110 protein-coding genes, 1 riboswitch and 1 other annotated feature (2 of these 112 cut by a window edge) are annotated in these 115,343 nt (G+C 39.5%); of the genes, 51 read left to right on the plus strand and 59 right to left on the minus strand.

Annotation, left to right across the window (positions count from 1 at the left end; genetic code table 11):
- The 6 genes from P3L44_RS14620 to P3L44_RS14645 all read left to right on the plus strand — a co-directional run.
- Positions 1 to 445, plus strand: partial view of a DUF2867 domain-containing protein gene (locus P3L44_RS14620; RefSeq protein WP_140170818.1) — the 3' end only. The gene continues 1,037 nt to the left of window position 1, outside the view; the window shows 445 of its 1,482 coding nt (coding positions 1,038-1,482); the start codon falls outside the window, past its left edge; it ends in the stop codon at positions 443 to 445.
- Between the two features lie 98 nt (positions 446 to 543).
- Entirely contained in the window at positions 544 to 1,272 is a 729-nt protein-coding gene (gene artP, locus P3L44_RS14625; RefSeq protein ID WP_004256404.1) for an arginine ABC transporter ATP-binding protein ArtP, read from the plus strand.
- A gap of 18 nt (positions 1,273 to 1,290) precedes the next feature.
- Entirely contained in the window at positions 1,291 to 2,034 is a 744-nt protein-coding gene (gene artJ, locus P3L44_RS14630) for an arginine ABC transporter substrate-binding protein (protein ID WP_004256405.1), read from the plus strand.
- A gap of 12 nt (positions 2,035 to 2,046) precedes the next feature.
- The gene (gene artQ, locus P3L44_RS14635) at positions 2,047 to 2,787 is read left to right on the plus strand and encodes an arginine ABC transporter permease ArtQ (protein ID WP_004256406.1); all 741 of its coding nucleotides are present in this window, start codon (positions 2,047 to 2,049) and stop codon (positions 2,785 to 2,787) included.
- Positions 2,784 to 3,452 carry an arginine ABC transporter permease ArtM gene (gene artM / locus P3L44_RS14640; RefSeq protein ID WP_096864159.1) on the plus strand — a complete coding sequence of 223 codons (669 nt, stop codon included), beginning with the start codon at positions 2,784 to 2,786 and terminating at the stop codon, positions 3,450 to 3,452. Before artQ ends, artM begins: the two co-directional genes overlap by 4 nt.
- A gap of 141 nt (positions 3,453 to 3,593) precedes the next feature.
- A complete protein-coding gene (locus tag P3L44_RS14645) occupies positions 3,594 to 4,751 on the plus strand; it encodes a hypothetical protein (RefSeq protein WP_140170819.1) in 1,158 nt (385 codons plus the stop codon).
- 69 nt (positions 4,752 to 4,820) lie between these two features.
- Here the strand turns inward: P3L44_RS14645 and rlmC are convergent, their stop codons facing one another.
- The 3 genes from rlmC to P3L44_RS14660 form a co-directional block, all read right to left on the minus strand.
- The gene (gene rlmC / locus P3L44_RS14650) at positions 4,821 to 5,954 is read right to left on the minus strand and encodes a 23S rRNA (uracil(747)-C(5))-methyltransferase RlmC (RefSeq protein ID WP_272661737.1); all 1,134 of its coding nucleotides are present in this window, start codon (positions 5,952 to 5,954) and stop codon (positions 4,821 to 4,823) included.
- Positions 5,955 to 5,963: 9 nt separating this feature from the next.
- Positions 5,964 to 6,479, minus strand: coding sequence for a YbjN domain-containing protein (locus P3L44_RS14655; RefSeq protein WP_096864157.1), 516 nt, complete (start codon positions 6,477 to 6,479; stop codon positions 5,964 to 5,966).
- A 139-nt stretch (positions 6,480 to 6,618) separates the two neighbouring features.
- Positions 6,619 to 6,945 (minus strand): YbjC family protein, encoded by a 327-nt coding sequence (locus P3L44_RS14660; protein WP_004256421.1) that lies wholly within the window; start codon positions 6,943 to 6,945, stop codon positions 6,619 to 6,621.
- A 160-nt stretch (positions 6,946 to 7,105) separates the two neighbouring features.
- Here P3L44_RS14660 and P3L44_RS14665 point away from each other — a divergent pair, with 160 nt between their 5' ends.
- Positions 7,106 to 7,369, plus strand: a complete 264-nt coding sequence (locus P3L44_RS14665) for a GrxA family glutaredoxin (protein WP_004256424.1) — start codon at positions 7,106 to 7,108, stop codon at positions 7,367 to 7,369.
- Between the two features lie 247 nt (positions 7,370 to 7,616).
- Here the strand turns inward: P3L44_RS14665 and P3L44_RS14670 are convergent, their stop codons facing one another.
- Complete coding sequence (locus P3L44_RS14670) at positions 7,617 to 8,045, minus strand: secondary thiamine-phosphate synthase enzyme YjbQ (protein ID WP_140170915.1); 429 nt, start codon at positions 8,043 to 8,045, stop codon at positions 7,617 to 7,619.
- Between the two features lie 197 nt (positions 8,046 to 8,242).
- On the opposite strand from P3L44_RS14670, the gene ybjG reads away from it, so the two are divergent.
- The 3 genes from ybjG to P3L44_RS14685 all read left to right on the plus strand — a co-directional run bounded on the left by ybjG (position 8,243) and on the right by P3L44_RS14685 (position 12,462).
- Positions 8,243 to 8,851 (plus strand): undecaprenyl-diphosphate phosphatase, encoded by a 609-nt coding sequence (ybjG, locus tag P3L44_RS14675; protein WP_004256430.1) that lies wholly within the window; start codon positions 8,243 to 8,245, stop codon positions 8,849 to 8,851.
- Positions 8,852 to 9,702: 851 nt separating this feature from the next.
- Positions 9,703 to 11,019 (plus strand): serine/threonine transporter, encoded by a 1,317-nt coding sequence (locus P3L44_RS14680; RefSeq protein WP_004256437.1) that lies wholly within the window; start codon positions 9,703 to 9,705, stop codon positions 11,017 to 11,019.
- Positions 11,020 to 11,094: 75 nt separating this feature from the next.
- Positions 11,095 to 12,462 carry an L-serine ammonia-lyase gene (locus P3L44_RS14685; protein ID WP_036957923.1) on the plus strand — a complete coding sequence of 456 codons (1,368 nt, stop codon included), beginning with the start codon at positions 11,095 to 11,097 and terminating at the stop codon, positions 12,460 to 12,462.
- A gap of 80 nt (positions 12,463 to 12,542) precedes the next feature.
- Here P3L44_RS14685 and P3L44_RS14690 read toward each other — a convergent pair whose 3' ends face one another.
- Positions 12,543 to 13,748, minus strand: a complete 1,206-nt coding sequence (locus P3L44_RS14690) for a serine hydrolase (RefSeq protein WP_004256445.1) — start codon at positions 13,746 to 13,748, stop codon at positions 12,543 to 12,545.
- 219 nt (positions 13,749 to 13,967) lie between these two features.
- Between P3L44_RS14690 and P3L44_RS14695 the strand changes: the two genes are divergently transcribed.
- Positions 13,968 to 14,591, plus strand: coding sequence for a glutathione S-transferase family protein (locus P3L44_RS14695; RefSeq protein WP_140170821.1), 624 nt, complete (start codon positions 13,968 to 13,970; stop codon positions 14,589 to 14,591).
- On the opposite strand, the gene P3L44_RS14700 is transcribed toward P3L44_RS14695, so the two are convergent.
- A complete protein-coding gene (locus P3L44_RS14700; RefSeq protein ID WP_112307694.1) occupies positions 14,592 to 15,419 on the minus strand; it encodes an SDR family oxidoreductase in 828 nt (275 codons plus the stop codon).
- 268 nt (positions 15,420 to 15,687) lie between these two features.
- Positions 15,688 to 15,815: a sequence feature (His leader region), on the plus strand.
- Positions 15,816 to 15,869: 54 nt separating this feature from the next.
- Between P3L44_RS14700 and hisG the strand changes: the two genes are divergently transcribed.
- From hisG to hisIE, 8 genes are read left to right on the plus strand one after another with little or no spacing between them, the layout of a single operon-like run.
- The gene (gene hisG, locus P3L44_RS14705; RefSeq protein WP_004256451.1) at positions 15,870 to 16,769 is read left to right on the plus strand and encodes an ATP phosphoribosyltransferase; all 900 of its coding nucleotides are present in this window, start codon (positions 15,870 to 15,872) and stop codon (positions 16,767 to 16,769) included.
- A 6-nt stretch (positions 16,770 to 16,775) separates the two neighbouring features.
- Positions 16,776 to 18,092, plus strand: coding sequence for a histidinol dehydrogenase (hisD, locus tag P3L44_RS14710; protein ID WP_140170822.1), 1,317 nt, complete (start codon positions 16,776 to 16,778; stop codon positions 18,090 to 18,092).
- Positions 18,093 to 18,095: 3 nt separating this feature from the next.
- Positions 18,096 to 19,166, plus strand: coding sequence for a histidinol-phosphate transaminase (hisC, locus tag P3L44_RS14715; RefSeq protein ID WP_094960650.1), 1,071 nt, complete (start codon positions 18,096 to 18,098; stop codon positions 19,164 to 19,166).
- Positions 19,167 to 19,179: 13 nt separating this feature from the next.
- Entirely contained in the window at positions 19,180 to 20,247 is a 1,068-nt protein-coding gene (gene hisB / locus P3L44_RS14720; RefSeq protein WP_153673640.1) for a bifunctional histidinol-phosphatase/imidazoleglycerol-phosphate dehydratase HisB, read from the plus strand.
- Positions 20,247 to 20,840, plus strand: coding sequence for an imidazole glycerol phosphate synthase subunit HisH (gene hisH / locus P3L44_RS14725; RefSeq protein WP_004256463.1), 594 nt, complete (start codon positions 20,247 to 20,249; stop codon positions 20,838 to 20,840). The genes hisB and hisH overlap by 1 nt, the downstream gene beginning before the upstream one ends.
- A 5-nt stretch (positions 20,841 to 20,845) precedes the next feature.
- Positions 20,846 to 21,583, plus strand: a complete 738-nt coding sequence (gene hisA, locus P3L44_RS14730; protein WP_272661736.1) for a 1-(5-phosphoribosyl)-5-[(5-phosphoribosylamino)methylideneamino]imidazole-4-carboxamide isomerase — start codon at positions 20,846 to 20,848, stop codon at positions 21,581 to 21,583.
- Positions 21,565 to 22,341 (plus strand): imidazole glycerol phosphate synthase subunit HisF, encoded by a 777-nt coding sequence (gene hisF / locus P3L44_RS14735; RefSeq protein ID WP_140170826.1) that lies wholly within the window; start codon positions 21,565 to 21,567, stop codon positions 22,339 to 22,341. Before hisA ends, hisF begins: the two co-directional genes overlap by 19 nt.
- Entirely contained in the window at positions 22,335 to 22,946 is a 612-nt protein-coding gene (gene hisIE, locus P3L44_RS14740; protein WP_140170827.1) for a bifunctional phosphoribosyl-AMP cyclohydrolase/phosphoribosyl-ATP diphosphatase HisIE, read from the plus strand. Before hisF ends, hisIE begins: the two co-directional genes overlap by 7 nt.
- Before the next feature lie 34 nt (positions 22,947 to 22,980).
- Here hisIE and P3L44_RS14745 read toward each other — a convergent pair whose 3' ends face one another.
- Both P3L44_RS14745 and P3L44_RS14750 read right to left on the minus strand, forming a co-directional pair.
- A complete protein-coding gene (locus P3L44_RS14745) occupies positions 22,981 to 23,955 on the minus strand; it encodes an ABC transporter substrate-binding protein (RefSeq protein WP_410480062.1) in 975 nt (324 codons plus the stop codon).
- A gap of 66 nt (positions 23,956 to 24,021) precedes the next feature.
- Positions 24,022 to 26,199: a TonB-dependent receptor gene (locus P3L44_RS14750; RefSeq protein ID WP_410480036.1), complete on the minus strand. Its 2,178-nt coding sequence runs from the start codon at positions 26,197 to 26,199 to the stop codon at positions 24,022 to 24,024.
- Between the two features lie 348 nt (positions 26,200 to 26,547).
- Between P3L44_RS14750 and P3L44_RS14755 the strand changes: the two genes are divergently transcribed.
- A complete protein-coding gene (locus P3L44_RS14755) occupies positions 26,548 to 27,024 on the plus strand; it encodes a YbaK/prolyl-tRNA synthetase associated domain-containing protein (RefSeq protein WP_140170916.1) in 477 nt (158 codons plus the stop codon).
- Positions 27,025 to 27,073: 49 nt separating this feature from the next.
- Here P3L44_RS14755 and P3L44_RS14760 read toward each other — a convergent pair whose 3' ends face one another.
- Positions 27,074 to 27,715, minus strand: coding sequence for a CatB-related O-acetyltransferase (locus P3L44_RS14760; RefSeq protein WP_272661735.1), 642 nt, complete (start codon positions 27,713 to 27,715; stop codon positions 27,074 to 27,076).
- Between the two features lie 301 nt (positions 27,716 to 28,016).
- Between P3L44_RS14760 and P3L44_RS14765 the strand changes: the two genes are divergently transcribed.
- The 3 genes from P3L44_RS14765 to P3L44_RS14775 all read left to right on the plus strand — a co-directional run bounded on the left by P3L44_RS14765 (position 28,017) and on the right by P3L44_RS14775 (position 31,167).
- Positions 28,017 to 28,544, plus strand: coding sequence for a hypothetical protein (locus P3L44_RS14765; protein WP_140170830.1), 528 nt, complete (start codon positions 28,017 to 28,019; stop codon positions 28,542 to 28,544).
- A 14-nt stretch (positions 28,545 to 28,558) separates the two neighbouring features.
- Positions 28,559 to 29,251: a hypothetical protein gene (locus P3L44_RS14770; RefSeq protein ID WP_140170831.1), complete on the plus strand. Its 693-nt coding sequence runs from the start codon at positions 28,559 to 28,561 to the stop codon at positions 29,249 to 29,251.
- 89 nt (positions 29,252 to 29,340) lie between these two features.
- Positions 29,341 to 31,167, plus strand: a complete 1,827-nt coding sequence (locus P3L44_RS14775) for a M66 family metalloprotease (protein ID WP_272661734.1) — start codon at positions 29,341 to 29,343, stop codon at positions 31,165 to 31,167.
- A gap of 87 nt (positions 31,168 to 31,254) precedes the next feature.
- Here P3L44_RS14775 and P3L44_RS14780 read toward each other — a convergent pair whose 3' ends face one another.
- Together P3L44_RS14780 and gndA are read right to left on the minus strand one after the other, a co-directional pair.
- Positions 31,255 to 32,436: a multidrug effflux MFS transporter gene (locus P3L44_RS14780; protein ID WP_272661733.1), complete on the minus strand. Its 1,182-nt coding sequence runs from the start codon at positions 32,434 to 32,436 to the stop codon at positions 31,255 to 31,257.
- A gap of 190 nt (positions 32,437 to 32,626) precedes the next feature.
- Positions 32,627 to 34,033 carry an NADP-dependent phosphogluconate dehydrogenase gene (gene gndA, locus P3L44_RS14785; RefSeq protein WP_004256481.1) on the minus strand — a complete coding sequence of 469 codons (1,407 nt, stop codon included), beginning with the start codon at positions 34,031 to 34,033 and terminating at the stop codon, positions 32,627 to 32,629.
- Between the two features lie 242 nt (positions 34,034 to 34,275).
- Between gndA and P3L44_RS14790 the strand changes: the two genes are divergently transcribed.
- Together P3L44_RS14790 and P3L44_RS14795 are read left to right on the plus strand one after the other, a co-directional pair.
- Complete coding sequence (locus P3L44_RS14790; RefSeq protein WP_140170834.1) at positions 34,276 to 35,859, plus strand: TerC family protein; 1,584 nt, start codon at positions 34,276 to 34,278, stop codon at positions 35,857 to 35,859.
- Between the two features lie 182 nt (positions 35,860 to 36,041).
- A complete protein-coding gene (locus tag P3L44_RS14795) occupies positions 36,042 to 36,575 on the plus strand; it encodes a hypothetical protein (RefSeq protein WP_140170835.1) in 534 nt (177 codons plus the stop codon).
- 50 nt (positions 36,576 to 36,625) lie between these two features.
- Here the strand turns inward: P3L44_RS14795 and asmA are convergent, their stop codons facing one another.
- The 6 genes from asmA to apbC all read right to left on the minus strand — a co-directional run bounded on the left by asmA (position 36,626) and on the right by apbC (position 42,959).
- Positions 36,626 to 38,464: an outer membrane assembly protein AsmA gene (asmA, locus tag P3L44_RS14800; RefSeq protein ID WP_140170836.1), complete on the minus strand. Its 1,839-nt coding sequence runs from the start codon at positions 38,462 to 38,464 to the stop codon at positions 36,626 to 36,628.
- Between the two features lie 127 nt (positions 38,465 to 38,591).
- Positions 38,592 to 39,173 (minus strand): dCTP deaminase, encoded by a 582-nt coding sequence (gene dcd / locus P3L44_RS14805; RefSeq protein WP_004909269.1) that lies wholly within the window; start codon positions 39,171 to 39,173, stop codon positions 38,592 to 38,594.
- Positions 39,174 to 39,211: 38 nt separating this feature from the next.
- Entirely contained in the window at positions 39,212 to 39,856 is a 645-nt protein-coding gene (gene udk / locus P3L44_RS14810; protein ID WP_004256495.1) for a uridine kinase, read from the minus strand.
- 180 nt (positions 39,857 to 40,036) lie between these two features.
- Entirely contained in the window at positions 40,037 to 40,993 is a 957-nt protein-coding gene (htpX, locus tag P3L44_RS14815; protein WP_272661732.1) for a zinc metalloprotease HtpX, read from the minus strand.
- A gap of 86 nt (positions 40,994 to 41,079) precedes the next feature.
- Complete coding sequence (locus tag P3L44_RS14820; RefSeq protein ID WP_004256501.1) at positions 41,080 to 41,640, minus strand: LemA family protein; 561 nt, start codon at positions 41,638 to 41,640, stop codon at positions 41,080 to 41,082.
- A 206-nt stretch (positions 41,641 to 41,846) separates the two neighbouring features.
- Positions 41,847 to 42,959, minus strand: coding sequence for an iron-sulfur cluster carrier protein ApbC (apbC, locus tag P3L44_RS14825; protein WP_004256506.1), 1,113 nt, complete (start codon positions 42,957 to 42,959; stop codon positions 41,847 to 41,849).
- A gap of 259 nt (positions 42,960 to 43,218) precedes the next feature.
- On the opposite strand from apbC, the gene metG reads away from it, so the two are divergent.
- The 4 genes from metG (at position 43,219) to cdd (ending at position 47,646) form a co-directional block, all read left to right on the plus strand.
- On the plus strand, positions 43,219 to 45,246 hold the full coding sequence (metG, locus tag P3L44_RS14830) for a methionine--tRNA ligase (protein WP_272661731.1): 2,028 nt from the start codon (positions 43,219 to 43,221) through the stop codon (positions 45,244 to 45,246).
- Between the two features lie 143 nt (positions 45,247 to 45,389).
- Positions 45,390 to 45,857: a CidA/LrgA family protein gene (locus P3L44_RS14835; protein WP_125893324.1), complete on the plus strand. Its 468-nt coding sequence runs from the start codon at positions 45,390 to 45,392 to the stop codon at positions 45,855 to 45,857.
- The gene (locus P3L44_RS14840) at positions 45,857 to 46,552 is read left to right on the plus strand and encodes a CidB/LrgB family autolysis modulator (RefSeq protein WP_004256514.1); all 696 of its coding nucleotides are present in this window, start codon (positions 45,857 to 45,859) and stop codon (positions 46,550 to 46,552) included. The genes P3L44_RS14835 and P3L44_RS14840 overlap by 1 nt, the downstream gene beginning before the upstream one ends.
- Positions 46,553 to 46,758: 206 nt before the next feature.
- Entirely contained in the window at positions 46,759 to 47,646 is an 888-nt protein-coding gene (cdd, locus tag P3L44_RS14845; RefSeq protein ID WP_140170840.1) for a cytidine deaminase, read from the plus strand.
- Positions 47,647 to 47,803: 157 nt separating this feature from the next.
- Here cdd and P3L44_RS14850 read toward each other — a convergent pair whose 3' ends face one another.
- From P3L44_RS14850 to P3L44_RS14890, 9 genes are all read right to left on the minus strand, one after another.
- Complete coding sequence (locus P3L44_RS14850) at positions 47,804 to 48,451, minus strand: hypothetical protein (RefSeq protein ID WP_272661730.1); 648 nt, start codon at positions 48,449 to 48,451, stop codon at positions 47,804 to 47,806.
- Entirely contained in the window at positions 48,438 to 49,106 is a 669-nt protein-coding gene (locus tag P3L44_RS14855; RefSeq protein WP_272661729.1) for a hypothetical protein, read from the minus strand. The genes P3L44_RS14850 and P3L44_RS14855 overlap by 14 nt, the downstream gene beginning before the upstream one ends.
- 153 nt (positions 49,107 to 49,259) lie before the next feature.
- Positions 49,260 to 50,645: a serine protease gene (locus P3L44_RS14860; RefSeq protein WP_272661728.1), complete on the minus strand. Its 1,386-nt coding sequence runs from the start codon at positions 50,643 to 50,645 to the stop codon at positions 49,260 to 49,262.
- Between the two features lie 8 nt (positions 50,646 to 50,653).
- Positions 50,654 to 51,376, minus strand: a complete 723-nt coding sequence (locus P3L44_RS14865) for a hypothetical protein (protein ID WP_272661727.1) — start codon at positions 51,374 to 51,376, stop codon at positions 50,654 to 50,656.
- A 31-nt stretch (positions 51,377 to 51,407) separates the two neighbouring features.
- Entirely contained in the window at positions 51,408 to 51,551 is a 144-nt protein-coding gene (locus tag P3L44_RS14870; RefSeq protein WP_272661726.1) for a hypothetical protein, read from the minus strand.
- Positions 51,544 to 52,269: a hypothetical protein gene (locus tag P3L44_RS14875; protein WP_272661725.1), complete on the minus strand. Its 726-nt coding sequence runs from the start codon at positions 52,267 to 52,269 to the stop codon at positions 51,544 to 51,546. The genes P3L44_RS14870 and P3L44_RS14875 overlap by 8 nt, the downstream gene beginning before the upstream one ends.
- Positions 52,270 to 52,394: 125 nt before the next feature.
- Positions 52,395 to 53,111, minus strand: a complete 717-nt coding sequence (locus P3L44_RS14880) for a hypothetical protein (RefSeq protein WP_272661724.1) — start codon at positions 53,109 to 53,111, stop codon at positions 52,395 to 52,397.
- Between the two features lie 486 nt (positions 53,112 to 53,597).
- Positions 53,598 to 53,975 (minus strand): hypothetical protein, encoded by a 378-nt coding sequence (locus P3L44_RS14885; protein WP_272661723.1) that lies wholly within the window; start codon positions 53,973 to 53,975, stop codon positions 53,598 to 53,600.
- Positions 53,976 to 54,046: 71 nt separating this feature from the next.
- Positions 54,047 to 54,652: a hypothetical protein gene (locus tag P3L44_RS14890; RefSeq protein WP_248467852.1), complete on the minus strand. Its 606-nt coding sequence runs from the start codon at positions 54,650 to 54,652 to the stop codon at positions 54,047 to 54,049.
- A 430-nt stretch (positions 54,653 to 55,082) separates the two neighbouring features.
- On the opposite strand from P3L44_RS14890, the gene P3L44_RS14895 reads away from it, so the two are divergent.
- Positions 55,083 to 56,780: an NAD-dependent malic enzyme gene (locus P3L44_RS14895; protein ID WP_272661722.1), complete on the plus strand. Its 1,698-nt coding sequence runs from the start codon at positions 55,083 to 55,085 to the stop codon at positions 56,778 to 56,780.
- A 161-nt stretch (positions 56,781 to 56,941) separates the two neighbouring features.
- Complete coding sequence (locus tag P3L44_RS14900; RefSeq protein ID WP_153673647.1) at positions 56,942 to 57,823, plus strand: rhomboid family intramembrane serine protease; 882 nt, start codon at positions 56,942 to 56,944, stop codon at positions 57,821 to 57,823.
- A gap of 65 nt (positions 57,824 to 57,888) precedes the next feature.
- Here the strand turns inward: P3L44_RS14900 and P3L44_RS14905 are convergent, their stop codons facing one another.
- From P3L44_RS14905 to P3L44_RS14925, 5 genes are all read right to left on the minus strand, one after another.
- On the minus strand, positions 57,889 to 58,671 hold the full coding sequence (locus P3L44_RS14905) for a sulfite exporter TauE/SafE family protein (RefSeq protein ID WP_272661721.1): 783 nt from the start codon (positions 58,669 to 58,671) through the stop codon (positions 57,889 to 57,891).
- Complete coding sequence (locus P3L44_RS14910) at positions 58,671 to 59,516, minus strand: MurR/RpiR family transcriptional regulator (protein WP_004256548.1); 846 nt, start codon at positions 59,514 to 59,516, stop codon at positions 58,671 to 58,673. Before P3L44_RS14910 ends, P3L44_RS14905 begins: the two co-directional genes overlap by 1 nt.
- Before the next feature lie 15 nt (positions 59,517 to 59,531).
- Positions 59,532 to 60,893, minus strand: coding sequence for a PTS transporter subunit EIIC (locus P3L44_RS14915; RefSeq protein WP_004256550.1), 1,362 nt, complete (start codon positions 60,891 to 60,893; stop codon positions 59,532 to 59,534).
- A 56-nt stretch (positions 60,894 to 60,949) separates the two neighbouring features.
- Positions 60,950 to 61,870, minus strand: a complete 921-nt coding sequence (gene murQ, locus P3L44_RS14920) for an N-acetylmuramic acid 6-phosphate etherase (RefSeq protein ID WP_004256554.1) — start codon at positions 61,868 to 61,870, stop codon at positions 60,950 to 60,952.
- 167 nt (positions 61,871 to 62,037) lie between these two features.
- Complete coding sequence (locus tag P3L44_RS14925) at positions 62,038 to 62,733, minus strand: sugar-binding protein (protein WP_094962439.1); 696 nt, start codon at positions 62,731 to 62,733, stop codon at positions 62,038 to 62,040.
- A 367-nt stretch (positions 62,734 to 63,100) separates the two neighbouring features.
- Here P3L44_RS14925 and sanA point away from each other — a divergent pair, with 367 nt between their 5' ends.
- The gene (sanA, locus tag P3L44_RS14930; protein ID WP_140170850.1) at positions 63,101 to 63,805 is read left to right on the plus strand and encodes an outer membrane permeability protein SanA; all 705 of its coding nucleotides are present in this window, start codon (positions 63,101 to 63,103) and stop codon (positions 63,803 to 63,805) included.
- Between the two features lie 20 nt (positions 63,806 to 63,825).
- Here sanA and yeiB read toward each other — a convergent pair whose 3' ends face one another.
- Together yeiB and folE are read right to left on the minus strand one after the other, a co-directional pair.
- Positions 63,826 to 64,971: a DUF418 domain-containing protein YeiB gene (yeiB, locus tag P3L44_RS14935; RefSeq protein WP_272661720.1), complete on the minus strand. Its 1,146-nt coding sequence runs from the start codon at positions 64,969 to 64,971 to the stop codon at positions 63,826 to 63,828.
- 3 nt (positions 64,972 to 64,974) lie between these two features.
- Positions 64,975 to 65,634, minus strand: coding sequence for a GTP cyclohydrolase I FolE (gene folE / locus P3L44_RS14940; protein ID WP_004256561.1), 660 nt, complete (start codon positions 65,632 to 65,634; stop codon positions 64,975 to 64,977).
- Between the two features lie 449 nt (positions 65,635 to 66,083).
- On the opposite strand from folE, the gene moeA reads away from it, so the two are divergent.
- The 3 genes from moeA to P3L44_RS14955 all read left to right on the plus strand — a co-directional run bounded on the left by moeA (position 66,084) and on the right by P3L44_RS14955 (position 68,628).
- Positions 66,084 to 67,325 carry a molybdopterin molybdotransferase MoeA gene (gene moeA, locus P3L44_RS14945; RefSeq protein WP_140170852.1) on the plus strand — a complete coding sequence of 414 codons (1,242 nt, stop codon included), beginning with the start codon at positions 66,084 to 66,086 and terminating at the stop codon, positions 67,323 to 67,325.
- Between the two features lie 5 nt (positions 67,326 to 67,330).
- Entirely contained in the window at positions 67,331 to 68,083 is a 753-nt protein-coding gene (gene moeB / locus P3L44_RS14950) for a molybdopterin-synthase adenylyltransferase MoeB (RefSeq protein ID WP_172412275.1), read from the plus strand.
- Positions 68,084 to 68,292: 209 nt separating this feature from the next.
- On the plus strand, positions 68,293 to 68,628 hold the full coding sequence (locus tag P3L44_RS14955) for a zinc ribbon domain-containing protein YjdM (protein ID WP_004909208.1): 336 nt from the start codon (positions 68,293 to 68,295) through the stop codon (positions 68,626 to 68,628).
- Positions 68,629 to 68,697: 69 nt separating this feature from the next.
- Here the strand turns inward: P3L44_RS14955 and P3L44_RS14960 are convergent, their stop codons facing one another.
- The 3 genes from P3L44_RS14960 to P3L44_RS14970 all read right to left on the minus strand — a co-directional run bounded on the left by P3L44_RS14960 (position 68,698) and on the right by P3L44_RS14970 (position 71,596).
- The gene (locus P3L44_RS14960; RefSeq protein ID WP_140170853.1) at positions 68,698 to 70,296 is read right to left on the minus strand and encodes an ABC-F family ATPase; all 1,599 of its coding nucleotides are present in this window, start codon (positions 70,294 to 70,296) and stop codon (positions 68,698 to 68,700) included.
- A 235-nt stretch (positions 70,297 to 70,531) separates the two neighbouring features.
- The gene (locus P3L44_RS14965) at positions 70,532 to 70,990 is read right to left on the minus strand and encodes a GNAT family N-acetyltransferase (RefSeq protein ID WP_140170854.1); all 459 of its coding nucleotides are present in this window, start codon (positions 70,988 to 70,990) and stop codon (positions 70,532 to 70,534) included.
- A gap of 30 nt (positions 70,991 to 71,020) precedes the next feature.
- Positions 71,021 to 71,596, minus strand: coding sequence for a TIGR00730 family Rossman fold protein (locus P3L44_RS14970; RefSeq protein WP_140170855.1), 576 nt, complete (start codon positions 71,594 to 71,596; stop codon positions 71,021 to 71,023).
- A 323-nt stretch (positions 71,597 to 71,919) separates the two neighbouring features.
- On the opposite strand from P3L44_RS14970, the gene rhtA reads away from it, so the two are divergent.
- Together rhtA and dps are read left to right on the plus strand one after the other, a co-directional pair.
- Positions 71,920 to 72,807, plus strand: coding sequence for a threonine/homoserine exporter RhtA (rhtA, locus tag P3L44_RS14975; protein WP_004256572.1), 888 nt, complete (start codon positions 71,920 to 71,922; stop codon positions 72,805 to 72,807).
- A gap of 338 nt (positions 72,808 to 73,145) precedes the next feature.
- Positions 73,146 to 73,649, plus strand: coding sequence for a DNA starvation/stationary phase protection protein Dps (dps, locus tag P3L44_RS14980; RefSeq protein ID WP_004256573.1), 504 nt, complete (start codon positions 73,146 to 73,148; stop codon positions 73,647 to 73,649).
- Between the two features lie 123 nt (positions 73,650 to 73,772).
- Here the strand turns inward: dps and dinG are convergent, their stop codons facing one another.
- Complete coding sequence (gene dinG, locus P3L44_RS14985; protein WP_272661719.1) at positions 73,773 to 75,884, minus strand: ATP-dependent DNA helicase DinG; 2,112 nt, start codon at positions 75,882 to 75,884, stop codon at positions 73,773 to 73,775.
- Positions 75,885 to 76,141: 257 nt separating this feature from the next.
- Here dinG and P3L44_RS14990 point away from each other — a divergent pair, with 257 nt between their 5' ends.
- On the plus strand, positions 76,142 to 76,303 hold the full coding sequence (locus tag P3L44_RS14990) for a hypothetical protein (RefSeq protein ID WP_004256593.1): 162 nt from the start codon (positions 76,142 to 76,144) through the stop codon (positions 76,301 to 76,303).
- A 38-nt stretch (positions 76,304 to 76,341) separates the two neighbouring features.
- Positions 76,342 to 77,181, plus strand: a complete 840-nt coding sequence (gene sseA, locus P3L44_RS14995) for a 3-mercaptopyruvate sulfurtransferase (RefSeq protein WP_272661718.1) — start codon at positions 76,342 to 76,344, stop codon at positions 77,179 to 77,181.
- Positions 77,182 to 77,261: 80 nt separating this feature from the next.
- On the opposite strand, the gene P3L44_RS15000 is transcribed toward sseA, so the two are convergent.
- The 3 genes from P3L44_RS15000 to rhlE form a co-directional block, all read right to left on the minus strand.
- On the minus strand, positions 77,262 to 77,510 hold the full coding sequence (locus tag P3L44_RS15000) for a GlsB/YeaQ/YmgE family stress response membrane protein (protein WP_004256598.1): 249 nt from the start codon (positions 77,508 to 77,510) through the stop codon (positions 77,262 to 77,264).
- 159 nt (positions 77,511 to 77,669) lie between these two features.
- Positions 77,670 to 78,611: a tRNA dihydrouridine(16) synthase DusC gene (gene dusC, locus P3L44_RS15005; RefSeq protein ID WP_096864122.1), complete on the minus strand. Its 942-nt coding sequence runs from the start codon at positions 78,609 to 78,611 to the stop codon at positions 77,670 to 77,672.
- 168 nt (positions 78,612 to 78,779) lie between these two features.
- Entirely contained in the window at positions 78,780 to 80,108 is a 1,329-nt protein-coding gene (gene rhlE, locus P3L44_RS15010; RefSeq protein ID WP_110591365.1) for an ATP-dependent RNA helicase RhlE, read from the minus strand.
- A gap of 285 nt (positions 80,109 to 80,393) precedes the next feature.
- On the opposite strand from rhlE, the gene cecR reads away from it, so the two are divergent.
- From cecR to P3L44_RS15035, 5 genes are all read left to right on the plus strand, one after another.
- Positions 80,394 to 81,092, plus strand: coding sequence for a transcriptional regulator CecR (gene cecR, locus P3L44_RS15015; RefSeq protein ID WP_004256610.1), 699 nt, complete (start codon positions 80,394 to 80,396; stop codon positions 81,090 to 81,092).
- Between the two features lie 153 nt (positions 81,093 to 81,245).
- On the plus strand, positions 81,246 to 82,241 hold the full coding sequence (gene hlyD / locus P3L44_RS15020; protein WP_136135082.1) for a secretion protein HlyD: 996 nt from the start codon (positions 81,246 to 81,248) through the stop codon (positions 82,239 to 82,241).
- A 9-nt stretch (positions 82,242 to 82,250) separates the two neighbouring features.
- Positions 82,251 to 83,990: an ATP-binding cassette domain-containing protein gene (locus P3L44_RS15025; RefSeq protein ID WP_272661717.1), complete on the plus strand. Its 1,740-nt coding sequence runs from the start codon at positions 82,251 to 82,253 to the stop codon at positions 83,988 to 83,990.
- On the plus strand, positions 83,987 to 85,126 hold the full coding sequence (locus P3L44_RS15030) for an ABC transporter permease (RefSeq protein ID WP_272661716.1): 1,140 nt from the start codon (positions 83,987 to 83,989) through the stop codon (positions 85,124 to 85,126). Before P3L44_RS15025 ends, P3L44_RS15030 begins: the two co-directional genes overlap by 4 nt.
- 9 nt (positions 85,127 to 85,135) lie before the next feature.
- Positions 85,136 to 86,242, plus strand: a complete 1,107-nt coding sequence (locus P3L44_RS15035) for an ABC transporter permease (RefSeq protein ID WP_094962425.1) — start codon at positions 85,136 to 85,138, stop codon at positions 86,240 to 86,242.
- Positions 86,243 to 86,453: 211 nt separating this feature from the next.
- Here P3L44_RS15035 and P3L44_RS15040 read toward each other — a convergent pair whose 3' ends face one another.
- From P3L44_RS15040 to moaA, 5 genes are all read right to left on the minus strand, one after another.
- Complete coding sequence (locus P3L44_RS15040) at positions 86,454 to 87,161, minus strand: Bax inhibitor-1/YccA family protein (RefSeq protein ID WP_004256664.1); 708 nt, start codon at positions 87,159 to 87,161, stop codon at positions 86,454 to 86,456.
- Positions 87,162 to 87,294: 133 nt separating this feature from the next.
- Positions 87,295 to 87,747 (minus strand): molybdopterin synthase catalytic subunit MoaE, encoded by a 453-nt coding sequence (moaE, locus tag P3L44_RS15045; RefSeq protein ID WP_004256668.1) that lies wholly within the window; start codon positions 87,745 to 87,747, stop codon positions 87,295 to 87,297.
- A gap of 1 nt (position 87,748) precedes the next feature.
- Positions 87,749 to 87,994, minus strand: coding sequence for a molybdopterin synthase sulfur carrier subunit (gene moaD, locus P3L44_RS15050; RefSeq protein WP_004256672.1), 246 nt, complete (start codon positions 87,992 to 87,994; stop codon positions 87,749 to 87,751).
- Positions 87,994 to 88,470, minus strand: a complete 477-nt coding sequence (gene moaC, locus P3L44_RS15055; RefSeq protein ID WP_140170859.1) for a cyclic pyranopterin monophosphate synthase MoaC — start codon at positions 88,468 to 88,470, stop codon at positions 87,994 to 87,996. Before moaC ends, moaD begins: the two co-directional genes overlap by 1 nt.
- A 24-nt stretch (positions 88,471 to 88,494) precedes the next feature.
- Positions 88,495 to 89,475 (minus strand): GTP 3',8-cyclase MoaA, encoded by a 981-nt coding sequence (moaA, locus tag P3L44_RS15060; protein ID WP_094962423.1) that lies wholly within the window; start codon positions 89,473 to 89,475, stop codon positions 88,495 to 88,497.
- A riboswitch (molybdenum cofactor riboswitch) is annotated at positions 89,465 to 89,604 on the minus strand. It overlaps the preceding gene by 11 nt.
- A gap of 656 nt (positions 89,605 to 90,260) precedes the next feature.
- Here moaA and P3L44_RS15065 point away from each other — a divergent pair.
- Complete coding sequence (locus P3L44_RS15065) at positions 90,261 to 91,169, plus strand: uridine diphosphate-N-acetylglucosamine-binding protein YvcK (RefSeq protein ID WP_272661715.1); 909 nt, start codon at positions 90,261 to 90,263, stop codon at positions 91,167 to 91,169.
- Positions 91,170 to 91,377: 208 nt separating this feature from the next.
- Here the strand turns inward: P3L44_RS15065 and uvrB are convergent, their stop codons facing one another.
- From uvrB to bioB, 5 genes are all read right to left on the minus strand, one after another.
- The gene (uvrB, locus tag P3L44_RS15070) at positions 91,378 to 93,396 is read right to left on the minus strand and encodes an excinuclease ABC subunit UvrB (RefSeq protein ID WP_004256681.1); all 2,019 of its coding nucleotides are present in this window, start codon (positions 93,394 to 93,396) and stop codon (positions 91,378 to 91,380) included.
- A gap of 627 nt (positions 93,397 to 94,023) precedes the next feature.
- Positions 94,024 to 94,701, minus strand: coding sequence for a dethiobiotin synthase (gene bioD / locus P3L44_RS15075; protein ID WP_272661714.1), 678 nt, complete (start codon positions 94,699 to 94,701; stop codon positions 94,024 to 94,026).
- A complete protein-coding gene (bioC, locus tag P3L44_RS15080) occupies positions 94,694 to 95,479 on the minus strand; it encodes a malonyl-ACP O-methyltransferase BioC (protein ID WP_004256683.1) in 786 nt (261 codons plus the stop codon). The genes bioD and bioC overlap by 8 nt, the downstream gene beginning before the upstream one ends.
- On the minus strand, positions 95,457 to 96,614 hold the full coding sequence (gene bioF / locus P3L44_RS15085) for an 8-amino-7-oxononanoate synthase (RefSeq protein ID WP_272661713.1): 1,158 nt from the start codon (positions 96,612 to 96,614) through the stop codon (positions 95,457 to 95,459). Before bioF ends, bioC begins: the two co-directional genes overlap by 23 nt.
- On the minus strand, positions 96,614 to 97,651 hold the full coding sequence (gene bioB / locus P3L44_RS15090) for a biotin synthase BioB (protein WP_140170864.1): 1,038 nt from the start codon (positions 97,649 to 97,651) through the stop codon (positions 96,614 to 96,616). Before bioB ends, bioF begins: the two co-directional genes overlap by 1 nt.
- A 93-nt stretch (positions 97,652 to 97,744) precedes the next feature.
- Between bioB and bioA the strand changes: the two genes are divergently transcribed.
- Complete coding sequence (bioA, locus tag P3L44_RS15095) at positions 97,745 to 99,013, plus strand: adenosylmethionine--8-amino-7-oxononanoate transaminase (RefSeq protein ID WP_110591357.1); 1,269 nt, start codon at positions 97,745 to 97,747, stop codon at positions 99,011 to 99,013.
- A gap of 178 nt (positions 99,014 to 99,191) precedes the next feature.
- Here bioA and pgl read toward each other — a convergent pair whose 3' ends face one another.
- Entirely contained in the window at positions 99,192 to 100,178 is a 987-nt protein-coding gene (gene pgl / locus P3L44_RS15100) for a 6-phosphogluconolactonase (RefSeq protein WP_140170866.1), read from the minus strand.
- 299 nt (positions 100,179 to 100,477) lie between these two features.
- Between pgl and P3L44_RS15105 the strand changes: the two genes are divergently transcribed.
- On the plus strand, positions 100,478 to 101,296 hold the full coding sequence (locus P3L44_RS15105) for a pyridoxal phosphatase (RefSeq protein ID WP_112307670.1): 819 nt from the start codon (positions 100,478 to 100,480) through the stop codon (positions 101,294 to 101,296).
- Between the two features lie 84 nt (positions 101,297 to 101,380).
- On the opposite strand, the gene modC is transcribed toward P3L44_RS15105, so the two are convergent.
- The 3 genes from modC to modA are packed head-to-tail and all read right to left on the minus strand — an operon-like array spanning position 101,381 to position 103,941.
- On the minus strand, positions 101,381 to 102,448 hold the full coding sequence (modC, locus tag P3L44_RS15110; RefSeq protein ID WP_272661712.1) for a molybdenum ABC transporter ATP-binding protein ModC: 1,068 nt from the start codon (positions 102,446 to 102,448) through the stop codon (positions 101,381 to 101,383).
- A gap of 1 nt (position 102,449) precedes the next feature.
- Positions 102,450 to 103,139 carry a molybdate ABC transporter permease subunit gene (gene modB, locus P3L44_RS15115; RefSeq protein WP_272661797.1) on the minus strand — a complete coding sequence of 230 codons (690 nt, stop codon included), beginning with the start codon at positions 103,137 to 103,139 and terminating at the stop codon, positions 102,450 to 102,452.
- A gap of 25 nt (positions 103,140 to 103,164) precedes the next feature.
- The gene (gene modA, locus P3L44_RS15120) at positions 103,165 to 103,941 is read right to left on the minus strand and encodes a molybdate ABC transporter substrate-binding protein (protein WP_096864111.1); all 777 of its coding nucleotides are present in this window, start codon (positions 103,939 to 103,941) and stop codon (positions 103,165 to 103,167) included.
- 276 nt (positions 103,942 to 104,217) lie between these two features.
- Between modA and P3L44_RS15125 the strand changes: the two genes are divergently transcribed.
- Positions 104,218 to 105,282, plus strand: a complete 1,065-nt coding sequence (locus tag P3L44_RS15125; protein WP_140170869.1) for an ElaD/SseL family deubiquitinase — start codon at positions 104,218 to 104,220, stop codon at positions 105,280 to 105,282.
- Between the two features lie 84 nt (positions 105,283 to 105,366).
- Here P3L44_RS15125 and P3L44_RS15130 read toward each other — a convergent pair whose 3' ends face one another.
- Positions 105,367 to 105,519: an AcrZ family multidrug efflux pump-associated protein gene (locus tag P3L44_RS15130; protein WP_004256731.1), complete on the minus strand. Its 153-nt coding sequence runs from the start codon at positions 105,517 to 105,519 to the stop codon at positions 105,367 to 105,369.
- Between the two features lie 218 nt (positions 105,520 to 105,737).
- Here P3L44_RS15130 and modE point away from each other — a divergent pair, with 218 nt between their 5' ends.
- The 3 genes from modE (at position 105,738) to P3L44_RS15145 (ending at position 109,173) form a co-directional block, all read left to right on the plus strand.
- Complete coding sequence (gene modE, locus P3L44_RS15135) at positions 105,738 to 106,526, plus strand: molybdenum-dependent transcriptional regulator (protein WP_094962410.1); 789 nt, start codon at positions 105,738 to 105,740, stop codon at positions 106,524 to 106,526.
- Between the two features lie 146 nt (positions 106,527 to 106,672).
- Positions 106,673 to 108,142 (plus strand): molybdate ABC transporter ATP-binding protein ModF, encoded by a 1,470-nt coding sequence (modF, locus tag P3L44_RS15140; protein ID WP_004256733.1) that lies wholly within the window; start codon positions 106,673 to 106,675, stop codon positions 108,140 to 108,142.
- Between the two features lie 203 nt (positions 108,143 to 108,345).
- Entirely contained in the window at positions 108,346 to 109,173 is an 828-nt protein-coding gene (locus tag P3L44_RS15145) for a CPBP family intramembrane glutamic endopeptidase (protein ID WP_140170870.1), read from the plus strand.
- Positions 109,174 to 109,293: 120 nt separating this feature from the next.
- Here P3L44_RS15145 and P3L44_RS15150 read toward each other — a convergent pair whose 3' ends face one another.
- The 4 genes from P3L44_RS15150 to P3L44_RS15165 form a co-directional block, all read right to left on the minus strand.
- Positions 109,294 to 111,411, minus strand: coding sequence for a metallophosphoesterase family protein (locus P3L44_RS15150; RefSeq protein ID WP_272661711.1), 2,118 nt, complete (start codon positions 111,409 to 111,411; stop codon positions 109,294 to 109,296).
- Between the two features lie 32 nt (positions 111,412 to 111,443).
- On the minus strand, positions 111,444 to 112,151 hold the full coding sequence (locus P3L44_RS15155) for an oligogalacturonate-specific porin KdgM family protein (protein WP_094962407.1): 708 nt from the start codon (positions 112,149 to 112,151) through the stop codon (positions 111,444 to 111,446).
- Positions 112,152 to 112,327: 176 nt separating this feature from the next.
- Entirely contained in the window at positions 112,328 to 113,878 is a 1,551-nt protein-coding gene (locus P3L44_RS15160; protein WP_272661710.1) for a fructose PTS transporter subunit IIA, read from the minus strand.
- 17 nt (positions 113,879 to 113,895) lie between these two features.
- On the minus strand, positions 113,896 to 115,343 hold the 3' portion of the coding sequence (locus tag P3L44_RS15165; protein ID WP_272661709.1) for a glycoside hydrolase family 38 C-terminal domain-containing protein. It continues 1,138 nt past the right edge of the window; the window shows 1,448 of its 2,586 coding nt (coding positions 1,139-2,586); the start codon falls outside the window, past its right edge; it ends in the stop codon at positions 113,896 to 113,898.

Below are 115,343 nucleotides of genomic sequence, written 5' to 3' on the forward strand. Positions count from 1 at the left end.
GCAACAAATCGGCGGAAAAAACGGCTATTTCTATGCCAATGGCCTGTGGAAAACTCGCGCCATCATGGACGATATGATGTTAAATAAAGTGAAGTACGGCCGCCCCGATCGTGAACAGCTCCAACTCGGTGATGAGATTGACGGCTGGCGCGTAATTAATCTTGAACCTAATAAACAACTTAGCTTGTTATTTGGTATGAAAGCCCCAGGACTTGGCCGCTTAACTTTTACTATTCATGATAGCGGGAACCGCCGTTCAATTGATGTTAGAGCATGGTGGCACCCAGCTGGCTTTTGCGGCCTACTCTATTGGTTTGCCATGATGCCCGCACATTTATTTATTTTTAAGGGGATGGCAAAACGCATCAGCGAACTGGCTTATGAGCGAGATAAACAACTCGCTAAAGAACAGCAAGCAGAGCAACTGACCGTTAAATCGGAATAATTTTAGCGTAAAAACCAAATTTTTATGCAGAAATTATTGAATAAATATGCTTATAGGATTAATATCGCGGGTAGTGAAATAAGATATTATTGGTACACATGAGCATTCAATTAAAAAACATCAACTGTTTCTATGGTTCCCATCAGGCACTCTTTGATATCAATCTAGAGTGTTCTGCTGGTGAGACTATGGTATTACTTGGGCCAAGCGGGGCTGGTAAAAGCTCATTGTTACGTGTCCTCAATTTATTAGAAATGCCACGTTCAGGCCACTTGAATATTGTGGGTCAGCAATTTGACTTTTCTTCAGCTCCAGATGCGAAAGCGATTCGTGAGCTGCGTCAAAATGTAGGGATGGTATTTCAACAATATAATCTGTGGCCTCATCTGAGCGTTATGGACAACTTAATTGAAGCACCTTGCCGCGTGTTAAAATTATCAAAGCAAGAAGCGCAAGCAAAAGCGTCCAAGTTATTAGAACGCTTACGGTTGTCGCAATTTGCTGATCGCTACCCCTTACATTTATCGGGTGGTCAGCAACAGCGTGTTGCGATTGCAAGAGCGCTAATGATGGAACCAAAAGTTTTATTATTTGATGAACCAACCGCTGCACTTGACCCAGAAATCACTGCTCAAGTTGTTGATATTATTCGTGAACTATCTGCAACTGGGATTACACAAGTCATCGTCACTCACGAAGTGGAAATTGCTCGCAAAACCGCTAGTCGTGTCGTGTATATGGAAAACGGCCATATAGTAGAACAAGGGGATGCAAGCCATTTCACTGCACCTCAAACAGAAGCATTTGCAAATTATCTGTCACATTAATAGATATAGGATTAAGCAATGAAAAAAATTATATTAGCTGCACTGCTGGGCGCTGTAACCCTATCTGCAACTGCTGCGGAAAAAGAAACCATCCGTTTTGCAACAGAAGCGACTTACGCACCTTTTGAAATGTTCGATAAGAATAACCAAATCGTTGGCTTTGACGTTGATTTAGCCAATGCAATGTGTGAAAAAATGAATGCAACTTGTACATTTACTCACCAATCTTTCGACAGCTTAATTCCTAGCTTAAAATTCCGTCGCTTTGAAGCATTAATGGCAGGTATCGATATTACCCCTGAGCGCCAACAGCAAGTAGATTTCACTGAGACTTACTACCCTAACTCAGCAGAATTTATTGCTGTAAAAGAAAAAATCAGCTCAGTAGACCAATTAAAAGATAAAAAAATTGGTGTTCAAAACGGAACCACTCACCAAAAATACATCATGGAACAACATAAAGGGATGACAACCGTTCCTTATGATAACTACCAATCTGCTATTTTAGACCTACAAAATGGCCGTATCGATGCCGTCTTCGGTGATACCGCAGTTGCTGACGAATGGTTAAAAGCTAAAGGTAACGAAAACTTAGCTGCTGTTGGTGAAAAAGTGACTGACCCACAATATTTCGGTATTGGTTTAGGTATTGCGGTTCGTAAAGGGAATAAAGAGCTGTTGGATAAAATGAATAAAGCCTTAGCTGAAGTTAAAGCAGACGGCACTTATGATGCTATCCACAAAAAATGGTTTCAACAGTAATTGATATAATTAATGAGCAACTTTCTATTTTTAACAAGTGCCGCCGGTATCACCGTCGGCCTTGCTGTTTCTGCACTGGTTTTGGGGCTGATCCTCGCCATGTTATTTACTGCGTGGGAGTCCGTTCGTTTTAAACCTATTGCCTTTTTAGGGACCTGCTGGGTTACCTTGATCCGCGGTCTACCTGAATTATTGGTCGTATTATTTGTCTACTTCGGTACATTACAACTGATCAATTTGTTTGGTGATGGGTTCGATATAAACCTCGGTTTTTGGCAAACCACTATTCAAATCGACCCCAGCATTTTCTTTGCTAATAGTGGCGAATTTGACTATACCCCATTTGTTTGTGGTGTTATTGCCCTTGCCTTGTTGTACGCCTCTTATGCATCACAAACATTAAGAGGAGCTTTAAAAGCGGTACCTTATGGCCAGTGGGAAGCAGGTTTTGCATTAGGTTTAAACAAACGCACTATTTTCTTTCGGTTCATTATGCCGCAAATGTGGCGCCATGCGCTTCCAGGCTTAGGCAACCAATGGCTTGTATTATTAAAAGATACCGCGTTAGTTTCACTCATCAGTGTTAATGATTTGATGCTACAAACAAAAACAATCGTCAATAGAACTCACGAACCATTCACATGGTACGCCATTGTGGGTTTGATTTACCTTGCCATTACGTTAGTCAGTCAAGTTATCTTAAAACGTATTGAATTGCGTACTACTCGCTTTGAGCGAGGTGAATCAAAATGATGGATTTAATTTTAGATATTCTTCCAGGGCTACCAACCAGCTTATCACTAACGTTTAGCGCACTCATTGTGGCTTTTATCTTAGCGATATTATTTACTTTAGTTCTCTCGCTGAAAACCCCTGTGGTTTCTCAAGCCGTTAAAATCTATATCACGCTTTTCACTGGTACGCCGTTATTGGTACAATTTTTCTTAATTTATAACGGTCCAAGTCAATTTAAATCATTGCAAGATTATCCCATGTTGTGGGAGATTATTTCCACGCCTTGGGTCTGTGCAATGGTTGCATTGGCCTTAAACAGTGCGGCTTATTCCACTTTGTTATTCCACGGCGCAGTTAAAGCCATCCCATCAGGCCAATGGCAGTCTTGCCAAGCCCTCGGTATGAGCAAAATGCAAACCATGCGTATTATTTTGCCTTATGCCTTTAAGCGTTCGTTATCGTCCTATTCCAATGAAGTCGTCCTGATTTTCAAGAGTACATCACTTGCCAGTACGATTACAATGTTAGATGTCATGGGCTATAGCCAACTGATCTTTGGTCAAAGCTGGAATGTGATGGCGTTTGTTGCTGCGGGGATTATTTATTTAGTGGTCAATGCAATTTTAACAGTGCTAATGCGTTTAATTGAACGCAAAGCGTTGGAATTTGAGCACAGAGGTTAGTCTTTCTTTCTCTCCGACAAGTAAAAAAAGCTTGGTCTTATACCAAGCTTTTTTTATTCGCTCAATCGGATTTTTAAAGAACACTTTATTTGAAAATGTAATAATTAAACTAATTAAATAGATATGATTGATGAGTTTATTATGAAAAAAATTCAATTTGACATTCCTTTTGATCAAGACAAACTGCTTACATACTTTAATAAAAAAGAAAATAATGCCCTAAGAAAAAAGCTCACTCAAGTCAGAAATACCTCTAATGCTAGCAATGGAATTTGCCATGGTCTATCAAACCTATACCTTCTTAATGAAAACAAGAGTGATGGGGATAAACTAATTGAATCGATGGGGGCCGCTTTAAAATCCATAAAAGCACAAAGTTACCATTTAAAAAACAGAAAGCCGAATGATGTTGAAGTAAGTTTATTAAATAAACAGATAGTCAATGGCCTGAATATTCAGATCAGTTATGAACGCGCATATGATTTCAATAAAATTGCACACAAAATAGATTCATTACTCATTGATAATAAAAAGAAAAAAACATCATTAATCAATAAAAGCACAGATATTAAAGTAGATAAAAATTTAATATCATTAGATAATAAGGAAAATGACCTTAATATAAAAAATCTATACGATATAACCCATCTACTAATGAAAAATATATCTCGTGTAAATAAAAATGTAAGTTATTTAGATAGTAAATACGAAATTATAGAGTTGGTTACCTTTTACTATAATTTAGTTAGAAAAAACAAAGAAGACTCAATAGAAATTTATTATTGTCATAAAATATTGAATGAGAATATAAAAAACAAAATAATATCTGACTTACCATTAGATGATAAAGAAATTAAAATTTTTCTAGCTAATGCTTTCGAGTTTATATCTAAGCTAGAAATGTATAAAAATACAGCTAAGAATATAAATTCTGGGTTAATCAATGATATAAGCCTACCTATTTGTGACTATGCAAACTTACAAATAAATAAAAACCAATCAAATATTGAAAAACTAAAAGCTGATATAGAGAATAAATTAAAATATAACAATGATTACTATTCACTGATTTCTTATGATGGCCATTGTATGGCAATTTCAATTAAACACGATAAAAATAATTATATATATAAGTTTTTTGACCCTAACAGAGGTATAAAAAAATATGATAACGAAAATGATTTTTTAGAAAACCTAAAACATTTGCTCTCCTATCATAGTGATAAACCTATACCGAATCATATCGATGAATTTAAGTTCAGAGTATTATCCATGGATTCATTCCTGCTGAAACATTAAATTAATTACCCAAATGATATAACGAATATTGAATTGTCGTTTTATACAGTAAAAACCATCACATGGATTTTACTGTACAATACGCTTTAACAACGTCAGCACTTCAAAGTGTGCAGTATGAGGGAATAAGTCAAATAGCTGTACTTTACAGACTTGATAGCCAGCCAACAGTTGTAAATCTTGCGCCATGGTTTGTGCATTACAGCTAGAATACAAAATATATTCGGGCTGCACGTGGGAAAGGAAATCGCATAACTCTTTACCAATTCCTCTGCGTGGCGGATTGACTAAAATAAGCTGAGGGATATCCTGATTCGCCGTGGCAAAACGCGTTGAATCAAGTGCTTTAAACTCAACATGCTTTAATCCAAGTTCATCCGCTGATTGCTGTGCGCTGGCAATCGCTGGCGCACTGATTTCTATCCCTGTTAAGTGAGTGTCTTTTTCAGCACAGTGCAGCCCAAAGCCGCCCACGCCACAAAACAGATCCCACAAGCTATCGATATCTAACGCTTTAACCCATTCCCTCGCGGTTTGGTATAATTTTGCAGCCACTATAGGATTCGTTTGGAAAAAACCTTGTGGCCGAATAAATAAAGGGACTTGATTAAACTCTTCACGAAGTGTGCGCTGCTCCGTTAAGAAAATCTCATCCTCACCTTCAAGTATTGCCATATGCACGGGTTGAATATTGGCGGTGATCACCGCAAGCAGTGGCAACTGTTCTTGTAGCCATGGCAGTGCCTTTTTTAACTGCTCAATTTTTTTCTCTGAGCGCAACACAAACCGCAGCATGAATTTCCCAGAGTAATGACTTTGGGTTAATAATAGGTATTTTAATTCACCGCGTTTGCGCTCAATGTTATAAGGCGTCAGCCCTGCCCTTGCAATAAAAGGAATAATGGCACTAAACACATCAGAAAAGGCATCTGGATACAACGGGCAGTCCGTTAAATCTACACCTTGCCCATCTCGCCCAACAATACCTAAAATTGGCTTCTCAACACTACCACTAACGACCATTTTGGCTTTATTGCGAAAAGCCGTTTGCGGCCCTGTCACTGGAGGCTGAAATAAAGAAGTATCAATAGCAGGCAAAAGAGCCTGTAGTTGGCTCTGCTTTTCGGTAATTTGCTGTTCAGGCGTTAATGTTAGCCATTGGCATGAATGGCATTGCCCTGTGGCATATTTTTCACAATGCATAGCAAAAACTTAGTGGAGAATGACTGAAGGTTTGTCATCAAGAGAAAGCTCAGAGCCTTCTTCAGAGCTGTCATCATCTTCACTAAAGTCATCTTGATTTGCATACAACAAATTATTACTAAAGATTTCAAAGACAATAGCTGAAATTTGCTCTTCCGCTTGCTGTAAAAAATGGCAGAATTGACGATACGTCATTCCTGCTTCTAATGAAAATGATTGGCTAACAATCAATTTAGGCAAGTTTTCATTGTTTATTTCAAGGAAAACTTTTGCCGTTAATGAGCTGGCATTAATTTGGCTGATATTCGCCACTAACGTCACAATCGCTGTCGGTTTGAGTTCAGCTAATGCAGACAACACCAAAACATTATTTAAAATATCGAGCTTTGCATCAAAAATACCGTCTATATTTTGCATATGAGGTAAATGTAATGCAGAGCAGGAATCACACTCGAAATAAGAGGTTTTGAGTTGGTCTAACCATTCACGTAACTTAGTGATGTCAGGGTAACAAATAGAATCCATGGATAGTAACCTTCTTCAACTCAAAATAGTCGTGCAATATCGATTTGTTAGGGTTCTGGCACATTTTCCCCCTAACTAAAAAACGAATAATTCTCACACATTGTAGAGCGAAACACCAGTAAAACCACGCTCAATCTACTTATTCATCTGGTTTATTATCTGTAGAGTCTGGTTTTTTAGATACATTCTTTTCTGGTTGTTTATTATCAATGCCCAAAAAACTCAGGCCATGAATTGCTCGCCAGACAATATTGACCATTGCGGGCACCAAACAGCCAATGCCGACCATAATCATGCTCACGATCGCCCCTGGCTGCATTAAAGGCTCCGGCAATGTGATATAGTCATTTGTTGCTAACAAAACAATAATAAGCAGAATGATCCCCACACCTTCTAACACGATAATGGGCTTTGGCATGTCCGCCAGTGAACGCATTGTCCCTTTAGACTGAGGTTTATTGCTCATTCTTTTTCTCCTCTCATTATTGTGTCACTTTCTCAAACTGAGAATTATATGTCATACCTATAGGTATAACAGGAAAATTCGACTTTTATTTCATAACTTATGTAGGCATAGTATTGAGCATTGCAATTAGAATCTGAGCTCAAGATAAAAAGGAGATACTATGTATACTGTTATTTTTGGTCGTCCTGGCTGTCCATACTGTGTTCGTGCAAAAGAACTCGCTGAAAAACTGAAAAATGAACGTGAAGATTTTGACTACCGCTACGTTGATATTCAAGCTGAAGGTATTTCTAAAGAAGATTTATCTAAAACTGTTGGCAAACCTGTTGAAACCGTTCCACAAATTTTTATTGATGAGCAACATATTGGTGGATGTACAGATTTCGAAGCTTACGCAAAAGAAAATTTGAATTTATACAAATAATTAGCCCTTTCCGTTTTTCATCTCAACAAGCAAAGTTGTTCACTTATTTATAGGTGTTAACACTTTGCTTGTTCTTTTTGTGCTATTTAAGCCAAATTTAATAAAAATATTGCACTTTTTTTCATCTAAGTGAGAACTTTCTTTTTTAGACGGAGTCTTAATTAATGCCACTGCTTTTCTTTGATGTCCCCATATTGAGGAGCCCGATAGCCAACTTTTTGTTTTCCTGCTATCGGGTTTTTTGTTTTTAACGGCTGAGTTCGCCTTGCAATGTAATGATTAACCTACGTTTTCCACCATAATTTCGGTGCTCACATAAATAAATCCCCTGCCACGTCCCCATGTTTAAACGCCCTTTAGTAATTGGAATAGTCAAACTTGCACCCAATAAACTGCTTTTTAAGTGCGCAGGCATGTCATCACTTCCTTCATAATCATGCTTATAATAAGGTTCATTTTCAGGAACGGCCTGATTGAAAAAGCTCTCGAAATCTTCCCTGACAGTGTAATCTGCATTTTCATTGATTGTTAAAGATGCTGATGTATGTTGAATAAAAATATTCGCTAAACCAACCTTGATTAAGCTAAGTTCAGGAAGTTGCTTGAGAATTTCTTCTGTCACTAAATGAAACCCTCTCGCTTTTGCGCTAAGTTGTATCTCTTTTTGCCACCACATCACTTTTTCTCCCTTGACTTATCTAAACTCATTACTGCACTAAATAATTATTGAGTAAATGTTAAACCGCAAGTAAATTTGTCGCATATAGCTTTCAATAATAAGACAAAGGGACTTTACCTGCTCATTAAGAAACTTTAATCTCCCCCTTTTATATCTATTCTGTCTCACTAACCATCTGACCGAGGTACTGAACTGTGCTGGAACAACTTAACCTTGATCTATTCAATTTGATCAATGCGACTCCAGAAACCGCTAGTGGAACCATTGCTGTAGCGAACGTGATTGCGAAACGCTTAATTCTATTATTTCCACTATTTACTGTTGCTTGTTGGTTTTGGGGCGCCCAGCCAAATATGACTCGCCAACGTGCTTTTGCTTGTAAAGCAGCCATTGCTATCGTCATTGGCTTAACCATTTCATGGCTAGTGGGCTATTTCGCGCCGCATGACCGCCCATTTGTCATGGGAATTGGCACTAATTTCTCCGAGCATGAAGCCACGCCTTCATTCCCAAGTAACCATGGCACGATTGTCTTTACATTCGCTTTTGCATTTCTTTTCTGGCTAAGAACTTGGGTTGGCCTCGTGATGATGATCCCCGCTGTCGTTATTGCTTGGTCACGTATTTACCTCGGTGTTCATTGGCCTTTAGATATGGCAGGTGCCTTTATACTGGCGATTGTCGCATGCGGTTTGGCCCAGATCCTCTGGTCTGTTGGTGCGTATAAAATTCAATTACCTATCACTCGGCTATATAGTTTTATTTTTGCATCTCTTATTCGTAAAGGTTGGTTTCAACCATAACAACGTATATTCAAATACTGGCATTAATTAATGCCAGTATTTTTAGCATTATAAAAATTGCGCTAAATCAAAGTTTCTGTTTATTTCCATTCTCATGATTAAAACTTTTTTGAAGTTATCAATAAAATTATTAAAACAATTACTTAACAAATATCTTGTTACCTATTTTAATTATTTTTTTCGTTGCAAAAAAAGTGGCAAATATAAGCACAAAAAAAACGTAAAATAATTAATATATAGTTATCTTTCCTCCAATTTTCAAACTAATTAGTTACGCAATAAACCAATCTAAAAGATAAAAATATTTTATTTATTTTCAATTGGTTATCATTTATCTATAACAATTTACTTGTACTATTATTACAGTACAGCTCAATATTTATATTGATATGGATGATATTTTAATCAGCTCAATTTTAATCATTAATATAATAATATTTTTCTAACAGAATTTAATTCTGCTCACATTTAAGTAAAGCTTAACTTATTCACCCACTATTTAATTGCTAATAAATACAAACTTAACACAAATTTATTTAACATTTTTATAAAATATAATTATATCTCGCAATCTTGGGGGATATTTCTCTTTTGAGATAATGATCACGGCATTTTATTCTGGTAAACTATAAATTCACACACTCAAAATCCAATGTTAAAATTTAATGATAAAAATACAAAACTGATTGAAAATCAATTTACCGTCAATTTTAGTTTTATTTCCAATCAGATTGTTACGCAAAAGAAAACAATTGTTATTGAGTAATTGTTCGTACCAAAAGATTAAAAGGTCGTAACGCATTTGCAGTTACGCTAAATGATTTTTTTGACTTATATTTTCGGAGACTATTATGGATGCAACAAAAGTTGGTTCCATCGACAAAACGGCCTCGCAAACAGTAAATAGTAGTGCTTGGCGCAAAACTGACACAGTATGGATGCTGGGTTTATATGGTACAGCTATCGGTGCTGGGGTATTGTTTTTGCCAATCAATGCAGGTATGAGTGGTTTATTACCTGTTTTACTGATGCTGGTATTAGCCTTCCCAATGACATTTTTTGCTCACCGTGGGTTAACACGCTTCGTTCTTTCTGGTTCAAAACCTGATGGTGATATCACTGAAGTTGTAGAAGAACATTTTGGTCGCACAGCAGGAAACTGGATCACCCTACTCTACTTCTTTGCTATTTACCCTATTCTTCTTGTTTATGGTGTTTCCATCACCAATAACGTCAATAAATTCTTAACCGAATTATTGGGCGTTGGCGCACCACCACGCTGGTTACTTGCCTTGATCCTTGTAGGCGGAGTAATGGCGATTGTGGCATTCGGTGAAAAATACATCGTAAAAGTCATGAGTATGTTAGTGTTTCCATTTATCGCCGTGCTGGTTGCATTCTCACTGTATATGATCCCACATTGGTCTGGTGATGTACTAAATACATTAACTTGGGAAGGTATCACTGAAGCAACAAAAAATACCGGCGGACAAAGCATCTGGGTCACTATTTGGCTAACAATCCCAGTGATGGTATTCGCATTTAACCACTCGCCAATTATCTCCGCTTTCTCCGTTGCAAAACGTGAAGAATACGGTGATGCAGCTGAACAAAAATGTTCACGGATCCTTGCTTCTGCACACATTCTGATGGTGCTGACAGTTATGTTCTTCGTGATAAGCTGTGTCTTTACCTTATCTTCAGCGGATCTTGCACAAGCTAAAGCACAAAATATCAGTATTCTTGACTACCTGTCTGGCTATTTTGACCAGCCATTCATTAAATATGCAGCTGCAATCATTGCCTTTATTGCAATTATTAAATCCTTCCTTGGTCATTATTTAGGTGCTCGTGAAGGTTTCAATGGTCTAGTTGAACGTGCTTACCGTGCAAAAGGTAAAACAATTGATGTTCGCAAGTTAAACCGCGGTACTGCAATCTTCATGTTAGTCACAACTTGGTTAGTGGCAACATTGAACCCAGGTGTGCTGGATATTATTGAAAGCCTCGGTGGCCCAGTTATCGCTATCTTACTGTTCTTGATGCCAATGTATGCAATTAGCAAGGTACCAGCAATGCGTAAATACTCAGGTAAAATCAGTAATGTATTTATCGTAATTATGGGTCTGGTCGCTATCTCTGCGGCAACATATAAGTTATTCTTCTAATTGAAGCCACTAGGTAGCGACCAACAACGGAAGCTACCTAATTTCAATGACTTTCTACAAAAGGAAGCACTGAATATGATTAGTGTATTTGATATCTTCAAAATTGGCATCGGCCCTTCAAGTTCCCATACCGTCGGCCCAATGAAAGCGGGCAAACAGTTTGTTGACGACCTTATCCAGCAAAAATTACTCTCTCGCACAACACGAATTGCAGTTGATGTATATGGTTCGCTCTCTTTAACGGGTAAAGGCCATGCAACGGATATGGCGATTATTATGGGTCTTGCGGGTAACTTACCGGATACCATTGATATTGACGCTATTCCTGCTTTTATGCGTAATGTTGAGCAAACTGAAAGGCTCTCCCTTGCACAAGGGCAACATGAAGTTGATTTCCCTACTGAAGGGGGGATGAATTTTCATACAACCAATCTCCCCCTCCATGAAAATGGAATGAGTATTACGGCATTCAGTGGTGATGATGTTATTTACAGCAAAAATTACTATTCTATCGGCGGTGGTTTTATTGTCGATGAAGAACATTTTGGCCAGTCAGACGAAAATGCAGTTCAAGTCCCTTACCCATTTAAATATGCGGCCGACCTGCAAAAACATTGTAAAGACACAGGGTTATCACTTTCCGCACTCGTGATGCAGAATGAATTAGCGTTACGCAGTAAAGAAGAAATTCAGCAATATCTCTCGTCCGTATGGGATGTCATGAAATCCGGTATTGAACGGGGAGTGACAACCGAAGGTTTACTACCAGGCCCATTACGTGTGCCACGTCGAGCAGCAGCGTTACGTCGTCAACTCGTAACAACCGATAACACCAATATGGACCCAATGGCCGTCATAGATTGGATCAATATGTATGCGCTTGCCGTTAACGAAGAAAATGCAGCGGGTGGTCGTGTTGTAACGGCACCAACGAATGGTGCATGTGGCATTATTCCTGCGGTATTAGCTTATTATGATAAGTTTATTCGCCCTGTGAATGAAAATTCCTATACCCGTTATTTTCTAGTTTCCGGTGTCATTGGTGCATTATATAAAATGAATGCGTCAATTTCCGGCGCCGAAGTGGGCTGCCAAGGAGAAGTGGGTGTTGCTTGTTCGATGGCCGCTGCGGGGCTCGCCGAATTAATGGGCGGTAGCCCTGAGCAAGTGTGTATCGCAGCAGAAATTGCCATGGAGCATAACTTAGGTCTCACCTGCGACCCTGTTGGAGGGCAAGTTCAAGTACCTTGTATTGAACGTAACGCCATTGCTTCCGTTAAAGCCGTAAATGCAGCACGCATGGCATTACGCCGTGTCAGTGACCCACGTGTTTGCCTCGATAAAGTCATTGAAACCATGTATGAAACTGGTAAAGATATTAACGCTAAGTATCGTGAAACATCCCAAGGGGGATTAGCGATTAAATTGGCTCACTGCGAATAGCATTTGTTTATCTATCGTCTCTATAAAAATGCCTGCTAATGCAGGCATTTTTTGTTCACATCATTTTCATTTAATCATTATTAACCGAAAATGGCACTCCACCAGCCGCTAATCGTTTTCATGATGTAATCCCAAATACGACCGAAGAACCCCGCTTCCTCAACGGCACTTTTTGCAACTAGAGGATGCTGTTCGACGACTTCATCATTCAGAATAAAGTTAATCGTTCCTACCGCTTGGTTTTTAGCAAGAGGCGCTTCAAGTGAATCGTTAGTTAGTTGAATATCCACTTTCAAGTTTTGCAATTGCCCTTTAGGAATCGTAATTGAAACATCATCGGCAACACCTAAATCAACTTCTGAAGTATCACCAAACCAGACACGCTGCTTTTTCAGTGTGGCATCTGCCTTAATTGGCGTGACAGTTTCAAAGAAACGGAAACCCCAAGTGAGTAATTTTTCGCTTTCAGAAAAACGCACACGGTCACTTGGCGCTCCCAACACAACTGAAATCAAACGCATATCGCCTTCTGTTGCAGAGGCGACTAGGTTATGGCCTGCTCCACTCGTGTGCCCAGTTTTTACGCCATCCACTTTTAAATTTTGGTTCCATAACAGACGGTTACGGTTTGGTTGACGAATTTTATTAAAGGTAAACTCTTTTTCCTTGTGCAGTGCGTATTCATCGGGAACATCACGGATCATTGCTTGGGTTAACAATGCCATATCCCGTGCAGTACTATATTGCCCCTCTGAATCGAGGCCATGAACGGTTTTAAAATGGGTATTCTTTAAACCAATCTTTTGCACGTATTGATTCATTAAACTCACAAATGAGTCTTGGCTACCTGCAACATAATCGGCAAGAGCAATACTGGCATCATTCCCTGACTGGATCACAATCCCTTTATTTAAATCCAATACGGAAACACGATCTTTTGGCTTTAAAAACATCAAAGAAGAGCCTTTAAGAACAGGGTTTCCCGTTGCCCATGCATCTTCACCTACCGTAACCATATCCTGAGGGGTAATTTTCCCCGCATTCACCGCTTGCCCAATCACATAGCTGGTCATAATTTTTGTTAAACTTGCGGGATCTAAACGTTCATCTGGATTCCCAGACGCTAAAATTTTACCGCTATTATAATCCATCAAAACAAACGCTTTTGCATCGACTTGAGGAGCAACCGGTGTCTGCGCCGCATAAGCACTGGTACTTACGGCAACCAAAAGACTCAACCCAATACCAGCTCGGCGGGTTTTTAAAGACAACATTTTCTTACTCATCGGTTATTCCTTCACTTAATTCTACACATTTAAATTACTGTCATTGACTCAACATCACTAAACGAGAACCCATCGCTGTGACAAAATTTGATAACTAGACCTAATATAAGACTTTAATTTCACTGAGGCCACTGATAACAAATAAACATTTGCCTCTGAGTAAATTTAATCTATCTTAACCATGGTCGATGCCAAAAAATCAAAATTTAGGAGACTGCCATGTTAACTGTTTGGGGACGCGTCAACTCTTCCAATGTCAAAAAAGTACTTTGGTGCTTAGAAGAATTAAATATCGCTTACAATCAAAAAGATGTGGGTGGCCCATTTGGTGGGCTAGATACACCTGAATATATAAAAATGAATCCAAACAGCACAATTCCAACTCTACAGGATGATGACTTTGCGCTGTGGGAATCGAATGCGATTTTACGTTACCTTACGGAAAAGTTTGATCATTCTCACTTATTGCTCGCACAAGACCTACAAGAACGAGCTGCCGCAGATAAATGGATGGATTGGAGTGGTGCTAATTTATTCGACCAAATTAAACAGATGATGAACAAAATTGTTCGTGTCCCAGAAGCGGATAGAGACCCAGAACAAGCTAAAATTATTTATCGCAATATCAATCGGTTACTAACCATTGCTGATAATGCATTAGCTAACCAAGCCTATTTTAGTGGTGATAAATTTGGTATCGCTGACATTGCTATCGCACCACTATTTTACCCTTGGCATGAAATTGTCACTGAACGCCCCGAATTTAACAATTTGGAACGCTGGTACCAGCAACTGACCACACGCCCTGCGTTCCAAAAAATTGTCATGATCCCGATTAAATAATCACAGGGTCATATTCATCAAACTTGGGTTTGGGTACTGGTATTCAAACCCGAGTTCTTGGCAAATTCTATTACCGTTAATGGTTTTCCCCACTAATGCACTCTCTTCCTCAATAAACTGAGGCGGAACTAACCCGATAGATTGTGCTGCATGAGTATAAAATTCGGCTCGTGTTGGGTGGACTGGCGCACAGAGGTTATAAATATGCCCCCCTTGCGGTTGCTGGAGCAATAATAAAATGGCAGCAATCACATCATCTTGATGAACCATATTCACAGGCTGGTTTGCCCCCTTTACCCCGGTTTTCCCCGCTAAAAAACGCCCTGCATGGCGTTTTTCACCGACTAATCCCGCTAATCGCAGAATATCCACCGATATGTTCGGTAACTGATGCAACCACTGTTCTGTCGCCACCAAGGCTTTAGCCGAATCCGTCACCCCATCCAATAGGCTGTCTTCGGTCATTTCACCATTTTGTTCCCCATAAACCGCAGTAGATGACGTGAAAATAACTTTAGGCACCTGAAATGCTATTGCGCTATTCACCAGTGTTTCAATCGCCATCACATAGTATTCGGTATTAATTTTAGAGGGTGGAAGCAAGATAACGATAGCATCACTTTGTTCCATCAACTGCGCTAAATCGTCGTCATCACATTCAAGTTCTGGGGTTAATTTCAATGCATAACACTCAATTCCAACCGCTTGAGCGGCTTCAATACCATCTGGTGTCGTTTTAGTTCCAACCACATGAATGCCTTGAGACAATAAGGCTTGGGCGAGTGGTAACCCAACCCACCCTAATCCGATGACAGTGACTTTTTTCATACAATGGCTCCTTAATCGACCAACCAGCTGAAATTAATCACAGAGTAGCTGAAAACCATAAAACTTCCGAATACAATTTCTGAGAGATTTATCACTATAAAAAGTGAACAACTAATTATTATTGGTTATTTTTTAAAAAAAGGTTGCATTCATAGGGGGAAATCGGATAGGTTGAATACCAATGAGTATTTAGTTAGCACAATGAATGTTTAGTCATTCACTTAAATAACAGAACGGAAGACATTATGAATCGTATTTCACGCAACCATCATCATCACCATCATCCTGACTAGTCTTTCGGGCGATGTGTGCTGGAAGACGTTCAACGAATCTTCCGGTGGCTGAAATGCGAATTGAGAGAACCCTCGGAAGATAATCTTCCGAGGGTTTTTTTATTCTTGAACAAAGAGTTACTAAACAAAAAAATTTAAAAGGGATAAGGGTAAAGTCATGTTGGATAAATCACGTTTACGTATTGCAATACAAAAATCAGGCCGTTTGAGTGAAGAATCAAGAGAATTGCTTTCTCGCTGTGGCATCAAAATCAATTTACAACAACAACGTTTGATTGCTTATGCAGAAAATATGCCTATTGATTTACTCCGCGTTCGCGATGACGATATTCCGGGGCTGGTCATGGACGGTGTCGTTGACTTAGGGATCATCGGTGAAAACGTTCTTGAAGAAGAGTTATTAAACCGCCGTGCTCAAGGGGAAAACCCGCAGTATAAAACCCTGCGTCGTCTTGATTTCGGTGGGTGCCGCTTATCTCTCGCTGCCCCATTAGATTTCAACTATACCGGTGCTGAGTGCTTAAATGGCTCACGTGTTGCAACTTCCTACCCTCACTTGTTAAAACGCTATTTCGACCAAAAAGGCATTCAATTTAAATCATGCCTGTTAAATGGTTCAGTTGAAGTTGCCCCGCGTGCTGGCCTTTCCGACGCTATCTGTGACCTCGTCTCTACAGGTGCAACACTTGAAGCAAACGGCCTAAAAGAAGTGGAAGTTATTTATCGCTCTAAAGCCTGTTTAATTCAACGTGATGGCGAGATGTCGCCGGAAAAACAACAGCTTATTGACCGCATGATGACCCGTATCCAAGGTGTTATCCAAGCACGTGAATCCAAATACATCATGTTGCACGCGCCAAGTGAAACACTGGAAGAGATCATAGCCTTGCTGCCGGGCGCTGAACGCCCAACAATTCTACCGTTAGCTGGCGAACAAAGCCGTGTAGCGATGCACATGGTAAGCTCAGAAACGCTGTTCTGGGAAACTATGGAAAAACTCAAAGCTTTAGGGGCAAGCTCTATTCTTGTCCTGCCAATTGAAAAAATGATGGAGTAAGCCGTCATGAAAATGGGATTTAACCAACCTGTTCGCTGGTCGGCTTGTAACCAAGAGCAACAAAGCGCTTTATTAATGCGCCCCGCAATAGCGGCTTCTGGTAGCATTAGTACTGCGGTTAGCCAAATTATTGACCAAGTCCGTAACGAGGGCGATGCTGCCCTCCAAGCACTGAGCCGTCGTTTCGATAAAACTGAAATCGAAACAGTGCGTGTACCTGCAAATGCTGTTAACGCGGCAGAGGCTCGTCTTGGTGATGAAATCAAAACAGCAATGAAAACCGCCATTGGTAACATTCGTCGTTTTCACGAAGCCCAAAAACCCACTCCGATTACAGTAGAAACACAGGCAGGCGTCGTGTGCCAACAAGTCACACGCCCAATAGATGCGGTCGGTTTATATATTCCGGGGGGGTCTGCTCCCCTGTTATCAACGGTCATGATGTTGGGAACCCCTGCGAATATCGCAGGCTGTCGCAAAATTATTTTGTGTTCGCCCCCACCTATTGCCGATGAGATTTTGTATGCAGCGAAACTGTGTGGCATCAGTGATATTTTCCAAGTAGGCGGTGCGCAAGCGATTGCTGCAATGGCATTTGGTACCCAAAGTATTCCTGCGGTTGATAAAATTTTTGGCCCTGGTAATGCCTATGTCACTGAAGCAAAACGCCAAGTGAGTCAAAACCATGATGGAGCCGCTATTGACATGCCTGCGGGACCTTCCGAAGTGTTGGTCATTGCTGATAACGGTGCAAACCCAGCATTTACTGCATCTGATTTGCTATCTCAAGCAGAACATGGCCCTGATTCACAAGTTATTTTATTAACTGATGATGAAAACTTTGCCCAACGCGTGATCGAAGAAACAGAAAAACAATTAGCGCAACTTTCACGTGCAGAAATTGCTCGAGAAGCATTGAGCGCCAGCCGTGTCATCATCGCTGATTCCATCGCTCAATGCGTTGAAATTAGTAACCGTTATGGCCCTGAGCACTTAATACTGCAAACTCGCAATGCAGATGATTTAGTAGATGCAATTACTAGCGCGGGCTCGGTGTTTGTTGGCGACTGGTCACCGGAGTCGGCTGGCGACTATGCATCAGGCACAAATCACGTATTACCCACTTACGGGTATACCGCAACCTATTCAAGCCTTGGCCTCGCCGATTTTATGAAGCGAATGACAGTTCAAAAACTGTCGAAGCAAGGTTTATTAGGCTTAGCCGACACCATCGAAACCTTAGCCCAAGCAGAGCAACTCACCGCTCACAAAAATGCCGTTACCTTACGCGTTAACGAACTAAAAAAACAAAATCAGGAGTAAGTCATGAGCCAACCATTTAATGCCGCCAGTCTTGCACGTGAAAATGTTAAAACCATGACGCCTTATATGTCTGCACGACGTTTAGGGGGAAATGGCGACGTTTGGCTCAATGCCAATGAATACCCAATTGCACCTGATTACCAATTCAGTGAACGCAACCTTAACCGTTATCCTGAATGCCAACCAGTTGCGGTGATCAATAACTATGCAGCTTATGCCAAAGTCAAACCAGAACAAGTGCTCGTTTGCCGTGGGGCCGATGAGTCCATCGAGTTGTTAATCCGCGCATTTTGTGAGCCGGGGAAAGATGCGGTGATGTTTTGCCCGCCAACCTATGGCATGTATAGCGTCAGTGCAGAAACCTTTGGTGTTGAACAAAAGAAAATCATGGCGTTGCCAGACTGGGCATTAAACGTTAACGCGATCCGTGAAAATCTATCCAATACCAAACTGATTTATATTTGCAGCCCGAATAACCCAACAGGCAATATCATCGACAATAAAGATTTACGCGAAGTGCTAGATATGGCTGCGGGCCGTGCATTAGTCGTTGTCGATGAAGCCTATATTGAGTTCTGCCCACAATACAGTGTGGCAAGCTGGTTAGCACAATATCCAAACTTGGTAATTTTAAGAACCTTATCCAAAGCCTTTGCATTAGCAGGTTTACGTTGTGGTTTTACTTTAGCATCCCCTGAAGTGATTGAAGTGCTATTAAAGGTTATCGCCCCTTATCCTTTATCAACCCCTGTTGCGATGATTGCAGCTCAAGCCCTTGAGCCCCAAGGTATCGAGACGATGAAAAGCCGTGTAGAAACGGTAACAGAAAACCGTATTGCACTTCGTGAAGCGCTACGCGACTTATCAGTGGTTGAACACGTTTACCCAAGTGAAACCAACTATATTTTGGTGCGTTTCACTGATGGAAATAAAGTCTTTAAAGCCCTGTGGGACCAAGGCATTATTTTACGTGACCAAAGTAAACAACCCGGTCTCATTAATTGCCTGCGTATTACTATTGGGACAGAAATAGAAAATACCCGTGTTATTGAAGCTATTGCAGCACTTTGCTAATTAGGAATGATTCATGAGCCAGAAAATTTTATTTATCGACCGTGATGGAACATTAATTACCGAGCCGCCAACTGACTTTCAAGTTGATAGTTTAAGTAAACTCGCCTTTGAAAAAGCAGTTATTCCTAGCTTACTTGCTCTGCAAAAAGCCAATTACCGTTTAGTGATGATAACCAATCAAGACGGCTTAGGCACCGATAGCTTTCCAACAGCAGATTTCGAACCCCCTCATAATTTAATGATGCAGGTATTTGAGTCCCAAGGCGTTAAATTTGATGAAGTGTTAATTTGCCCACATAAGCCCGAAGATAACTGCTCTTGCCGTAAACCTAAATTGCAGTTAGTTGAGCGCTATTTAGACAGCAACGTATTAGACAGCGAAAACAGCTATGTGATTGGTGACCGTGAAACAGATATTCAATTAGCTAAAAATATGGGTATCAAAGGGTTACGTTATAACCCAGCTGAACTTGACTGGGAAGCTATCACCCAGCAATTAACCAAACGCAACCGCCATGCACTGGTGAAGCGTGTAACAAAAGAAACCAATATCCAAGTTGAAGTGTGGCTGGACCAAGAAGGCGGCAGCAAAATTAGCACTGGCGTAGGCTTCTTTGACCACATGTTAGACCAAATCGCGACTCACGGCGGTTTCCGGTTAAACATTGAAGTGAATGGCGATTTATTTATCGATGACCACCACACGGTTGAAGACACTGGTCTTGCACTAGGTGAAGCATTGAAAGTGGCACTGGGTGATAAACGCGGTATCGCACGTTTTGGTTTCGTTCTGCCAATGGATGAATGCCAAGCGCGCTGTGCACTGGATATTTCAGGTCGCCCGCACCTTGAATACAAGGCCGAGTTTAAATACCAACGCGTCGGTGACTTAAGCACAGAAATGATTGAGCACTTCTTTAGCTCACTTTCCTATGCCATGGGTTGCACATTACACCTGAAAACCAAAGGGAAAAACGATCACCACAAAGCCGAAAGTTTGTTTAAAGTTTTCGGCCGCACATTGCGCCAAGCAATTCGTGTTGAAGGGGATACGTTACCTAGCTCGAAAGGGGTTCTGTAATGAACGTTGTCATCCTTGATACCGGCTGTGCAAATTTAGCCTCCGTGGCTTATGCGGTGAAACGCCTAGGCTATAACCCTGTGGTGAGCCGTGATACCAATACTATTTTACAAGCTGACAAAGTCTTTTTGCCGGGGGTTGGTACTGCTAGCGCAGCCATGGAAAAGCTTACTGAACGTGAATTAGTTCCGTTAATCAAAGCACTTACCCAACCGGTGTTAGGTATCTGTTTAGGCATGCAGCTACTCGGCTCTTTTAGTGAAGAAGGCCAATCTACAGTGCCTCTACTGGGGTTAATTGATAGCCCTGTACAAAAAATGGATGCCAATGGGCTTCCAGTTCCACATAGCGGTTGGAACCAAGTCAAAGCCTTAGCAGGAAACCCCTTGTTTAGGGATATCCCTGATAATGCCTATTTCTATTTTGTACACAGTTATTCGATGCCTATTTCCAGCAATACCATCGCGCAAACTCAATATGGCAATCCGTTTAGCAGTGCCGTGAATTGCGATAACTTCTATGGTGTCCAATTTCATCCAGAACGTTCTGGCGCAGCAGGTTCACGTTTGATTCAAAACTTTTTGGAGATGTAATTACCATGATCATTCCCGCATTAGATTTAATCGATGGCACTGTGGTGCGATTGCATCAAGGGGATTACGCCAAACAAACTGATTATGGCAATGACCCACTCCCACGTTTGCAGCAATATGAAAAAGAAGGGGCAAAACTATTGCACCTCGTGGATTTAACGGGTGCGAAAGACCCGCAAAAACGCCAAATTCCACTGCTCAAAAAATTATTAGCTGGCGTGAGTATTCCCGTACAAGTTGGTGGTGGTATTCGTACCGAAGAAGATGTTAAAGCCTTACTGAAAGCCGGAGCAACCCGTGTCGTCATCGGCTCAACGGCAGTGACCAAACCGGAGCTAGTCAAAACATGGTTTGAAACCTATGGTGGGGAAGCCATTGTGCTTGCGTTAGATGTACGCATTAATGACAAAGGCGTAAAAGAAATTGCCATCAGCGGCTGGCAGGAGAATTCAAATTTAATTTTAGAGCAAGCCATTGAAATATATCGCCCTTATGGCTTAAAACACGTCCTTTGTACTGATATTTCCAAAGATGGAACATTGGCGGGTTCTAATGTGAATTTATACCAAGAAATTAGCCAAAAATTCCCTGATATTGCCTTTCAGGCATCAGGGGGAATTGGCGATTTAGATGATATTGCGGCTATTCCACCATCTGGTGCAGCTGGCGTGATTGTTGGTCGTGCACTATTAGAAGGTAAATTCACCGTTACGGAGGCAATCAAATGTTGGCAAAACGCATAATTCCTTGCTTAGACGTCCGTGATGGGCAAGTGGTTAAAGGTGTCCAATTTCGTAATCACGAAATCATCGGTGATATTGTTCCATTAGCACAACGCTACGCCCAAGAAGGCGCAGACGAGCTGGTGTTTTATGATATTACCGCCTCTTCTGATGGCCGAGTGGTAGACAAAAGCTGGGTTGCCAAAGTCGCCGAAGTGATTGATATTCCTTTTTGTGTTGCAGGTGGGATTAAAAGCGTTGACGATGCCGCGCAAATTCTGTCTTTTGGTGCAGATAAAATTTCCATCAACTCCCCGGCATTATCCGACCCTACTTTAATCAGCCGTTTAGCTGAACGCTTTGGCGTACAATGTATCGTTGTCGGTATTGACACTTGGTTCGATGATAGCTCAGGTGAATATCTCGTTTACCAATTTACTGGCGATGAAAAACGTACCACACAAACCACGTGGAAAACCCTTGATTGGGTAAAAGAAGTACAACAACGTGGCGCGGGTGAAATTGTGTTAAATATGATGAACCAAGATGGTGTACGCCAAGGGTATGATCTACAACAACTCAAAAAAGTCCGTGAAGTCTGCCAAGTGCCCTTGATTGCCTCTGGCGGCGCAGGTGAAAAAGTACATTTTCTTGATGCCTTCACTGACGCAGGTGTTGATGGTGCTTTAGCGGCTTCTGTATTTCATAAACAAATTATTAATATCGGTGATTTAAAACAATACCTAGCCGAAAACGGAGTTCAAATTAGAGTATGTTAACCACAGAACAATGCAGCCAACTTGCATGGCAAAAAGTCGATAACCTGATGCCTGTTATCGTACAACACGCCGTTTCAGGTGACGTGCTAATGCTTGGGTATATGAACCCAGAAGCATTGCAAGTCACCTTAGACAGCCGTAAAATCACTTTTTTTTCTCGCACAAAACAACGTTTGTGGACGAAAGGCGAAACCTCCAATCATTTTCTAAATTTGGTGGATATCTACCCTGATTGTGACAGTGATACGCTACTGGCTCTCGCACTGCCGGATGGCCCAACTTGCCATAACGGTACACAAAGCTGCTTCGCGCCCGCACAAAGTGACTGGGGCTTTTTATTTGAGTTAGAAACATTACTCAAAGAGCGAAAAACCGCTTCTCCTGAAAGCTCCTATACCGCGCGTTTATATGCTAGCGGTACTAAACGTATTGCTCAAAAAGTGGGTGAAGAAGGTGTTGAAACCGCTCTGGCGGCAACCGTTAATGACCGCGCTGAATTGACTAACGAAGCCGCGGATTTGATGTACCACTTATTAGTCTTACTACAAGACCAAGAGCTAGATTTAAGCACGATAATCAAACGTTTAAAAGAGCGTCATCAATAAATAACAGGCTGCCAGCCTCGCTGGCAGTTTTATTTTATGGGTGCAAAATATTATCGATTTGCGCATCGCTCAATGAAATACCAAAGAATTTCAGATAGAAATCAGCCGTTTCTTGTTTCATATCGATATCCACAAAGCGCTCTGGGTAAAGAGTTTGTGCTAACCAAAGAAATTGTAAGGCCTCTTCTGAAGTTTCACGGCACCACCAAAACATCCCTTTTGGGTTTACATACACCTGTTGGTTTTTTACTGCACTCATTGCTTTCCATTGGGAAGATGTTCGTATGATATTGGCATCTTCTTTATTCATCGCCACAATTACATCAGGGTTTGCGCTAATAATGGTTTCTAACAGGACTTCACCAGAGTAATTTTTTTTGTCAGAAAACCAGGTTTCTGCCACGTTTTTCGCCCCTGCTAAATCCATCCAATCTTGATTTAATGATGGGCGGCCAGACGTAAATAACACGTTCCCCATACTGTGGTATACCGTCCGTTTTTCTGCATCAGTGAGCCCTTTTAGTCGTTCATTAACTAATACGATATTACGGTCAAAATAGCGTTGATATTCAATAGCTTTACTTTGCGCATCAGGACCCAGCTCTTTTGCTGTGGCTTGAACCCTTTCTTGTAACGATTTTAATGAATTCGCTGGGTATTCAACCACTTTCACCCCTATATTTTCTAATAAATCACGTTGTGGGACTTCCATTCCTTTGGCAATGAACAGTAACTCCGTACGTAATGAAATGATTTGTTCTGGGTTTAATTGATTGCTAATACTGATCACTGGAACATCATCAATATTTGGCAGCATTTGGCGAAACAACGGAATTTTTTTTGCGATCATCGAGGTACCGACAATTTGCTCGCCGTAACCTAGCATCATAATAATGGTATTTTGTGCTGGCCACGGTGTTGCAATACGCAATTCGGGGTTATCTGTCTTCGCCTCTATTACGCTGCCCATTAGCAGTCCAAACAGTAAAATGGCCGATTGCAGAAAAATGGTTTTTCTCATATTTTCAAGCCGTTTCACCTTAACGTAAAACGGCATACTCCTAGACTGTTATAATTAGAAATCAAACGTAACCGTTGCGCGAACTTCACGGCCTGAACCTAGAAAAGCACTCCCCCCTTTCCCTTCTCCATTGATACCTGATGGAAAAATGGAAGCCCAATAGCGCTCATCCGTTACGTTATTGACGGATAATCTGACTGTCGTTGGCACTTGATTGATTTTTGTACTATAACGAGTCCCTAAATCCAATGTTGTGTAGCTACCTGCCCAACTAGTATTGGTGTCATTAGCAGCTCGTTTTCCTGTATAGTGCACATTAGCGCTGTACACCAGTTCTGGCATTGTCGGTAAACTGTATTCCACTAACATATTGGCTTGAACTTTCGGCACACCAACAACACGTTTATCACGCGTTGTCGTGAACTTGGTATCTTTGAGTTTTGGATCTAAGAAAGTCACGCCGCTATAGACATTTAGCCCTTGCCAAACATGGCCGGTTGCCGTGAGCTCTAGCCCTCGGTTTACTTGTTCACCTTGTTTGCGGAACACGTTGTCATCCCCCGCGTAGGCAAATGGCCGCTCCAAATGGAATACCGCAGCACTAAGGTTTAAATCTGCTACATCGGCTTTAATACCCAATTCATATTGTTTGCTACGATAAGGGTCTAAAGTCTGCCCTTCATTTTTCAGGTTTTGATTCATCGGCGCGGTATCCCCCTCTTCTAACGAATCAGCATAGCTAATATAAGTCATCACCTGAGGGGTAATTTTATACATCAATGCTGCTTGAGGGCTGAGGCCATGGTCATTGGTCTGGCTGGTTTTGTGGTTTTGTTTATCAAAGCTACGGCTTTCAATCCAACTTTGGCTGAGATAAAACATGGCTGACCATTGTGAATCAAACGTGATTGTGTCACCGACAGTGATACTTTGTTGGCTATTTTCAGCTGATTTATAACGTGAACCTCCCGTATGAATTTTGCCATCCGATGGCTCTTCCATTGGCGACGGGCGGTGCATATTGGTTTGCCCCAAATCACGTCTCACGCTCTTGTCTTTTGCACTATAAATCGACCAAACATAGCCATTCGTCGCTAATGATAAATCATGACCAATAGAGCCCGTGTCTACATGACCATTAATTACCACTGAATTACTCAACACACGAAAACGTCCCGATGCGGGGGAATCACTTAATGAGCGGCTAATGGTTCCATTGTTATCTTGAATGGCACTCGTCACCGTACGCATCGCCCTATCCGCTTGCTGATAACCAATTGCCGCTTTTAGTGTCCAATCCTCATTAAAATCATGAATTAATCGAGTACTAACGGTATCAGTGGTTAAATCATTTCCTGCGGTATGCAATGCTAAATTTTTATCTTGTGGATTAGGTGATTTTGGTAATTTGATAGCAGAGCCATAACTAAAACTACCCACATAACCTTTTTGCACAAAATTATAGTGGCTGGCATTAAACTGAAGCTGTGTACCCGGCTGAATATTCCAATCAAGCGCCACAGAGGCTAATCTGCGGCGTAATGTGCTCTCTTTAAGGCTGCCTGTTCCCTCTTCATCCAACAAATTAAGGCGATATCCAAAACGTTTATCAGCATCAAAATAACCACCTAAATCAGCATGGCCACTATAGGCATTACGGCTTTGGTAACCTAAAGAAAAACGCTGAATATCCTCAGGGCGTTTTGTGGTGAAATTAAACTGCCCTGCGGGACTTGCAGGGCCATACAATGCTCCCGTCAAGCTATTAATAATGTCCACTCTATCCAACATTTCCACGGGGAATGCCGTTGTTGACACCATATACAGATCATCAATCCGGCTATTCGTTACCACGCCACCTTGCATGCCTCGGCTTTGTGGACGCCCTACATCCATCCCTCCACGGGCTTGCATTTGTGTACTTGGCGCATATTTCAATAACTCACTCAAACTTTTAGCTTGTTGATTATTAATCATTTCGCGGCTAATCGTGGTTGTAGAATACGGAGTATCAATCCACTCACGGTTGCCTAATGGGCCAATATCAATTTGCGATGTGAAAAAGCCAGCACCAGCCTGTGCTTCCATGGTTACATCACTTGGCGCTGCGGTGACTAACATTGTATCTTGCTTAGGTTTAGCCAGTTGCTCAGAAACTTGTGCTGCAACAATAGACGGTGCGATCCCTGCAATAAGCGGCATAATGAGATATAAATCAAATTTACGAGTCATATTATCTTTTCGTTATATAAAATTTTATATTACCGATAATACAATGCAGCGTAAATGATCAAACTCAATTCTTAATAAGATGTATTCTCAACCATAATAAAAAAAAGAAAAATAACTAATTGATTTTATTTTGAATAATTAATCCACCAGAAGATATGACAATAAAACCCAAGAATAGATTAACAATATAGTTAAAAATCGCACCTGATATGCAATTTATAATATTTCCCAAATTTGTGTTTTTGGCTCGCTATATTTCACGGTTGTATCTCTTAATTAACTTGTTATCATTTCTTATTATTGATGTGGTTTTAAAGGGAAAAAACAGTGTCTGAAAATTCTATTTTTATGCAACTCACACAGTTACTTGATAAAAATAATGCAAAATATCGTGTGATGGAGCACCCCACAGCAGGGAAATCGGAAGAAGTGGCAAAAATACGTGGCACGCAGCTTGGGCAAGGGGCAAAAGGACTAGTATGCCATGTAAAAGGAAATGGGATCCGCCAATACGTACTGGCAATTTTACCTGCTGATAAACAGGCTGATTTAAGTAAGGTTGCCACAGCCATTGGTGGAACCCGCGCATCTTTAGCAAGCCCAAAGGAAGTCGATGAGCTCACTCAATGTGTGTTCGGGGCTATTCCGCCTTTTAGTTTTCACCCTAACTTAAAGTTAATTGCTGACCCACTATTATTTGAACGTTTTGAGGAACTAGCTTTTAATGCCGGTACATTAGAGCGCTCTATTATTTTAAATACAGAAGATTATCAAAGAATAGCCGCACCGACTTTAGTTGAGTTTATTCGCACAGAAGAAAAATAGTTTTGTATTAAAAAAGGGTATTCCACAGAATACCCATCAATAAGTAAAATTAACCAATCAATCGCTGGTCATATTTCTGGCTGGCATTTTTTAATGCCACAAAATCGGAACCACAAATAAACCGCTTTAATGCGGTAAATTTTTCCTCCGGCCAATCATAGATTTTCAATGCTAATAGTTCAGTAATGACATCGTGTGAGAAGCGGTAGTTAATCGGCTTCGCTGGGTTCCCCCCAACGATAGAATAAGGCTCAACATCTTTGATCACTACACTATTAGCAGCAATTACAGCTCCTTCACCTATTTTAACTCCGGGCATGATAAAGGCACGCATGCCAACCCAGGCTCCGTCGCCAATCACTGTGTCGCCTTTTCCTACATAAGCTTCTTCAATATATTCAAGAAAAGGATATAAGCAAAACCAATCCATTCGGTGAGTATGGTTCCCTCCCATTAATATCACCGCTTCGCTACCAATACAGACATAATCACCGATATAAAGTTGATCAACATCCCATGCTAGCTGCCAGTCTCGGCTTTGTTCGTCACCTTGTAAATAGCGCACAACTGACTGCTCAAACCCGTTATCCCAACAGTCGCTGTAATAACTATGCTGACCTTTAATATGGATATTGGGATTTTGTACGACCTCATGAAGTAGTTCGTATTTTGACCAATGCTTTTGATTCATGGTACTAAACCTTTTAATTCGTTTATATTTACCATAGAACGCATTCTATGGTGATGTATCCGCGTTCAAAATACATCACACTAAGTAATCATTGGCTTTTTTAGTAATGAGTTATTCATTTTAACCTCACTAATTCAAATAATATTAATTTCCTCACTCATGGTGAGCACTCCAATACTTAGAGTAGCATTTAGGAGTAACTATTAAACCATTCATCTTTTTTTAAAAGATATTTTATCTTACCATCAAATAAAAATTTGACTAGGATCTACGAAACAACAAATAGAGAAGATAATATTTTATGCCAAATAAAAACTTAAGTGCAACTTCACCATCATTATTGATTAACAGCTTAAAAAATCATATTTTATCAATAGGAAACAATGATTATTATATAGATGCTATAAATAAGTCCAACTCCATTCTAGATTATTGGCATTTAATAACAGAAATAAACAAATCCTTCGGTAATCTCTCATTTTTTGAAAATGGGAAAACTAATCATTACTTTAATAACAACCTGTACTCTAGTGATGTAGATGGTGAATTAAAAGGAAATGTACTTTTCGCCCAAGCTAATATTATCCCATCTAAACTCCATATAAATGGAGATAGTAAGCCTAAACTAGTTAAGGAACGTAAGACTTTAATTATGTTTAAACCGCATACTCATATCCCAGAAGAAAATCCAATTCAATTAAACATTTATGATAAAAATAATAATTTAATCATGCAAAAACCGCTATCTCCCCCATCTAAACTACCAAAAATTGCAAATAATAGTATAAGAGAAACTATTTATTACCTCGTGATTTCAAATCACCGGTAAATTTCGACCTTGTCATGAGATCTAATAGTGAATTAATTGAAATATCCAAAAATCAAAATTACTTACACGAAACAATTTTAGATAATAACAAAATAAATTTAAAACTTAATCATAACAATATAAAAACACCTTTCATTCTAAATAATAGCATCAAATATAAAGGTAAAACTATCACATTACACAACACTGATAATAACAACATTAAAGTTAATTATGGCAATAACACTTCTATATTACCGTCAAAATCATCTACCCTTTTTATATGTGATGAAAATGGACATTGGCTAACAAAAAATGATGCTAAACAAATAAAATATTACAGCCCCCTTAGAAAAGCAACCTCAAATACTCTTCCAATTATTGATTTTGAAATTGGCAACCTACCAGATATCGATGGGAAAAAAGTAGATGCAGATTTTTTTGAGGAAATTCTAGAACAAAACTCCACCTTAAAAATAATGAAAATGGATTATGATAGAGTCAAAAAATTCACACTAAAAAAGAATAAAAAATTCACATCTAAAAAAATAATTTTCACATCAGAAGCTAAAGAGTCAACATTCATCCACACTACAAATAAAGTTTTAGAGCTAAAAAAGACAGTGTATTATTATTCCATTGTAATTCAGATGGCAAATGGGAAAACATTCCTATTTTTGATAACAAATCAAAAATCGACTATTCATACCCTAATAAATTTGATCTAACTTTAGATAAAAATGAATTAATTATTGAGGCCTCAAGAAAAACAAATCATTTAAATAACCTAATAAAGAATAATAATTCAATAAAAGTATTGACTAGTGATGGTAATTGGAGTCGTGACTTCACATTAAATAAAAATGATGCATTCCATAATAAGAAAATACTGTTTAGCTCTAATGCATCACTTGACAGTTACATTCATTATGGAAAAAACACTATAAAGTTACAAACAGGTGAAAACGTCCTTTTTGTCTATGATTTAGATAAAAAATGGATCCCTATCAATCATCATAATAATAAAGGAAATTTCATTAACAATTTGGAATATATCGAAAAAACATGGTCTACTACAATCCTAAAAGAATATATCCATCCAGAAATAAAACTTGAATTTACTTATCAAGGTCAGAAAAGTACATTATCTAACATTGATGTAGGTGCCCCAAATGAATTACTCATTAATACTTTTGATATCGGGTTACTTACACCACCAAGAAATGAACATCTTTTCCTAAATAAATTCGAACTAAATCGCCAATATTATCAAACGGTTCCAGTCAGTAAACTAATTGTTTCTCGCTACGAACCCATCCATTTGTTAAAAGTAGTCATGCCTGATGGCCAAGTTTTTACAAAAAATGCACCGGATGAGGGAGGAGGCCATAGTGGCAGCATGAGAGAGTTGATCACTAAATCTTTTTATGCTGATGGTGTTAACACCGCAAATTATGGTGTAAATAGTTCTGCTCCGGACACTGATTCCTTTGTTCTAACTCCCCAAATAACTGCCTATAACTCTGTCGGAATGTATAAAAATGGTAGAGTCGTTCACGGCTGGTCTGGTGGTAGAGGTAAAGCTACATTATATAGTACAGATAATAATGAGATCAGCCATGAATTCGGTCACAATTTTGGTTTAGGTGATCATCACGGGGGAGCTGAAGGCGGCTCCCATGCAGCTGCAAATAAAAAAAATTCAACCTGGCTGTGGGATTCAGATAATAACTATTTTATTCCAAATATGTATAAAAATGGTACATTAAATCATGATGGAATGAATGGAGGTGAAGCTTATGATGCGCGTTACAACGTTTACACCGCTTATACACCTAATTCTTTTATTGAAATTCAAAATAGATTTGAAAATCAGCATGTATTTAGTGAAGAATCAAAAACAGGATATAAAAAATGGGATCCAGAAATAAAAGAGATGGTAGATGCATATTTAGAACTATCACAATATAACGCCATCGAGTTTACTGCAATAAATGGTTCAGATATTACAACTAACGATTTAAATTCACTATTGAAAAAAAATAAAAATGTTATTATTTATAATGGAAATGGTTATCACGCCCAAAAAATTAACATTCCATTAGCAAATGAAAATAATAAAAATGCTATTTTAAGAATAGAATCAGTCGCGGATTACAATAGTGAGCTTCATGTTAACAACAAGATTAAATTAATCAAAAAAAATGATTCAATTTGTTATATTTCAGATGGCTACACTTGGAATCGAAAAGATAACAATGAAACAATCCTCTATAAAGTTCCCTATAAACAAGGAGTGCCTGTTGTGACCTTAATGGGGTTCTATGACCCTAAAGACGTAATCGATAGCTATATCTACCCTTCTTTATATGGTTCTTATGGTATGGTTTATAGCCATGATAAAAAAATAGACACTCAAATGCCATATTTAGAGGTTATTTTTGAAGATGGGAAAATAAGCCAGTACCAACTTCATAACTTCCGTTCAAATGAAGAGATGATGAATAAATTTCATGTTAATATTGAGCGAAGTTTAAACCCCATAAAAGCTAATCTTTATATTAATAATAAAATTGTCCACTCTAGAGAAGTTGAAATAAAGAAGAATAGACTCCTAACAACGATTAATGGTGATATTGTATAATTTTATCTAAGTTATCACTAATTACTAAATTAATTAGTGATAACTATATACGACATAATGAAAAATAAAATCTTCAAACGGTCTACTCTATATTGATTTAACAAGAGATAAGCTCTTTTTTCTTGCAAGCAATCCAAACAAACAGCCAACTAGCATAACTAATGCTAATGACATTTTTGGTGCGATAGGCAAACCGATTGCACAAAGTCCGAGAGTTGCTCCCCCTGCCATTTGAACAAACCCCACTAAGGCAGATGCGGTGCCTGCTTCATTACCAAAAGGTTCTAAAGCGTAACTGGTTGCCGTTCCCATCATAAAGGCCAGCCCTGTACAAGCACAAGCGACAGGCAACATATAGACTAACCAATGGCTTTGTATTTCTATCGGTAATACGACAAAACCTAGCAATAATCCTAAACAGCCAGCTGCCATCATTGAACTACCAACCAATAAACAGGTTGGCCGCCCTATTTTATGAATAAAATAATTAGCGATATAACTGGCAAACATGATCCAAAAACCATTAACACCAAATACTATAGAAAACGCGAGCGGGCTTAATTGGGCATCCCCCATCAGCACAGTTGGTGCAAGTGACACATATGTTAATGCCATACCCATCGTGCCTGCGTTTACTAAGGCAAAAATAATAAATTGAAGATTCCCCAAAATTCGCCAATAAGTTTTCAGCGGAATAACTTTTACTTTAGGTAAATTAGCGGGGCGTGTTTCGGGTAAAAAAACCACAATTAGCACTAATATGACCAATGCATACAAAGCAAGAAACCAAAACGGTGCCCGCCAGCCCCATGCCTCAGCCAGCAAGCCTCCAAGTAATGGCGCTAACGCAGGAACAATATTCAATGTCCCATTTAAGAAGCCAAAAGCGCGGGCCGCTTCTGTACCATTCATTCGGTCACGTACACAACTAAATGCCACCACCGAAGTACAACAGACTGCAACCCCTTGCAATAAACGCGAGGCAATAAATACCACGGGTGTTGTTGCTGCAATAGCAACACCTGCCCCAATGATGTACAGCACTATGCCCAAAATCGCGATAGGTTTTCGGCCATACCTATCCACTAATGGGCCTGAAATTAACTGCCCTAAGCCTAAAACTAAAATAAACAAGGCAATTGTAGACTGAATCACTGACTCACTACTTCCCAAATCCCTCGCAATATCAGGTATTGTTGGTAAATATAAATCAATCCCTAATGGACCAAGTAATACCAATAAAAGTAATAAGATAAGAAAATTACGCATAAACCATGCCCAGACTCGATAAAGTTAATTTTTAAAATATGAGATGCCATAAATTATAGAAAAGCTAAAGCCACCGTCGAATTAATGATTTACTTATAATAATAAATTAAATATTTTACGGCTCTTCAAAGTCAAAAAAGGCGCTAAACCTAGCGCCTTTTGTGTTATCAAAAATTAATGATAACGAATTTTATTCCATCCACTCAGTGTGGAAAACACCGTCTTTATCTGTACGTTTATAAGTGTGAGCACCGAAGTAGTCACGTTGCGCTTGGATCAAGTTTGCAGGCAATACTGCTGAACGGTAGCTATCATAATAAGAGATAGCCGCTGAGAATGTCGGTGTTGGGATACCATTTTGTACGCCATAGCAGACAACATCACGCAGTGCTTGCTGGTATTCGTCAGCGATTTGCTTGAAATATGGCGCTAACAGCAAGTTGGCAATTTTCGCATCTTGGTTATACGCATCTGTGATTTTTTGCAGGAACTGAGCACGAATGATACAACCTGCACGGAAGATTTTTGCGATTTCACCGTAGTTTAAATCCCAATTATATTCTTCTGATGCTGCTTTCAGTTGTTGGAAGCCTTGCGCATAAGACACAATTTTACCTAAATACAGTGCACGGCGAACTTTTTCAATAAAGTCTTTTTTATCACCTTCAACAGCTTTTAGGGTTGGACCGGTTAATACTTTAGATGCCGCAACGCGCTGATCTTTTAAGAAAGAAATATAACGCGCAAATACAGATTCAGTAATTAAAGTCAGAGGAATACCTAAATCCAGCGCACTCTGGCTAGTCCATTTACCTGTACCTTTATTAGCCGCTTCATCAAGGATCACATCAACGAGATATTTACCATCTTCATCTTTTTTCTTGAAAATATCTGCTGTAATTTCAATTAAATAGCTGCTCAGCTCACCTTTATTCCACTCAGCAAAGATACCTGCTAACTCTTCGTTGCTCAGGTTCAAAGAACCTTTTAATAATGAATAGGCTTCTGCGATTAATTGCATATCACCGTATTCAATACCGTTGTGAACCATTTTCACATAGTGGCCCGCACCATCTGCACCAATATAGGTCACACAAGGTTCGCCTTCGGCTTGTGCTGCGATTTCTTTTAAGATTGGCGCAACTAATTCATAAGCTTCTTTTTGCCCGCCCGGCATAATTGAAGGGCCTTTCAGTGCGCCTTCTTCACCACCTGAAACACCAGTACCGATGAAATTAAAACCTTGCTCGGATAATTCACGATTACGACGGATAGTATCAGTGAATAAGGTATTACCGCCGTCAATTAAGATATCCCCTTTGTCCAGATGAGGAGTCAGCGAGGCAATGGTTTTGTCCGTCGCTTCACCCGCTTTAACCATCAACAAGATGCGGCGAGGTTTTTCCAGAGAGTCAACAAACTCTTCAATTGTATAGTTGGGAACTAATTTTTTCCCTGGATTTTCGGCAATCACTTCGTCTGTTTTATCTTTAGAACGATTAAAGATAGACACTGAGTAACCGCGGCTTTCAATATTGAGCGCAAGGTTACGCCCCATGACTGCCATTCCGACAACACCAATCTGCTGCTTTGACATGAACAACTCCTGTCTGATTAGGACCAAGTCAGCCTCGACCGTGCTGACATTCTGTTAACGGGATCACATATTAACCTAGGATTGGGCAGCATGGTAGTTATTGATGCAATCGATGACGTATACAAGGCCATTTTTGTCAAGAATTGTCCAATTAGCGTGATTTTTTATTGATATTTCATTCAACAAACCGCATTATTCATTCGTCGGTATAAGCCGTCATATCAGAAGGTAAAACAAACTGTATGGAATGGATCGCAGATCCTTCGATTTGGGCGGGCCTCGCTACCCTTATCGTTCTAGAAATCGTTCTTGGTATTGATAACCTCGTTTTCATCGCCATTCTGGCAGATAAGCTCCCGCCAAAGCTGCGTGATAGAGCCCGTGTAACTGGACTTTTATTAGCCCTGATTATGCGTGTTGTGCTTCTATTTAGCTTGTCATGGCTCATTACCCTCACGAAACCAATATTAACCCTCTTTGAGCATCCTTTTAGTGCTCGAGATTTAATCATGTTGGTGGGTGGTCTATTCCTCTTGTTTAAAGCCACAATGGAACTAAACGAGCGGTTGGAGGGGAAAGACGAACACACCAATACTCAAAGAAAGACATCGAATTTCTGGGCTGTTGTTGCACAAATTATTGTTCTTGATGCCGTATTCTCACTGGACTCCGTGATCACCGCTGTCGGCATGGTTGACCATATCGGCGTAATGATTGCCGCTGTAACCATTGCTATGGTATTAATGATTTGGGCAAGTAAACCGTTAACTAGCTTTGTTAACCAGCACCCAACCATTGTCATACTGTGTTTAAGCTTCTTACTGATGATTGGTTTCAGCTTAGTTGCCGAAGGGTTTGGCTATGCCATACCGAAAGGTTACTTATACGCTGCAATTGGCTTCTCTATCATGATTGAAGTCCTAAATCAATTTGCCCAATTTAACCGTCGTAAGTTCCTTAAAGGCTCACGTCCACTACGTGAACGTACGGCAGAAGCGGTCTTACGTATTCTTAGCGGTAATAATGAGCGTGGGGAATTAGACCCGCACACTTCTGACCTTATCGCTGATAATCAATCGGTTTTTGACCCACAAGAGCGCTTGATGATTGCTCGTGTGTTAGGTATGGCACAACGTAACGTAGAAAGCATCATGACATCACGCCATGATGTGGATTACCTTGACATTAATAAGTCTTCTGCGGATTTACTGCAATTAATGGAGAAAAACCCACACTCACGTTTAGTTGTCATTGATGAAACGATTAGTGATGAACCTGTTGGGGTGGTACATGTAATGGATTTGGTTAAACAGCAATTAAAAGGCCAGCCATTAAACTTACGAGCACTGATTACCCAGCCATTGATATTCCCTGAAGGGCTATCTCTGTTAAAAGCGTTAGAGCAGTTCCGTAAGGCGCATACTCACTTTGCCTTTGTTGTGGACGAGTTTGGTTCTATCGAAGGTATAGTGACATTAACCGACGTAATGGAAACCATCGCGGGTAATTTACCCGTTGGTGATGAAGAAAATGACTCTCGCCACGACATTCAAAAACTCGATGATGGTACTTGGATTGCCAACGGCTTTATGCCACTTGAAGACCTGATCATGTTTATCCCTATGGAATTAGATGATAAACGTGAGTATGAAACTATAGCTGGTCTCTTGATGGAGCACTTGCAAAGGGTTCCTGAAGTCGGTGAGCAAGTCACTATCAATGGTTGCATATTCCAACCTCTTGAGGTTAACAGCCACCGAGTCAATAAAGTGTTAATCACGCCACCTGCCCCTGAAGCTGATGGCTATGAATTTGAAGATGATTAATTAGTTTTATTTCTTTACGCAATACCGGCCTATAGAGTCGGTATTTTTTTGTCTAAAAACCGCAGATGTTATCTCTTTACCCGTTAACAATAAAAACAGTAGCGTTTTATTAAAGAAAATAGCATTGAAACACTGAATAATTCGACCAATAAAATACAATTAGCTTTAATAAAGGTCATATTATGTATATCAATAGCAATCAACCAAATAATACTAGTCAGAATGTAAAAATAAATAACTCATCAAAAGGTGTAAGTGGAAACACGAGTAGCGTTAGTAATCATAATCAAAAATGCCCTGTGGCAACTTCAGAAAAAATAGTCCATAAAAAAGAGATTACTAAGCTGAATAAAGATATTACTACTGGATTAAGTCACATTAAATCGAAGCTAAGTAATATTCTAAGTGACAAAGCATCAGGACCTTTCCAAAATGATTCTATCAAAGAGTTAAAGTCACAGCTAGTTAGACTAACGGCTTCTGTTAAATCGTATCAGGATAAACTAGATTCCTCATCATATAAACACAATAGTTCAAAGCAAAAAACAATCACTAAGCTAGAGACTAAATTATCAACAATCACTGAAAAGATGAGTAAGGCAGAAAGTAACAATAAGTTTAATGTTAGTAGAGGTAACCAAGCTCATTTTGATAATATGCAAAAAGCGGCTGATTTAAGGGAGGGGAACAAAGCCCCATCCAAATTTGAACCATAAATATTAAGTGGAGTCACCTGTTTTAGGTGGCTCCATGATGACATATATCGTTACAATGCATTCAATAAATCATTAAGCCCTTTATTTTCTTCTTTCTTTAAAAAATTACCAAGGGCTTCTTTGGCTTGAGTTCGTAACTCATTACGCAGTAGTTTTTCCACATCTAATTGGTATTTTAAATTATTCCAACTACCATAAATACGCAGTGGAATAGTCATTGCTTGCAATTGCTGGACTAAACGTGAATCACCGCCCCAGCCGTTAGCAATATTAACCCCTAAATTGACATCAATAGTTTCATTAGGGATATTTATACGACCTTGCCCACTAATGTTAACTAAGGATGACGTTGCATTCATAGAGGAAATATTCAAATTACCTTTATTTAATTTACCTGCCACAATGAAAGAATCAACCTCAGTGACGTTACCCGTATTCACTGGTGCATTAATTTTATTGGTTACTCTGGAAACGGATTGCTGAATTAATAAAGGAATATTCAATCCCTGCAATTTTGCATTTCTTAACTCAAAATTAACAGGCCCCTGCCATTGATTTTTTACTGCATGGTCATCATAACCTACACCCGATAATGTAGTATTTAACGAAATTACCCCACTTAATTTTTGTGGCATATTGAAGGCTTTTAATAGTGGTGTTAGGTCGATATTTTTAAAATCCGGCCTTGCGGAAACGTATGCCGGCGTTGAACTGTAATTAAATGTCACTGGTAATGAGAAGGCACCACCAAATGCCTTACCCTGTAATTTTGAAACCGTCAAACGAGGTGTTTGGTTTTGTGCCTCAAAAACTACGTCACTAACCATCATTCCACGATAGATTAACTGGTTAATGGCTAAATTGATATTGGCGGAAAATGCCTGCAAGCCAGATAAATCATATTGTTGAGGATTTGCACCAGAAATAACCGGTTTAACACCAACACGGTTATTATTCACCTCTGATTCGATATGGGTACTGCTAGGCATAGTCCCCAGTAAGTTATCTAAATCTAATTTTTCGGCCACTAAATTGACCATTATTTTGGGGGTATCGGCTAATTGTATACTGGCATCGCCTGACAGGGCACTTTCATTAGCCGTTATCACCAAATGGCTTAAACTGGCACTTTCTACTTTCCCTTTGGTGTATAGAAAATCACTTGTTATTTGCCCTTCAATTCCACTTTCAGGCAAATCAACACCACTCAATTTATAATCAAATTGCGTTAATTGCCCACTAATCTTTTGATTTACATCCGATAAATCGATATCTGCACGTAAATTAAATACAAACTCTTGTTGGTTTTTATTTAGATTTCCACTGAATTTAACGGCGACCTGTTTTTTATCACTTTTCTTCAGTGATAAATCAATGTTACGTAGGTTAAACTCATCTTTAGATGTTTGCCAAATCACTAAGCTATTGGAAATATTAATTTTTTCTATATCTAATAACCAGCTATTTTTCTCTGGTAAAGGGGAGGATGTAGGCACACCACCTGGCGCGACAGGAGCATTACGGTGAGTTTGGATTTCGCTATCCGGTGTTTTGCGGATAACAGCACCATCAATCACAATTTGCTCAACAGAAAGCTTATGGGAAATAAGTGGCCATAATTCAACATCTAAGCGCATATTATCTGCACTTAGTATGGGTTTAGCGGCATTCGGTGCAGTAAGGGAAACAGGGCCAGTAATAATGCTTAAAGTTGGCCATACATGCCAACGCATATCACCGTTGAATTCAAGTTGATAACCGCTTTTTTTCTCTACCTGTTCAACAATATAATGACGAAAATCATTCGGGTTCACCAACATTACAAGTGTGGTTAACCCTGCAACAATTACCACAAGTAAAATAATCAGTGTCGTCAAAAAACGTTTCATCCTTCCCTCTCTTAAATTCCGCTTGCGCTCGCCACAAAAATGAACTCACACCTATCCCTGAAAATGGGCGGAAATTACCTGTTTAATCTCCATTAAACGCCGCAATTTCCGCAAAGTTCACCGGTTATCAGTCTTCGCTGATACGGCTACCAACAGCACCTTGTTGGTTTTTATATTTAGCGTCTTGTCGGCTATTATAAGGGCGATCAGCACTACCAGATAACGGCTCAAAACTTAATGCGCCAATCACCATGCCAGGACGCAACGCTAACGGTAATTTACCTGAATTGTAGAATTCTAGCACGATTTGCCCATGCCAACCGGGGTCAATTCGATGTGCGGTTACGTGCACCATCAAACCTAACCGCGCTAATGAAGAGCGCCCGTCTAGCCAACCGACAAGGTTATCAGGGAGCGTAACAGACTCAAGCGTCACTGCAAGTGCTAATTCACCTGGATGTAGGAAAAAGGGCTCATCTTCATCAAGCACAATTTCATCACTCATGACGCGATCTAATGCGGCATTAACCTCATCTTTAGGGCCACTAAGGTCAATAAATGCAGCCGTGTGTCCTCGAAAAACACGGAATTGATTTCCTAAACGAACATCTGCAGTTGCACCATTGATTCGTTCAACTGGTGGGCGTGGGCTAATAACTAATTTACCATCATCCATCCATTGAATAATATCGCGGTCACAAAGACGCATGGTTGTTTCCCCCTTCATTATTTTAATTTCTGCGCGGTTTAATCTTGACAGAATTCGCCAATTTTCGCTTTCAAGATATCAATCGCAACACGGTTTTTCCCACCGCGAGGTACAATGATATCGGCATATTGCTTTGATGGCTCAATAAATTGCAAAAACATTGGGCGAACCGTTTTATTATATTGGTCAATAACGGAATCAAGCGTTCTGCCCCTTTCATTAACATCACGTTTAATACGGCGCATCAAACAAATATCGAGCGGTGTATCAACAAAAATAGAAAAATCCATTTCACCACGTAAGCGCTTATCTGTTAATAATAAAATACCTTCAATGATAATAACTTTTTTAGGTTTAAACGTGATGGTTTTCTGTTTACGGGTATGAGCGACATAGTCGTATTGCGGAATTTCTACTGCTTGGCCACTTTTCAGTGATTTGAGATGTTCATAAAGCAAGCTGTGGTCCATCGAGTTAGGATGGTCATAATTTACTTTAAGACGCTCTTCCATTGGGACATCGGCTTGGTCTTTGTAATAACAATCTTCTGGAATAACACCGATATTATGATCACCAACCTGTTCCCTTAATTCACGGTATAACGTACTGGCAATTAAGCTTTTGCCAGATGCAGAGGCTCCCGATATACCTACAATGGTACAGTGATGCGCTATGTCAGTCATAAAATGATAACCTGGTTAAATATTAGAAATGAAAATACATAACATCAAAAATGTTATGTTGGCGGAATTATAGGGGGTAATGGCGTGTTGTTCCAGCGTCCCTAGGCAAAGTTCGCTAAAAAAACACCCATTAGATAGGAAATGCCGTAAATCAGGAGCGTACAAAATGTCATTTATACACTAAAACTGTTTTTTTCCTTCTAATACCGCAATGCGATTTTCAATCGAAGGGTGAGTTGAAAACACAGAATCGCCCTTATTAAAAATATAAGCGGCCTTACGGTAAGCTTGCCCTGTACTCGCCTTATCATACTCGTGGGTTTCGTGCTTACCCGATATTTTTTTCAGTGCGCTGATCATCGCTTGGTTATCAGAAGTGAGATCGACCGCTGCCACATCCGCCATATATTCACGGGTACGCGATAAATAAAAATAGAGAATTTGTGTTATCCACGGTAAAACAAAATTCAGAACTAATAGGATCATTTGCGCTTTGTTCGCCGCATTATTGCGACTGCGCCCTGCTGTTCGAATAAAAATCTGACTAAATAAATTGGTCACGGTTAAAATCACATTCGCCAAAATCCCCACGTACAGAGTTAATTTTGAATCACCGTGAATAATGTGCCCAACTTCATGAGCAAGAACGGCTTGAACCTCTTGCCGATTAAGTGTCTGTAATAAGCCTCTTGTCACCCCCACAAGTGCATTACGATTATTCCACCCTGCTGCGAAAGCATTAGGCTCGTCCGTTTCTAAAATATATAAGCGAGGAATATAGCCTAAGCTGGCACTTAAACTTAATTCTTCAATAATATTAAAAAGTTGCTTTTCTTGGGGAATATTCGCATTTTCTTGGGTGATTTCTCTGGCATTCACCCCAGCTAACATCATTTTATGGCCTCTAAAATGAATATAAATTAGCCCAAGGAAGGTTAAACCTAAAACAATGAAAGTGGCGATAGGTAATTCATGAAGTGTCACAAACATCATCGCATTGTCGACCAAATCCAATTGTTCATTTGGATGTGTTGCAATATCCGCCAGTAATCCAATGATTAGCATTAAAAAAATATAGCTCATCACCACCAAACGTGTGCGAATATTATTTTTACGAATGACGTTTCTAAAATCCATAATGTAACCTGTTATCTACTACTCATAAAATATCGGAACACCATAAGGCATCCCGATGATTTATCACTTCAAAGGTCTAAAGGCTTTTAATCAAAATTAATTCGACGTGATTCCTCAGTCTTAATGGTTTCTTCATCAAGACGCCAATATTCCTTTGAAATTTTTAAGCTAGGAATAATGCCAACAATGAGTGCCGCAGGCATAGAAGCGATATACGCATTATAAGTTTCTAATGAACGGTTATAACCACGTTTAGCAAATGACAATTTATTTTCTGAAGAAACGATTTCTTCTTGTAAATTTGCCATAATTGCATCGGATTTTAGCTCAGGATAAGCTTCAACCGCGACATTAATTGCCCCACTTGTTACCATTTTTGATAACGCATCTTCGGCTTCACGGGCTTTATCCCCAGTCGCCGTTTGTGCTTGCGTCCGTAGCTCAGTAATTTTACTGAACACCTCGCTTTCATGGCTTAAATATTTTTTAACTGTTGCCAATAAGCTATCAAATACTTTTCCACGACGATCTAATTGAACTGAAATTTCTGTTTCACTCGAAATAACAGCTTCTCGCAATGCGACGATACGGTTATAAAAATAAATAACGATCAGCACCACGACAACAATAAAAATTAAAAATTTCATAGTCACCTTTTCGGGTTGCCCGTAGAAAGAAAACTGATTAAATAAAAGATGTGGTTATTCTACGCGAACATGACTCAATAAAGAAATGTTCCGCAAACAATTCAGAAAAATAGAAGGTTAAAAAAACACGTTTAGTAAAGAAAAGTATCAACAATAAATAAGGCTATCTAGTGATAAACTAAATAGCCTTTTTTCTCTATAACCGATTAAACGGCGCGGAAAGAAATCTCTGTTGGGATTTTATCCCCTTCCCAATACATCAAAGCTGAAATACCCGAAGCAATTTCACGGTAGATATCTGCAAATTCACCTTCAGGATCACGCATAACAGTAGGCTGGCCACGGTCAAGGTCTTCACGTAAAGAAATATGCAGAGGAACCTGCCCCAATAATTTAGTATGGTATTTTTCGGCTAATTTCTCAGCACCACCAGTACCGAAAATTGGCTCAACATGGCCACAATTACTGCAAATATGTGCGCTCATATTTTCAACAACACCCAGCACTGGGACATTGACTTTCTTAAACATCACAATGCCTTTCATGGCATCGACCAAGGCGATATCTTGTGGTGTTGTCACCACCACCGCCCCTGTAACAGGGATGTTTTGAGAAAGTGTTAATTGGATGTCACCTGTTCCTGGTGGCATATCGATAACTAAGTAATCCAAATCAGGCCATAACGTGTCCTGTAGCATTTGCATTAATGCTTTACTTGCCATTGGGCCACGCCAAACCATGGCGTTGTCATCCGTTACTAAGTAACCGATGGAGTTGGTAGCCAAGCCATACGCCATAATTGGCGCCATGTGCTGACCATCTGGGGAAGTTGGGCGTTCTAATGTTGTGCCTAACATATTTGGAATTGATGGGCCGTAAATATCCGCATCAAGGATCCCCACTTTCGCCCCTTCTTGCGCCAGTGCGAGCGCTAAGTTCACAGAAGTACTGGATTTACCAACACCACCTTTACCCGAACTGACGGCTAAGATATTACGAACACCATTAATACCCGGCAAATCATTTGCACGTTTTAATGTGGTGATGTCATGGCGCAGTTTCCATTCAACAGCATGAGCCCCTGTTTGTTGCTTTAATTCAGCAGTTTTTTCGCTAATTAAAGTTTGAAATGGCCCTTTCCAAACGAATGGCATAACTAATTCGACATGCAGCACGTTGTCCAACATTGCACAATGGTGTAACGCTTTGATAGAAATCAAATTACGTTGCAGTGTTGGGTGTGTAAATGAAGCCAAAACTTTGGAGACTTGTTCAGTCAGCAGTTCTGGTTTGTTCTGCTCGGGGGATTTATCGTTCATCCCGGCTCCTTTATTTATATTTTTGAACTATGTATATCCTAGAATAAGTTACAGAAAATTGGGCGGATATACTTTGACTGAGATTAATCATAACAGAGAACAGGAAGAAAGTTATTATATCGAGATAGGAAAAGCCACGAAGAGGTAAAAATTCTTTTTCAAACAAATTTCCAATTAATATTTTATACCCCTAGCAGCGATGGTTTTGATCGGTTAACATCAAAGACCCTTTTCAAATAATGGAAGTAAGAAAGTTACTATGTCTCAAGTCGCGAATAAATTACTGGTAACCTGTGCGTTACCCTATGCTAACGGTTCAATCCATCTTGGTCATATCCTGGAACACATTCAGGCTGATATTTGGGTCCGTTATCAGCGAATGCGCGGCAAAGAGGTTCACTTTATCTGTGCCGATGACGCGCACGGAACTCCAATCATGCTTAAAGCTCAACAGCTTGGCGTAACGCCAGAAGAGATGATTGCGGCAGTGAACCAAGAGCATCAGAACGATTTTGCTGGTTTCGCCATTAGTTATGATAACTACCACTCCACACACAGTGAAGAAAACAAAGTTTTATCAGAGCTGATTTACGGGAAACTGAAAAATAACGGTTTTATTAAAAACCGCACTATTTCACAGCTTTTCGACCCAGAAAAAGGCATGTTTTTACCGGATCGCTTCGTTAAAGGCACTTGTCCAAAATGTAAAGCCGAAGACCAATATGGTGATAACTGTGAAGTCTGTAGTGCAACCTATAGCCCAACAGAACTGATTAACCCACGTTCAGTGATTTCTGGCGCCACACCTGTCATGCGTGATTCAGAACACTTTTTCTTTGATCTTCCTGCATTTAGCGACATGCTTCAAGCGTGGACTCGCTCAGGCGCGCTACAAGAGCAAGTCGCTAATAAAATGCAAGAATGGTTCGAATCAGGCCTACAACAATGGGATATTACCCGTGATGCGCCTTATTTCGGTTTTGAAATTCCTGATGCGCCGGGTAAATATTTCTATGTTTGGTTAGATGCGCCTATCGGTTACATGGGCTCCTTTAAAAACCTGTGTGACAAACGTGGCGACCTCGACTTTGACGAGTTTTGGAATAAAGATTCAAAAACCGATCTTTACCATTTCATTGGTAAAGATATCGTCTATTTCCACAGCCTGTTCTGGCCTGCCATGTTAGAAGGTAGCCAGTATCGTAAACCAACAAACCTGTTTGTTCATGGTTATGTCACGGTTAATGGGGCAAAAATGTCGAAGTCGCGCGGTACATTTATTACTGCCCGCTCTTACTTAGATCACCTAGATGCCGACTGCTTGCGCTATTACTATGCAGCAAAACTGTCTTCGCGTATTGATGACATCGATTTTAATTTGGAAGATTTCGTCCAGCGCGTCAACAGCGACATCGTCAATAAAGTGGTTAACTTGGCATCACGTAATGCGGGCTTTATTGCTAAACGCTTTGGCGGTCAATTATCAGCAAACCTTGCTGAGCCAGAGTTATACCAACAATTTGTTGATGCCGCTAAAGTTATCGGTGAAGATTATAGCAACCGTGAATATAACAAAGCGATCCGTGAAATCATGGCATTAGCCGACATCGCAAACCGCTATGTTGATGAAAAAGCCCCTTGGGTTGTGGCAAAACAAGAAGGTAAAGATCAAGAGCTGCAAGATATTTGCTCGATGGGCATCAATTTGTTCCGCGTTCTGATGACTTACCTGAAACCTGTTTTACCAGGGCTCACTAAGCGTGCTGAAGCTTTCTTAAATAGTGAATTATCATGGGATGCGATTAACACCCCATTATTGAACCACAGCGTCGCACCATTTAAGGCATTATTTAACCGCATTGAAATGGCAAAAGTGGATGCGATGGTTGAAGCCTCAAAAGAGAGCATCAAACCCGTACAGCAACTTACAGGGCCACTCGCTGACGACCCAATTCAAGAAACCATCACTTTTGATGATTTTGCGAAAATTGACCTGCGAATTGCATTAATCAAGCAAGCTGATTTTGTTGAAGGTTCAGACAAACTGCTGAAATTACAATTAGATATCGGTGGTGAAACGCGCCAAGTATTTTCTGGTATTCGCTCCGCTTATCCAGACCCTAAAGCATTAGAAGGCCGTTTAACCGTGATGGTTGCCAACCTCGCACCACGCAAAATGCGTTTCGGTGTTTCTGAAGGCATGGTAATGGCTGCTGGCCCTGGCGGTAAAGATATCTTCTTACTCAGCCCTGACAGTGGTGCACAGCCCGGTATGCAAGTTAAATAACCCATACTTGCTTTAGTCTGTTATTCATCAAAAGTGGGAAGCTAAATACTTCCCACTTTTTTATTGGCTTTTTATTGTGATCGGTAGCACAATAATAAAGTTAATTGTATGATGAATAGATATTACATTACAGGACCAGTCTCATGTCATTTAAACAGGTACTGATAACGGGATGGCAGTATTTGCGAGCTTTCGCAATACTCTACCTTTGCCTGATTATTGGAAACCTTATCTCAACACTACTTCCATTCTCCATTCCCGGCAGCATTGTCGGCATGTTAATTTTATTCATATTGCTTGCGTTACAAATTATCCCCGCCAAGTGGGCACAACCCGGTTGCAGCATTTTGTTGAAAAACATGACCATCCTGTTTGTTCCTATTGGTGTTGGCATAATGAATTACTATGAATTAATTAGCCAACAAATGGTTCCTATTATCGTTTCCTGTGTGGTTAGTACCTTAATCGTTATGGTCGTTGTCGCCATCAGTTCCAACTATATTCATAAGGAACGCCCTGTCGTTGGGGCTCAACCTGATGACGTTCCTTTACCCCCCGAAGAGCCAATTTCTTCGGTCATTAATAATGATAAAACTAAGGGGAATGAATAATGTTAGAACATATTTGGTGGTCATTGCCGTTGACCATTGTGGTGTTTTATTTGGCTCGTAAGCTGTCGACCACATTTAAGTTACCGATTTTAAACCCACTATTAATTACTATTGCGGTATTGATTGCACTACTAGTGATCACGAATACCTCTTATGAGCACTATTTTGCAGGTAGCAAAATACTCAATGATTTACTACAGCCTGCAGTCGTCGCGCTCGCTTTTCCACTTTACGAACAAATGCACCAAATTCGAGCCCAGTGGAAATCTTTATTAAGTATTTGTTTTGCAGGTAGTTTAGTGGCCATGTTTAGCGGTGCCGCCATCGCGTTATGGTTGGGGGCAACCCCTGATATCGCGGGTTCTATTTTGCCTAAATCGGTTACTACCCCTATCGCGATGGCTGTTGCTGATTCGGTTGGTGGGATCCCTGCGATTAGTGCCGCCTGCGTGTTATTTGTTGGGATCTTAGGCGCCATGTTTGGCCATAGCTTATTTGATGTGCTGCGTGTACGAACCCACGCATCAAGGGGACTCGCGATGGGAACCGCTTCCCACGCCCTAGGTACTGCCCGCTGTGCCGAAGTGAATTACATTGAAGGTGCTTATAGCTCTCTTGCATTAATGACCTGTGGGGTTATCACCTCGCTTATTGCCCCGTTTATATTCCCTGTCATTTTACATCTTTTTAGCTAAGCTTAATTCATTAAGCCAATAACCAAATATATGAGTAAGAGGAGTTCAATAGCCTCTTGCTCATACGCACACTGATAAAATATGAGATATATCTCACAACAAAAGAATATGTTTCATGTATTACATTCAAAATAGTGATAATTATCACACATAGTTCTACGTATTATTGAATAGAATAAAAACAATTAAAATAGGGAGAGTAACTCATGCATTCAAGATTTAAGGCCGCTTGGGCCGAGCTTCCAGAAAAGTTACAGTCGGTACTTAGACCTATCATTGATAAATCTGATTTTCAAGGCATGTTAACGGCGGAACAAGTTGAACAGATTAAAGCTGAAACAAGTGTAGACGACGCTGAGTTAGCCTTTGCATTATTGCCTTTTGCTGCTGCCTATGCCCTCACTCCTATTTCCCATTTTAACGTGGGTGCAATCGCACGTGGAGCAAGTGGTAACTTGTATTTTGGTGCCAATATGGAATTTAGCCATGTATCAATGGGCCAAGTGATCCATGCAGAACAGTGTGCAGTGACACACTCTTGGATGAAAGGTGAAACGCAGATTACCTCAATTACTGTAAATTACACACCTTGTGGCCACTGCCGCCAATTTATGAATGAATTACGTGAAGGTGGTAAAATTATGGTGAATTTACCAGGTCGCACACCTGCGGTACTACACCACTATTTACCCGACTCATTTGGGCCGTCTGACCTCAATATTACCACTTTACTACTCGACCCTGTTGACCATGGCTATAAAAACCAAAGCCGTGACCGGTTATTAAGTGCAGCAATTGAAGCAGCAAACCAATCTCATGCACCTTATAGTCAATCTCATTCAGGTATTGCGTTACAGTTAAAAGATGGCTCACTGTTTACAGGCCGCTACGCAGAAAATGCCGCATTCAACCCAAGTTTACCGCCACTACAAGCCGCTTTAATTATGATTAACCTTGCAGGTAAAGATATTCACGCCATCGACCAAGCTAAGTTTGTTGAAAAACAAGATGCGATTATCAAACATTGGTGTGTTACCGAAAATACATTACAAGCACTGGGTTGCCAAAATATTGAATTAGCTTATTTGGATTAATTTTATATTTATTTAAATATAACGGTTATTGCTGGGAGCTTGAATAAACAGCAATAACCGTATAGTTGCTATTAGAACTTTAATCTTGTTCACAAAACCATTTACCTGCAAAGTGGCCATCCATAATAGAACTCACTAGTTTTGATTAATATATGCCCTAGTAAGTGAATTCATTAAACAATTTTTCTGTTTCATTTATCGTCTCTTCTAATGTAATAACTAAAGGGATCTTTCGCATTTTTTCTAGCCAAGCTTGGCTTTGTTGCTGTTTTATCGATGCAGATTGCGCGGCTTCTTCTTTCATGTCTAGCCAAATGCTAGCAAATAACGCTGATTCACCATTAAGTGATTTATTAGAAAAGCTATTTAATAGTTTCCCTATAATTTTATTCTGTTTATCTATAGATAATACTTCAAATACATCTTTAAACAACCAACCTTCATAAGGAATTCCTGAATTTAACATCGCTTCTTTTTTTATTTTAATAAATTCTTGATGTGTAATATCACCAATTGGGATGTTATCACTTTCTTTGCGATTTTTCATAATTCGTCCGTATGCTAATTTGACTTCTTTTTGATACCGACTCCGTTTTTCACTGGTGAATGATTCACCCTGTGCCTTCATATGATTATTTAAAAATTCTTTTTCTAGATAAATAAAAATACTAAAATATTTATCACTTGAATCATTTACCTTTTGAGGGTTATATTTTTCATTAAAAGAGTAACCTTTATTTATGAGAATTAAACATGATAAAATTATAAAAATTAATTTAGGAATAATAGATTTAGAAACCATCATTAGAACTCCTTTTATTCTTATTAAAATTCATTGAATCATTAATCATTTCTTCAAACATAAAGTCTAATTCTTTTTCTATATTTTTAACTAAAGTAATCCGCCTCATCTTCTCCAGCCATCTTTTGCTTTTAATTTGCTTGTCTGATGGTAGTTTGGAAGCCTCCCTTACCATTGCATACCAAAGCATCATGAATAATTTAGCTTCCTTCGCAGGATCGTTGTTATTCATCACAAAAACGAACTGTTGCCATAGTGCCTCTCGGTTTCTCTCATTAATAACATCTAAAACATCTGCTAAAATCCAAGCATGATAAGACATTCCCATTTCATTTAAATTCTCACGATAAAAATCCATTGCCTGTTCATGGCTTAATTTTTTAATAAATGCTTCTTTTGGATACTTTAAAAATGCTAACATTGGGTTATTATCTTTTTCACCCTTAAAAATGACTAATTTTTTTCTATCAAATATTAAATCCTTAGATTCAGAAAAGTATAACATCTGTAGCATAAAGAAAAGACGTGGCGTTTTAACACCTTTTGTTTCACAAAAACTAATTATATTCTTTTTATTATATTTTACATTATTTCCTTGAGGATTTTGGCAAGCACTGAGAAGAAAAACTGAAAGCAAAAATATTAATTTATAATTCATATACATCCTTGTTATTCATAAAGTTAGAAACCAATAATCTTAAAAACAATTATGTAAAAAAACATTGCCCACATACAAAAAAACATCAGCAATCACCATTAGATTACTAATAACTGAAATAATTTATTTTATTATAAGCGGACTTTTTAAATATTAATTAAAACTAAAAGATCCTCCAGAAGAATAACCACTATAACTAAATTCAGGTATACTTGGCATTGAGGGTATTGAGTATTTATCATCAAATGAGTCCATTGAATTGTTCATTGATGACATATTGTCTCTTAACTGGCCAATCATATTTTCAAAATGATGGTTATTTCTTATGGTATCTGTAGGGAAGTCTTTAAATCCTGGCGTTCCCGGAAGAACAACACTCGGGCGTTCTAGATAATAATTTGTTGGTGTTTCATTATCCTTAAACCTATCAAGTAGGTTTGTTGTACGAGGTGCTAATTGCCTATTCGGTTCGGATTTTGGATAAGTGCTTTCCAATATCGATTTATCTACCATATTATGTGGATACTTAATTGGAGGTGTTGGCTTGTTGTTTATTGATGGCATATTTCCCCTTAAATCATCAATCATACGATCATAATGAGCAACATCTGGTTGATAATTAACTGATGGTGAATCAAATAAGCCTGTTTCTGGTAATATATAGTCAGGTCTTTCTAAATAATATTCAGACAATAGATTTTTATGTGTAAATTCCGTTTGGCCACGCCAATCTGTTTGTACTTGAAATGATTCTAAATGTTGTGAAGGATAATCCCAAAATGAAAAACGCTCTGTTCCTCTATCAATTAAAGGGTTTCCTGTATTATAAATAATTGTATTTATTCTATCCATATTATCTTCTTCTATATGAGATATAATATTTTGATAAGATTTCTTGGCTGTAACCACCACGCCATCTACTACATTATCAATATCCAGAACTCGTTTAGTCCAACTATGTATTTTAGGCTGCATATGCGCTGGAGCTTCATATAATGCTCTAAACATTATATCTTTAGTATTTATACTTAATAATATTTCACTTTCTATATCACCTACAGAATTTAAAGCTCTCTGCCAATAACTCTCTCTTTGTTCTCTAGGTAACACAAAAAATACAGGTTCTAAAGTCCATGCATCAGAAGGAAGATTATAATAAGAAAATACACTACTATGAAATAATTTAGCCTCTATGTGATTTATATCACCATAGATTACATCCTTTCCATCTTCAAATCTATTTTTTAGGGTTTGAACATAAGCTATTGCCATATCATAGCGAATACGCTCAATTATAAACTCATCTTGCACTCCAATATGCTCTAAAATAGCTTCATCTAAATAATTAAGCGCAAAAGCACCTGAAAGAGAATCACCTTTAACCACACTATTAGCTAATTTAGCATATCGGTCTCCTTTACTTTCCAAATATTCATACATCAACTTTGGTTCTTTGGTTACGTATAAAATTTTAATTGCATTAGAAACATCACTACGAGTTAACTTTAAATCACCCTTTCTAATTTCTTGAGTTCTCATATTATCTCCTAATTTTTAACATGGTCGAGTAAAAAAATGCGTATTTTTTTCCTCATTATATTGCTATTAGATAATTCTTTAGCATCAAAATAAAATTTAACCTTAGTTCCTATTTCTGGAATCAAAAAATATTGAAAACACTTATGATACTTCTCATCAATTGGTAACCATTCACACTCAATTAAAAAAATCACTTCATTATTAATTTCCTTCCAATAATATCCTTTTTTATTAAAATACATATCATCTTTATGACCAATACTTCTTCGTATTGTTACAGTCACTTCAGTAAAATAAAGATCCAACTCTTCATCATAATATAACTCCCCCTTTCTTTTGAGGTACCCCATATCTAAATACACGTGTTTTCTATAACTCAAATATTTTTCAGGGTTTCCTTTTAATGGTTCAGCATAAACTTCTATAATTTTAACATCATTACTTACCTCATTAGATGGTTTCAAATCAGACCAAGACATTCGCATTGGCAGCACTCTAAAATTAGCCTCACACCCTTTTTTATTTTCAATAAACCTTGGGTCAAAATAGCTATACCCTTCATATTCAGCAAATGGAAAAACATACTCGCCAGGAACTTCTATAATATTCTTATTAAACTGCCCACAGACAAAACCGGGGCGATTATCAGCGAAACTATTTATAGAAATCAATAACACAAGACAATTAACTGTAAATTTAATTAGATAATTAATTATCATTTCAAATTTCATACTTGCACCTGTTGAAATAAATCAATATATTTTAAATTATAAAAACATCCTCACTAGGTATACTTGAAAAATTTTCTTCGCCCATAGAATTTGCAAATTTACTTTCTAATAAAATAACATTTAAACTTGCTATATCATTATAATTAATTGAAAAACTAGCCATACCTTTACTCATAATATTCATCCTTAATAAAACCGAAGACAAAAACCTTAACTTCATTCATTATATCCCTCCATTGGTTATACTTATCAAAACCAAATTTAATCTCTGCAAGTATACCTTTTTCTAATATTGAAAAACTCATATTACAACTTGAATATTTATTTTCCAATGGTAGCCATAAGCATTCTAAGATAGCAATAACTTCATTTTCTTTTTCGAACCAAAAAAAAGATCTTTTCTTTTGAGTTTTTTTTCCACTATATAACCTTTCAGATACGTTATAATCATCAAAATATTCAACATATTGAAGGTCAGAATCATCGTCATAAAATATTTGACTTCGCTTTCCTAAATATGATGCATTTAGATAATTTTTCATTTTTTGTGTTAATGAATAATCTTTCTCTCTAATTGGTCTCAATATAATTCTTATCGTTTTTTCATCTATTTCAAGGTGAAATTTTTTTTGGGGATCAACACTTGTCATATAAGGCCAATGCGTTATTAATGTTAATTCTCTAAAATTAGCATCACATCCTTCTTTATTTTCAACAAACCTTGGGTCAAAATAGCTATACCCTTCATATTCAGCAAATGGAAAAACATACTTACTAGGAACTTCGATAATATTCCTATTAAACTGCCCACAAACAAAACCGGGGCGGTTCTCGCCATAAGTAATGCAAGAGAATAGTAATAAAGATAAAATTAAACTAAAATATAGTTTCATAATAGCTAAAACCTTATTTTTATATAAACCTTGGTCATTAAACTTATATTATTTTAAATCATTAATTTAGAATAGTATGATTTTCATTAGCAATCTAATATCCTTTTCAACACTAAAATGCTTTCTTATTTAAGATATCTCATTACAAACCCTTTTGATTTTAACAAAATTTTTTCCCACTGATGAATCTTATTCAAATTGATATCTATTTGAAAATAAGCATCAATTTCTGGGATACGCCCATTTATATCACATCGATGATAACCTCCTTTTAAAGTCAGCCAGTGACATTTAATTACACTTATTACTTCATTTTTATTTTCAGACCAATACACTCGAGTTTTATCTTGATAATTTTTCCCTTTATACGTTATTGCATTTTCTCTTAAGTACTCAACAAAGTAGAGATCAAGTTCATCATCATAATAAACATCACTTCTTGTACCAAAATAACCACTGTTTATTGCATTATCCCTAAATTTATTCATTGTTGTCATATTATCTGTCATTGGTTTTACTGCTATTTTTATTTCCTCTATGTTTTTGTCTAATCCCATTCTATCGACGGGTTTCATTTCCGGCCATGTCATTCTTAAAGGCAATACAGTGAAGTTAGCATTACATCCTGTTTTATTATTAACTGCTCTACGGTCAAAATAGCTATACCCCTCGTACTCCGTAATAAAATCAATATATTCTAGAGGTACTTCTACAATATTCCCATTAAACTGCCCACAGACAAAACCGGGACGATTATCAGCGTAACTATTTATTGAGATTAATAGCATAAGACAATTAACTGTAATTTTAATTAGATAACTAATTATTAGTTCAAATCTCATACTTACACCTATTAAAATAAACTAATCATACATAATCTCTAGATTCTTACTAACCATTAAAATTCGGGTAACATTAGATAAATCTGTTGATATTAATTCTAAGTTTCCCTGCCTACGGTCGCGACCATTCATATTTTTACCCCCTAATTTTTAATATATTCAGATAAAAATAGCCTTACCTTGTTTTGAATAGTCTCCCAATTAACAAGATTTGAAAACTCAAATGAAACACTATATTTAAGACCAAACTCAGGCATTAATGATAATAATTTACAACGCCGATAACTATCATCTAACTGTCTCCATGAACACTCCATTAAAACATTGACTTCACCATTATCTTCATCCCAATAGTAACCATACTTTATTATATGACATCCACTTTATTACCATTAATATGTTTAAACTCAATAGAAACCTCATTAAAATAAAGTTCTAATTCCTCATCATAATATAGTTCACCCTTTCTTTTAAGCCTCCCCATATTTAGGTATATATTTTTTTATGACTGAAATATTTTTCAGGGTCACTATTTAATGGCTCAACATAGACTTCTATCATTTTAACATCATGGCTGACTTCACTAAATGGCTTTAAATCTGGCCATGACATCCTCATTGGCAGAATTCTAAAATTAGCCTCACACCCTTTTTTATTTTCAATAAACCTTGGGTCAAAATAACTATACCCTTCATATTCAGCAAATAAAAAAACATACTCGCTAGGAATTTCTATAATATTCTTATTAAACTGCCCACAAACAAAGCCCGGTCTATTTTCTGCATAAACATTTATAGAAATTAATAATAGAAATACATTAATAATTAACTTAAATATATAGTTGATAAAAACACCAAATTCCATAACTTCACCTATTGAACTAATTTAATAATAATTAAATTATAAAAACTAGAATAATAAAATATAATTTCCAATCATGATTTAAATGATATAATTACGCGCTCAAGTCTATTAAGCCATCTTTTGCTTTTTTCGATCTTATCTAAATCCGATACATTTTTCATTTTATTCCAAAGAAATAAAAATACTTTTTTTTCACTTTCATGGGAATCATTCGCCAATGCATTTAGCATGTCATCCCAAATTTTTTGATTAGTTTCATGATCTAAGACATCAAAAACATCTGCAAAGAACCAAGCATCAAAGGGCATATCACAGGCTGCAAATGCTTTTTTATTTATTTCAGCAGCCTCTTGATAACTAATATCCCTGCGAGTCGTAGTACTGCCATTTTCAAAACGTTTTAAAAGCACTTCTAGATGAGCTAATGCGTGTTCATAATGGTATTTATTAAAATCTTTATTTGATAATGGTTTATTATATTCAACCATCACTTGCTTCATATATTCTCTAATCAAAATAATAAAAATACCTATTTCTTTCTTACTATTATAAGAATTTTCAATATTATCTGATTTTACTTTCTCTTTTTTGTTTGTTAAAAAGCCATTTCCATATGACAGATTGCAAAGAGAAATAATCAATAATATGAATATTATTAATATGTTTTTAATTTTCATCTATGATTTACCCCAAGATTGAAATATAAATTAATAACCCTAAGCTAAAACAGTTAAAAACATGCAGCAATATATGATATTTGAAAATATAATTTCGCTTACAGTAAACTAATTTTTTCACTCACTAACTCATTAAAAATAGAGAAAAAAACATTAAGAAAATTTATCCATAAGGAAGTTAAACCATTGTTTAAAAACCCGCTGAGATAAAAAGAATTCATTCATACTTGGCTAACCGTGATCTACCTACCGTAATGCGTATGCCGTTATCGGCTTTCATTCCCTTCCGCGCATAAACTCCTTATCATATGCACAATATTTTTCAGTAAATTTTTTAACGCTTTTTTATCATTATTTACTGTACATATTTGCTGTTTAGCTTAGGATCTACCCTGACTTTGTTGATTAATCGTCCGAAGAGTGATATTTCATGGAACATGAGTACGAAACAAAACGCCCTCTCTATATACCCTACGCTGGCCCAATTTTGCTTGAATTCCCTTTGCTGAATAAAGGAAGCGCCTTCACCGAAGAAGAGCGTGCAAATTTTAACTTGCATGGTTTACTTCCTGAACAAGTTGAAACCATCGAAGAACAAGTTGAACGTGCCTACCGCCAATTAATTGATTTTAAATCAGATATTGATAAACACATTTATCTGCGAAATATTCAAGACACCAACGAAACCTTATTTTATCGCCTTATAGATGCTCACCTCACTGAAGTAATGCCTATTATCTATACCCCAACCGTGGGTGAAGCTTGTGAGCATTTCTCTGACATTTATCGTCGTGCACGTGGTTTATTTATTTCTTATCCAAATCGTGAATACATCGACGACATGCTACAAAACGCCACCAAACAAAATGTGAAAGTGATTGTTGTTACTGATGGCGAACGTATTTTAGGCCTTGGTGACCAAGGTATCGGTGGTATGGGCATCCCAATTGGGAAACTCTCTCTCTATACCGCGTGCGGGGGTATCAGCCCTGCTTATACCTTACCTATTGTTATTGACGTAGGAACCAACAACCCACAGCGTCTGAATGACCCTCTGTATATGGGATGGCGTCACCCACGTATTACGGGTGATGAATACAACGAGTTCCTTGATGAATTTGTTCAGGCAGTTAAACGCCGCTGGCCAAATGTATTATTACAATTTGAAGATTTCGCTCAGAAAAATGCGATGCCTTTATTAACCCGTTACCGTGATGAGCTATGCTGTTTCAATGATGATATTCAAGGCACCGCGTCAGTTGCATTAGGTAGCTTAATTGCCGCCAGCCATGCCGCAGGCAGTAAGTTAAGTGACCAACGCGTGACTTTCTTAGGTGCAGGCTCAGCGGGTTGCGGTATCGCAGAACAAATTATCGCTCAAATGAAATCTGAAGGGTTAAGCGACGAAGAAGCGCGTTCGCGCATTTATATGGTTGATCGTTTTGGTTTATTAACCGATAAACTGCCTAATTTACTCGATTTCCAAGCCAAATTAACCCAAAGCAGTGGAAATTTAACCGACTGGGATGTTAACAGTGACTCAATTTCACTGTTAGATGTGGTACGCAATGCCAAACCAACCATATTGATTGGTGTATCTGGCCAAGCTGGGTTATTCACAGAAGAAATCATTAAAGAGATGCATAAGCACTGTGAACGTCCTATCGTGATGCCGTTATCTAACCCAACATCACGCGTCGAAGCTCGCCCTGAAGACATTATCAATTGGACTGATGGCAAGGCCTTAGTCGCAACAGGAAGTCCATTTAGCCCAGTGTCTTACAAAGACCAAGTGTTCCCAATTGCACAATGTAACAACTCCTATATCTTCCCGGGTATTGGTCTTGGTGTGATTGCCTCTGGTGCTAAACGTGTCACTGATGGCATGTTAATGGCTGCCAGCCGTGCTCTCGCCAGCTGTTCGCCACTAGCCAAAAATGGTGAAGGTGCGCTATTACCTCTACTGTCTGATATTCAAGATGTATCTCGCATTATTGCTAAACAAGTGGCAAAAGAAGCACAGATCCAAGGTGTGGCAACGGTCACCTCTGATAGCGCATTGGATGAAGCCATTGAGCGTAATTTCTGGAAACCAGAGTACCGTACCTATAAACGGACCTCGTTTTAATTTGTCATAACGGTATTGATTGAAAGGGGCTCTTTAGAGCTCCTTTTTTGTTTTTTATAGATCCGAAAAAACGAATGTCTGTTTTCTCAGATAATGATAAATTGCGCTAAACAAATCACTTATTTAAGATAATGGCCATGACTGATTAATAGGATATTGACATGACTGGCGACCTCAATGCTGCTATTCCACAGAAACCTAAGTTTTCCCTATGGGCAATAGCCCTAACACTTTTTATTGCGGTGCTAAATATTGTTGTTTATTTTTACCAGCTCAATTATGCCGCCCCACTCGGTTCCCAAGAAAATAACTTATTGTTATTTGGTGCCAATGTTTACCAACTTTCATTAACGGGGGATTGGTGGCGTTATCCAGTCAGTATGGTATTGCACTCAGGTGGTATGCACCTTGCTTTAAATACATTGGCCTTGTTTGTTATTGGGATTGAATGCGAACGCACCTATGGAAAATTTAGGATGCTCGCAATATACCTATTTTCAGGTATTGGCGCGGCATTTTTTAGCGCTTATTGGCAATACAGTGAAGCCATTAACGCCGCAGCAAACCGCGCGTCAATGAATGCATGGAATAGTTTATATTTACCTGACAACACGGTATATATTACCGTTGGTATTGGCGCATCTGGAGCCATTATGGGGTTAGCTGCCGCTTCCGTAATTTATTTATTAAAAGGGATAAATAACCCAAACCTCTCTCTTGAAGAGCGCAACCAATTAAAACGCCCGCTATATAATATTATTGGGATGATTGCGCTAACTCTCATCAATGGTTTGCAGTCAGGTATTGATAACGCTGCTCATATTGGTGGAGCAGTACTTGGCGCTGTTATTAGTGGCGCTTTTGTACTTGCGCCCCAAGCAACCGTCCGGGCAAAACTACTCTCTAGCGGTGTCATTGTACTTATAGCTGCCGCCTTACTGGCCATAACACTAAGCCAGTTTTCTTCCCTACAAGACGAAGACCTGAACTATGAGCGCCAGTTTATTTACCAAGAAATGGCAAAAGAACTTAATCAGCGATAAAAATACCGTTTTTTCGTAAGAGATTAGTCCTATTATTGATACCGTCAATAATAGGACGCGTAAATCTAGAAAGTGAATAAATTCATTGTCATCATTACTGCACTACAGATAATTAATAACAATGTAATGTATTGGAAAGTACGTTCAGATAAACGGACCAGTAAATATTTAGCTAATGGCATCACAATCAATGCCCCTGCACACAATATCAGCGCCAGTTTTAAATCCGTATAGCCATCTTGCGCATAAGCTAAAGCAGAGGAACCAGACAACACGGTTGTTACAAAAATCGATGTACCAATTGCTTGCTTAATATTCAGTTGCATATAGCGCAGCAACATAGGGAGAACAACCACCCCACCACCAACTCCAGTTGCACCAAGTACAACACCCGCTAGGATAGCCGGCACAGCCATGGATTTTAGCTGATCCCCTTTTGCCGCTTCTTGCTTGATGATCGAAACAAAAAATATTCGCTGAACAAATAAATATAGCGAAAAAATAATGGCAGCAGCCACTAACAGGTTAATACCCCACTCGACTTGTTTTTCATACCCCGGTAATCCCCCCAACCATGTAACAAACAGACTTGAGAGAAATGTGCTCGGCAACATAATCGCTAATACAATCATAGCGCCTTTAAAGGGGATATTGCCTAATCGAAAATGCATATAAGAAGAAGAAACCTTCATTAGCATCGAAAGGAAATTGGCAGTGGCTACTGCCGCTAGTGCATTTAGCCCAAAAAAATAGGTCAGTATCGGTAAGACAATCACACCACCACCGACACCCGTTGTGCTGATAATCAGCCCAATAAGTGCGCCTATCGCTAACTCCGTTACAATCATTAACTCTTGCCTTGTATCAGTGCTCGTCGCCCTTTTTGTAATGCTTCATTTGCATCACTATCTGCTAACGTGAGGTATTTAAAAAATAATGTATCGAAAGTAATCATCTGTAACACTTGGGGGGTGATGATGCCTAATTGGGAATGTTGCTCATCATAAAAATAAGGCAAGGCGAAGTCCGCTAACTTTATCGCTTCATCTTGACCAAAACGTGTCAGTGCGACTGTCGGACAACCTGTTTCTTTTGCAGCACGAAGCATACTATTGATTTCTTGAGTATTTCCACGCGCCGTTACTGCAATAGCTAGGTCTTCCGGCCCCAAATTTGCCGAGTAACTTAGCTGAACATGCAAATCATAACTAAACAGTGCGTGTTTATTAATGCGAATTAATTTATGGAAAATATCACTGGCAACAATGGCTGAAGACCCGACACCAAACAGCACGATACGTTTGGCCTGAAACATTTTTTGCGCGATGGTATCTACGACAGAGGGCTCAAGTAAATCCAGTGATTTTTCAATAGCCGAAATAAACATTTGCCCTGTTTTGGCGATAATCTGAGAGGTATCATCGTGACGACTCAGATTACCGTATAAACTTTCTGCTTTGTGTTGCTTCTCATCCGACAAATAATCAACTTTAAATTCAGGATAGCCACGGTACCCCATTTGGCGTGAAAAGCGGATAACAGATGCACTACTGACCCCAGCCGCCTGTGCCAATTCCGCTGCATTCATCGCGATAAGACTTTCGCGGTTATCCAGCAAAAATGTGGCAATACGTTGTTCTGTGCCTTTACCGCGTGTCTGCAAGCTTTCCAGTTTTACCGTCAGTGTCGACATGGCTTTTCCTTCTAATTATTTTTCTGGATCAGTGAAGCCTATTATCATACTGGCAATGAACCCGACAATCCATGCACCTGCAACAGCAATTAAGAAATCCAATATTTGGCCATCACCCACTAATGGAATTAATGATAACCCTGCTGTTCCAAAAGGAATGATGATCCCGACATGGAAGAACGCCATTAATGCCCCGCCAGCTGCGCCACCAATACAACCTGCAATGAATGGTTTACCTAATGGTAATGACACACCAAATAAAAGCGGTTCACCAACACCAAAAATACCCACAGGTAACGCACCGACTAAGGTTTTCTTCAAGCGTTGGTTTTTGGTTTTTAAATAAACCCAGAAACACGAACCCACTTGCCCCATTCCCCCCATCGCTAAAATTGGGAACAAGTAATTCAGACCAAAAGTTTGTAAAATTTCAGCGTGAATTGGGATCAAACCTTGATGTAAACCCGTTAGTAATAAGAATAAGAAGCTTCCCCCCAAGATACCGCCAGTCGCCACGGCACCACCGCCACTATTTAATAAAGCGACAGAAACACCTTGAGCCAAAATTTGGTTTAAGTAATGTCCTGCGGGTTGGAACACCACAATTGCGACCATCGCAGAGACTAAAATGGTCACAAATGGCGTCACGATAAGGTCTAAGCTTTCTTTAATAATGCTCCTAAACCACACTTCAAATTTAGAAGAGAAAACGACCACCATGAGCACTGCAAAAATACCCCCGCTACCCGGGACTAATTTCGAACCAAATAAGGTGATATCCGCTAACCCCGGCATCGAAAGTAACCCAGCCATGACCGCACCAATTGAGGTAGATGCACCAAGCTCTTTCGCGGTATTCACCCCAATCATAATTGAAAGATAAACAAAGACTGCGCTACCAATCAATTTTAATAACTTAAATAACTCAGGGAATTGGTCGACAACCCCCGGAGCAACCAAGCGGACGATATTGATTAGCCCCATAATTAGACCACAACCAATCAACGCTGGAATAGTAGGAACAAATATAGCGGCTAACGTATTCAACGTACGGCGAATGGAAAACGCTTTTTTCTCCGCCGGTGCTGCATTTTCTGATGTCGTAGAGGTGCTACCTTGCATACGTTTGTTCATCACCGAAAAAACTTTCGCTGCGGTTCCCATCCCAACAATCACTTGTTGCTGTTCACCATTAAAAATAACACCTTTTACGCCCTCAATTTGTTTCAAGGACTCAGCATCAAATTTACTGTTATCTTTTAAAACTAAACGGATACGCGTCATACAATGAGTTAATGTTGCCACGTTCTCAAAGCCGCCCGCATATTTTTCTATTTCTCTGGCGAGTACTTCCAGATGTTCTATCTTATTAGCCATATGATCCCCCTGATGTTGACTGAGCCAATAACCCTGCTCTTCAACATGCTATCCCATTACTTAACGGTAATTGCTAACATGCTATCCAAGGTGGTATTTGGATGTTGTTGAACGATATCCGTCGCTTGCTGTGCATTAATTTGTAGCTCATGCATTAAAATTGCGCGTCGTGGATGATAATCCACTTGCGCTAATAACCCTGCCGCGGTGTGTTCATCAATACCGCAGACTTCACTCACAATCCGTTCTGCGCGGCGCAGTAATTTGATATTACTGGCAACAACATCAACCATTAAATTAGTATGAATGCGACCTAGTCTCCCCATCACACAAGTACTTAGCATGCCTAAAATCATTTTTTGCGCAGTACCACTTTTCATACGAGTCGAACCCGATAACACTTCAGGGCCAACATCGGGGGCAATTGCCAATTTTGCTACGTCACTTAATAACCCTCTTCCTCGCGTGGTGATAGCCACCGTTAACGCACCGATTTCATTAGCGTATTCAATACCCGCTAAGGTAAATGGTGTACGTCCACTCGCGGCAATGCCCACCACGACATCTTTGGCACAAAGTTGGCGTTTTTTTAGCTCAGCAATCGCTGATTCTGCTGAATCCTCAATATTTTCAACCGCTTTTAGCATTGCATCTTGGCCACCCGCAATAATCGATTGCACCATTTCAGGTGAAGTACCAAATGTGGGTGGACATTCTGCACTATCTAATACGGCTAACCTACCGCTAGTACCCGCGCCAATGTAAAACAAACGTCCACCTTGCTTTAAGCACTCAGCAACAGCGTCAACCACTTGAGCAATCGCAGGTAGCACAGCCTGAATGGCACCTGCAACCGTGCTATCAGCTTGGTTAATGACGTTCACCATCGATAGCGTATCCAAACGTGAAAACTGCTGTGTTTCCTGATTGAATTCATTGTGTAGACAGTTACTCAGAGTATTTTCGGCTAGAGACATTCAAACGCCCTCATGAAATTTAATTTCATTAAAAAATACATCATATGAATTTTAATTTCAATTCAAATCACAGCAATTTCGTACCACTTAATTGCGGGTTATGATCTTTCTCACAATAATAGGTTTGTATTGAAAAATACCGGTGACAAAAGCCACCGGCGATAATGCTATTTTACGAACTTACAGGTTCCGAAGGCTGATGGGATGTGAAAATCAGGTTTAACGGAATCAGGTTTGATCCAGCTAATCCATTTACGCACTTGCTTAGGTTCACCCGCGCTGAACTCTCCACGCAAAATGGCACACATTAGTGTCTGTTTGTCTGCGTCTTGCCATAAATCGAGTTTAGTGAATTCATCTAAATCAATTTTTCCCGTTAATACATAACCATTTGGCGTTATTTCACCCACGGTTTGTAATGTTTCCCAGTTCCAACTCGGGTCAACTTCACGGTAATAATTAGCTTTTGCATCGAAAGTACGCCCTTTCGGGTCCATTTCAGCCGTGTAATAAGGTTTTAATTCAGGGCTAGTCGCGAAAAAGAGTTCGACTCGGTCAGAATCTAACACCGCTTGGTCTTTATCTGGGTTATCACCTAACTGAATATCTTTATCATCTGCAATAAAACGGAAATATAGTGCGTCATCACTCCATAAAGCGCGAAAATCTGTTTTGGGAGCCACTTCCTTTTCCCATGGGTAAGTAAAATCGGTTAATACTTCTGCTTTTTCCCAGACTTCAGTACTTTTAGTCGCATCATTGAGTGATTTTAACTGATCGGTATGATTGATTTGGTACTCTTTTGCCGCCACACTTGCTGTAACAAGCACAGCGCTCGCGGCTAGTAATGTCGTTAATTTCATACTTTCCTCACCTATCGGATTAGAGAACTGTTATTCACAAAAAACCGCCAAAGAAACAATATTTCACAGAACAAACAAAATATAGAATTAAAATTTCATAATATATAGCTTCATTCTATAAAAACTATCATGATGTGAAGCCGCTCACTCTTTAATGAGAATGTGATTTATCTTTTTCATCCAATGTCTGATTAATTTTAATTCAATTATTAGGCTTAATATTAGTCAACTTCGATTGGTATTCAGACATTGACATGACTTTACGTTACGCGACTTGCGTCACTAATTTAAGTCAAGTAGCCTAAAGACACAGGCCTATTGGGGCTGACAATTTCGGATTATGACTTTTTATTATCAAGGCTAGGACATGAGGAAACGTCTGTTTTTTGGTCTTATTATTATTGCAGGGATCGCATTTACGACCATAATGTTGCTTGATCGCTGGATAAGCTGGGATACCGCCCCCTATATCTATGAAGATGTAGAAAAATTGCCTGCGCGCGATGTTGGGATGGTACTTGGCACATCCAAATATTATGCCTCTGGAGTTAATAACCTCTATTATACCTATCGCATTAAAGGCGCAGCAGAGGCATACCACAGTGGAAAAGTTAAATATTTGCTCCTCAGTGGTGATAATGGCGCTCATAATTACAATGAGCCAATCAACATGCGTAAAGATTTAATTAAAGAAGGGGTTCCAGCCTCTAAAATCGTGCTCGATTTCGCAGGTTTTAGGACATTAGACTCCGTAGTACGCACTAAAAAAGTGTTTGATACCGATAATTTTACGATTATTACCCAGCGTTTTCATTGTGAACGCGCGGTCTTTATCGCCAAACATAAAGGTATTGATGCACAATGTTTAGCAGTTCCGACACCTTCTGGAATGTATAGAGTGAGAGTGCGTGAAGTGTTTGCACGGCTAGGCGCTCTGGCGGATTTATATATCTTAAAACGGGAACCTAAATTTTTAGGTGAACAAGAATCCATCCCAGCCCCCATTAAGATGCCAGCAGGAATTAAAGGCTATCCGGCGGTTTCACCGGATGAAGTCAATAAATTGAATTAGACCTATAAGTAGATGAACCTTCATCTACTTATTAACTTTCCCGTCAATTTGCGCCAACACCATTCAAGTGGCCCCTGGCTAAAAAACATTAACCAATAATAAGAAAACAATAAATTTGCTCCCCAAATAACGGGAACCAAAACAAGTAATTCAACCCGTGTAAATTGCCCAAAATAGCCTAAGTGGTAAAACAGTGTGGTACAAATTAGCGTTTGCAAAATATAATTACTCAACGCCATACGACCCACATATTGCAGCCCATGGATTACTTTGTTGTTTACCACTATCCCCCAAAAGCCATACACCAGAGCTATATATCCTAAAGATTGAAATGGAATAACTAGCTCATTAATAATATAACCAATGATTGATGTTGAAAAATAGCTCCAATTGAATTGGCTTTGCATGTATAGCGAAACTATTTGGACCAATATAGATGGCAAGATAAATATGCAGGCTATTTTGCGATAATGTTGAGCGGTGAATTGCCCTCGTAACCAACCATTTTTCATTAACAACGCGCCAATAATCATCAACGCAGATAATTGCCAGCCATATTGGATAACCAACATTTCAACCATCTTGAGCATCTCTGATGCTCGATAATACACACCATCCATTCCCCCAGAGGTATGTATAGTATATTCAAATGCTAATTGCTTATCCGAGGTTTGCCAAAAACCTGAGGGATCTACACCACTTCCCAACACGAGCAAGATAACTAGCCCAATCAAATATAGTGACAATGCTATTTTCAATAAAAAACCATCATCATATTGATTAAGCAAATAGGTTACCAACAAGCCCGTTAATGCATAGGCCAAAAGAATATCACCGTCCCAAAAGCCAACCCCATGAATCATCCCGAACAGAGCTAAAACAAATAAACGGCACTGATTCCAACGAAGAGAACGAGGCTGCAACAACACGAGAGTTGCCCCAAAAAGGATGGAAAAAATAGCGAGAACTTTGCCTTGAAAAAGGACATTGAAAATCCCCCAGAGGTAAGCCTCTGAGTCGGGTGTTTTATTGGTGTAATAAGGGTTTAAATACGCCGCTTGTGGTAAAGCAAAAGCAAAGATATTCATTAAAAGAATACCTAAAATCGCCATACCACGAACAGCGTCAAGTTGGCCAATGCGACTTGACGGCGTCGTTGCTGTCATAAATTATAAGTGACGCACTGCACGTAAAAATTCTTGCCGTGTATTTTGGCTTGATTTAAATAACCCGCCTAATGACGTTGTTGTTGTTGCACTTGTCGCGTCACGAATACCACGTGCTTTCACGCAATAATGCACTGCATCGATACAAACAGCTACATTTGTTGTTCCCAATAATGTTTGCAAAGCAACCAAAATTTGCTGTGTTAAGCGCTCTTGCACTTGTGGACGCTGTGAGAAAAATTGCACAATTCGATTAATTTTCGATAAACCAATGACTTTATCTTTTGGAATATAGGCAACCGTAGCCTTTCCATCAATCGTAACAAAATGGTGCTCACAGGTACTTGTTAACGTAATATCACGCACAGTGACCATTTCATCCACTTTCATTTTATTTTCAATTAAAGTGATTTTTGGAAAGTTTGCGTAATCAAGCCCTGAAAAAATTTCATCAACATACATTTTTGCGATGCGACGAGGGGTATCAGCTAAACTGTCATCGGTTAAATCCAAATTCAGTAGCGTCATGATCTCTGTCATGTGCCCTTCAATCAGTTTCTTACGTTCGTCGCCTGATTTTGGCTGGATACGTAAAGGCGTTTCTAGGCCTCTAGCCTCCAGCGCGGCATGAACTAATTCGGCCTCTTTACTCAGAGATGACATGTGATCCTCCACAAATGGTATAACTATTTTTATAAAATGCAGGTGTGCGGTACTCTAAAACAGCAGGTAGAGATAATCCAGTACAACATCGTTAATCGCTGTGAAATATTTGCATTTAGCCCTGTAATTTATTCACAAGATGAATACATACATTAAAAGGTTTTACACCTTATATAAGGTGATTAGTAGCACATTTTTTATCAATGTTTTAACCTTGAATGGCGATAAACGAATAAACTTGAAATGATTAACGCAATAAATAATCTAAAAATTGGTCATTTCATGTGTAATTTTGTCTACGTTAATGCCTCCCTGTTCGTTAAATCTAACCAAAAGCTATCTGTAATCAATTTCTATTCATTCACGCACTAATGGATTTCTGCCATAATATGCATCACGAACACATTTTAAAGCCTCAAGGCAGATAACAATAATGAGGGTCATTATTTATGGATCAGTGTCATACTAACGATTTGATTTCTCTAGATGTTGCATTGGAAAAATTACTATCTCAAACGAAAACCGTCACAGATACAGAAATCATTCCACTGACCTCCTCTGCACAACGTATCATTGCGACAGACCTGATTTCCCCTATCAATGTTCCACCATTTGATAATTCTGCTATGGATGGTTATGGCTTACGTTTCGCCGATTGGGATGGTAAAACGCCAATGCCTGTAGCAGGTAAATCTTTTGCGGGTAACCCGATGGAAGGTGAACTAAAAGCAGGTTGCTGCGTACGTATTATGACAGGCGCACCAATTCCACAAGGAGTGGATACCGTTGTGATGCAAGAATCTACACAACAAACGGACCAAGGTATTGTATTCACCCAACCAATTAAACAAGGTAGTAATATCCGCAAAGCAGGGGAAGATATCACCCAAGGCAGTGCCGTATTCCCTGCAGGCACCTTACTAACGACCGCTCAGCTACCTTTAATTGCTTCACTGGGGATTGCAGATGTCACCGTATATCGTCGCCTTAAAGTTGCCGTTTTTTCAACGGGCGATGAGCTACAAGCCGTTGGCCTTCCTTTAGCAGATGGGCAAATTTATGATACTAACCGTTTCACCGTTCGCCTGATGCTTGAAAAACTTAACTGCGAAGTACTTGATCTAGGTGTGATACCGGACTCGCCAGAAAAACTCAAACAAACCTTTATCGAAGCTAACCAACACGCTGATTTGGTCATCAGTAGTGGCGGCGTTTCCGTGGGTGAAGCTGACTATACCAAACAAATTTTGGATGAATTAGGCACGATTGGTTTTTGGAAGTTAGCCATTAAACCAGGAAAACCCTTTGCTTTTGGTAAGTTAAGTGACGCTTGGTTTTGTGGGCTACCGGGGAACCCTGTTTCTGCCGCACTCACCTTCTACCAATTGGTTCAACCACTGATTGCACGCCTTTCAGGACACAGCCAATGGCGTGCCCCGCTACGCTTCAAAGTTCCGGTTACCACCGCGTTGAAGAAAAGCCCGGGCCGTTTAGATTTTCAACGAGGAATTCTAACCGCTAATGAACAAGGACAATTGCAAGTCGCCACGACGGGTCACCAAGGCTCACACGTGTTTAGTTCATTTAGTTTAGCTAACTGCTTTATTGTCCTTGAAAGAGAACGTGGCCGTGTTGAAGCGGGTGAAATGGTTGAAGTCGAAATGTTTAACTATTTATTAAAAAGTGAATAATAACAGTGCAAGAGCTTAGCGATCCGGAAATGTTGCGGTACAACCGCCAAATTATCCTCCGTGGATTTGATTTCGATGGGCAGGAAAAACTTAAAGCTGGCAAAGTACTGGTTATTGGTCTTGGCGGTTTAGGCTGCGCTGCAACTCAATACCTTGCTGCTGCTGGTGTCGGTCATCTAACATTGGTGGATTTCGATACCGTGTCATTGTCTAACTTGCAACGGCAAATTTTGCACCGTGACGTCACCATTGGTACACCGAAAGTTGATTCAGCTAAAGCGCAACTTGCTGCCATTAACCCATATATTCAAATTGACACCGTCAATGCACAACTTGATGATGCACAACTTGATGAATTAATTATGCATCATGATGTGATCTTAGACTGCACAGATAACGTTGCCATTCGTGAACAGCTCAACCGCTTGTGTTTACCACGAAAAAAACCACTGGTTTCAGGTGCTGCTATTCGCATGGAAGGGCAATTATCTGTTTTCACTTATGAAGAAAACACCCCTTGCTATCACTGTTTAAGCCGTTTATTTGGTGAAAATAACTTAACTTGTGTGGAAGCAGGGGTTATGTCCCCTTTAGTCGGGACCATTGGTACGCTAGAGGCGATGGAAACCATTAAATTATTAGCTAATTATGGGAAAGTTAATTCAGGAAAAGTATTGCTATTTGATGCAATGACCATGGATTTTCGCCAATTTAAACTTAGCAAAGACCCGCATTGTGAAGTCTGTGCTAAAAGCTAACTGCTAAATTTTCGGGCAAGTTGGCTTTTCTCATCATTCAGGCGAGGCTTTTCTCGCCTTTTTCCTATTTTTATTACATCAAAATTAAGAATAATCCGAAAAAATAATTTAATTGCCCTTTCACCTTATACTATCTCTCTTTTGTGGTGCTTGATGGTTTAAATATCACCACTGTTTATTCTTTTGATAAAGTTACTGAGAGTATGAATATGCAATTCCCTCCTTGCCCGAAATGCCAGTCTGAATACACCTATACTGATAACGATATGTATATCTGCCCTGAGTGCGCGCATGAATGGAATGATGCCGAACCTGTAGCTGATATTGATGAATTGATTGTAAAAGATGCCAATGGCAACCTGTTAGCTGATGGTGATACCATCACGGTTATTAAAGATCTCAAAGTCAAAGGCAGCTCTTCTATGCTAAAAATTGGTACCCGCGTTAAAGGTATCCGTTTGGTCGAAGGCGACCACAATATCGATTGTAAAATTGATGGTTTCGGTCAAATGAAATTGAAATCTGAGTTTGTGAAGAAAAACTAAGTTTACTTCACCCATTAAAAAGCCCTCAGATTTTGAGGGCTTTTGTGTTTCTAATCCCAAAAAACAGATTTAGATAACCACACCTTGGCTTGTCAGGTATTCATCATAACTACCTTTGAAATCAATGACTTTATCTTCTTTAATTTCTAAAATACGACTCGCTAACGAGCTAACAAACTCACGGTCATGAGAAACGAAAATTAACGTACCTTTGTATAATTCGAGGGCTAAGTTTAATGACTCGATAGATTCCATATCCAAGTGGTTGGTTGGCTCATCCATAATCAAAATATTTGGCTGTTGCATCATTAACTTACCAAATAACATACGCCCTTGTTCACCACCGGATAACACTTTAACTTTCTTTTTAATGTCATCTTGAGAAAACAGTAAACGGCCTAAAATACTGCGCACCGCTTGCTCGTCATCCCCTTCACTTTTCCACTGACTCATCCAGTCAAACACGGTTAAATCCGTTTCAAAATCTTCTGCATGGTCTTGGGCATAGTACCCGATACTGCTGTTTTCTGACCATTTAACCATCCCGCTCGTTGCAGGCTGTTCACCCACCAGCGTTTTTAAGAATGTCGTTTTACCGATACCATTAGCACCAATGACAGCCATTTTTTCGCCAACTTCCAGTAATAAATTGACGTTTTTGAATAATGGCCCTTGGTCATAACCATTGGTTACAGCTTCTAATTCAAGCGCATTTCGGAACAATTTTTTCTCTTGTTCAAAACGAATAAATGGATTTTGTCGGCTAGACGCTTTCACTTCATCCAATTGAATTTTATCAATTTGACGTGCGCGTGAAGTCGCTTGTTTCGATTTAGATGCGTTAGCGCTAAAGCGGCTAACAAAAGATTGCAGTTCTGCAATTTGTGCTTTTTTCTTCGCGTTATCTGCCAGTAAACGCTCACGTGCTTGAGTTGCCGCGATCATATATTCATCATAGTTACCAGTGAATAAACGCAATTCACCGTAATCTAGATCAGCCATATGGGTACATACGGTATTTAAAAAGTGCCTATCATGGGAAATAATGATCATAGTACAGTTACGATCGTTCAGCACTTGCTCTAACCAACGAATCGTATCGATATCCAAGTTATTCGTCGGCTCATCGAGTAATAAGATATCTGGGTCAGAAAATAGGGCTTGTGCCAACAGCACACGCAGTTTCCAGCCTGGTGCAACTTCACTCATCGGCCCATAGTGTTGTTCGACAGGAATACCTACACCCAACAATAATTCACCGGCACGAGCTTCCGCGCTATAACCGTCCATTTCACCATAAGCGACCTCTAGATCAGCCACGCGGTAGCCGTCTTCTTCGCTCATTTCAGGTAAGGCGTAGATTCTATCGCGCTCTTGTTTGACGTCCCACAGCTCGCTATGACCCATAATCACGGTATCAAGTACGGTAAATTCTTCAAATGCGAACTGATCTTGGCGAAGTTTACCAATACGCTCATTTGGATCGGTCGTACTCACATTTCCAGCTGTAGGGGTTAAATCGCCCCCTAAGATCTTCATAAATGTGGATTTACCCGCTCCATTTGCGCCGATCAAACCATAACGGTTGCCTGTGCCAAATTTAACTGAAATGTTTTCAAACAGTGGCTTACTGCCAAACTGCATAGTGATATTGTTCGTTGTTAACACTGCTATGCCTTAAATTAAACGGTGTAAAATAGCCTGCGATGATTAGAGGCCCATGACTGCGGCGTGCAAAATAACCCAAAATAATGATTTGAGCAGTAAAATGCATTCCATGCATGGTCATTAGAGTACGGCAGGTATAAATAGCGGCGCATTATGCCATATTACGCCGCTTAGATCTTGTGCTGTTTTCAGCAAATTGATTAACACGAAAGGAAAGACCGATTATATTGCCAAACTATAGTGTGATCCCCATAGTACGACTGATTTCAGTAAGCCCTTCTCGTTCATAAAATTTAATCGCTTTATGGTTTTGCGCTAACACTGACAACTCCAAGTGGCTTAGTTGTCGACTTTTTGCCCAGGCTTTCATCGCATTTAGTAATTTTTGCCCTGCTTTTTCACCACGGAAATTAGGAGCAACCACTAGGTCAAAGATATAACCAAAATTTCGAGGAACAATGCAGCTATAAGGGTCAGCGATTTGCTGTTGTGCAATACAAAACCCTTTAATCTCACCGTTGAATTCAGCAACTAACACATAAAATTTATCGTCAATAATTGCATTTTCAATAAATTCCTTAGCCTGTTCAGCGGGTTGTAAGCGCTCAGGGTCAAGTAATGCCATCTCCGAAAACAAAATTTGGTAAAGTGAAAGAATAGAGTCCACATCATTTTTGATAGCTTCCCTTATCATGCATTCCTCTCTGTTATTTCAGTATTGATGCTAGTCGTAGGTTTTAATTGATGGGGCAATATAAGATTCAAAACTTTCTAATAATTCAGCGGGAGAATCATTCACAATCGCCATATGACGGTATTTTTCATGGAGGAAACCTTCATCTGCCATCTTATTTGTCATATCAATCAATGACTGCCAATAATTATTAATATTAAATAAAGCGCATGGCTTAGCATGCAAACCAATTTGGCTCCAAGTAAATACTTCTGCGTACTCTTCAAGCGTGCCATAACCGCCAGGCAAAGCGACAAAGGCATCCGCAAGCTCAATCATTTTACTTTTACGCTGATGCATCGTTTCAACTTTATACAACTCAGTTAAATTCTTATGAGAAATTTCACGTTCTTCTAGCAATGATGGGATCACCCCAATCGCTTTTCCCCCTAATGACAATACGGTATCAGCAACTGTCCCCATAATTCCCACGCTCGCTCCACCATAGACTAACGTGATATCACGTTTAACCATTTCTTTAGCAAACTCAATGGCTTTTTGCTGATAGACCTCATTTTTTCCCATACTGGAACCACAATACACTGCAATACTTTTAATTTTTCCCATTTGTTCCTCATTTTCCATTTTTATTGTGACTTTTTAGTTAAAGCACTGAATTATACGAGCCTAATACAGAAGCTCAAGCTTCACTCTTCGCCATAATAAAATGAGACTAACTCATGTTTATAGCACTGCTATTCACCTAAACCAACATGTTGACAACCAATAGAGCACATTTACCCCCTTATTCTCTATAGCTAAACCATAAACAAATATAAAGCCGTGCTGTTTTATGAGATAATCTTTAAGAAATTATTTTTCATCACTGAATACTTATTTTCTAAATATTTATTATCAATTAAGTTACGTTTTCCGAGGTTTACTTATTTATGTCTGCCGACACTAAAAAGAGCGCATTTCCGCTATTACCTATAGGGTTATTACTGCTTGCAATGACCTCTATTCAAAGCGGAGCTTCTTTAGCTAAAACTTTATTTCCTGTTATCGGCGCTCCCGGTGTTACTGGTTTACGTTTATTGCTTGCTACTATTATTTTGTTCGTTATTTTTAAGCCTTGGCGTTTAAAATTCAGAAAAAATTCGCTAGTTCCATTGCTTGCTTATGGGTTATCCCTAGGTACGATGAATTATTTGTTTTACCTATCTCTTGAACGAATTCCATTAGGGATAGCTGTTGCTTTAGAATTTACTGGTCCTTTAGCCGTTGCGATGTTTTCTTCTCGCCGTCCGATTGATTTTTTATGGATAGCCCTTGTTATTGTTGGGTTATTATTCTTACTTCCAATCGGCGATAATATTGATTCCATTGATACACTCGGTGCTCTCTATGCTCTCGGAGCCGGTGTCTGCTGGGGGTTATATATTATATTCGGGCAACGTGCAGGAGCGGGTTACGGTGCAGCAACCGTTGCAATAGGTTCATTTATTTCTGCCATGATCTTCTTCCCTATCGGCTTAATGCAAACAGGTGTCGAGGTGATGTTCGACCCCTCAATTTTACCTATTGCACTAGCAGTCGCGATTTTATCAACCGCATTTCCTTATACATTAGAAATGATCGCGCTAACGCGTTTACCAGCCCGAACTTTTGGTACATTGATGAGCCTTGAACCTTGTATGGGCGCATTTTTAGGAATTGTTTTCCTAAATGAGCACTTAACGATGACTCAATGGTTGGCATTATTATGTATTGTCTGTGCTTCTATTGGTTCCACCTCAACAGCGGTACCAAAGTCAAAAATCGAAAAAGTGTCCTAGTCACTAAAAACTATAAGCAAACAAAGACAATCAAGGTTAATAAATTCGATATATAGATATTTATTAACCTTTTTTCGTGTAAAGTTTTATTCATCAATTTGAAATAATCTATTTTTATTTCTAGTTTATGCTTTAAATAAAAATTTATCATCTCTATCGCACTTATTGTCAAAAACGATTAGTACCGAAGATCCACAATTAATTAACGGTTAATAAAGTATATCGAATAGACCTATTAAATTAATCGTTTATTACATTATGACAAATTAGTTTGGTTATTTTATATTTATTGACAGATGAGGTTACTAAACAAATTCATATTTAAGAGAGGATGAATCATGAGCACAGCTAAATTATTTAAAGCATCTTCAAATGAACTTTTATATACACGTAATGATATGGAAGACAGCGTAAAATTGGAAACCATTGGAATTCTTAATGTTATGGTGGTCCATTTTACCGATCTCTCTCTAATGACTAAACAAGCCCACTGGAATATGCGTGGCCGTAATTTTATTGCTATCCATGAAATGCTAGATGGCTTTAGAACCACGTTAGTTGAACATTTAGATGAATTCGCAGAGCGCGCGGTTCAATTGGGAGGTGTTGCTATTGGTACAACGCAAGAAGTTAACCGCTTCACCTCGTTAGAAGCTTACCCAATTAATATCCATAGCGTACAAGACCACTTAAAAGCGTTAGCCGACCGCTATGCTATTGTCGCAAATGATATCCGTAAAGCCATTGATGAAGTGGAAGACGAAGACACTGCGGATATGTTTACCGCAGCTTCCCGCGATATGGATAAATTCCTCTGGTTCTTAGAAGCAAATATTGAGTAATGTCGTAAATAGAGTCAATTAAAATTGACCAATGGCCACTGTAGAGTGGCCATTTTATTTGCAAGTCATTAACTATAATCAAACTGTTATTCAAATACCTAAAAATAAAATAAGTTAACTTAGTTATTTACTGTTTTTAGGTATCTCAGGTTGTTCTATAGGAAATACAGGTAATGCATTTAATAGCCTTTTACCATAATTTTTAGTTAGCAAACGTTTATCATAAATAATAATTTCACCATAGCACTCATGACTACGAATCAACCTACCTGCTTGCTGTATCAAGTTAAATGAGGCGCTAGGTAAACTTTGTACTTCAAATGGGTATCGCTTCAATGATTTCAACCAATCCCCTTCGGTGATAATCACAGGGTTTGTTACTGGTGGAAATGCAATTTTATGGATATGGACCTGAGTTAAATATTCCCCTTTTAGGTCTAACCCCTCAGCAAACGATTGTAAGCCAATTAAGGCACTAGATTGCCCTTGGTTAATTCTTTCGCAATGAGTTTCGACTAACCGGTAACGTGGTTGATCTCCTTGAACTAAAAGCTGCAAACGCAAATCCTTTACATGCTCAAGAAAACCTTCCATCGCTCTTTGGCTACTAAATAAAACCAGTACTCCACGGTGAGTATTTTTAGCAAATTGTTCACGGAAAAATACTGCCATTTCCGCTAAGTGTTCAGCTTCAGTGTTTATCGTTGGCTCATATTCCATTTTAGGAATAATAATTTTTCCTTGCTCAACATGGTTAAAAGGAGAAGATAATGTCACAAAGCGGTCATCACTTTTTTCGGATAACCCAGTAAGTTCCATAAAACGTGAATAACTGTTCAATGACCTCAGTGTTGCCGAGGTAATCACAATATGAGGAACATTTCGCCATAACAAATGTTGTAATTGTTCGCTGACTCGGATCCCTGCACAATGCATAAAGAAGCGAGATTGGTTTTTCTCATAACGCCGACTTAACCATTTTGATACAGGGGCACCTGAACTTTGTTCTAATGCCGCCAACCGCCAAAGCTTCGACATATTTTCAAAGTACCCCATAGCCCTACTAGTCACAATAATGGAGCGATGTAAGCGGACAATATCTTGCTTCGCAGTTTGTTCCGTCAAATCATTTAAGATGGCTTCCGCCAGTCCCTGTAATGCATCAGTTTGCTTAAACAAGGCCTGACAGCTCAGTTGCATAGCTTCAGGCAATACACCAAGCGGAAATAAATATTCAGTTTCTTTTGATGTTTCTGGTAATAATGCATTCGCTAATAATGAGAAATCACGAAATGTTTCACGTAATTTTTCTGCATGTTGCTGTAACCGTTCGGGGTTAGCTAACTTTGGTGGCTTCGCCGGACGAAATTGCCCCATGTACTGCCCAACATGCTGAATAAAGCTATCAAGCTGTGCCGTTAGTTGAACTAACGTAATTTCGCCTTCAACTTCAAGGGCATCCCTTGCAACATCCGGAACATGATGGCCTTCATCAAGCACTAATAATAAATTTTTCGGGTCAGGTAATACCGATTCACTTTCCATTGCAGCCATAACTAACGCATGATTAGCAACCACCACATCGGCATCTTCGATTTCCCGCCTAGCAATAAAAAATGGGCAACGCTGATAAAATTGACAATTACGACCTAAACAATTCATTTTATCTGTGCTGACTTTGCGCCATAAGCTATCACTAAATGCACGTTTGTGGTGATCCCTTAGCCCATCCCATGCAAAACTCTGAAAGTCATGCCGCAGTTGCTGACAAATAGCCCGCTCTTCACTATTCGCAATTTCTGTTTTATCTTCCACCAATAACATTAAATCAATTTGTTCGCCTTCCGCGGCACAAATAGCTTCTAAATTACGAGGGCAAACATAACGAGCACGCCCAAACGCCCCTGTATATTTTAAATCAGGAATAATTTTGCTTAATAAGGGTAAATCTTTACTATAAATTTGGTCTTGTAATGCCACATTCGCCGTACTGATCACTAAGGTTTTACCTTCTTCCCTACCAACCGCTATCCCTGGTATTAAATAAGATAGCGTTTTACCCACCCCAGTAGGCGCTTCTATAACCAAATGGCGGCCGTCATCATCTGCTAAATTTTTTGCGACTTGCGCGATCATCTGCCGCTGCGGTGATCGGGAAACAAACCCGTCAATTTGTACGGACAACCCTTTATACCACTGAGTTATTTGTTCTTTAGTTTTATTCGACAGGGACATAAATTATGCAGGTGACCAAAGTTAAAATGAAAGATAACGAAACTGACAACAATACGGAATATGTAAAAAACGCTTTTGCCAACCGCTTCGCAAAACTACTGTATTAATACCCATTATACATAAAAATTGGGAAGCTTTTTGCAAAACGCCCATTCTGCAACAGAAATAATAGCTTTTAACTTGTTTGCAACACTCATCCGGTTATACTTTGAGTTCTTATATCATTTGGATTTTTATCACTAGGCAGGCTATAGAAAATGAAAAAGGTTGTTATCGCACTTTGCGCATTATGCGCTTTTGGTTCTGTAGGCGGTATTGTTTTAGCGGGTATGAACATTTATACACGTTCAACCACACCGCTTGAGCAAGGGCAACCGCAATCCCCTTCAGCACTGCCAGCCCCCAATCAAATTCAGTAATTTTAAAATAATTTATCAGCCCAGGATGGAGATAGCTTATGTACAACGATTATTTCGTAACCCCACAATGGTTAAATTTACATCTATTTAATGATAACATCATTGTACTCGATGCATCTTCTCCGCCACCGACCGCACCTTATGATTGCCGCCAACAATATTTAGAAGAACATATTCCTAACGCTCAGTTCTTTCATCAAGATGAAATTGCAGACAAAAGCTGTGATTTACCCCATATGCTGCCAAGTGCCGATATTTTTAGCCAAGCAATTAGTGCCATGGGCATAGGTAATGACACCCAAGTTATTATTTATTCGCAGAATAACTTATTTTCATCCCCAAGAGCGTGGTGGACTTTCACGACTATGGGCTGCAAAAACGTTAAAATTTTAGCCGGTGGCATCGATGCTTGGAAAGCAGCAGGGTTTGATGTTCAGTCCGGGGAAGTTACTCCGCCAGCTGCGAAGCAATTCCATGCCACACGTAAAGACAGTAACGCACTGAATCAAGAGCAAATGCTTGATATTGTAAATCAAGGAAAAATTCAAATTATTGATGCTCGTGCAGAACCACGCTTTCTTGCTCAAGCGCCAGAACCACGTCCGGGTCTACGTATGGGGCATATTCCTGGGAGCAAAAACGTCCCATGGGATCTTCTCGTTGAAAAGGGTGAATTCAAATCACCGGAGCAACTTAAAGCTATTTTTACTAAACAAGGTGTCGATATCCATGCACCTTCAGTGATGACCTGTGGTTCAGGAATGACCGCAGCTGTGGTATTAATGGCATTAACATTATTAGGTAACCAAAACGTGCGTTTGTATGATGGTTCATGGGCCCAATGGGGGCAAGATAACGGCCTGCCAATCGAGTCGTAATCCTCTTCTTCCATAAAAATATAAGCCACTTGATATTTAAGTGGCTTATAGAATGAAGATTTACCAAGTAGAGGAAATGGTTATTTGGCAAATATCCCGGCTAAGAACAGTACGACAATCGCACCGATAACCGCGACAACAAAACTCCCAAAGTTGAAACCATCAACTTTTCCTTTACCAAAGAAAGTACTGATGTAACCACCCACAACGGCACCAACGATCCCCAGCACGGTGGTCATAATGAACCCCATGTGATAAGTACCTGGCATCAGCCACTTAGCTAAAACACCTGCAATTAGACCAAAAATAATCCAAGCAATTACACCCATCTTACGCCTCCCAGACTAGGTAATTTCACTATAATGTCAAAATGTTCTCATATAATAGTAGAGCTTTAAATAAATTAAATCGCTCTCCTACCAATTAAGTAAAGACCCTATAAGTTAATTTCGCAACTATAAAATTTTGCCAATCAACATTATTCATAACTAATTGCTCACAATTTCAGTTATCACTTGCGCAATCTGTTGGGCATTTTTTAACGACCTAACCTGAGAAAAAAGTTCATCTGCTTGATGATATTCTTTACGTAAATAGCCTAGCCATTGCTTAATCCGAGCTGCATGGTAATGGCCGGTATCCCCTTGTTTTTCAAGTTCTGTATACTTTAATAACAACCTGCCAACTTGCTCCCAAGGCATTTTAGATTCATTAAATTTGACCACACGGCTTAAGTTTGGGGTGTTTAGTGCTCCACGACCAATCATCACGGCATCACAACCTGTGATTTCAAGGCAGCGCTGTGCACTTGCATAGTCCCAAATTTCACCATTAGCAATCACTGGGATCGATAATTTACGGCGGATCTCTCCAATAGCAGACCAATTAATACTCTCTGCTTTATAACCGTCTTCTTTGGTTCTACCATGGACAGTAAGTTCTGTTGCCCCGGCCTGTTGAACCGCATCTGCAATTTCATAAGCAAATTCAGAACTGTCCCACCCCAAACGAACCTTAACCGAAATAGGTAATTCTTTTGGAACTGCTTCACGCATTGATTTCGCAGCTTGATAAATCAAATCAGGTTGCTTCAATAACGTCGCACCACCACCGTGGCCATTAACTGTTTTTGATGGACACCCGCAATTTAAATCAACCCCCCAAGATCCTAACTCGACCGCTCGGTTTGCGTTCTCTGCCAACCACTGAGGGTGTTGCCCTAATAACTGCACGCGAACTAATGTCCCTGAAGGGGTACGACTGCCATGTTTTAGTTCAGGGCATAAACGGTAAAAAGTTTTTGCCGGTAAAAGGGTATCAACCACGCGAACAAACTCTGTTATGCACAGGTCATAGTCATTAACTTCGCTTAATAGACAACGTACTAAAGGGTCTAAAACTCCTTCCATAGGAGCTAATAAAACGCGCATAAATGGCTCACAAAAAACGTAATAACACCTGCTTATCATACCGTTTATTAAATAGATGAGCAGGAAAATTCTAAGATGGGGGTGACCAGTGACAGGCTTGAAATAGTTTCACAGGTAGCTCCAGTTAATGCCATTAACATTAAAAAGAGCTACAAGCTTTATGGAAGATTAGCTGTCACTTCGCCCTTGTTTGACTTTTTTCTGGGCGTTTTTCCATGGGGAACTTGCCCCCTTCCCTGAACTAGGCTTTGACGATGGCGAATTACTGCGACGTGGTGGTTTACCTTGGTTTCTATCACCTGAACGACGTTCATTGCGTTGTGGTGTTTTTTGAATAGGCTCCGCCTTTATGGAGGGGTCGGGCTCATAGCCTTCGATCGCCATCAATGGAATAGATTTTTTCAATAATTTTTCAATATCCTTGAGTAACTTAGCCTCATCGATACATACTAAGGAAACTGCCATCCCAGTTGCTTCTGCACGACCTGTACGACCGATACGGTGAACATAGTCTTCTGCAACATTAGGAAGCTCAAAATTCACCACATAAGGAAGCTGTTCAATATCAAGGCCACGAGCTGCGATATCCGTTGCCACTAACACACGAATATCCCCAGATTTAAAATCAGCTAATGCACGAGTACGAGCCCCTTGGCTCTTGTTACCATGGATAGCAGCAGCTTTGACACCATCTTTATTTAAATGCTCAGCGAGACGGTTTGCACCATGTTTTGTACGTGTAAAAACAAGAACTTGTTGCCAGTTTTCACGGCCAATCATAAACGAAAGTAATTCCGCTTTTCGTTTTTTATCAACCAGATGAACATATTGAGTCACTTGCTCAGAAGCTGAGTTTCGCGGAGCAACCTCAATAGTTACAGGGTTATTGAGTAATTTATTCGCCAATTGTTTGATTTCGTCAGAAAACGTCGCTGAGAACAATAAGTTTTGACGTTTTTTAGGTAATTTATTAATCACCCTACGAATATCATGAATGAACCCCATATCTAACATACGGTCAGCTTCATCCAGAACAAAAACTTCGACTTGGGAAAGATCTACTGCATTTTGGTGTTCTAAATCTAATAAGCGCCCCGGAGTTGCAATTAAGATATCAACCCCGCCACGTAACTTCATCATTTGTGGGTTAATACTTACCCCACCAAAGACGACAAAAGAACGAATACGCAGGTGACGGCTATATTCTTTTACATTTTCAGCAACTTGCGCTGCAAGCTCCCTTGTTGGCGTCAAAATTAACGCACGAATAGGCTTGCGATCCTTTCCTGCTCGAGGAGTTGTAATAAGCTTCTGTAAAATTGGCAATGTAAAACCCGCTGTTTTACCTGTACCAGTTTGGGCGCTAGCTAAAAGGTCATTTCCTGCAAGCACGGCTGGGATAGCTTGTTGTTGAATAGGCGTAGGGCTTTCATAACCTAATTCATTAATGGCAAGCAAAATTTCCTCGTTTAACGCGAGGTCTGAAAAAGTAGTCAAATTAAATTACTCCGGGCTTCACCGCTTCAAATTGAATGTGGCAGTTATGGGGGAAGTGAGTCAGAAGATAAAGCGCAAACTGCCGTGCGACACTGTGTAAAATTCTAACATTATTTACAGATGATAAATATATTAATTTAGTTTGGTTAATAAATTAATATAAAATCCGACCCACATAGTATATATACTTACATTGTACTATGAGATGTCGTTTTTTACTTTTTATAAAAATGAAAAGCCATTAAGAGCTAATTAGGTGTTATTTAATTCTGAATTTTTAAAGGAATGGTTATGAATACAGGTTCATCGTCAACGTTGCGAGGAGAAAATGCGAAAATGCAATTGCTTCTCACTGCTGCTGATGTATATGGAGAACAAGGGCTTGATGGCGCTACTACACGCAAGATCGCACAGGCATCAGGGCAAAATATTGCCGCAATTTCTTATTATTTTGGCTCAAAAGAAGGTCTTTACTTAGCGGTAGCTCAGCTTATCGCAAAAACTATTCGGGACGATTTCCATGATGTTTTTCAAGCAATTGACAACTTTCTAAATCAACCTTTGTCAGTACAAGTAACTGATGATGCACTTGATTTACTACAAAAAACAGTCATTGCCTATAATCATTTTCAGTTGGAAAAGAAAAATTTAAGTTTTTCTCGGATATTAGCACGTGAACAACTCAACCCGACCGAAGCCTATACGGTAATCCATGAACAGGCTTTAGGCCCAATACATTCGCGCCTAAACCGCTTGATTGCGATTTACATTGGTGCTGACCCCAATCATTTAACAACGCTAATCCACACACACGCAATCCTTGGCGAAACACTTTCATTTCGAATTGCTCGAGAAACTTTGTTACGCCAAACGGGTTGGAAACATATCAATGAAAATGAATTTAAAATTATTAATCAAGTTCTTATTGAACATACAAATATATTATTAGCAGGCTTACGCCATCGCAAACAATATGAAAAGTGATATGATAAAATAATTAAAGTGATTCATTCACATTGATAATAACTAGAGGCTGGTGATTTTATTGCAGCTGGTGCCACATTTCTCCATTAAAAACAGCGGCCTCTAACAACAAAGTTTGTTTTCATATCGTTGATTCTTTAAGTAAGGTTAGCTATGAGCAATAAAAACCGTTCTGTTGTTGTTTTCATTATTCTCATATTAATCGGTGCTGCAATTGGTGGTTATTACTACTATCAATCACAGCAAGACAAAATATTAACACTCTACGGCAATGTTGATGTCCGAACGGTAAATCTTGGTTTTCGAGTGTCAGGTAAGCTCAAATCCCTAAGCGTTGATGAAGGTGCAAAAATTATTGCAGGCGAGCAACTTGGCCTACTGGATGATGCCCCCTACATTAACGCGTTAAATAAAGCCAAAGGGGTGCGTGACAGCGCCAAAGCCCAACTTGCTTTAAAAGAAAGTGGTTACCGTACTCAAGAGGTTGCACAAGTTGAAGCTGAAGTGGCTCAAAAACAAGCGGCTTGGCAATATGCAGATAACTTCTATAAACGTCAGCAAGGGCTTGCTGCCTCCCGCGTTATTTCAGCTAATGATTTAGATAACGCGAAGAACAATCGAAACCAAGCATTTGCCGCCCTTCAAGCGGCACAAGATAAATTAAATCAATACCAAAGCGGTTTTCGCCAAGAAGAGATAGCTGCCGCTCGAGGCGAATGGTTACAAGCCGAAGCGGCTGTCGCTCAAGCTGAACTCGACTTACAAGACACCGTTTTAACTGCACCTTCCTCTGGGACTATTTTAACCCGAGCAATCGAACCTGGCACAATCATCGGTGCAGGTAATACCGTATTTAGCGTCACTTTAACAAATCCTGTTTGGGTCAGAGCTTATGTTAGCGAACCACACCTCGGTGATGCCATCCCCGGTAGAGAAGTCTTGCTGTATACGGATAGCCGCCCAAATCAGCCTTACCATGGTACCATCGGGTTTGTTTCCCCTACCGCCGAGTTTACCCCTAAAAGCGTACAAACACCGGATTTACGAACCGATTTAGTCTATCGACTACGTATCGTCGTCAATGATGCAGATGATGCTTTACGCCAAGGTATGCCTGTAACTATTCAATTTACTGATAATAAACAGTAAGAGTTTGCTATGAGTGATGATTACAGTATCCGCCTATCCAATGTCGAGAAAACATTTGTTGGCTTGGATACTCCAGCCGTTGAAAGCTTAACAATCGATATTCATGGGGGCTCTGTAACAGGCCTTGTCGGCCCTGATGGTGCAGGAAAAACAACTTTAATGCGCATGATTGCAGGGCTATTAAAACCAGATGCAGGGAAAATTAGCGTGATGGGGCTCGACCCTATCGACGACAGCATTGCTATGCGAGCTGGTCTTGGTTATATGCCCCAAAAATTTGGTTTATATGAAGACCTGACCGTACAAGAAAATTTAAATTTGTACGCAGATTTGCGTGGCGTACTCGGCGAAGAGCGCCAAAAAACCTATCAGCAACTGCTTTCTTTCACCAGCCTAGCCCCTTTTACCAATAGGCTAGCCGGTAAATTATCGGGGGGGATGAAGCAAAAACTCGGGTTAGCCTGTACATTATTAGGAAAACCCAAGGTCCTTTTACTCGACGAACCCGGTGTTGGTGTTGACCCCATCGCTCGACGCGAACTATGGCAAATGGTTCATACTCTTGCCGATGATGGAATGCTCATTCTTTGGAGTACTTCCTATTTAGATGAAGCTCAGCAATGCAAAAATGTGCTGCTATTAAATAAAGGCAAACAGCTTTATGCAGGCAAGCCCGAGTTATTAACTGAAAAAATGGCGGGACGCTCGTTTTTACTTGATGTACCAGCCACACAAAAACGTACTGTATTACAAAACGCACTCGTATTACCAGAAACTACCGATGGTGTAATCCAAGGCCGCTATATTCGCTTAATTTTGAAGCCTAATGCATCACAGACAAATTTATTAACTGCATTAAATATGGCAGATGGAAAACTCATTGAAGCACAGCCACGTTTTGAAGATGCGTTTATTGACTTATTAGGCGGGGGCCCATCTCATCGTTCGGAATTAGCCGCTATCGTACCGCAAATTCCACCTAATCCTGAAGAAACCGTCATAGAAGCGCGTAATTTAACCAAAAAATTTGGCCAATTTGCGGCAACTGATACCGTAAATTTCCAAGTTAAACGAGGAGAAATTTTTGGTTTATTGGGGCCAAATGGTGCGGGAAAATCGACAACTTTTAAAATGATGTGTGCGTTAATGAAGCCAACAGATGGGCAAGCACTCGTTCTTGGAATGGATTTAAAAACGAGTTCAAACAAAGTCAGGCAGCACCTTGGCTATATGGCACAAAAGTTCTCGCTGTACGGTAACCTAAAAGTGGGGCAAAACCTGAAATTCTTTTCGGGTGTTTATGGTTTACATCATCAACAACAAACCAAAAAAATCCAAGAAATGGTTGAGGCCTTTAATTTCAAACCGATTATCAATCAGGTGACTGAATCCCTCCCTCTGGGGTATAAGCAGCGTTTAGCCCTCGCCTGCTCATTAATGCATGAGCCTAATATCTTATTTTTAGATGAGCCAACCTCAGGTGTTGACCCACTAACTCGTAGAGAATTTTGGTTACATATCAATGGAATGGTTGATAAAGGCGTTACCGTTATGGTCACGACGCACTTTATGGATGAGGCGGAATATTGTGACCGTATCGGGCTGGTTTACCATGGAAAAATTATTGCGGCAGGAACCCCTGATGAACTGAAACAGCAAGTCGCAAGTGCTGAAAACCCTGACCCATCCATGGAAGATGCATTCATCGAGCTAATCATGAATTATGATAAGCAACAGGAGGCACTATGACTCACACCGCTTCTCATTTTTCATGGCGTAGGCTTAAAGCACTATGCTGGAAAGAAAGTAAACAAATTGTGCGGGATCCTAGCAGCGCTCTTATAGCTGTGCTTATTCCATTGATGTTACTATTTATTTTTGGTTATGGTATCAATTTAGACTCAAGTAAATTACGTGTCGGTATTTTACTTGAGCAACAAAGTTCGCAAGCACGTGAATTGGTTGATACCTTCACGGGCTCACCATTTATTGATGCCACCATTAGTAATAACCGCCATTTATTAATCGATAAAATGCAAGTAGGAGAAATTCGCGGCATTATCGTCATCCCAGTGAATTTCGCAGCCGAATTGTTGAAAAAACAAGGCAATGCTGCAATTCAAGTCATTACTGATGGTAGCGAACCAAATACCGCTAACTTTGTACAAGCTTATACTCAAGGCGTGTGGCAAACGTGGCTAATTCAACAAGGGGAAAATAAAGGCTACCCAACAGCCCCACTAATTGAACTCAATATGCGCTATTGGTTTAATGAAGCGGCAATTAGTCAGCATTTTATTATTCCAGGAGCAATTAGCATCATTATTACCGTAGTTGGTGCTATTTTGACCTCTTTAGTTATTGCAAGAGAATGGGAACGTGGCACGATGGAAGCATTGCTTTCAACCCAAATCACTAAAACTGAGTTATTACTTTCAAAATTATTGCCTTACCAAGTGCTTGGTACTTTTGTGATGGTATTATGCATGTTTGTCACCACTTTTGTCTTAGGAGTACCTTATCGCGGCTCTCTATTAGTATTATTTGTCATTACCAGTCTTTATTTGGCAACGGCATTAGGGATGGGGTTATTGATTTCAACAATTACTCGTAACCAATTTAATGCAGCGATGGTTGCTCTGAATGCCGCCTTCTTACCTGCTATTATGTTATCTGGCTTTATTTTTGAAATTGATAGTATGCCAGCCATTATTCAAGCTGTGACTTATTTTATCCCTGCCCGGTACTTTGTCAGCAGTTTACAAACTCTCTTTCTTGCAGGTGATATCTATATTGTTTTATTGATAGATTTCCTGCTACTCATCGCTTCTGCAATACTATTTATTGGACTGACGGCGCTAAAAACTCGCCGTCGTTTGGATTGAGGTGAAGTTATGTTTTATCGCCTATACACCTTAATTATGAAAGAGCTTCAATCATTACTTCAAGAACCACAAACACGGGCTATTTTGATTTTACCCGTGATATTTCAGATGATTTTATTTCCTCTGGCTGCCACTCTTGAGGTCACTAACACCACCATTGCAATTTTTGACCAAGACAGTGGTGAACATTCTATCGAGTTGACTCAACGTCTCGCCAAAGCCAGTGCGTTTTCTCAAGTTTTATTATTGAAGAATGAACATGAAATTCGTGAAACGCTTGATAACCGTAAGGCTCTGCTGGTTGTCCGTTTTGGGCAAAACTTTAGTGCTGATATTGCAAGCCACCATAACGCTAATATGCTGTTACTCCTTGATGGACGTAATTCAAATAGTGCGCAAATTGCAGCAAATTATGTTGCACAAATTGTCACTCAATACCAACATGAGCTAACGCAATCACAGACTCTGCCGAACAACAGTGAATTAATCGTTCGTAATTGGTACAACCCCAATTTAGATTATAAATGGTTTATTGTGCCTTCATTAGTAGCTTTAATAACTACGATCGGGGTACTGATTGTGACATCTCTTTCTATCGCAAGGGAAAGAGAACAAGGCACCCTGGACCAATTGCTCGTTTCTCCCCTTACCACTTGGCAAATATTTATTGGTAAGGCGGTGCCTGCATTGATAGTAGCGACTGCACAGGCAAGTTTGGTCCTAGTTATTGGGATCTTTTGCTATCAAATTCCTTTTGCTGGCTCCCTACTCCTCTTTTATGCCACGATGTTATTCTATGGGTTGTCCTTGGTAGGGTTTGGTTTACTTATTTCAGCACTGTGTTCAACTCAGCAACAAGCGTTCATTGGGGTATTTGTATTTATGATGCCAGCAGTGCTGCTATCAGGTTATATTTCCCCAGTCGAAAACATGCCAATTTGGCTACAACAAATCACTTGGATTAACCCAATTCGTCATTTCACTGAAATCACCAAACAGATATACCTAAAAAATGCTGATTTTTCAGTTATCTTCCATAGTTTATGGCCATTATTCATCATTGCGATAATCACCAGTTCAGTGGCCTATTACTTATTTAGGAAGAAAATAGCGTGATCAAAAAAAATAATATTACACTTTGAAAATACAATTAAAAGCATTAGAACTATCATTAACGCCTTGAATCACAAACAAGTTAATAATATTCAAATCATATTTTACGATAGTATTTAGATCAAAAAACCCTTGTTACCAAAGTAACAAGGGTTTTCAATTTTAACGACTTCTATCCCCTCATTTCACTGAGTAATGAGGAAAGCCACTCAAATTAGCGACGGTCACCAAAGATACGCAGCAACATTAAGAACAGGTTAATGAAGTCTAAATACAGAGATAATGCACCCATAATAGAGTATTTACGCATTGTTTCTCTGTCGTCTTCATCAATTTGTGAACCCATTTCTTTCAGTTTTTGAGTGTCATAAGCAGTTAAAGCAGCAAACAGTAAAACACCACCGTAAGTGATCACCCAATACATCATGGTGCTTTGCAGCCAGATGTTAACCAAAGAAGCGACAACAATACCAATCAGCGCCATAAACAGGAAGTTACCCATACCTGTTAAGCTACGTTTAGTGGTATAGCCGTAGAAACTTAATGCACCAAACATTACCGCAGTAATGACAAATGTGCCCGCAACGGACTCACCAGTATATGCGGCAAGAATAACTGAAATCGTTAAGCCGGTGAGCAATGAATAGAGCATAAACATGCCCGTTGCTGCCATGCCACTAATTTTTTGCAGCAGGAATGAAATGCCCATCACTAAACCAAGTTCAGCAATAATCATTCCAAAAAAGAGAATCTTATTGGTTGCAATGGTGTAGTACAAACCACTGCTTACAGAATACCATGCCACAAAAGCTGTCAGCAGTAGACCGACTGTCATCCAGCCGTATACTTGCGACATAAATGCCTGAACGCCAGTATTGGCACCCTGGACAAGAGAATCATTACGTTGATCAAACTGACCCATGATGGTTACCCTTTCGCTAAAAGAAAAATCGACCCAGTAAAAATACTGCAATCGGAGAAATTAACCAAAGTCTAACACATTCTTTTGACAATACCATTCAGCAAATTCGTATTTTTTAGCGGAAAAAATGCGATTACCAGCGGTTTGCAGACGCCTCGTCGGTTTCTTTCGCTTCCACCCAACGTTCATTTTCAGGTAAGGTTTCTTTTTTCCAAAATGGGGCTTTGGTCTTTAAGTAATCCATAATAAATTCAGCCGCTTGAAATGCAGCATTACGATGAGCACTTGTGACCCCAACAAAAACAATTTCTTCGCCGGGTTGTAAGGTGCCAATGCGGTGGATCACACTAACTCTCTGCAATGGCCAACGCTCTTTTGCTTCTATGACTATATTCGCTAACGCTTTTTCAGTCATTCCTGGGTAGTGTTCGAGTGTTAATGCCGCAACGCTGTCACCTAAATTATGGTTACGCACTTTCCCCGTAAAAGTCACCACTGCGCCATCACTATCACACTGTGCAAGCCATTGATATTGCTCACCAACACTAAAATTTTCAGTTTGTACTGCAATATGGGTGTTTTCCATATTACCCCCCAGTGACAGGTGGGAAAAATGCCACTTCGTCCCCTTCTGAGAGAGGGTGGTCTAGTGAAACAAATGATTGATTAACAGCGGCAAGTAATTTGCCATCTTCAAGTGCCAACGCCCAACGATCCCCTTTTTGTGAAAGTGCTTGGCGCAAGTCTTCCACTTTTTGGTACGAGTCTGTAAGTTCTAAACGTTCCGTTCCAACTAGCTCACGTACCTGAGCAAAAAATAATACTGTGATCATTATTCCACCTTAAAATGTCCAGATTTGCCGCCTGTTTTCTCTAATAAACGAACAGGGCCAATCACCATATCTTTTTGCACGGCTTTACACATGTCATAAATCGTTAACGCAGCAACGGATGCGGCTGTTAACGCTTCCATTTCTACCCCTGTTTTCCCTGTTAACCGGCAACAAGTTTCAATACGGACGCGGTTATGTTCAGGTTCCGCTTTCAAGGTCACTTCAACTTTGGTTAACAACAATGGGTGGCATAATGGGATAAGCTGCCAAGTGTTTTTTGCCGCTTGAATACCCGCAATACGTGCCGTGGCGAACACATCCCCTTTATGATGGCTACCATCGACAATCATCGTTAAGGTTGCTGGGTTCATGGTGACATAAGCTTCTGCGCGAGCTTCACGGATAGTTTCAGCTTTGGCTGAAACATCAACCATATGCGCCTCGCCCGACGCATTGAGGTGAGTCAGTTGGGACATATTTTCTCCTGAAATAAAAAAGAGTTAACCGCCGATTACGGATAAATTTGGTGTAATTCCGCTATCGCCCATATGCAGAAAATGGGTTTCTCGTTTATGGTGTAAGCCCCGTTGAATACGCGCTTTTAACGCTTCGTTTTGGTCATCTGCGCCCAATAAATCACGAAGTGGAATACCATTTTCACCAAATAAACATAAATGGAGATTTCCTAGTGAGGAAACACGTAAGCGGTTACAGCTTTGGCAAAAATCTTTTTCGTAAGGCATGATAAGCCCAATTTCGCCTTGGTAATCTGGATGACTAAAGACTTGAGCTGGCCCATCACTACGAGAACGAGGAAGCATATACCAGCCTTCTTCGATTAAACGTTCGCGAATAGTTTCGCCTGAAATATGAAAGCGTTGGAAGATATCACTTCCATCACCGGTTTCCATGAGTTCAATAAAACGTAATTGAATTGGTCGGTGCTTGATCCAATTTAGGAATGACTTCAACGCAATATCATTGACATTTTTCATGAGCACTGCATTGACTTTTACTTTTTCGAAGCCTGCTTCAAAGGCGGCATCAATGCCTTTCATCACCTGAAAGAATTTATCTTGCCCTGTGATGGCCGCAAATTGGCGTGGATCTAAGCTGTCAACGCTCACATTGATCGCGTTCAACCCTGCGGCTTTCCATTCATGCACATCTCGCGCCATACGGTAGCCGTTGGTTGTTACGGCTATTTTTTTGATTGATTCATTTTCATTGATGGCAGCAATAATATCACTGAAATCTTTGCGCATAGTCGGCTCACCGCCCGTAATACGCACTTTTTCTGTGCCTAATTCTGCAAATGCCGTACTGATACGACGAATTTCATCTAATGTTAAGAATTCATGGCGACCGCTTGGCTTGTAGCCATCGGGTAGGCAGTATGTGCAACGAAAGTTGCAAACATCTGTTATAGAAAGCCGAAGATAATAAAATTTCCGGTCAAATTGATCGACAAGTTGCTGCATAATCACACCTTTCCAAGTACGGGAGATGCAGACATTTCTATCTTGCACCCTGGTGGCTCTAGGCCACGGCCAGTGCATCATATTCAGTCGTTCAAACTTAGACGCAAAGGCTAGGAGTTTTATTTGGAACCGAGTCACTGATTTTAAACTGTAAAATGCGTCACTCTGTTCACTTAATTTATGTAAGGATTCTAGCCGATAGAAATTGAAAAAGCGAATTGCAATTCGATATATATCATTATATACAACGACTTACAAAAGACATAGTTGAATCACCGAAGCTATTATTATCAATGACAATTTTCCATTTTGAGTGGTTTCAAACCGTATAATTTCATACTAATTGATTAACATCTCTAACTATTTAATTAAACATTTATTGATATAGATCTAAAAAGGGAAGCAAGCTCCCCATCTAATTGTTTACGTTATAAATATCAGCACTTAACGCTTATCAAAACCGATATTTCAAATTGAATAATTGGCATATCAATTAAAATAAACAGTGAAGCACAGAATTCATTAACCAAAACTCTAAATAATTTGCGTTGTAAGTTGTGATTAGGCGACAGATGAGGATACCTTGGAAGTACACACCAATACAGAATCGTCTCTTTTATTGTTTTTTGTCACGGTACTTAAGCTAAGAATGATGTTTTATGGTAGATTAACGCCCAATTTATTTTAGTCGCCATAAAACGGGCTTTAGCATAAAAAACGTATTTCGTAACTCGCTGGTTTACTTGCTTTTATAAGTACTGAAAATTAACTGATATAGGAACACTATGCCGAATTGTAGTCTGGCGGATCTCAAACATGTTGTCGCTCTAGGTGGCGGCCATGGGCTTGGTCGCGTGATGTCTTCACTTTCTTCTTTAGGTTCTCGTTTAACGGGTATTGTCACCACAACCGACAATGGGGGCTCGACTGGTCGTATTCGTCGCTCTGAAGGCGGGATCGCTTGGGGAGATATGCGTAACTGTTTAAATCAGCTAATTACTGAACCATCCATTGCTTCTGCGATGTTTGAATACCGTTTCAACGGTAATGGTGAACTTTCAGGCCATAATTTAGGTAATTTAATGTTAAAATCATTAGACCACCTAAGTGTTCGTCCGTTAGAAGCCATAAATCTTATCCGTAATATGCTAAAAGTTGATGCGCAGTTGATCCCGATGTCGGAATCCCCTGTTGATTTAATGGCTATCGATGAAATGGGTAATGAAGTGTACGGTGAGGTGAATGTTGATGCCTTACATGAAATCCCACAAGAGTTACGTTTGTATCCAACAGTCAAGGCAACTAAAGAAGCCTTGCAGGCTATCCACCAAGCAGACTTAATTATTATCGGCCCTGGCAGTTTTTTTACTAGTTTAATGCCATTATTACTTTTGGATGAAATTGCGGCTGCACTACGCGAATGTAAAGCCCCGATGATTTATATTGGCAATTTAGCGAAAGAAATTAGCTCCCCTGCTGCAAACCTGTCTTTACCTGACAAACTAAAAATGATGGAACAGTATATTGGCTGCCAAAAAATTGATGCGTTAATCCTTGGCCCACGCACACAAACCAATAATATCAGCCCTGACCGCAAAATAATCCAACGGGTACTCGAAGCTGACGATATTCCATATCGCCATGATAGAAAGCTGTTACTACAAGCCATCGAAGAAACCATCAACTTGCTATAATTTTTCCTATTCCGCTGCTGAATACCCGCAGCGGAAAACCTTCCCTAAAATTAGCCCTTTGTTTCCCGTATTTCCACAAAATCTATTTTCAAAATACTTTGCGTTGTGGGTAGGCGGCAAGTGAAGGCAGCTCGGGGAGCATACATAAATATGTGACCCGAGTGACTGAACGAAGCCAACCCCCCCACAACGCGAAGTATGAAGGAAATTAGGAATTAGCGATAAACTGGGAGCGTATCTCCTGCAATTCGTCTCTGACTCGCGCAGCCGCTTCAAATTCAAGATCTTGAGCATGCTTATACATTTGCGCTTCAAGTTGCGAAATCCGTTGCTCCAACTCTTTTGTTGACATTGATTGAATATCAACCGAATTATTATTTTTGGTATTGTCTTTCGTGCGGCTTTTTCCTTTGCCACCCACTTTGTGGCCAATTTGCAGGATATCACCGATTTTCTTATTCAAACCTTGTGGTACGATTCCATGTTCTTCGTTGAACGCCATTTGTTTAGCACGGCGACGCTCTGTTTCTGCAATCGCTTTTTGCATGGAGTTGGTGATCCTGTCTCCATAGAGGATTGCCTTACCATTTAAGTTACGAGCCGCACGCCCTATGGTTTGAATAAGCGAACGTTCCGAACGCAAGAAACCTTCTTTGTCCGCGTCTAAAATAGCCACCAGAGATACCTCTGGCATATCCAAGCCTTCTCTTAATAAGTTGATCCCAACCAGCACATCAAACTCACCAAGCCGCAAGTCGCGAATAATTTCCACGCGCTCGACTGTATCGATATCTGAGTGAAGATAACGAACTCGCTCCCCGTGTTCTTCGAGATATTCCGTTAAATCCTCGGCCATACGTTTAGTTAATGTGGTGACTAACACACGTTCATTTTTCTGCACACGTATACGAATTTCAGACAGTAAATCATCTACTTGGGTAGAAACTGGGCGAACTTCAATTATCGGGTCAAGTAGGCCTGTAGGCCTAACAACTTGCTCAATCACCTCATTGCCTGATTTATCAAGCTCATAGTTACCCGGTGTTGCTGAAACATAAATAGTTTGCGGCGCTAAAGCTTCAAATTCTTCAAAACGCATTGGCCGGTTATCTAATGCAGAAGGAAGACGAAAACCATATTCAACTAAGGTCTCTTTTCTTGAGCGGTCCCCTTTGTACATCGCGCCTATTTGTGGGATGGTAACGTGAGACTCATCAACCACTAGCAAGCCATCTGCAGGCAAGTAATCGAATAATGTCGGAGGTGGTTCACCGGGCGCACGACCCGATAAGTAGCGCGAATAGTTTTCAATACCTGAACAATAACCGAGCTCATTCATCATTTCTAAGTCGAATTGTGTTCGTTGGGTAATACGCTGTTCTTCAAGTAGTTTATTGTTTTCCAGTAATACTTTTCGCCTATCCGCTAATTCAACCTTAATTTGTTCCATTGCTTCAAGGATACGTTCTCTCGGGGTGACATAGTGCGTTTTTGGATAAACAGTAAAGCGAGGAACACGATGTTGTATTTGACCTGTCAATGGGTCAAATAATGATAACCGTTCAACTTCGTCATCAAATAGCTCAACGCGTAAGGCATATTCGTCTGATTCCGCTGGGAAAATATCGATAACTTCGCCGCGAACACGGAAAGTCCCTCGCGTGAAGGCTTGGTCATTACGCGTATATTGTAAGTCCGCTAAACGCCTTAAAATTGAGCGCTGGTCGATGATCATACCATCCGTTAGGTGCAACATCATTTTTAAATAGCTGTCAGGGTCACCCAAACCATAAATAGCTGACACAGAAGCCACCACGATTACATCGCGGCGTTCGAGTAAGGCCTTAGTCGCAGATAGACGCATTTGCTCAATATGTTCGTTTACAGAGGCGTCTTTTTCAATGAAAGTATCTGAGCTTGGGACGTAAGCTTCAGGCTGATAATAGTCATAGTAAGAAACGAAATATTCCACAGCGTTATCTGGGAAGAAGGCTTTCATTTCACTATAAAGCTGTGCCGCTAAGGTTTTATTATGCGCCATTAGCATGGTGGGCCGGTTCTCTTGCGCAATGACGTTGGCAATAGTGAACGTTTTACCGGACCCCGTTACGCCTAATAGAGTTTGATGAGCAAGTCCATCTTGTAGCCCTTCCCTTAATTTATGGATAGCTTCGGGTTGGTCCCCTCCCGGCTGAAAATCAGAATACAGCTTAAAATCCTTACTCATATTAACGCCCCTTAACAAGTTTCTTCCAATATGATACTGGATAAAAAACCAGCTTCAAGTATTGAAGCTAAATTTTCTGTTAATCTCCGCTCTGATATGTTTATAAAAATGTTATCCCCAAAAAAGTACTTGACCTTTTTGAAACTTTATATTTTATGCTATTGCATTTTTATGCCATACCTCAAATACAAATTGAAGGCTTGATTTTATTTAACCATTTGTATTTATTATAGATTAATTTAAAGTCCAGAATCACATCAAATAAACCCAAAGCCGCTTGTCACCTAGCGTAGAACTTGTTTTATAACGTTAATACACAAGGTTATCCACAGAAATGGTGGATAACTCTTGAAGCCCTTAGAGCTCATGGATTCACAGGATCTCTAAGATTTGCTCAATGGAGGCAAAATGACAAAAAGATGGCGGTTTAATGAAAAAATTTTTAAGTAGTAACTGCTATGAAAAACAGATTTTATCTTTTTTATTAAGATCTGAGTGGTATTTTTACTGAAATACTTGACAGTATTTTTGTTGAGAACGTTAAAAAAGATCGGCTCCCTATTTAACAATTGATCAGCCCCAAGCATTGAGTGTGGCTTGGGGAAAAGTATTGATATTTTTATATAATCAAATAGTTAATAAAGAAAGATCCAAATAGCTTCCTAATTTACCGTTGAGTGTTTTTTGGTGTGGGATCACCCCTAAACAAGGTGCTTTGATCATTCGGTTAAGTGTTGACAAATATTGCTCTTGGAAAATACCTGCGGGTTCAACTTCATTGGCAACCCAGCCGGCTACGGGTAAACCTGCAGCTTCGATAGATTCCATGGTTAACAATGCATGGTTTATACAGCCTAACTTAACACCAACGACTAAAATAACGGGGAGTTGCTGTTCAATCACCCAATCTGCATAAGTTTTTTCTACAGATAACGGAGTATACCATCCACCAGCCCCCTCGACTAATAACCAATCCGCTTGGGACTTCAAATAAGCCAACCCTTTATTTATCACTGAAAATTCAATTGGTTGGTTTAATTTCTCACTGATAATGTGCGGTGAAGTTGGCGCTTCAAATACAATAGGATTAATCGCCTCATAGGGTAATTTTACTCGACTATTGGCTTGTAATAACAACGCATCGCTATTACGTAGGCCATCCGCCGTGAGCTCACTCCCAGATGCGACAGGCTTATAGCCCACCGTATTCAAACCTTGATAACCTGCAGTTTGCAATAAAGCACAACTTACAACGGTTTTCCCTACTTCTGTATCCGTTCCTGTTACAAAATACATTTTAGTCACGGTAAATCGCTCCAAACACCGTATGATAAGTTAGAGGTAAGCCTTGCTCTGTCATTGGATAGAGCAAAGCAAGTTGCTGCAAATGCTGGCGGGTCATTAACCCTGCTTTACGCCCAGCAGTCAAATGTGTCGCCCCAATGCCTTTCAATGAATGAAGCAACGCTATTAATTCAGGAAAATAGACGGTATCCTTCTGAAAAATAAGTTTATGTCTCCATGACTGACAACTATTTTGTATCTGCTGAACACTGAGAAAGGAATTCACATGTGAATAGCCATCAAGTGAATGCCAAGCTGAAGATAATTCTGCGAGAGAATGCTCTGCAAGTGTGGTGAACACCACAACTCCCCCCGGTTTTGTCACTCGATATAATTCACTTAATGCTTTGCTGAGATCTTGGCACCATTGGACCGATAAATTGGAAAAAACCACATCAAAGGTTTGTGAATCTAACGGAATGGATTCTATGTCAGCACATAAATAATGATCAGCCACAGCTTTCGTTTGCGCCATTTCGAGCATACCAGCAGAAAGATCTAAAGCCGTGATGTGATGTCCTTGATTTTTCAGTTTATGGCTAAAATATCCCGTACCGCACCCTGCATCTAAAATATGTAATGGTGCTGTGAGTTCTGAACTGTTTAAGACTGAAGTCAGTTGACCAAGCAGTTGTGTTCCTGTTGATCGTTGATAACTTGCCACTGAGTCATAACTTTTAGCCGCACGGCCAAATGCCGCTGCAATTTTATGCTTTTCACGACTGAGCGATAAAGTCATGTAAAGCCTCCAATAATTGATCGATATCTTGACGTTGATGCGCAGCGCTTAATGTGACTCGTAACCTAGCACTCCCAGGCGGAACCGTTGGCGGCCTGATCGCTTGCACCCAAATATTTTTTTTGCGTAAGAAATTGGCTAACTGTTGGCTAGCTTGGTTTTCCCCGATAATTAATGGTTGAATAGCCGTCATTGAATTAGCCAGCTGCATGCCATTAAAATCAGCATTATTTCTAAAATACGCAATATGTTGGTTAAGGTCTTCTCGTGCTTGATCTGCGAGCTGAATTTGCTCAACTGCCGATAGAAGCGCGACAGCCTGAGCCGGAGGCATTGAAGTGCTATAAATTAAATGGCGTGCGGATTGGACAAAAAATTCAGCCGTTGGCTCATCACACAATACCGCTGCGCCACTTAAACCAAACGCTTTACCAAATGTCACGACTAAAATTTCAGGTTTAACCCCATTCGCGAAGCAACTACCACGGCCTTGTTCTCCGATAACACCAATACCGTGTGCATCATCAACCATCAGCCAAGCATGCTGATTTCTAGCGATTTCCTGCAATTGTTGAAGAGGAGCACTATCACCATCCATACTAAAAACGCCTTCTGTGACGACAAGCGTTTTTCCCGAAATAGGCTTGTGGATTAAGTTTTCGAGTGATAATGGATTATTATGCTGAAAGCGCCTTAATTGAGCCCCCGAATGAATCGAGGCTTCCATGATCGATGCATGGCTGAGCTTATCCGCTAAGATACGATCTTTTTCCGTCATTAATGCGGTGATCACCGCATGGTTCGCAGCAAATCCAGAAATAAACAATAAGGCTTTTGGGTAGCCTAGCCAACCAGCGAGCGCTTGCTCTAATTTATCATGCGCTTTGGTGAACCCTGTGATATGTCCTGATCCCCCACTCCCCACGCCATATTCATCGGCACCACGTTGCCAAGCGGCAACCACTTGGGGATGGTGAGATAACCCCAAATAGTCATTGGATGAAAAGTTGAGATATTCTTTTCCGGAAAAATAAAGAGACCTACCATTCGCATGATCAATGCACTGACGTTGACGCCAGATAGACGCCTGCTTACGCTGCTCTATCTGGTTTTGTATAAATGATTGCCAAGTCATTATACTGCTGCGTTATAAAATTGAGGGTTATCGGCGGTTAACAACGTTTCAGCTAACTTAGCGGCTTGATGGTTATCCCCTTCGTCAGTTTCAATTCGCTCAGGGTTAATATCCAGTTTTCTAAATAGTGCTAAATCTTTGTTTTCATCAGGATTTGGCGTCGTTAATAATTTACACCCATAGAATACTGAGTTCGCACCGGCCATAAAACATAATGCCTGAGTTTGCTCATTCATGTATTCACGGCCTGCCGACAGCCTAACGTATGACATTGGCATCATGATACGTGCAACGGCAATAGTACGAATAAAATCAAACGCATCGACATCTTCGTTATCTGCCATCGGGGTTCCTTCAACCTTCATCAACATGTTGATCGGCACACTTTCTGGCGGTTTAGGTAAATTTGCCAGTTGCACCAATAAGGCCGCTCGGTCACTGACTTTTTCGCCTAAGCCTAAAATCCCACCAGAGCAGACTTTGATCCCTGCGTCTCGGACATTTTCGAGTGTATTTAAGCGGTCTTGATAACTGCGAGTCGTAATAATATTGCCATAGTATTCAGGAGAGGTATCAAGGTTATGATTATAATAATCTAACCCGGCTTCTGCTAAGCGTTGAGCTTGAGAATTATCAATCATCCCTAAAGTCATACAGGTTTCCATCCCTAATGACTTCACTTCTTTTACCATCATTTCAAGATAAGGCATATCGCGTTCTTTCGGATTCCGCCATGCCGCGCCCATACAAAAACGAGTTGAACCTGCTTGCTTAGCTTTTTTCGCAGACTCCAGAACTTGCTGAACTTCCATTAGTTTTTCAGTTTCTAGTCCTGTTTTATAGCGCGCGCTTTGCGCACAATACTTACAATCTTCTGGGCAAGCCCCAGTTTTAATCGATAGCAAAGTACTGACTTGCACTTGCTGGGGGTCGAAATGTTGGCGATGAATTTGCTGTGCCTGAAATAATAATTCAAAAAAAGGCATTGAAAACAGTTCATTAGCTCGTTTTATTGTCCACTGTTTTAATTGGCTCACGGAGACTCTCCAGTTGAAAAAGTTGTTGCCAGTTTAAATATTGCGATTATCATGTCAACTAAAATGATCTAAAAAAGTTGACGATAATAGCAAATGGATAACGTAGATATTCAGTTTGATGCCAAACATATTTGGCACCCTTATACCTCGATGAGCCAGCCAATTCCGGCTTATCCGATTGTTGAAGCCCATGGCGCCGAGCTAATCATGGCCGATGGGAAAAAATTAATTGATGGCATGTCTTCATGGTGGGCAACCATTCATGGTTACAATCATCCTGTATTAAACCAAGCGGTAACAACGCAATTAGCGAAAATGTCCCATGTGATGTTTGGCGGGATTACGCACCCACCCGCAGTGAATCTATGTAAACAGTTGGTTGCTATCACACCAGAGCCGCTGGAATGTGTGTTTCTCGCTGACTCAGGCTCCGTGGCAGTTGAAGTTGCTCTGAAAATGGCATTGCAATATTGGCAAGCAAAAGGGGAAAAGCGTCAGCGCATCCTGACATTACGCCATGGATATCATGGTGATACTTTCGGTGCGATGGCCGTTTGTGACCCAGATAATTCAATGCATGGCCTGTATAAGGGGTATTTACCTCCACATATTTTTGTGGAAGCCCCTCAATGCGGTTTTTACGACGAATGGGACAGCGCCGATTTGCATCCTCTTGAAGTTCAACTTGCCGAAAATAGCGATAAAATTGCGGCGATCATCCTTGAACCGATCGTTCAAGGGGCTGGTGGAATGCGTATCTATCACCCTGAATATTTAAAGGGAGTCCGCCATTTGTGTGATCAATATGGTCTACTGTTGATCGCTGATGAAATTGCGACTGGTTTTGGTCGTACAGGTAAATTGTTTGCTTGCCATCATGCTGATATATCACCCGATATTATGTGTTTGGGTAAAGCACTAACTGGGGGCTATATGACACTTTCTGCCACACTCACAACTCGCCATGTGGCAGAAACCATTAGCAATGGTGAAGCAGGTTGCTTTATGCATGGACCAACCTTTATGGGTAACCCTCTTGCCTGTGCGGTGGCGGATGCCAGCCTGAGTTTGTTACTCAATAGTCCTTGGCAGAAAATAATTGCCACTATCGAACAACAACTTAAGGCTGAACTGATGCCTTTAATATCCCACCCTAGTGTTGCAGATGTACGTGTTCTTGGTGCAATTGGCGTGATTGAAATGAAGCAGCCAGTCAATACAGCCGCTTTACAAAAAGTATTCGTGGAAAATGGTGTTTGGGTTCGCCCATTCGGCAAACTTATTTATGTTATGCCACCGTATATCATCACCCCCGAGCAACTCAGTAAAGTAACAAATGCAATGGCAAAAGTGTTGGGATAGCACAATAAATTCAATGGTAATCGAAGTGATTTTTTCTGGATTTTTAATTAGAAAATCTTCTAAATAATTCGAGTTATAGCAAGGCGGCAATCGAGGATATCTTGGGGAGCATACATCAGTATGTGACCCAAGTAGCCGAGTGAAGCCAACACCGCTATAGCTCGAAATATGACGGAGATTAAAGGATGACTGAAATGACCCACATTGGACCTTTCCCGACCATATACCTTCCTATTTGTGTCAATTTCCCTGTAATCGGGTCAATTTCAGAAACTGAAATATGGTCTGATTTTTGCCCACTCGAAATTAAAAAACGCCCTGTCGCATCAATATTAAAGCCCCTTGGGTGCGTCTCTGTTGGGTAACGTGCTTCTAATGTTAGCTCGCAACCGTCATCAGAAACCAGATAGTGGCTGAGGTAGCTTTCAGAACGTTCACTAACATACAAATGGCGGCCATCTGGCGTAATATGGATATCGGCAGCCCAGCGCTGGCTTTCATTACCTAATGGGTAATTTGCCAAAGTTTGCATGTTACGATAGCGAGTGAATTTACGATATACGCCTACCGTTGAATCTAACTCATTCACACAATAAATGACCTTTTCAGTCGGATGGAAGGCCAGATGACGAGGGCCAGATTTTTCAGCCGTAGTAATTTGGTCTGCAGTTGCTTCGGTTAAATAACCATTTTCATGTAAATCGAATAAACGGATATGGTCTTCACCTAAGCAAGGCACCCAAAGCTGTTGATTATCAACATCAACATGAGACGAATGTGGATTTTGCAATCCTTCAATCACTTGAACGACTTGGTTTGGTACACCTTCATCATTGATAGTCAGAACTGATAGATTATGTTGATGATATGAAGGAACAAATAAATATTTGCCCGTGTTATCCAATGATAAGTGAACTGGCGTTCCCGGAACGGATGTTTCTGCTTTTAAACGTAGTAACCCTTTCTCTTCAATTTCATAGGTTACGACACGGAAATTCGGGCGCACACCAATATAAAGGTGTTTTTTATCATGGCTTAATACCATAGGTTGCACTTGACCCGGTGTTTTTACCGTTTGCAGAAGAGTAAGCTCCCCAACCTCATTCATCGACCACACGTGAATTTGCTGACTCTCGGGGCTCGCAATATAAACAACCTGATTCATCCTGACTCCTTAATTCATGATAAAAATACAAAACCGCATCTATAATCCACTATATTGGCTTCACTATACTTTATATTATGCAAATTACACTGGGTAAATAGCACTGACGCGGCTGTTACATATCGTACCAAGAACAAATAATAATGATACTAAAACGGTTCAGTTAACGTTATGATGATAAAACATATCAAGTTGACTATTTTTATAGCAATAATTTCTCATTATTCGTTAAATTCATCATCTCCCTATCTCTACCCCTTTAGTAAGATAGGTAACAACTAAATCACGTGGAGCCGTTTATGTCATACCGCGTTATTGCGCTCGATCTTGATGGAACACTGCTTGATCACCAAAAGAAAATTCTGCCTGAATCTTTAGCAGCCTTACAAGAAGCACGCCGCCAAGGCGTCAAAGTGATCATTGTCACAGGCCGCCATCATGTTGCGATTCATCCGTTTTATCAAACTTTAGATCTCGATACTCCAGCCATTTGTTGTAATGGAACCTACCTATACGACTATTTAGGCAAAAAAGTTCTAAAATCAGATCCTATGACCCTCGATTCTGTCACACAAATGATAGACAAACTGCGTGGAACAGATATTCAGCATTTAATGTATGTTGATAATGCAATGCTCTATAACGCACAAACAGAAGGCATTAAACGTACATTGAATTGGGCCGAATCCTTACCTGTTGCACAGCGCCCAACCATTGAATTTGTTGAAGATTACGCTGATGTGATGCATAACTATGATTCTATTTGGAAATTTGCTGTTAGCTCGCCAAATACGGAGCAGCTTCATCAAGTCGTTAGCGAAATTGAAAATGATTTTGGTTTGGACTGTGAATGGTCTTGGATGGATCAGGTTGATGTCGGCCGCAAAGGCAATAGCAAAGGCCAACGCTTAAAAGAGTGGGTCGAATCCCAAGGGATGACGATGAATGATGTTGTGGCTTTCGGTGACAATTTTAATGACTTAAGTATGCTGACAACCGCAGGTTTAGGTGTAGCAATGGGCAATGCCGTTGATGAAATCAAGCAACAAGCTAAGCTCGTGACTCGAATTAATACTGAACCGGGTATTGCTGAAGTTATCCGTAAGTACGTTCTGTAACGTCCAATTATTTTATTAATTCAAGGAAAGCTCAGCTTTCCTTTTCTTATTTTCTATTGTCACAGCGCCAAGAACGACGAGTGATTATAGATGACGAGATAGCGATACAGCCTTCACTTGCGCATAAACTTTACGCCCTTTGCGAATAGAAAGCTCATCCCTTGCCCAGCGAGTGATCCGCGCCCATAAATAATGTTCTTCGCCTAAATCTAGCTTCACATCTACTTGCTCGCCATCTTCAATCCATTCAACCACTTCTGCGGCTAAAATATTACGAATACTGCTCACTTGTGGTTTTTCGAGTACCAAAGAAACATCTGCAGCGTCAATACGTATACGCACATCAACACCTTGTTGGGCTTCAACTCGAGGGATCCACAGTTTTTGGCTACCAACAATCACCGCTGTCATTTCATAATCAGAGTGTTGGCTATGCACCGTTGCACTTACCACACTGCTTAATGTTTCTTGCTGTAACCAAGGGCGCAAAGCACTACTTGCCCAAACATCTTCCAAAGCGCCAAATGCTTTAACTTTTCCCTGCGCCATGACAATCACTTTGTCAGCCAGACGCAATATTTCATCCAAACTATGGCTGACATATAAAATGGGAATTTTCACGTCTTGAGAAAGCTTTTCTAAATACGGCAGCAATTCACGCTTTCGAGGTAAATCCAAAGAGGCTAACGGCTCATCCATTAGGAGAATTTCAGGGGCTGTAAGTAATGCGCGGCCAATGGCGACTCGTTGTTTTTCACCACCAGAAAGGGTTATCGGATAGCGATTGAGTAATTTTTCAATCCCTAACAATTCAACAATATCATCGAAGCGGTCTTTCATTACGGGTGACATGCCATAACGCAAATTGCTTTTCACCCGATAATGGGGAAATAGCCGTGCATCTTGAAATACATAACCGATATGGCGTTGTTCAGGTGGTAAGCAAATACCTTTTTCCATATCCACCAATGTGCGACCATTTAATACAACGCGCCCTGTATTAGGTTTAGTTAACCCACCTATCACATTGATAAGCGAGGTTTTACCTGCGCCTGAAAGCCCAAAAACGGCAGTAATACTTTCCGTTGGCAATTGCGTTGTGACTTCAAGCTGCAAGTCCCCTAGTTTTTGAGAAAAGTCGAGTTCTAACATGCTAAGCCCCCCCCAAACGCTTTTTACCCCAACGGGTGAGCCACTCTGAAATCAGTAATGAAATCAAGGCTAAAATAATCGCAATCACACATAAACGTGCAGCGTCTACCTCAGCCCCTGGCGTTTCGATTAAGGTGTACATCGCTAATGGGATGGTTTGTGTTTCACCTGGTATATTCGAAACAAAAGTAATTGTGGCGCCAAATTCACCAAGTGAACGTGCAAATGCTAATACTGTTCCGACAATAATACCGGGAAGAGAAAGCGGAATGGTGATCGTGAAAAAGACACGTAACGGTGTTGCGCCTAATGTCCTCGCGGCTAATTCCAATTTTTGGTCAACCGCTTCAAGCGCTAAACGGATCGCACGTACCATCAGTGGAAACGCAACCACGGCAGACGCAAGCGCAGCCCCCCGCCAACTAAAGGTAAAACTAAATCCAAACCAGTTATATAGCCATTCACCGATAAAACCGCGTTTACCCATACTGATCAATAATAAATACCCCACTACCACTGGCGGCAATACCAGTGGTAGATGAATAATACTATCGAGCAGTGTTTTTCCAGGAAAATTACAGCGAACCAATACCCATGCCATTAAAATACCCAATGGCAAACTGAAAATTACAGCCACACTGGATACTTTTAGACTTAGATAAATCGCTTCCCATTCATAAGGACTTAACATCTGCAAAAAAATACTCTCTTAACATTTATTTAGTACGAGGTTCAAAACCATAACGTTTGAATACTTCTGAAGCCGCTGGGGTTTTCAAGTATTCATAATAATCACGGGTTGCTTTGTTATCTTGATCTTTAACAATTGCCATTGGGTATTCAACAGGTTTATGGGTATCAGCAGGGAAGACACCTACCACTTTGACTTTTTGGCTAGCGACAGCATCAGAGCCATATACAATACCTAAAGGCGCTTCTTGGCGCTCAACCAATGCCATACCACTACGCACGTTATTCGTACGTGCTAACAGCGGGTCAACTGTTTCCCATGCACCTAAGTTGCTTAATGCTTCTTTGGCATAAATACCAACAGGGACATGGTCAGGGTCACCAACGGCTAAACGACCACCATCTAACAGTTTTTTCCAATCAGTTTGTTTATTAATTTCAACTTTATCAATTTTGGCATCTTTCGGTGCAATTAACACCAATTCATTACCTAATAATGTATAGCGTGTATCTTCTACCATCAATTTTTTATCGATAGCATAATCCATCCATTGTTGGTCAGCCGAAATGAATAAATTAGCGGGGGCACCTTGCTCAATTTGACGAGCCAGCGTTGAAGAAGACGCATAGGATGCAACAACCTCTACTTTAGTGTCTTTCTTATATTGCTCAGAAATTTCATTCAGTGCATTAGTTAGAGAAGCCGCTGCAAAAACCGTAATTTTATCAGCTGCAAAGCTATTGCTAGCCATCGTTAACGTCAATGTTGCGCCAGCGAGAAGTGATACCAAACCTTTTTTCATTTTTATCTACCCTAGTATTAATCGACACGTTATATATAACAGGATACAGCGATAACTTAAAGTCAAACTCGTAATAAAAGTGTGCTGGCGCAAGAAATGATGCAATTTTGTTGCATGTTTTCTCTAAAATCCCACGAACGATGAAAAATTCCTCAGCCGTAAAATCGTTTTTATATAGAGAACAATTTATATCCTTTGTAACTTTATCGGCACAAATCGTACACAATTGAATATTTTATCCAACTTTTGCAGGTAGATAAAAACAGAGGAGATAATATGGCTATTCAACCGACAGCGCTTTCTCCAACCCAAGCTCACTATATGAGTGGATTAACCATTGAGCAATTTAATGGGTTATTTGAAAAAAATATTTCCCCTGAAGCTTTAGCTTCTTTGGCGGAATCTGCGGGTGATGGAAACCTAAATAGTATTGATTTACTACACAATATCGCTCTTAGACAGGATTCAGCTGGAAAAAACGCAGAAAATATCCTATTTGATTTATTTAGTGGAAAACGTTCTGCAGTAAAAGGGATCGATAAAGAAATACAAAAAACCAGTCAGGTTCTGTATCAATCTCAACACCATCGAGAGGTTTTTAAACACCCATCTAAACTGTTGTATATCATTGGTTCAACCTTAGAAAAACTCGACGATAAAATCGAATTAACCAATTTATTTGTGCAAAACCTACCTCCAGTGTTAGGCAATGAATCAAATCTCTGGGGTAATAATCGGATGATAACTTGTGATGAGATTGATTCAAGTAATAAAAATAACCCAACTTTGCCATCAAATATGATGGTCAATAGCCCAATAGGCCTCATCCAAAGCGGGGACAATTTATTAGCAGAGATAATTGAACAAAAAGCCCCTGAGAGTGTAAAATTAAAACAATTCGAATTATTCCCTATCAATGTCAATGATAACCATTGGGTCTTGTTTGTACTCTATCAAGCAGATCCAATACATCAACCAGCGGATAATAATCAATCAGCGAATAATAAAAGAAAATGCATTCTATTTAATTCATACGATAACGTGAGTACCGATATTCGAAAAGAAATAACAGTGGCAGCAAAAAAGGCCGATGTCGCTGAAGAAGATATCACTTACATAGAAGGAAACATCCAACAACAAGTCCCTAACGGATGTGGATTATTCGTTGTTGAAGCTATTAAGCAACTCACTGAAAATACTCAGCAAGATCCTTATGATACATTAAAAGAATTTCAAGAAAGTTTTATAAAAAAGACGATGGCTGAACAAAAAGAGTTTAATATTCAAAACCGCAGACAACTATATTCAAATTACCATGATAGCAAATATCCATCATTATAATGCCCACTGCTATATGAAAAACCCCCTGACTGCATTTACAATCAGGGGGTCTATAATCAGTCAGACAAGAAATTTTGTTAAAAATTACTTGTTTTCAGTATTATGATGATGAGGTACGTGTGCTTTAGACAGTAAGTTAAAGAACGCGCCCAAACCGTAGATCAAACCCATGATCAAAAACATAACAACTGGAACCATCATCAGGGCAAAACCCAAACTTTTAATTAGTTCTAACATAGGAAAAAGCCTCTTCAGTGATACTGTACCCACCAGCCTACAAGATACGCTGACGAGGGAAAACTTGACTCTCAGTATATTGAGTATAAATCAAATCAAAATAATAACGCACAATTACGTTATAATGGAGACTATTTTAGACAAAATATTATACTAACGACATACTAAACGTGCTTTTTACGTCTGTCATCACCAGACACGTCGGAAGGGAGAAATTTATGCAGGCCGAAATTTTACTCACACTGAAACTACAGGGCAGTTTATTTGCTGATCCTCGCCGTATCGCGCTACTAAAACAAATTAAAGCGACAGGGTCAATCAGCCAAGGCGCTAAACTCGCAGGGATCAGCTATAAAAGTGCTTGGGATGCCATCAATGAAATGAATCAACTCACTGATGATATCCTTGTTGATAGAGCAACAGGTGGTAAAGGCGGTGGCGGCACAACACTCACCCACTATGGTGAAAGATTACTTCAACTTTATGATTTACTGGCGCAAATTCAACAAAAAGCCTTCGATGTACTCAAAGAAGATAATCTCCCTTTAGACAGCTTATTGGCGGCTATTTCACGGTTTTCATTGCAAACCAGTGCCCGTAACCAATTTTTTGGTACTTTAATTTCCCGTGACCATATGCAAGTTCAACAACATGTACAAATTCGCTTAGCCGATAACAGCACTGTGATTAATGCCGCACTAACAGAGCAAAGCGCTAACCGTTTAGGGTTAACGGAAGGGAAAGAAGTGCTTGCATTGATTAAAGCACCTTGGGTCAAAATTACTAAACAACCTAACCCAACAGGCTTTGATAACCGCCTTGAAGGCAAAATTACCACTTTAGAGCGGGGTGATGAGAACAGTGAAGTGATTGTGACACTCACAGGCGGTGAAACTTTATGTTCAACTATGCCAAATAGCGAAATCGATGCCCAATCTTTGAAAGTGAATAATAGCGTTATGGCATTATTCAATGCGGACCAAGTGATTGTTGCCACACTTTGCTAATTTGCTAGTTTGCCCTGCTTACTTACAATAAAAGTAAGTAAGCATTCACCTTTTTTCCTTATCATATCGTTCTGTTGTTGACTTTAGCTTCAATCCTGATTATTTGTGATAGATGACAAGGTAAATAATCATGATAAGGAAGCTTGATGAGCACAATAACAATACAACATGGCAACTTTAAGCTCAGCGAAATTCAGACTTTAGACATTCAGCAACTTAACATCGAAAAAGGGGAAAATTGGGCTTTTATTGGTGCCAATGGTAGTGGTAAATCATCACTTGCTCGAGTACTTTCCAATGAGCTCCCTCCTCTTTCTGGTGTCGTAAAAAATACATTCACCTCTCCTGTTCGTCTATCATTTGAACAATTACAAAAAATCATTAATGAAGAGTGGCAGCGCAATAATACAGATATGCTCAGTGATGATGAAGATGACACGGGATATACAGCAGCTGAAATCATTCAATTTAACCATAAAGACAATGAATACTGCCTTGAGCTTGCCGCTCGCTTCGGTATCAGTGACTTGTTGTCTCGTCGGTTTAAGTACCTTTCTACGGGTGAAACTCGCAAAGTACTGTTATGCCAAACATTGATGGGTAACCCTGACTTACTGATCCTTGATGAGCCATTTGATGGCCTAGATGTTTATTCAAGAAGTCAGCTCAGCGAACTACTATCAAGTTTGTCTGAAAAAGGCTTAACTTTAGTGTTAGTGTTGAACCGCTTTGATGAACTCCCTGATTTTATTGAAAACATAGGTGTTGTCGCTGATTGCAAACTAGCAATGGTGGGAAATAGGGAGTCAGTACTTGCTAACACGCTAATAACGCAATTACAGCATAGTGAGAAAATTAAACAGCTTTCTATCCCTGAAACTGAGGCTCCAACCGCAGATGAAAAACTGGATGACACGACACCTCGTATTATTTTGAAAAATGGAACTGTTAGCTACAATGACAAACCGATCTTGCACGGTTTAAATTGGCAGGTAAACCCAAACGAACACTGGCAAATTATCGGTGAAAATGGCGCTGGAAAATCCACCTTATTGAGCTTGATTACAGGAGATCACCCTCAAGGGTATAGTAATGACTTAACCTTATTTGGTCACCGTCGTGGGTCAGGAGAAACTATATGGGATATTAAGCGCCATATTGGTTACGTCAGCAATAGCATTCACCAAGAATACCGTGTCGCAACCAGTGTACTCAATGTCATTATTTCCGGTTTTCATGATTCTATTGGCTTGTACCAAACCCCCTCTGATCGTCAAATACAATTAGCGTATGAATGGCTAGCTCTGTTAGGTTTTTCGACGCAAACAGCTCAACAACCTTTCCACAGTCTTTCGTGGGGGCAGCAGCGCTTAGTCTTGATAGCTCGAGCACTAGTTAAACACCCTGCTATGCTTATTCTAGATGAGCCATTGCAAGGGCTTGATGGCCTTAACAGGTTGTTAGTTCTGCGGTTTATTGATGTAATGCTAAGACAAGGTAACACACAACTCTTATTCGTCAGCCATCATCAAGAAGACGCTCCTGCTTGTATTACACATCGGCTCACTTTTGTCCCTGATAATGGGAAATACCGTTACGATATTGAAAAACTTTAATTTTTGACTTATTTGCCAATAGACACGATGAAACTGTTGGCAAATTAATCTAATGTTTAATAGATGGTAACTAAGTTATACACAAATAACTCTTTGATTTTATTTTATTTATATTTTTTAGGTTATTTTAAATTAGAAAATTCACATAAAATCATTACACTGCGCCTATTCTAATAATTTAGACATCATAATGGATATTTTTTATGGCTTGGTTAATGTTAGCCTCTTCACTTGCAGTACTTGCAACACACCGTTTAATTGCTCTTTTTTTACTCGCTTGCACAATTATTACCGCAGCACTTACACACGTTATTGATTGGCAAGCGGTTCTACTATTGGTTTGTATTACAATAATTGCCATTATTCGTTTGCGTTTCCAACACTATCTATCCGCCAAAATTATTAGTGAAATCATCTTACTAATCTGTACGATTGGGTTATTTATTCACTTATTCCCTGGGTTTAATAACCTGAGATATCTTGATAACGTTACCGTAGGGGAACATAGCGCCCCTTTCACAATGTATTTTAATTTTGATAAAGCACTCGTCCCTTTTATTTTACTCGCCTGCTTACCAACGTTATTTGTCTGTCGGCCAGCCAAGCATGCAACTAAAATTCAATGGGCACTGCTGGTTATTTCTATGCCACTTTTATTGCTGGTCGCAACTGCTGCTGGCGGATTAGCCTTTGAATGGCATTTTCCTAGTTGGTTACCTGCTTTTGTGCTCTGTAACTTACTTTTTGTTTCATTAGCTGAAGAAGCGCTATTTCGTGGTTATTTACAGCAACGTCTAACCCTTTGGTTGAGGTCTCCTTACCTCGCACTAGTGATTACCTCACTGTTATTTGGCGCTGTGCATTTTGCAGGTGGACCACTGTTAATTCTCTTTGCTACGTTAGCGGGTTTGATTTATGGCCTAGCTTGGATCTGGAGTGGTAAATTATGGCTGGCTGTATCGATTCACTTCGGGTTAAATTTGGGACATCTGTTATTTTTTACTTATCCAATTAAGTTGGTTTCTAATTAGTGTTAACTAATTAAAAATTCATAATCACTCAAAAATTGGATGATCTTCACCGTAAAAAATCACTAACACGAATAATGTTAGTGATTTTTCATTATTATAGCCATGTTATCTATCGTTAATCTAATGACTAGTTTGATTAACATTCATTGGCTTAATTTCCCCAGACTCAATATTAAGATAAAAATCTCGACTTGGATTTCCTTGTAGATATTTATCAATTACAGTGAAAATACTGCCAAAGCGTAATTTAAAAATATTCTCAAATGAACTATCCGCGTTAATTTTATCAGTCTCATTTGGTAATGACGATAACAAGGTTCCTGTGAGAAATCGATATTGGTTTAATCTTTCTACAGGTATATCTTGCAACGCAAGCTCGTCTGCATTACGTAAACGATAAAAATCCACAGCAAGGTCAAAACCATTCCATTTTGCAAAATCATTTAACTGATACCCTATATTTTTAGCAAGAATAGCAGCTTTATCACTGGCTTTTTTCCATGCATCGGAGTCTTTATTCAAGTAGATTTCGGTGACATTGACAGTTCCCGGGTCTTTAGCGCAAATTTCATGATTTTGACTCAATGGTGCCGTTAATACTTCATTATAAGCTTTCTTAGTATCTAACTGGCTTAAAATAAGCATCTCTTCGCCATTCAAACTAAATAACATTTGACGAATTTCACATGGCCATTCCTCAGGAATAAAACGTAAACGTGTCAGTTCAGTAATATGCCAGTTAGTGAAGTCATAATAATTATTTGCGCTTAAGATATCTTTATTCCAAAGATGCGACGAATTAGTATTTTTGAGGTGTTCCCACTCTTGCTGATAGTGCTCAAATAACTCATCAAACCGAGGAACATCTTCTATTACAATGGTTTGTACATCAATTTCATTCGCATTTCTAAAATTCAATATTTTATAAGCAGGAACATATGCAGCCATTGAAGGAGCTTGAATATTAAAAAGTAAGCTGCCATCCGAATACTTACGTACACCTGTATCATTAAAATGCATATGACCGCCAACATGAACACCGATACCTGTTTTTGCCATTGCATGGCTAGTGTCTTCTTTTGGTGCCCTTTCTAACTGAAATTTACCTTTGCCAAAAATGGTTTCAAGGTCATCTGCTGCACCATTATCAAATTCAACCATCGGGAAATGGCTAAACGTGATTAATGTTTTATTTTGCTCTTTCGCGCGCTTTGCAACATCTGCCATCCACTCAACAGTCTGTTGTTTGTGTGTCAACATTTTGTTGTAACCCGCATTCCCCGACCCTGCAAAGTTTTTAGCTGCTTTAGGGTGATTAATATCCGCTTTTTCAGAAGGAACATAGACATTGGCATCAACGGCCATTAACCACAAACCAGGAATAGGCTCGACAAGGTAACTACTGTCTGCAACATTAAAACAAGGCCCATATCCCTCTTGTTTATATTTACCGCCTGTTCCTTGAGTACAAATTTCATACTGCCTTTGGTTAAAATCACTGGCTTTTAAGGCTGCTTCATAGTTGTAACCTTGAGAACCATAGTTTGAGTATGGTGTTTCCCAATAAATATCTTCTGGTAACGGATTAATACCAAATGATTTCATTGCATCCATCACTCGACCATAACCACTATATACCATCTCTTCAGAGCAAATTGTTGGCAGCTCAGCTCCCGTTTCTATAACGGCAGTCTTTCCTTTATATCCCGTACACTCACTTGCCCCTAAACTAAAGATACGCTGCGTTTTACCATCAGTTCCAAGAAAATCTTCTTTTCCTGCTGGCATATCAAATGGACGGTTCGGATCATGATTCCCTGGTGTAGCAAAGAAACGCATACCATATTTTTGCTCGTACTCTTGCAATACTTTTACTAACCCACGTAAGTGAATAGGTTGGCCGTCATCAGTAAAATCACCAGGTAATGCAATAAGTTTAATACCTTTCTTACCTGCATCATCAAGTGCAGCACGTAGAGCAAAATAGTTTTCATTAAATAAACGCGTAGATGTTAATTGTGCATACATAGAACGAATAACGGCATTTTGACCACTTTTACTATTTTTTAATCCTTCAAATGCATTATCAGCAAACTGCCCATATACATCATGAAAATGGATATCAGGCATAAACGCGACGCGATAATTATAAGGTTGAGCCGTAGGGGCATTTGCCATTGCGACAGTTCCAATGGACATTAATGCAAGGGCAAAACTATATTTTAATTTATTGTTCATATTTGTTCCCTTTAGATAATTAACTATTTCTATCAGAAGTTATATGCAATGCCAACGCGATAACGCCACTGCCATGCATCACGGTAAGTTTGTCCATTTTTGACATATGAACCATCATCATAGGACACATACCCTAATTCAACATAAGGAACCCATGTCTTATTACCAACCCAAGACACATTCAGATTATGTGCATAATCCTTTTCTTTACCTTTATATGCAGGATAATCAGTATTAAATTTATATTCAAAGTCATAACTTAATGAAAAATCTTGCAGCTTATAACCTAAATAAAAATTACTCTGCCAATAATGCTGATTATCTTTTTTAGGCTTATTAGAGTTATCATAATGTCTTACGCCATAACGTAAACGAGTTCCAATATTAAAATCATCCGTTAAATTATAGGCAGCTTTGACACTGAATTTATAAGCCGTATCTTTATCTCCTGAATCTAAAGCAAAAGAAGGTGTTAAAACAAAATCTTTTGTGGCTTTATATTTATAACCAACTTCAACCTCATTTCCTTTTGATGATAGGTTTTCACCAAAACCACCATCTCGACTTCTCCATTTTCCTTCAAGGCTAAAATAAGTTCCATTTTGCATGCTATGGCCAATTTTGACACGGTCTTCATGGCGATGTTCATCCCCTAACCATTCATGACGATAGTCAATATATGTCGCATTCGCTGCTGTGCAAAATAATAATGTAGAGATACCTAGAGTTAAGTTTTTCATAAACTGATTCCTATAATTAATATTTATTTTTTATTTAATCGTTAAAACAATGATTCATTATCTATCTTTTATTTATAGATATACCCCTTATATTTTTAGAAAAAAACCATCCTATCCTTTTAAATAACTTAAAAGAAAATTAATTTATTAAAATTTTAATTTTTTATATTCTTATCTCATAACTCTAATTCCAACTTCAATAATTCAACAATATCCTCTGATTTTTTAGCATTTAACATTTCATTTCTAAAAGACTCATGCATTAATTTACGTGCGAGAACAGAAAAGATTCGCATATGCTGGTTTTCATCTGAATAATTAATTGTTAGCATAATTACTAATTTAACATTAACATTATCTCCCCACGCTAACTCATTCGGTAAACGTAATACAGAAATACTACTGTGTTTAACAAAAGGTGATTTACAGTGCGGTATTGCAATTGAGAAACCTAATGCCGTACTAAAAATCTCTTCTCTTTGCCATATTGCTTGTTCAACTTGTGATCCAGAGTCAGTTCGGTGATTAACTTCTAAATTATCAGTTAATCGTTTAATAACTTCCTCTTTACTTTCCATTCTTTCATCAAGAAAAATTAAAGACGGATCCAATACTGAATAATCATTTTTTGGCGTATTAGCAGAGATAGACAAACGAGATAGTTTATCTTTTTCAAACTTGAACCAATTATCTGCATATGTATCAGGCTCAATAATTAATAAATCGTATTGCGTATCTAATAATAAAATATGAGCAGATTGAATTGATTCAATTATGGAAGATGAAAGACATATTAAAGGAAGAGAGAAAGATTGTGCTAAAATAGCGGTATGTGATGTTTCTGCCCCTGAAGCCATCACAATACCTTGCAAATACTCCCCTCTCAATGCCAATAATTCGCTTGGTGTCAGTAATCCTTGGCAAATAATAATCGAATCTTCTGTTAATTTAGGAAGTTGTATTTTAGATTCGATACCAAGATGCCTTGCTATACGCAATCCCAGATCCTTAATATCTAACTCACGTTGGCGTAAATATTCATTACTACTGCTTCGAAATGGTAAGCTGAGCTCTTCAATTGCCATTGATAACGCAGCAATCGCATTATTTGCCTCTCTTGGTTCAAGTAAGCACGCTTCAATATCCTCATCATCCAATAATTGGCTTTGTGCCTCTAAAATATCAACCGCTGTTTTATCAGTTTGCTGAATGTCTAGACTAAATTGTTGACGAGCACTTTGTAACGCACGTTTTAGTATTTCACATTGTTCTGATTGTGAATTTGATGGCTCTAATAATGAAATCTTTTGTAAATCAAAAGATTTCATATAGATAGCCCTACCTTTTGCAATCCCTTGGCTAACACCATAACCCTGAATAATTTGAGATGATGTCCGACTCAGATATATAGGGATCATTCCTTGCTCTGGTTTATCTTTTTTTGGCATTAATCCATCACAATGAATAAATTCTTGCTCAATAAATATCTTTAATTTTTCATAAGCCAGATTTTCATCATCTCCACTGATTGTAAAATAACATTCATCACCAACAGCGACATCTGCCCCAACAAGAGCCAAAACACTTTTCGCATTGGCTTGGCGTAGTTTGCTTTTATTAAAAAGTAAAATATCTGATTGAAAACAAGCTGTTTTTTGCTCAATTGCACTCGCTGGTCTTGCATGAATACCATTAGGTAACTCACAACGAAATGGAAGTATTTGCATAATTTTTCCTTTATTAATTAGTCAATTAACCAAGACACAGGTGTACAAGGAGCTGCTTTATCTGTGTTTATGCATATAGACTCCGATAAAGTAACTTGATGTATCAACGTATTCGACTTAGGTTCTGTATAGGTTTTGGTTTCACTACTTGGGTTCCACCCACGTAAAATCAGTGACTCTTGATTCTGTGCTTTTTTCAACGTGCTGAAGTGCAGCTCACTATCCCACGTCAATAGACTATAATTATCAGGAAAAACAATATAATGAGGATTCGTTTTAAATTGAGACCAACCGGAATCTAGGTAACCAAGTGCAGGTAAACGCCAATGCTCAATATCACGCCATAGTTGAGCACTTTGGCCATTTTCTATCGGCAATACAGCAAAATGGAAATGATGAAGCCCCTGAATTTGTGATTCCGGTGACGGCAAAACCATACCTGATGCACGCCCTGGCCGCCAAGTTAGTTCTGCTTGGCCTAGCCAACCCACACTGCGCAAAAGTGTTATTCTTATCATGTCAGGTTGATTGGCTGGGATTTCATACTCTCTTAGTCCTTCAGTAACGATACAAATACCTTTTTTATCATCATGTTGCATTACCAGACTTTGCATTGGATAAAGCGCTGTTGGTGCCTCTACCCAATTTTCACTTTGCCAAATATCCATATTGGCTGGATTATTTTCTCGCTGAATCAAACCAAAAGGTTGGTCTGCAAAGTGAAATGTCTGTTGAATTTCCGTAGGAATTTCAACCTGAATTCGATGGTCTTCAATGGTATTATCAATTGTGATTTCAACATCTAACCATGCCTTATCATGAGGTAAAGAAACCTGCATTGTGGCAGATAAACGCGCATTAACCTGTTTGGTTTGGCGGGCAATTGCATTCTGTGGTACTGGAATTCGCCAATTTAGAATAAATGAATCCATTAACGATGCTCTTACACAATTAAATTGCTGTAAGTGTCCATCACTACTAATTAACCAATCATCTTCAGGTGGCGAATAGTTATAATTATCTCCTTCGTCCCCACCATCAATTAATCTAAGAATATTTGGGTATTGTTGTTGATTACGTTTATCAGTTAATAACAATCGCCCTTGGTGCAGTTCAAGTTTCAGCCATTCATTCTCTAATGTATTTTCAGTTTGAATGTTTTGTTGAATTTCAAAACCTGAATTTTCCCCTTCAACCAAATAAAAAGTCTGATAACCGCATGAAGGTAACTCTTTCACTTCAAGCAAGACTTCGCATTTCCGGTACCATGTCGTTGTCGTACTATTCGCCAATTCTTGTACAATCAAAGACATATCTTGTTTTTCTTCATGAATAAGTTGCCAGCGGCAAGGTTTTCCTGCATCGTCTTTAATACAAAAATCATTTTCAGGTGTATAAAGAGTAATACGAACTTGAGCATCTCTTTTATGTGGCAACGAATTGAAAATGATAATTTTTTTACCAT

Source organism: Providencia sp. PROV175 (assembly GCF_032707045.1).
In the GTDB taxonomy this organism is placed as follows: Bacteria; Pseudomonadota; Gammaproteobacteria; order Enterobacterales; family Enterobacteriaceae; genus Providencia; species Providencia hangzhouensis.

What these genes read in the sequence shown, in the direction of transcription:
- P3L44_RS14680 (WP_004256437.1), top strand. Translation starts at nt 9,703, where the DNA reads ATGGATGCAACAAAAGTTGGTTCCATCGACAAAACGGCCTCGCAAACA.
- hisC (WP_094960650.1), top strand. Translation starts at nt 18,096, where the DNA reads ATGAGCCAACCATTTAATGCCGCCAGTCTTGCACGTGAAAATGTTAAA.
- hisA (WP_272661736.1), top strand. Translation starts at nt 20,846, where the DNA reads ATGATCATTCCCGCATTAGATTTAATCGATGGCACTGTGGTGCGATTG.
- rhtA (WP_004256572.1), top strand. Translation starts at nt 71,920, where the DNA reads ATGTCTGCCGACACTAAAAAGAGCGCATTTCCGCTATTACCTATAGGG.
- P3L44_RS15035 (WP_094962425.1), top strand. Translation starts at nt 85,136, where the DNA reads ATGTTTTATCGCCTATACACCTTAATTATGAAAGAGCTTCAATCATTA.
- cdd (WP_140170840.1), top strand. Translation starts at nt 46,759, where the DNA reads ATGCATTCAAGATTTAAGGCCGCTTGGGCCGAGCTTCCAGAAAAGTTA.
- dcd (WP_004909269.1), bottom strand. Translation starts at nt 39,173, where the DNA reads ATGCGTCTTTGTGACCGCGATATTATTCAATGGATGGATGATGGTAAA.
- P3L44_RS14645 (WP_140170819.1), top strand. Translation starts at nt 3,594, where the DNA reads ATGAAAAAAATTCAATTTGACATTCCTTTTGATCAAGACAAACTGCTT.
- apbC (WP_004256506.1), bottom strand. Translation starts at nt 42,959, where the DNA reads ATGAACGATAAATCCCCCGAGCAGAACAAACCAGAACTGCTGACTGAA.
- asmA (WP_140170836.1), bottom strand. Translation starts at nt 38,464, where the DNA reads ATGAAACGTTTTTTGACGACACTGATTATTTTACTTGTGGTAATTGTT.
- P3L44_RS14840 (WP_004256514.1), top strand. Translation starts at nt 45,857, where the DNA reads ATGTTAGAACATATTTGGTGGTCATTGCCGTTGACCATTGTGGTGTTT.
- hisIE (WP_140170827.1), top strand. Translation starts at nt 22,335, where the DNA reads ATGTTAACCACAGAACAATGCAGCCAACTTGCATGGCAAAAAGTCGAT.
- artP (WP_004256404.1), top strand. Translation starts at nt 544, where the DNA reads ATGAGCATTCAATTAAAAAACATCAACTGTTTCTATGGTTCCCATCAG.
- P3L44_RS14795 (WP_140170835.1), top strand. Translation starts at nt 36,042, where the DNA reads ATGTATATCAATAGCAATCAACCAAATAATACTAGTCAGAATGTAAAA.
- P3L44_RS14855 (WP_272661729.1), bottom strand. Translation starts at nt 49,106, where the DNA reads ATGAATTATAAATTAATATTTTTGCTTTCAGTTTTTCTTCTCAGTGCT.
- P3L44_RS14850 (WP_272661730.1), bottom strand. Translation starts at nt 48,451, where the DNA reads ATGATGGTTTCTAAATCTATTATTCCTAAATTAATTTTTATAATTTTA.
- P3L44_RS15125 (WP_140170869.1), top strand. Translation starts at nt 104,218, where the DNA reads ATGGCTATTCAACCGACAGCGCTTTCTCCAACCCAAGCTCACTATATG.
- pgl (WP_140170866.1), bottom strand. Translation starts at nt 100,178, where the DNA reads ATGAATCAGGTTGTTTATATTGCGAGCCCCGAGAGTCAGCAAATTCAC.
- hisB (WP_153673640.1), top strand. Translation starts at nt 19,180, where the DNA reads ATGAGCCAGAAAATTTTATTTATCGACCGTGATGGAACATTAATTACC.
- dps (WP_004256573.1), top strand. Translation starts at nt 73,146, where the DNA reads ATGAGCACAGCTAAATTATTTAAAGCATCTTCAAATGAACTTTTATAT.
- yeiB (WP_272661720.1), bottom strand. Translation starts at nt 64,971, where the DNA reads ATGACAGCAACGACGCCGTCAAGTCGCATTGGCCAACTTGACGCTGTT.
- P3L44_RS14670 (WP_140170915.1), bottom strand. Translation starts at nt 8,045, where the DNA reads ATGTGGTGGCAAAAAGAGATACAACTTAGCGCAAAAGCGAGAGGGTTT.
- moaE (WP_004256668.1), bottom strand. Translation starts at nt 87,747, where the DNA reads ATGGAAAACACCCATATTGCAGTACAAACTGAAAATTTTAGTGTTGGT.
- P3L44_RS15030 (WP_272661716.1), top strand. Translation starts at nt 83,987, where the DNA reads ATGACTCACACCGCTTCTCATTTTTCATGGCGTAGGCTTAAAGCACTA.
- P3L44_RS14965 (WP_140170854.1), bottom strand. Translation starts at nt 70,990, where the DNA reads ATGATAAGGGAAGCTATCAAAAATGATGTGGACTCTATTCTTTCACTT.
- P3L44_RS14790 (WP_140170834.1), top strand. Translation starts at nt 34,276, where the DNA reads ATGGAATGGATCGCAGATCCTTCGATTTGGGCGGGCCTCGCTACCCTT.
- P3L44_RS14890 (WP_248467852.1), bottom strand. Translation starts at nt 54,652, where the DNA reads ATGAAAATTAAAAACATATTAATAATATTCATATTATTGATTATTTCT.
- P3L44_RS14755 (WP_140170916.1), top strand. Translation starts at nt 26,548, where the DNA reads ATGCAACTCACACAGTTACTTGATAAAAATAATGCAAAATATCGTGTG.
- P3L44_RS14780 (WP_272661733.1), bottom strand. Translation starts at nt 32,436, where the DNA reads ATGCGTAATTTTCTTATCTTATTACTTTTATTGGTATTACTTGGTCCA.
- P3L44_RS15145 (WP_140170870.1), top strand. Translation starts at nt 108,346, where the DNA reads ATGGCTTGGTTAATGTTAGCCTCTTCACTTGCAGTACTTGCAACACAC.
- P3L44_RS14695 (WP_140170821.1), top strand. Translation starts at nt 13,968, where the DNA reads ATGTTAACTGTTTGGGGACGCGTCAACTCTTCCAATGTCAAAAAAGTA.
- P3L44_RS14915 (WP_004256550.1), bottom strand. Translation starts at nt 60,893, where the DNA reads ATGGCTAATAAGATAGAACATCTGGAAGTACTCGCCAGAGAAATAGAA.
- P3L44_RS14970 (WP_140170855.1), bottom strand. Translation starts at nt 71,596, where the DNA reads ATGGGAAAAATTAAAAGTATTGCAGTGTATTGTGGTTCCAGTATGGGA.
- P3L44_RS14885 (WP_272661723.1), bottom strand. Translation starts at nt 53,975, where the DNA reads ATGGAATTTGGTGTTTTTATCAACTATATATTTAAGTTAATTATTAAT.
- P3L44_RS14770 (WP_140170831.1), top strand. Translation starts at nt 28,559, where the DNA reads ATGAGATCTAATAGTGAATTAATTGAAATATCCAAAAATCAAAATTAC.
- P3L44_RS14875 (WP_272661725.1), bottom strand. Translation starts at nt 52,269, where the DNA reads ATGAAACTATATTTTAGTTTAATTTTATCTTTATTACTATTCTCTTGC.
- P3L44_RS15160 (WP_272661710.1), bottom strand. Translation starts at nt 113,878, where the DNA reads ATGCAAATACTTCCATTTCGTTGTGAGTTACCTAATGGTATTCATGCA.
- artM (WP_096864159.1), top strand. Translation starts at nt 2,784, where the DNA reads ATGATGGATTTAATTTTAGATATTCTTCCAGGGCTACCAACCAGCTTA.
- P3L44_RS14835 (WP_125893324.1), top strand. Translation starts at nt 45,390, where the DNA reads ATGTCATTTAAACAGGTACTGATAACGGGATGGCAGTATTTGCGAGCT.
- P3L44_RS14870 (WP_272661726.1), bottom strand. Translation starts at nt 51,551, where the DNA reads ATGAGTAAAGGTATGGCTAGTTTTTCAATTAATTATAATGATATAGCA.
- P3L44_RS14895 (WP_272661722.1), top strand. Translation starts at nt 55,083, where the DNA reads ATGGAACATGAGTACGAAACAAAACGCCCTCTCTATATACCCTACGCT.
- hisD (WP_140170822.1), top strand. Translation starts at nt 16,776, where the DNA reads ATGAAAATGGGATTTAACCAACCTGTTCGCTGGTCGGCTTGTAACCAA.
- P3L44_RS14910 (WP_004256548.1), bottom strand. Translation starts at nt 59,516, where the DNA reads ATGTCGACACTGACGGTAAAACTGGAAAGCTTGCAGACACGCGGTAAA.
- P3L44_RS14865 (WP_272661727.1), bottom strand. Translation starts at nt 51,376, where the DNA reads ATGAAATTTGAAATGATAATTAATTATCTAATTAAATTTACAGTTAAT.
- hisG (WP_004256451.1), top strand. Translation starts at nt 15,870, where the DNA reads ATGTTGGATAAATCACGTTTACGTATTGCAATACAAAAATCAGGCCGT.
- moaC (WP_140170859.1), bottom strand. Translation starts at nt 88,470, where the DNA reads ATGTCCCAACTGACTCACCTCAATGCGTCGGGCGAGGCGCATATGGTT.
- moeA (WP_140170852.1), top strand. Translation starts at nt 66,084, where the DNA reads ATGGATCAGTGTCATACTAACGATTTGATTTCTCTAGATGTTGCATTG.
- P3L44_RS14860 (WP_272661728.1), bottom strand. Translation starts at nt 50,645, where the DNA reads ATGAGAACTCAAGAAATTAGAAAGGGTGATTTAAAGTTAACTCGTAGT.
- moaD (WP_004256672.1), bottom strand. Translation starts at nt 87,994, where the DNA reads ATGATCACAGTATTATTTTTTGCTCAGGTACGTGAGCTAGTTGGAACG.
- metG (WP_272661731.1), top strand. Translation starts at nt 43,219, where the DNA reads ATGTCTCAAGTCGCGAATAAATTACTGGTAACCTGTGCGTTACCCTAT.
- murQ (WP_004256554.1), bottom strand. Translation starts at nt 61,870, where the DNA reads ATGTCTCTAGCCGAAAATACTCTGAGTAACTGTCTACACAATGAATTC.
- modA (WP_096864111.1), bottom strand. Translation starts at nt 103,941, where the DNA reads ATGAAAAAAGGTTTGGTATCACTTCTCGCTGGCGCAACATTGACGTTA.
- P3L44_RS14990 (WP_004256593.1), top strand. Translation starts at nt 76,142, where the DNA reads ATGAAAAAGGTTGTTATCGCACTTTGCGCATTATGCGCTTTTGGTTCT.
- P3L44_RS14655 (WP_096864157.1), bottom strand. Translation starts at nt 6,479, where the DNA reads ATGGATTCTATTTGTTACCCTGACATCACTAAGTTACGTGAATGGTTA.
- P3L44_RS14820 (WP_004256501.1), bottom strand. Translation starts at nt 41,640, where the DNA reads ATGAAATTTTTAATTTTTATTGTTGTCGTGGTGCTGATCGTTATTTAT.
- modC (WP_272661712.1), bottom strand. Translation starts at nt 102,448, where the DNA reads ATGTTAGAACTCGACTTTTCTCAAAAACTAGGGGACTTGCAGCTTGAA.
- P3L44_RS14955 (WP_004909208.1), top strand. Translation starts at nt 68,293, where the DNA reads ATGCAATTCCCTCCTTGCCCGAAATGCCAGTCTGAATACACCTATACT.
- P3L44_RS14925 (WP_094962439.1), bottom strand. Translation starts at nt 62,733, where the DNA reads ATGAAATTAACGACATTACTAGCCGCGAGCGCTGTGCTTGTTACAGCA.
- bioF (WP_272661713.1), bottom strand. Translation starts at nt 96,614, where the DNA reads ATGACTTGGCAATCATTTATACAAAACCAGATAGAGCAGCGTAAGCAG.
- dusC (WP_096864122.1), bottom strand. Translation starts at nt 78,611, where the DNA reads ATGCGCGTTTTATTAGCTCCTATGGAAGGAGTTTTAGACCCTTTAGTA.
- P3L44_RS15025 (WP_272661717.1), top strand. Translation starts at nt 82,251, where the DNA reads ATGAGTGATGATTACAGTATCCGCCTATCCAATGTCGAGAAAACATTT.
- modB (WP_272661797.1), bottom strand. Translation starts at nt 103,139, where the DNA reads ATGTTAAGTCCTTATGAATGGGAAGCGATTTATCTAAGTCTAAAAGTA.
- uvrB (WP_004256681.1), bottom strand. Translation starts at nt 93,396, where the DNA reads ATGAGTAAGGATTTTAAGCTGTATTCTGATTTTCAGCCGGGAGGGGAC.
- P3L44_RS14750 (WP_410480036.1), bottom strand. Translation starts at nt 26,199, where the DNA reads ATGACTCGTAAATTTGATTTATATCTCATTATGCCGCTTATTGCAGGG.
- P3L44_RS14765 (WP_140170830.1), top strand. Translation starts at nt 28,017, where the DNA reads ATGCCAAATAAAAACTTAAGTGCAACTTCACCATCATTATTGATTAAC.
- P3L44_RS15130 (WP_004256731.1), bottom strand. Translation starts at nt 105,519, where the DNA reads ATGTTAGAACTAATTAAAAGTTTGGGTTTTGCCCTGATGATGGTTCCA.
- P3L44_RS14685 (WP_036957923.1), top strand. Translation starts at nt 11,095, where the DNA reads ATGATTAGTGTATTTGATATCTTCAAAATTGGCATCGGCCCTTCAAGT.
- bioA (WP_110591357.1), top strand. Translation starts at nt 97,745, where the DNA reads ATGGATAACGTAGATATTCAGTTTGATGCCAAACATATTTGGCACCCT.
- bioC (WP_004256683.1), bottom strand. Translation starts at nt 95,479, where the DNA reads ATGACTTTATCGCTCAGTCGTGAAAAGCATAAAATTGCAGCGGCATTT.
- hisH (WP_004256463.1), top strand. Translation starts at nt 20,247, where the DNA reads ATGAACGTTGTCATCCTTGATACCGGCTGTGCAAATTTAGCCTCCGTG.
- sanA (WP_140170850.1), top strand. Translation starts at nt 63,101, where the DNA reads ATGAGGAAACGTCTGTTTTTTGGTCTTATTATTATTGCAGGGATCGCA.
- htpX (WP_272661732.1), bottom strand. Translation starts at nt 40,993, where the DNA reads ATGGATTTTAGAAACGTCATTCGTAAAAATAATATTCGCACACGTTTG.
- artJ (WP_004256405.1), top strand. Translation starts at nt 1,291, where the DNA reads ATGAAAAAAATTATATTAGCTGCACTGCTGGGCGCTGTAACCCTATCT.
- P3L44_RS15000 (WP_004256598.1), bottom strand. Translation starts at nt 77,510, where the DNA reads ATGGGTGTAATTGCTTGGATTATTTTTGGTCTAATTGCAGGTGTTTTA.
- rlmC (WP_272661737.1), bottom strand. Translation starts at nt 5,954, where the DNA reads ATGCATTGTGAAAAATATGCCACAGGGCAATGCCATTCATGCCAATGG.
- hisF (WP_140170826.1), top strand. Translation starts at nt 21,565, where the DNA reads ATGTTGGCAAAACGCATAATTCCTTGCTTAGACGTCCGTGATGGGCAA.
- modE (WP_094962410.1), top strand. Translation starts at nt 105,738, where the DNA reads ATGCAGGCCGAAATTTTACTCACACTGAAACTACAGGGCAGTTTATTT.
- P3L44_RS15155 (WP_094962407.1), bottom strand. Translation starts at nt 112,151, where the DNA reads ATGAAAAACTTAACTCTAGGTATCTCTACATTATTATTTTGCACAGCA.
- artQ (WP_004256406.1), top strand. Translation starts at nt 2,047, where the DNA reads ATGAGCAACTTTCTATTTTTAACAAGTGCCGCCGGTATCACCGTCGGC.
- moaA (WP_094962423.1), bottom strand. Translation starts at nt 89,475, where the DNA reads ATGCAGCAACTTGTCGATCAATTTGACCGGAAATTTTATTATCTTCGG.
- dinG (WP_272661719.1), bottom strand. Translation starts at nt 75,884, where the DNA reads ATGTCCCTGTCGAATAAAACTAAAGAACAAATAACTCAGTGGTATAAA.
- P3L44_RS14665 (WP_004256424.1), top strand. Translation starts at nt 7,106, where the DNA reads ATGTATACTGTTATTTTTGGTCGTCCTGGCTGTCCATACTGTGTTCGT.
- hlyD (WP_136135082.1), top strand. Translation starts at nt 81,246, where the DNA reads ATGAGCAATAAAAACCGTTCTGTTGTTGTTTTCATTATTCTCATATTA.
- P3L44_RS15150 (WP_272661711.1), bottom strand. Translation starts at nt 111,411, where the DNA reads ATGAACAATAAATTAAAATATAGTTTTGCCCTTGCATTAATGTCCATT.
- P3L44_RS14660 (WP_004256421.1), bottom strand. Translation starts at nt 6,945, where the DNA reads ATGAGCAATAAACCTCAGTCTAAAGGGACAATGCGTTCACTGGCGGAC.
- P3L44_RS14900 (WP_153673647.1), top strand. Translation starts at nt 56,942, where the DNA reads ATGACTGGCGACCTCAATGCTGCTATTCCACAGAAACCTAAGTTTTCC.
- udk (WP_004256495.1), bottom strand. Translation starts at nt 39,856, where the DNA reads ATGACTGACATAGCGCATCACTGTACCATTGTAGGTATATCGGGAGCC.
- P3L44_RS15040 (WP_004256664.1), bottom strand. Translation starts at nt 87,161, where the DNA reads ATGGGTCAGTTTGATCAACGTAATGATTCTCTTGTCCAGGGTGCCAAT.
- P3L44_RS14905 (WP_272661721.1), bottom strand. Translation starts at nt 58,671, where the DNA reads ATGATTGTAACGGAGTTAGCGATAGGCGCACTTATTGGGCTGATTATC.
- modF (WP_004256733.1), top strand. Translation starts at nt 106,673, where the DNA reads ATGAGCACAATAACAATACAACATGGCAACTTTAAGCTCAGCGAAATT.
- P3L44_RS15105 (WP_112307670.1), top strand. Translation starts at nt 100,478, where the DNA reads ATGTCATACCGCGTTATTGCGCTCGATCTTGATGGAACACTGCTTGAT.
- gndA (WP_004256481.1), bottom strand. Translation starts at nt 34,033, where the DNA reads ATGTCAAAGCAGCAGATTGGTGTTGTCGGAATGGCAGTCATGGGGCGT.
- P3L44_RS15065 (WP_272661715.1), top strand. Translation starts at nt 90,261, where the DNA reads ATGCCGAATTGTAGTCTGGCGGATCTCAAACATGTTGTCGCTCTAGGT.
- sseA (WP_272661718.1), top strand. Translation starts at nt 76,342, where the DNA reads ATGTACAACGATTATTTCGTAACCCCACAATGGTTAAATTTACATCTA.
- cecR (WP_004256610.1), top strand. Translation starts at nt 80,394, where the DNA reads ATGGTTATGAATACAGGTTCATCGTCAACGTTGCGAGGAGAAAATGCG.
- P3L44_RS14760 (WP_272661735.1), bottom strand. Translation starts at nt 27,715, where the DNA reads ATGAATCAAAAGCATTGGTCAAAATACGAACTACTTCATGAGGTCGTA.
- folE (WP_004256561.1), bottom strand. Translation starts at nt 65,634, where the DNA reads ATGTCATCTCTGAGTAAAGAGGCCGAATTAGTTCATGCCGCGCTGGAG.
- P3L44_RS14690 (WP_004256445.1), bottom strand. Translation starts at nt 13,748, where the DNA reads ATGAGTAAGAAAATGTTGTCTTTAAAAACCCGCCGAGCTGGTATTGGG.
- P3L44_RS14700 (WP_112307694.1), bottom strand. Translation starts at nt 15,419, where the DNA reads ATGAAAAAAGTCACTGTCATCGGATTAGGGTGGGTTGGGTTACCACTC.
- P3L44_RS14880 (WP_272661724.1), bottom strand. Translation starts at nt 53,111, where the DNA reads ATGAGATTTGAACTAATAATTAGTTATCTAATTAAAATTACAGTTAAT.